This is a genomic window from Muricauda sp. MAR_2010_75, from assembly GCF_000745185.1.
In the GTDB taxonomy this organism is placed as follows: Bacteria; Bacteroidota; Bacteroidia; order Flavobacteriales; family Flavobacteriaceae; genus Flagellimonas.
Genome location: NZ_JQNJ01000001.1, coordinates 2,670,055 through 2,767,500, shown reverse-complemented (window position 1 = coordinate 2,767,500; position 97,446 = coordinate 2,670,055). Strand labels below are relative to the sequence as shown.

Below are 97,446 nucleotides of genomic sequence, written 5' to 3'. Positions count from 1 at the left end.
TCACTTTCGCTTGGCCACGGAGCACGAATGCCCCACAGCTAGTATCCATCGTTTACGGCGTGGACTACCGGGGTATCTAATCCCGTTCGCTACCCACGCTTTCGTCCATCAGCGTCAGTACATGGTTGGTCACCTGCCTTCGCGATCGGTGTTCTATGTGATATCTATGCATTTCACCGCTACACCACATGTTCCGGCAACCCCACCATGACTCAAGACCTGCAGTATCAAAGGCAATTCTATGGTTGAGCCACAGACTTTCACCCCTGACTTACAGGCCCGCCTACGGACCCTTTAAACCCAATGATTCCGGATAACGCTCGGACCCTCCGTATTACCGCGGCTGCTGGCACGGAGTTAGCCGGTCCTTATTCTTACGGTACCGTCAGCTCCCCTCACGAGGGGAGGTTTCTTCCCGTATAAAAGCAGTTTACAACCCATAGGGCAGTCATCCTGCACGCGGCATGGCTGGATCAGTGTTCCCACCATTGTCCAATATTCCTCACTGCTGCCTCCCGTAGGAGTCTGGTCCGTGTCTCAGTACCAGTGTGGGGGATCCCCCTCTCAGGGCCCCTAACCATCGCTGCCTTGGTAAGCCGTTACCTTACCAACTAACTAATGGTACGCATGGCCATCCCTGTCCGATAAATCTTTAACCGCAATATCATGCGATATCACGGTACCATGGGGCATTAATCCAAGTTTCCCTGGGCTATTCCCCTGACAGGGGCAGGTTCCATACGCGTTCCGCACCCGTGCGCCGGTCGCCGGCGGATTGCAAGCAATCCCCGCTGCCCCTCGACTTGCATGTGTTAGGCCTGCCGCTAGCGTTCATCCTGAGCCAGGATCAAACTCTTCATTGTACATCGTTAAATATCTCTAAAGCATATCCAATGCACAAATCCGCAATCCCGTGATCAAAATGGTTCTTCTCTCTAATTACGCTGTCTATTGCAATATGTATATGAACTTCTTCCTTAATCATCCCAGAAAAAAAATCGGCCCTTCATGACCGAATCCCCTTCCGAAACATCCCAGCCTTATCAGCTAAGCGGGTGCAAATATAGAGAGGTTTAAATGATACCACAAAACAATTTTCAAAAAAAATTGAAAAATTTTTTATTTAATTGATTGTCAACATTTTAAACATCAACAATCTCATTATACCCCTAAAATCAAGAACTTATTTTATCACCCTCATAGATAATCCTCTGATAAGAGCCTTCTTACCCCAAATGAACCATATATATATTGTAAGCATCAATTCAAGATAGTATCTTTGCGCACCATTCAAAATTAAGGAGTGTACATGATTGATATCACATTGCCTGACGGCGCGGTAAAGAAAGTTTCTGAGGGAACTACACCAATTGAGATTGCAAAAAGCATTAGTGAAGGATTGGCCCGAAATGTAATTTCGGCCAAATTCAACGATACTACTGTGGAAACTACAACACCCCTAACCGAAGATGGCACCCTTACCCTTTATACTTGGAACGATGCAGAAGGCAAAAAGGCCTTTTGGCACTCCACATCGCATGTGGTGGCACAAGCTTTGGAAGAATTATATCCCGGCATTAAGCTTACCATAGGGCCAGCCATTGAGAATGGCTTCTATTATGATGTGGATTTTGGTGAGCACACAGTATCTGAAAAAGATTTTCCAGCAATTGAGAAAAAGGCTTTGGAAATTGCTCGCGGCAAGCACGACTATAAAATGCGCAGCGTTTCCAAAGCAGATGCACTTCAATATTATAAGGACCAACATAATCCTTATAAGGTAGAGCTGATTGAAAACTTGGAGGACGGTTCCATCACCTTCTGCGATCACAGTACGTTTACCGATCTCTGCCGTGGGGGACATATTCCCAATACGGGCAGTATAAAAGCCATTAAGATATTGAGTGTGGCCGGGGCCTATTGGAGAGGTGATGAAAACAACAAACAGTTGACCCGTGTCTATGGTATATCATTCCCAAAACAGAAAGAACTCACGGAGTATCTTGAACTTTTGGAAGAGGCCAAGAAACGTGACCACAGGAAATTGGGAAAGGAATTGGAACTTTTCACTTTTTCACAAAAGGTAGGTCAAGGTCTTCCATTGTGGCTGCCCAACGGTGCTGCACTTCGCGAACGTCTTGAACAGTTTTTAAAGAAAGCCCAAAAGAAAGCGGGCTATGAAATGGTGGTGACACCACATATCGGCCAGAAAGAACTCTACGTTACTTCAGGGCATTATGCCAAATATGGGGAAGACAGTTTTCAACCTATACATACCCCAAAAGAAGATGAGGAGTTCCTACTGAAACCCATGAACTGCCCCCACCACTGTGAAATATATAATAGCACTCCTTTTAGTTACAAAGATTTACCCAAGCGCTATGCCGAATTTGGTACCGTATATAGGTATGAGCAAAGTGGCGAACTTCATGGCTTGACAAGGGTTCGTGGTTTCACTCAGGATGATGCCCACATTTTCTGTACCACGGAGCAGTTGAACGACGAGTTTAAAAATGTGATTGACCTTACCTTATATGTATTGAATTCTTTGGGCTTTGACAATTTTACGGCCCAAGTGTCTGTTCGCGACTTGGAAAATCCTGAAAAATACATAGGAAACACCGATGATTGGGAAAAAGCAGAACAGGCCATTATCAATGCTGCGGATGAAAAAGGCCTCAACTACGTTGTAGAAAGTGGTGAAGCTGCTTTTTATGGCCCCAAGCTTGACTTTATGGTGAAGGACGCCCTAGGCAGAAACTGGCAATTGGGCACCATTCAGGTTGATTACAACCTGCCGAAACGTTTTGACCTTACTTATAAGGGTAGTGACAATGAGCTTCATAGGCCTGTAATGATTCACCGGGCGCCTTTTGGAAGTATAGAACGTTTTGTGGCTTTGTTATTGGAACACACCGGTGGAAACTTCCCATTATGGTTGATTCCAACACAAGCTATTGTATTGCCCGTCAGTGAGAAACACGAAAAATATGCGGAAAAAGTTTTGAATTCACTGGAAAATCACGAAATTCGCGCGCTCATTGATAATAGGAATGAAACGGTTGGGAAGAAAATCCGTGAGGCTGAACTTAAAAAAATCCCTTTTATGCTCATCGTGGGAGAGCAGGAAGAGTCATCGGAAACCATTTCAGTAAGAAGGCATGGTGGTGAGGATTTAGGCAGTTTAAACACAGAAGCTTTTTCCGACTTGGTATCTACTGAAATAAATAGTACCTTAAAGTCGTTCTAAAAAATTAAGTTTAATTAAAAAGTATACGTCATAGCAATACGAAGAAGATTTAAGCCCCAACCAAGGAGGGAAAATAAAAACCCTCACAATATCAATGAAAATATTAAAGCCCCTGAGGTAAGGCTGGTGGGGGACAATGTGGAAATGGGAGTTTATCCCATTTCAAAAGCAAGGGAAAAAGCCAATGAACTGGAATTGGATTTGGTGGAGATTTCCCCAAATGCAAATCCACCGGTTTGCAAGATCATAGATTACAAAAAGTTTCTCTATGAACAAAAGAAACGGGAAAAGGCATTAAAGGCCAAAGCCAGCAAAGTGGTCGTAAAAGAAATACGGTTTGGACCACAGACCGATGACCACGATTATGAGTTTAAAAAACGCCATGCGGAAAAATTCTTGAAGGATGGTGCCAAACTCAAAGCCTATGTGTTCTTTAAGGGACGATCTATCGTCTACAAAGACCAAGGTGAAATTTTGTTGCTGCGACTGGCCCAAGAATTGGAAGAATTGGGAAAGGTTGAGCAAATGCCAAAATTGGAAGGGAAGCGAATGACCATGTTCATTGCTCCAAAGACAAGTAAAAAATAAAAGATACTGAACGTTGTTCAGCATAATAAGCGGAGTTAAATACTAGGAAAATGCCTAAGATGAAAACAAAATCCAGTGCCAAGAAGCGTTTTAAGCTTACAGGAACTGGTAAAATCAAGAGAAAGCACGCTTTTAAGAGTCATATTTTGACCAAGAAGTCTAAAAAGCGTAAGCTAAAGTTGACCCATTCCACACTGGTTCATCCTGCGGATGAGGACAACATCAAAGAACAATTGCGTTTAAAATAATTGTTCAGCCGGTACATTAATTATTAACCATGGAGTCGGGCTCAAAAAAGTTCCCAATAATTGGGACGCCTGCTACAAAAAAATGACATTATGCCAAGATCAGTAAATTCAGTTGCTTCACGAGCTAGAAGAAAAAAAGTGATGAAGCAAGCCAAAGGTTACTTCGGAAGACGTAAAAACGTTTGGACGGTAGCCAAAAATGCGGTAGAAAAAGCAATGCTTTATGCTTACCGCGACAGAAGAAACAAAAAACGTACTTTCCGTTCACTATGGATTACCCGTATTAACGCTGGTGCCAGAATGCACGGAATGTCTTACTCTCAATTTATGGGGAAAGTAAAATCCAATGGAATTGAACTTAACAGAAAAGTTCTTGCGGATTTGGCCATGAACCATCCAGATGCGTTTAAGGCCATCGTTGAGAAAGTAAAATAAGAATCAATATAAACTTACCCCGCTTATTTGGATCCCGCCTTGTGCGGGATCTTTTATTTTAATTTAGTCACTAACGCGTTGACACGAATTACTCCAATTGTCACGAATCAGTACTGCTGTTATTGGCCAAAGGCAGTAACTACCAGTCTTCTTCCCGAGGCATGGTTCCGGTGTTCACAGAGATAAATACCCTGCCAAATGCCCAAGTTCAATCTACCGTTGGTAATTGGGATTTGAACCGAAGCTCCCATCAGTGAAGCCTTAATGTGCGCTGGCATATCATCCGGGCCTTCATAATTGTGCACATAATACGGCGCATTTTCAGGCACCATTTTATTAATATGACTTTCAAAATCGGTACGTACGGTAGGGTCCGCATTTTCGTTTATGGTCAAACTTGCCGAAGTATGCTTGATGAACACCTGCAACATTCCTGTGTTTATTTTTCTGATTTCCGGTAAGGCGTCCAAAACCGAATCCGTTATTAAATGAAATCCCCTGGAATAGGACCGTAATTGCAATTCTTTTTGATAAAAATCCATATCGAAGTAAATCGTCGCACTAAATTAGTATAAACTTTACCAAAAGGGATTCTTCCATTCCCTTAATATAAAATACCTTTGCAGCTTAATTTCTTGAAAATGGATTTATCGCAGATCAAAATGGTGGTGACCGATATGGATGGTACGTTGTTGAACTCCAACCACGAGGTGAGCCCCCGCTTTTTTGAAATTTTTGAAGAACTCAAGAAAAAGGACATCATTTTTGTGGCCGCCAGTGGAAGGCAATACAACAGTATGGTGGATAAGTTGGAATCCATTAAAGATGATATCATTGTAATCGCTGAAAATGGTGCTCTGATAAAACATCAGGAGAACGTACTTTTGACCACTCCTATTGACAAACAAGAGGTGGGCCGCATTTTAGGTATTGTAAAACCGCTTAAAGATGTGCATCCCGTGCTTTGCGGTCAATATAATGCCTACGCCAATGATGCTTCAGATGCTTTTTTGACCATGCTTGCGGAATATTATTCGGAGTTTGATATTGTAAGGGACCAAACCGCTGTAGAAGCGGAAGTCCTGAAAATTGCCATTTACCATTTTGAAGATTCCGAAAAATACATCTACCCATCAGTAAAACATTTGGAAGACAACTTAAAAGTGAAGGTGTCCGGGGCCAATTGGGTCGATGTTTCACATAAAAATGCACATAAGGGCTATGCGCTTCAAAAAGTCATGGACCAGCACCAAATTGCTGCAAATGAAGTCATGGTTTTTGGTGATTACAACAACGATCTGGAAATGATGCAACTTTCCAACTACAGCTTTGCTATGGCAAATGCGCACCCCAACGTTAAAAAAGTGGCCAAATACGAAACCGTAAGCAACAATGATTTTGGTGTGGAGCGGGTTTTGGAGAAACTAATCTAGGTTTTCTGCTTTTTTTTCCGGGCAGCAGGAAAAAGTACATTGTTCAGAATTAAACGATATCCCGGTGAGGTTGGATGCAATTCCAATTCGGTTTTGGGATCTCCTACGCGATGTTGGTAATCCTCGGGGTCATGCCCCCCATAAAAGGTGAAAAAACCTTTTCCTTTAATACCGTGAATGTATCGAGCCTCTCCATTGATTTTGTTCTCGCCCAACACCATAACCGTAGGTTTTACCTCGTTTCTTGCAAAAGCCGTGGTCTGTCCCATAAAGCCTTTTACCAAAGCCGTGTGGTTCTGGGTCAGCATGGTAGGAACGGGATCCCATTTGGCTGAAAATTCCATCAAGGAAAAATAATCAGACTCCTTGGGTACTCCTCCCCTTTTATTGGTCATATCAATGGACGAAAACTCATACCGAAGTGGATTTCGCTCCAAAATGAAATTGGTAAAGGCAAACGTATTTCCATAATTTAGTTTGCCCTGATAGTTGGCATCGGATGGGTCACCATCGAACATAGGTTCGCAGATGTCCACATCTTCTGCTGCCAAGGCAATATCAAAACTATCCGTAGCGGAGCACATGGCGAACATGAAACCGCCACCCACCACATAATTCCTGATTTTTTGGGCAACAGCCAGCTTTTCATCCGAAACTTTGGCATAACCCAGCTTTTGGGCCAATGCCTCCGCTTGGGCTTTTGATTCAATATACCACGGTGCTGCTCGGTACGCTCCATAAAATCGACCAAACTGTCCCGTAAAATCTTCATGGTGCAAATGCAGCCAATCGTACAACGCCAATTTATCGCCCAACACCTCTTCATCATAAACGGTGGTATAGGGAATTTCAGCATAGGTGAGCACCATGGTCACCGCATCGTCCCATGGTGGATTGTCTTTAGGTGAATACACCGCTATTTTTGGTGCTTTTTCCAAAATAACGGCGTCTTGGTTTTGGGAGGGACTGCTGATTTCATCCAAAATCTGCTCCGCAGTACTATCGGATAGCACTTCAAAAGAAACCCCTCGAATCTGGCATTCCTTTCGGATGGCTTCACCATCGGGCAATAAAAATGAACCACCGCGATAGTTCAACAGCCATTGCACTTTTTGTTGTTTGGTGAGCACCCAATAGGTAATTCCGTAAGCTTTTAAATGGTTTTCCTGACTTTCCGCATCCATGGGGATAAGGATGACTGAGGCTGAAGATTTTAAAAACAGAAGAAAGAAAAATAGAAAAGTGAGATTTCTCGCTGGCGCTCGAAATGACATCAGTTTTGCTATTTTAAAAAGGTACGTCGCTATCATCTGGGTCATCGTCATCACTGTTCATTGCGCTCCCAAAAGCCTCATCCGCATTGGGAAGATTTGGGGTTGCAAAGGGATTCTCTTCGTCCGCATTCATCTTCGATTGGAATTCGAATGGGGAGTCAAAGTCATCCAAGTTATCAAATTTACCCAGAGCACCAACAAATTTTAACCTAATATTATCCAATCCACCGTTACGGTGTTTGGCCACAATGAACTCAGCTTGACCTTGAGTTGGGGTGCGCTCTTCATCATCCCACTCATCAATTTTGTAGTATTCGGGCCTGTAAATAAAGGATACAATATCTGCATCCTGCTCAATGGCCCCGGACTCCCTAAGGTCAGAAAGAATTGGTCTTTTGCTACCTCCACGAGTCTCCACAGCCCTCGACAACTGGGACAGTGCAATCACGGGAACATTCAATTCCTTGGCCAGTGCCTTTAAGTTTCGGGATATTGTTGAAATTTCCTGCTCACGGTTTCCGCCTTTTTGACTTCCACCAGCTGTCATTAACTGCAAATAGTCAATGACAATCAATTTAATCTTATGTTGTGATGCCAAACGTCTGGCCTTGGCCCTTAGGTCAAAAATGGAAAGTGAAGGCGTATCATCAATGAACAGTGGGGCTTTTTCCAATGCTTTTACTTTGACGTTCAACTGCTCCCATTCGTGTTTTTCCAATTTTCCTGTACGCAATTTTTCGGAGGACAACCCAGTTTCTGAAGAAATTAAACGGGTGATCAACTGTACGGAGGACATCTCCAGCGAAAAGAAAGCTACTGGAATATCTGAGTTCACCGCAATATTCCGTGCCATGGAAAGCGTGAGGGCCGTTTTACCCATACCGGGACGAGCCGCCACAATAACCAAATCACTGGGTTGCCAACCAGAGGTCAATCTGTCCAACTTGTCAAAACCTGATGGAATTCCGCTCAAGCCCTCCTTATTGGAAATTTCCTCAATTTTTTTCTTGGCCTGAATTACCAAATTTTGTGCGGTTTCCGCCGAACGCTTAAGGTTACCCTGTGTGACTTCATACAATTTTGCCTCAGCGTTGTCCAAAAGATCAAACACATCGGTTGAATCGCTATAAGCATCTTCAATAATCTCGTTTGATATTTTTATAAGGCTTCGCTGAATGTATTTTTGAAGAATGATGCGAGCGTGAAACTCAATATGGGCTGAGGAAGCCACTTTTTGGGTGAGTTTTATCAAATAAAAATCCCCTCCTACAGCTTCTAGCTTTCCATCCTTCTTAAGTTGTGAGGAAACGGTTAATAAATCGACAGGTTCGGAAGATTCAAATAATTTGAAGATGGCTTCATAAATATATCTATGGGCATCTTTGTAGAAGACATCTGGATGTAGGATATCGATTACTTCATCCACACCTTTTTTGTCAATCATCATAGCTCCTAGCACAACTTCCTCTAAATCAACTGCTTGAGGCGGTATTTTCCCTTTCTCGAGACTGATAAGGGTAGATTTTTCCACTCTGTGGCCAATAATTGGGCTAGGTTTGTCCATGGGTACGAAAGTAGCTAATTAACCTTTAGTTAACTTAAATCTTTAGAGATGCGATTTCCACAGGTATTCAACAATTGAATTGTTGACAACTTTGAATTCCTGTTAATAACATAAAAAAAAGTGAGGATAAAACCTAATAAAAAAAGTTAACCTCTGAAAAACAAGAATTATCCGTTGAAAACACCCATATCTGAGTATTTATCCATACGGGTTTTCACGAGTTCTTTTGGTGATAACTTTTTCAACTCCTCGTAATGTGACGAGATTTTGTTCCTGACCGTTTCAAAAGTTTTTTCCCTATTGGTATGTGCTCCGCCAAGGGGTTCCTTCACAATTTCATCGACCAACTTTTGTTTCTTCATGTCGCCGGCAGTCAACTTTAGGGCCTCAGCAGCTTGTTCCTTATATTCCCAGCTTCTCCATAAAATGGAGGAACAGGATTCAGGAGAAATTACAGAATACCATGTATTTTCCAACATCAGAACTTTGTCTCCCACACCAATGCCCAACGCACCACCGGAAGCTCCCTCACCGATAATCACAACAATGATAGGTACTTTTAAACGGGTCATTTCCATGATATTTCTGGCAATGGCCTCTCCTTGTCCCCTTTCTTCAGCTTCTATCCCAGGATAGGCTCCAGGAGTATCCACAAAACAGACGACAGGAATACCGAACTTCTCCGCAGATTTCATTAATCGCAGTGCTTTGCGGTAGCCTTCTGGATTGGCCATGCCAAAATTTCGGTATTGGCGGGTTTTGGTGTTGTACCCTTTCTGCTGACCGATGAACATATAACTTTGGTCCCCAATCTTCCCCAAGCCACCAACCATGGCCTTGTCATCTTTCACATTTCGATCCCCATGAAGCTCCAAAAAAGTATCTCCGCAAATGGCCTTGATATAGTCCATGGTATACGGCCTATTGGGGTGCCTGGATAGTTGCACCCTTTGCCATGCGGTGAGATTTTTATAGATGTCCTTGCGGGTTTCTTCGAGTTTCTTCTCAATCTGTGAGCAGGTCTCGGTGACGTCAACATCACTTTCTTCCCCAATTACCATACATTTTTGAAGTTGGTCTTCAAGTTCTTTAATGGGAAGTTCAAATTCTAAATATTCCATTGGAAAATAATTGTTTTCAAGAAATAGAATGGGGACAAATATAGGACTTTATGGATTATTCACAGAAAATGTCCAAGCCATTTAACTTCAATTGAATAGCTCTTTTAAAGCTTGATTATCGTTTGGCCTTCATTAGCATATAGACGGCAAATACCCCAAAAATAAGGTTGGGGATGATTACCGCCAATAATGGTGAAAATCCGGATTGCTCTGCCAATGTTCCAAAAACTTTGTCAAAAAAGATGTATACAAAGGCCACTCCAATGCCAAAAGCCAGATTGAGCCCCATCCCTCCTCTTCTTTTGACCGAGGAAACCGCCACTGCGATCACGGTAAGGATAAAAGCGGCTATGGGCAAGGCCCACCTTTTGTACTTCACCAAAATATAGGCATTGATGTTGGAGGCCCCTTTTCTTTTTTGATCTTCAATGAAATCATTTAGTTCAAAGAGGTTCTTGGTCTCGGCAACATAGGAAACCGGGGTAAGATCTTCCAATTTAAAGGTAAACAACGTATCCAGTCTTCTTTGGGTCTCAATAATCTCTACATTGTTCTGGAGCTTCCGTTTGGCATAATTGGTCAATCGGTATATGCTATCCTTGTCAATCCAGCGAATATTACTTGCCGAAATTTTATAATCCAGCTTCTTTATGGAGTCAAAATGCTCATAGGTAAAATTGTACCCAATCTTTCTATTGGGATCAAAACTGCTTACATATAAATAATCGTTTTCATTCAGCTGATTGAATATATTATCCGTGACCCGATCCTGCTTCCCCTTCTTAAAATACTTGTATTCAAACTCATTGAAACCGATACTGGCATGCGGCACTATGAACATTCCCATCATAAAAATGAGAATGGCCACCAGAGTTGCACCTATTAAATAAGGACGTAAAAATCGCCAATAGGAAACCCCGGAACTCAAGATGGCCACAATCTCTGTATTACTGGCCAGTTTAGAGGTGAAAAATATAATCGACAGAAATAAAAAAACCGGAAGCAACAGGTTGCCAATGACCAAGGTAAAATTGCCATAAAATACAATGACCTCCATCAAGGGAGCTTCGTTGTCTATGATCTTCCCGATTTTTTCGGCCAAATTGGCCATGATCCCAATGGGCACAAAGAGCAAGAGCATCCCCATAAAGGTGACCAAATAACGTTTTAAGATATACTTGTCAAGTATGCTGAGCATTACAATCTTTTATCCATTTGTTGCACCATTTGGGTCTTCCATTCCAAGAAATCCCCCGCTAAAATACGCTCTCTTGCCGTTCGTACCAACCAAAGATAAAAACCAAGGTTGTGGATGGTGGCAATTTGCTTGCCCAAATATTCGTTGGCCGCGAACAAATGTCTCAGGTACGCTTTGGAATATTCGGTATCCACAAAAGTGATTCCCATTTCATCTATGGGTGAGAAATCGTTCTCCCACTTCTTGTTTTTTATGTTGATGGTACCCTGTGCCGTGAACAACATGCCATTTCGGGCATTTCGGGTGGGCATCACGCAATCGAACATATCCACACCCAACGCAATGTTCTCCAATATATTAATAGGTGTACCCACGCCCATAAGATAACGGGGCTTGTCCTCGGGCAAAATATCGCAGACCAACTCGGCCATTTCATACATTTCCTCAGCAGGTTCTCCTACGGAGAGTCCACCAATGGCATTACCTTCAGCTCCAACGGAAGCAATATATTCCGCGGATTGTTTCCGCAAATCTTTATAGGTTGAACCTTGTACAATAGGAAAAAAGCTTTGGGAATAGCCATATTTGAACGGAAGTTTTTCCAAATGCGAAATACATCTATCCAACCACCTATGGGTTAAATGCATGGAGCGCTTGGCATAGTTATAATCACAGGGGTAGGGTGTACATTCATCAAAGGCCATAATGATATCGGCTCCAATGATCCGCTGTATCTCCATCACATTCTCCGGAGTGAACACATGGTGTGATCCATCAATATGGGACTTGAACTTGACCCCTTCTTCCTTTATTTTACGGTTATCGGACAATGAATACACCTGATACCCCCCGCTATCCGTCAAGATATTTCGGTCCCAGCCCATAAACTTATGAAGGCCACCTGCCTCCTCCAAAATCCCAGTCTTGGGGCGTAGGTATAAATGGTACGTATTTCCGAGAATAATGTCTGGATCAATTTCATCCTTCAATTCGCGTTGATGCACACCTTTTACGGAAGCCACCGTGCCCACGGGCATAAAGATCGGAGTCTGTATGGTACCATGGTCGGTGGTGATTTCCCCTGCCCTGGCCTTGCTCTGGATATCCTTTTGTAGTAAGCTAAACTTCAATGGTATTGTTTAAAACCGCAAATATAGCCAACTCATCTCCGCTTTCCCTTAACAAAAAAATAAAGTTTATATGGGGCGGTATTTTGTGAAAAATACATTTCTTACTTGTTTACCCGACCTAATGCCGTTATTTTTGAAACCTCAAAATAAACTACTGATGCCAAATACTAGAGAATTACAGGACCTGGTCGTTCAGGTGAGAAGGGACATTTTACGAATGGTCCACAACGTAAATTCAGGACACCCTGGGGGTTCCTTGGGATGTACCGAATTTTTTGTAGCCCTATACAATGAAATTATGGATCTTAAGGAAGGATTTGATATGGATGGAAAAGGAGAGGATATCTTCTTTTTGTCCAATGGTCATATCTCACCCGTATTTTACAGTGTTCTGGCACGAAAAGGGTATTTTCCTATTGAGGAACTCAACACCTTCAGGTTGATCAACTCCCGTTTGCAAGGCCACCCAACCACCCACGAAGGTTTACCCGGGGTTCGCGTAGCTTCTGGTTCATTGGGACAAGGAATGTCCGTTGCCATTGGTGCTGCTTTGGCCAAAAAATTGAACGGTGATGACCATTTGGTGTTCAGTCTTCATGGCGATGGCGAACTACAGGAAGGTCAAAATTGGGAGGCCATCATGTACGCCGCCGGAAATAAGGTAGACAATTTAATTGCCACCGTAGACCGAAACGGTCAACAAATCGATGGGGCCACAGAAGATGTACTTCCTTTAGGTGATGTAGCTGAAAAATTCAAGGCATTTGGCTGGGATGTTATGGAAATTGAAGATGGGAATGATTTGGAACAGGTCATTGCCGGACTTAAAGAAGCCAAAAGCAGAACTGGAAAAGGAAAGCCTGTCTGCATTGTGATGACCACTATGATGGGTAATGGTGTGGATTTTATGATGCACACCCATGCATGGCACGGTAAAGCTCCGAATGATGAGCAATTGGCCACGGCATTGGCACAGAACCCAGAGACCTTAGGTGATTATTAATTCTGAAGACAAGAAAAATGACAAAATATACAGATCAAGGAAAAAACGATACGCGAAGCGGTTATGGTGCCGGAATGACAGAATTGGGTAGAACCAATCCAAATGTTGTGGCTCTTTGTGCCGATTTGGTGGGCTCGCTGAAGATTGAAACTTTTATTGAAGAAAATCCTGAACGCTTTTTCCAAACTGGGATAGCTGAGGCCAACATGATGGGCATGGCTGCCGGTCTTACCATAGGAGGTAAAATACCTTTTGCCTCTACCTTTGCCAACTTTGCCACAGGAAGAGTTTACGACCAAATTCGTCAGTCCATTGCCTATTCGGATAAGAATGTAAAAATCTGTGCTTCGCATGCGGGACTTACCCTTGGAGAAGATGGAGCAACCCACCAGATTTTGGAAGATATTGGTTTAATGAAAATGCTTCCTGGCATGACGGTCATCAATCCATGTGACTATAACCAGACCAAAGCAGCTACCATTGCCATTGCAGAGCACCATGGTCCGGTTTATTTACGTTTTGGTCGTCCAAAAGTGGCCAACTTCACTCCTGTTGATCAAAAGTTTGAGATTGGAAAGGCCCTTATGCTCAATGAAGGGACCGACGTAACCATTTTGGCCACAGGACATTTGGTATGGCAAGCACTTTTGGCAGCGGAAAGTTTGGAAAACCAAGGAGTTTCTGCAGAAGTTATCAATATTCACACTATTAAACCTTTGGATGACAAAGCCATCTTGGATTCTGTGAAAAAGACGGGATGTGTCGTCACTGCAGAAGAACACAACTATTTGGGTGGCCTTGGCGAAAGCGTTGCGCGCGTATTGGCAACACACCATCCTGCGCCCCAAGAGTTTGTGGCAACCCAAGATACTTTTGGTGAAAGTGGTACCCCAGAACAGTTGATGGAGAAATACGGACTGAACAATAAAGCCATAGAAGCTGCCGTTTTAAGAGTGTTGAAACGAAAATAATTTTCGGTATCACTTTTGTGATATTCTTCATCAACCTTTTAAAATGAACACTTATGAAAAAAACACTTCTAGTTGCGGTGTTGACCCTAATGGGGTCCGCTGCCATGGCTCAAAGCGGTTCAGGCTTTGGGATTAAAGCAGGTTTAAATTATAACAAGAACGGAGACCTTATTGGCTCGGTTGGTGATTCGGGCCAAGACATTGTGGAAGGTGCCGAAGGAAAGACCGGATACCATGTGGGATTCTGGGGAAAATTGGATTTTCCCAAAATCTACCTGAGACCAGAATTGGTCTATACCAAGACCAAAAGTTCGTATGATGTGGATGGCGATTCCCAAGATTATGATGTTTCCAAGTTAGATCTTCCTGTCTTATTGGGCTTTAAAATAGTGGGGCCACTTCATCTTTTTGCTGGTCCAGCCTTTCAATATACCTTAAAGAATGATTTGGAAAATGTTGAAATAGAGGATGTAGAAAGTGATTTTACCGTTGGATTGAATGCTGGTGCAGGGGTCAATATTGGAAGACTCGGTTTCGATATTCGGTATGAACGTGGTTTTTCGGAGAACGAAGCAAATTTTATCGGAAACAACATTACAGATGTTTCCGGCCGGGTTGATTCCAGACCTTCACAGGTTATTTTCTCGTTGTCACTGAAACTATAATTCCAAATAGATGAAATTAAAAAAGGCCCGCTCAAATGAGCGGGCCTTTTTTATGCTTTTGTTTTATGTACTTATTATTTTAATTGTCTGGATCTAGATAGTCAGGGGTCCCATCATTATCTGAATCAGGATAAGGAAAAATAATTTCACCTTTATCATTGGTAATTTCGCTTCGGGTAGAAACGCCATCCCCATCATCATCACCATCCAAGAAATTGGCACGGCGAACAGTTCTGAGTCTATCTTCCTCGGCAGAATCTGTGTTGTCATCATACAAGTAACCATTGCCATTGGCATCTTCATTGATTGATGGAATACCATCATTATCATGATCGGTCTGGTTCATTGTAAAAAGGTCAATAGTGAACAATAATGGACTGTATATCGGAATCTGAGCTATTGAAGCGTTATTGTAATATCCCAATGCAGAAGGAAATATGATCATCCCCACACCATACTCCTCAACACTTACCGTTCCGTCCCCATTGTCTATGGGTGCTCCTCCCGTTTTTAAAAAAGGAATGCCTTCTGAGAAACCTCTGGCTCCTTGTGAAAAGTCTTGCAATCGGGCCAAATCAAACCAAATAGGGTTGAAAAAAGCCCCGTCAAAAGTAGTGCCATCCAACAATTTTCCTTCGTACCGCACATATACTGAATCTGCAACTGTAGGATAAGCGCCTACAGCAGGATTTTCACCCATTTCATCCAACTCTTCAAAAGTGGGTCTTGCAGAAAGGTAATAAAGTTTGTGGGGCACTTCGTCTTCATCTGTATCCAGGCTGAGTTGGTTGGAAGAGATTTTCACGGTAGTGCTTCTGACCATATCACTGAGCGGGGTTTTTCCAGCATTATCACCGGCTATGGTATCTATCTTGATCTTGTAGTCAAAATTGGCTGGTGGAGATTGAAACTCTTCATAATTATAGAAATGTGTCTGTAAAAACTCCTGTATGTCATTATCATTTTCGGTCACAACCTCAGACAATGCCCTTGGTGGAACTCTTTCCACTCCCCCATCATCATCATTGTTGCATGATAAAAAAATCAATGTTAAAAACAAAGAAACAAAAATCCCGTACCTCATCAAGTGTGTCTTTTAGCTGCGCAAGATACAATTTTCCGTTATTTTTGCTCGGTGCATTAACAAAGATTTGCAGAGCTTATGCGGATAGACAAGTACCTTTGGTGTATTAGATATTACAAAACCCGAAACGTTGCCTCAACCGCTGTTAAAAAAGGACAGGTTAAGGTTAATGGGAGTGTTGTAAAACCTTCTAGGGAGGTTTATCCTATGGATAAAGTGGTACTTCGGAAAAACCAAATCGATTATGAATTAACGGTCTTGGACATTCCAGAAAGCCGTGTCGGGGCCAAACTGGTAGATATTTATAGAAAGGATACCACCCCTAAAGAGGCTTTTGAGCATGATGAATTGTTGAAGTTTGCCAAAACCCACTACAGAAAGAAAGGACTGGGGCGACCTACAAAAAAAGACCGGCGGGACATTGATGATTATTTGGACGAATCTGAATGATCTGTTTTATATCTTTGATGCAATTATCCATGCCATGATGAACCGCATATTGACCCACAGCCAAATTCAACACATTGTTAGGCGAATTGCCTATCAGATCTATGAAAGCAATGTTGATGAGAAAGAAATCATTGTGGCAGGAATTAATGGTGGAGGCATGAACTTTGCCAAAAAGGTGGCAACGGTCCTCAAAAACATTACCGATGCCGAGATTGTGCTCTGCAAGGTGGAAATGGATAAGAAAAACCCCTTGGAAAGCGGGGTAAGCACCTCCATCCCCGAGGAGGACTACAAGGGCAAATCCGTTGTATTGGTAGATGATGTGCTCAACTCTGGCACCACATTGATTTATGGGGTACACCACTTTTTAAAAACACCCATAAAACAATTAAAAACGGCGGTATTGGTGAACAGAAACCACAAAAAATTCCCTGTCAAGGCCGATTTTAAAGGTATTTCATTGTCCACGTCGCTCAATGAGCATATAAAAGTAGAATTCCAGCCCAAAAACGATGCGGTCTTTTTAGAGTAACTTTTGTTTTATTTCGGAGACCACGGTTTCCAAATCCTTACCATCACATTCCAAAATATGTTTAGCTTGTGCATAGTATGGCCTTCGCTCAAAAAGATGTTTTCCTATAAACTCAGGGAGGTCTTTATCATCTAATTTTTTTACTAGGGGTCGATTTTCTTTTTCGTTTTTTATCCGTTCCACTAATGCCGGGATAGACAATTGTAAATAGATGGAATGATTGGATTTTTGTAAAATGGTCTCCATATTGTTTCCATAGCAAGGGGTTCCACCACCCGTGGAAAGCATCAAATTTTGGTGTTCATCCAAAACCTTGGACAACATTTCATGTTCCAATTTTCTGAAATAAATCTCACCTTTTTCAGAAAAAATGGTTTTGATGGATTTTTGTTGTCGTTCCTCAATGTATGCATCAAGATCTATGAAATCCAGCCCTAACTCACTGGCCAACAACTTCCCCACGGACGACTTTCCACTTGCCATATATCCCACCAAAACTACTCTCATATATTGAATTTATTAGCGATTTTTAAAAAACACAAATTTATCATTAATTCACCTTGTAAAATAGATTATTGATGTTATATTTGCACCCGCTTAGCGCAATGTGCCGGCACTGAAATACGACCTGATAGCTCAGTTGGTAGAGCATCTCCCTTTTAAGGAGAGGGTCCTGGGTTCGAGCCCCAGTCAGGTCACTAAAAAACCCTGAAACCATTTGGTTTTCAGGGTTTTCTTTTTGCGTTTATATTGTTTGCTTTGACTCCATTGATTTTTAAGGTAGTGATTACAAAAAAATAAGGACCCAATACATTGAGGCCCCAGTACAATCAATCATAAAAACCGGCAAATCAAAATTATTCTTCCATTGTGTTTAAAACCTTTGGGGTTACATAATATATCCTTTCAATACGCGGTGCGGAGAAAAGCACCTACTGATCATTGCCCACCTCCACATTTTGCCATTCCGCAGTGGGGAAATAGTATTGGATATAGCTGATAAGGGATTGGACCAGCCTTTTATTGGCATTTCAGATTTGACCGATGGGTTAAAAAGGCATTCAGCGGGCACTTTTTTTAAGTTCAGAAATTGAGTGTTATAAACTTACCATCCGAACCGGATTGCCTAAACTTATAAAATAGGCAATCCAGTCCGTTTTAAAAGGTGACTCCCTATTTAGGAAACCACTTCTTCATGCTTGTTTCTTTCGGAAACAATGCGTTCAATCAAATCGGGTACTTTTTCAAATGCTGCGGCCAAACCGTGGGTCTTTCCGGCTTCCAAGAAAGAAATCTCATCTCCTTTGGTCACCAAAAAGCCAATAGGTTGAATACCAATACCGGCTCCGGCTCCGGCACCTTCTCCTTTTTTACCTTTTCCTTCAACTCCTTCACCTCCTCCAGAGCCAAATCCCATACCCACTTTAATTACCGGCACACATTTAAACTCACCCAACTGAAAGGGTTCACCAATAATGGTGTCTGTCTTAGCCTCTGACTTGATAAAATCAGTCACTTTGTTCAATAATTCATCAAAATGTAAATCCATGACCTTATATTTAATTGTTAATAAATGATTTTAGTATTCTGTAAGGTCGGTTCCTTATATCAATCAATAGTTTGTTTCGGTTCTCAAAATTGATGTGAAAAGAAGCTACGTAGTGGTTGAGCAACATAAATACAGGATATAATTTGGCATTTGCAATGTAGTCTCCCGTATCCAGATCCAACTCAAATCGCCGTACTTCAAACGACTTTATCACACGTAGAATTTTTCCAAATTTTATCTTCCTATGGGGCTTGGCTTTCTTCTCTGGAAGTTTTGGTTTTGAAGATTTTTTAATGGGATAAAAACAACGTTCATAGAAGAGCACTTTCAACCGTACCCGTATGAGCTCTTTTTTGTCGGGTTCCAAACTGGCCTTTGCCAATCCCTTTATCCCAACATAGTACTTTACAGTATCCGTATCAATATAAATTTGGATTGGAGCAAATAGAAGTCCAAGGGCCAAGAGCACAACTAACAATATTGCCACTGTTAGTATCATCAAATTTTTGTGGTAAAGAAATTATAATCAAACAACATCCACAATGACCTATGTCATCAATAGGGTTAAAAATTAGGTATTGATGCGTTTCAGTATCAATTTATAACAAGACTATATACTGACCTAACTCATACTTTAAATAATAATTTTATTGGTAATTTGAGGACTTGCTCATGAAACATACCATGAAATATATTTTACTTGCTTTCATCTCCATACCCTTCCTCTTTTCATGTTCCGATAAAAAGGAAAAAATTTATCCGGAACGCATGCCCTTGACCGAATCTGTGTATGCTTCCGCAACGGTGCAACCCGATAGTCTTTACCAGGCCTACTCTGTAGTGGTGGGCATTCTGGACAAGATATGGGTAGAGGAAGGTGATTCGGTAGCCAAGGGAGACCGTATCCTTCAAATTATTAACACCTCTCCAGAATTAAATACGGAAAATGCCAAACTGGCCCTGCAGTTGGCCCGTGAAAATTATAGTGGCAATGCAGCGGTTTTAAGTGGAATCAAAGACGAAATTCAAGCTGCAGAACTCCAACTAAAGAACGATTCCATCAATTATTTTCGACAAAAAAACCTCTGGAACCAGAATATTGGGTCAAAATTGGAGTACGACAACCGAAAATTGGCTTACGAGCTATCCCAAAACAACCTAAGCCTCCTAAAACGTAGATACAACAGGACCAAGAAAGAACTGGAAACCCAAGTAAAGCAAGCGGAGAACAATTACAAGAGCGCTCTCACCAATACTAAAGATTTCACCATTACCAGCAAAATAAACGGTACAGTGTATGCCCTTTACAAAAACCAAGGTGAGATTGTAACAACAATGGAGCCCGTAGCTGCAGTGGGCAAAAGCGACAAATTTGTGGTGGAACTCTTGGTGGATGAGGTGGATATCGTTAAACTAAAAATAGGACAGCAGGTATTCATTACCCTGGATTCTTATAATTCTGAAGTTTTTGAAGCCACTCTGGATAAAATCTATCCAAGAAAGGATGAACGTTCGCAGACCTTTAAGGTCGAGGCCCTTTTTAAAGCTCCACCTGCCACCTTATATCCGGGACTTTCGGGTGAAGGCAATATCATTATCGCACAAAAAGAAGAGACTCTTACCATCCCCAAGGAATATTTAATGGGTGAATCAAAAGTACTAACCGATGACGGTGAAAAAGAAATCAGCATTGGTCTACAAAATTTGGACAGGATAGAGATTTTAGGGGGCATTGACGAAAACACAGTCATCTATAAACCTGAGCAATGATCAACTGGAATGTGATATTGGGCATTGCCAAAACACATCTTCTTACCAAGATGAAATCCACAGCGACGGCGACACTTGGCGTCACCTTTGGTATAGGTGCATACATTACACTGGTAAGTTTTATGACTGGATTGAATGGCATGTTGGACGATTTGGTGTTGAACCAGACCCCACACATTCATATCTATAACGAAATAAGACCCTCTCCCTCCCAACCTGTTGCCCTTTATGATGATTTTAAGGATGCTTTCAATGTTGTCCATTCCATAAAGCCCAAACAAAACCAGAAAAAAATACACAATGCCCTGCCCATTCTTAACTATCTAAAAAAACAGCCCAACGTAAAAGGGGCCACTCCACAGCTTCGGGCCCAGATTTTTTACCTATCGGGCTCCATAGAACTGGGTGGAAATCTTATTGGTGTCGACATTATGGAAGAGGTTCGCCTGTCCAATATCCAAGATAACATTGTGGAAGGGACCCCTGAAGCCTTGGACACAAATGACAACGGTATTCTTTTGGGGGCCGGATTGGCCGATAAAATGTCATTGGCTGTGGGAGACCGCGTTCAGGTGAGTACAGTGGCCGGCAACATCTTTCCGTTAAAAATCGTGGGCATTTACCAAAGTGGCATTGCTGAAATTGATAACATCCAGAGCTTTGCCAACCTCAAGACGGTTCAGCGTATTTTGGGGGAAGCGGAAAATTATGTGACCGACATCAACATTAAACTATTGAACATTGGGGAGGCCGAACCCATGGCACGTCGTTTGGAAAAACAGTTCAACACCAAAGCCATAGACATCAATGAAGCCAATGCCCAGTTTGAAACCGGTTCAAATATTCGGAACCTTATCACTTATGCCGTTTCCATCACCTTGCTTATTGTGGCCGGTTTTGGCATCTACAATATTTTGAACATGCTCATCTACGAAAAAATGAAAGACATCGCCATTTTAAAGGCCACAGGGTTTTCAGGTAGGGATGTACAACTCATTTTTATGAGTCAGGCCATGATCATTGGATTGGTTGGTGGTGTTTTGGGTCTATTGATTGGATTTGCGCTCTCCAAAGTAATTGACCAAACCCCTTTTGAAACTGAGGCTTTGCCTACAATTTCAACATTCCCAGTAAATTATAATGCGGCCTATTATGTGATTGGAATCACATTTGCCCTCATTTCAACCTTTGTTGCGGGCTATTTGCCATCGAACAGAGCAAAAAAAATAGATCCCGTGGAAATTATTCGTGGAACCTAGTACAGCCTATGAAATTTGTCTTAGAAGCCAATAATATCAATAAACATTTCTACAAACCCAAGGATTTTCATGTGTTGAAAGACATTTCTTTTGGGGTTCGTGAAGGTGAGTTTGCCTCTATCATGGGAAAATCGGGCTGTGGAAAATCCACATTATTGTATGTTCTTTCCACAATGGACACCGATTATACGGGTGAGCTGTATTTGGACAGTCAATTGATTACCGGAAAATCACATGAAGAGCTCTCGCGTATCCGTAACAAACATATTGGGTTCGTATTTCAGTTTCATTATCTGTTGTCAGAATTCAGTGTGTTGGAAAATGTAATGCTACCTGCCAAAAAATTGGGTGAGAAATCCCATGCTCAAATTGAAAGAGCTGCGCATGAAAAACTGGAAATGCTCCATATTGGCCATTTGGCTGAACAAAGAGCATCCCGGATTTCCGGTGGGGAAAAACAACGAGTGGCTATAGCCAGGGCCCTCATCAATGATCCAACCATTTTAATGGGTGACGAACCCACTGGAAATTTAGACAGCCATAATTCAGAAAACGTGTTTACTATTTTTAAGAATCTGAAGGAAAACCAAGGGTTGTCCTTATTGGTGGTAACCCATGATGAAGATTTTGCCAAACGAACAGATCGCATCATTGAAATGGAAGACGGCAGAATTTTCAAACAATAAAAGAAAGTGTTAGAATTTCAGAATATTGAATCAGGATATATTTGGACAAAACCCTATATTTGTCGCCCCAAAGATTTTTGGCCGATATAGACCAAAAAGCTGATAAGCCCACGTGGTGGAATTGGTAGACACGCTACCTTGAGGGGGTAGTGTTCGTAAGGACGTGCTGGTTCGACTCCAGTCGTGGGCACAAAACCGCAATCTTTGCGGTTTTTTTGTTTTATGCTTTTACGCTCAAATCTGTTTATCTTTTCAGTTAAAAACACTACTTTTTCAGTGGATATGTCTCAAATTTTATGATAAAAAAATAGGTTCGTATGGTTTAAATTGTAAATTTGTTTAATCTTTATTAATAAAAGATGAACAATGTAAAGAAATCTTTCAGTATTCGGGACATGGAAAATCTGTCCGGAATAAAGGCCCATACCATCCGGATTTGGGAAAAACGATACAACCTGTTCAGCCCAGAAAGGACCAGTACCAACATTAGAACATATTCTATTGGAAGCTTGCAAAAGCTGTTGAATATTACATTATTGTACAACAACGGTTACAAAATTTCTAAAATTGCCAAATTGGATGAGTCACAAATTCCAATGATGGTAAAGGAAATTGTGGCCCAAAACAGCAAAAAGAGCCATGCCCTTAATGCCTTTAAATTGGCCATGCTCAATTTTGACCAGTCCCTGTTTCAGAAGACCTACAATAGTCTCTTGGTGGAAAGATCATTCAGGGAAGTCTTTTATGAGGTTTTCATCCCATTGCTCAACGAACTGGGGTTGCTTTGGCAGACCGCTACCATCAGTCCTGCCCATGAGCATTTTATTTCCAACCTGATCAAACAGAAAATCTACATCCAAACGGAAAAGCTGCAATTTGAAGAGCCTACCAAAAAAGATAAGGTCTTCGTCCTTTTCTTGCCAGAGAATGAAATCCACGAATTGGGATTGTTGTATATCAACTATGAGATTACCCTAAGAGGTTACAAATCCATTTATTTAGGGCAAACCATGCCCATGGAAAACCTTTCAGATTTACTGAAATATTATACTAATATCTATTTTGTATCTTACTTCACTGTTGCGCCAACCCCAAATGAACTGCAGGCCTACTTGGAGCGCTTCTCCAGTATATTGGAGCTTTCGCCAGATTCCAGACTCTATGTCCTGGGACACCAAATACGGCATGCCACAGCGGACACGTTCCCTGATACCGTAAAAGCGTTCAATTCCATTGAACAATTATTGGAATCCCTTTAATGGCCCAACTACGAATGAAAAAAGTCATTGTCATTGGTTCCGGTTTTTCTTCCCTTTCCACTTCTTGTTATTTGGCCAAGGCTGGTTTTGAAGTTGAAATCTTTGAAAAAAACAATTCCGTTGGTGGAAGGGCACGGCAACTGGTTAAAAATGGCTTCACCTTTGATATTGGTCCAAGTTGGTATTGGATGCCCGATATTTTTGATAAATTTTTTGCAGATTTTGGCAAAAAAACTTCACACTACTATCAACTGGATAAGTTGGATCCGGCTTACAAAGTTTTCTTTGAGGATGATGTGATCACCATTGGAGATTGTATGGATAAAATATGCGAGGAATTTGAACGGCTGGAATCTGGGAGCGGGGATCATTTGAAACGATTTATTGGACAGGCCCAGGAAAATTATGACATTGCCATCAACAAGGTAGTGTTGCGCCCCGGCCTATCGCCTTTGGAATTGGTGACGAAGGAAACGGTCCTTCGGGTTGATCAATTCTTCAAAACCATCAGTCAAGAAGTACGCAAACGCTTTAAAAACCCAAAACTGATCTCCACTTTGGAGTTTCCAGTACTTTTTTTGGGTGCAAAGCCCAGCAATACTCCTTCATTCTACAACTTTATGAATTTTGCCGATTTCGGTTTAGGCACTTGGCATCCCAGAGGTGGCATGTATGAAATCATAAAGGCCATGAAAAGTCTGGCCGAAGAACTGGGTGTAAAGATTCATGTGAACAGTCCAGTGGATAAAATCATCGTGTCGGACAAAGAAGTGTTGGGCATTCGAAGTAGTGGTCAAAACCATTTGGCGGATTATGTGGTGAGCGGGGCAGATTATCATCATTCCGAAACACTGTTGGATGCAAAGTACAGACAGTATTCAGAAGACTATTGGGAGAAAAAAACCTATGCACCTTCTTCCCTACTATTTTACATTGGTTTTGACAAAAAGTTGCAAAATATAGAACACCACAACCTCTTTTTTGATACCGATTTTGAAAAACATGCCCAAGAAATTTATGATGAACCGCAATGGCCTTCGGAACCTTTATTTTATGCCAATTTTCCATCGGTGACCGATGCATCCATGGCACCAAATAGCTGTGAAACCGGATTTTTTCTGGTGCCCATTGCCCCAGGATTGGAGGATACACCACAATTGCGCGAACAATATTTTGACGTGATAATGGACCGATTTGAAAAAAGAACCCACCAACATGTCAAAGATTCCATTATATTTAAAGAAAGTTTCTGTATAAACGATTTTGTTGAACAGTACAATTCCTACAAAGGAAATGCCTACGGTTTGGCCAACACACTTCGGCAAACCGCTTTTTTAAGACCTAACCTCAAAAGTAGCAAGGTAAAGAACCTGTTCTTTACCGGTCAGCTTACCGTTCCGGGACCAGGGGTGCCACCGGCACTCATCTCGGGGAAATTGGTTTCTGATTTAATCATTAAAAACCTAAAAGGATGAAAACTATTTTTGACAATGTATCCTACAACTGCAGCAAGATTGTTACCCAATCCTACAGCACCTCTTTTGCCCTGGCCACCAAAATGTTGGCCCCTTCCATTAGAGCAGATATTTACAACATCTACGGATTTGTCCGTTTTGCCGATGAAATTGTGGATACCTTCCATGACTACAACAAAGAACAGCTTTTTAATGATTTTGAAAGCGATATGGAACAGGCCATTGCCAGCAAAATTAGTTTAAATCCTATTTTAAATTCGTTCCAGCATACCTATCACAAATATGACATTCCACACCATTTGGTGGAATCGTTTATGAAAAGTATGCGGATGGATTTGACCAAAAAGAGGTATGAGACCTTCGATGAGTATAGAGATTATATTTATGGTTCTGCAGACGTGGTAGGGTTGATGTGCCTCTGCGTCTTTGTCAATGGAAACAAAGAAAAATATGAGGAATTGAAGGAATCTGCCATGGCGCTGGGTTCCGCCTTTCAAAAAGTAAACTTCCTAAGGGATTTGAAAGCAGATCATGAAGACCTTAACCGTACCTATTTCCCCAATACCAATTTGATGGAATTGGATGAAGCCTCCAAAAAACGCATCGTAAACGAAATCAAAGCTGATTTTGCCATTGGGTATTCTGGCATTATAAAACTCCCTGAACAAGCCAAATTTGGGGTCTATACGGCCTATTGCTATTACAAAAAACTGTTGAATAAGTTACAGAACACTCCCCCCCTGGAAATAAAAAATGCCCGTATCCGTGTGCCCAATTACCAAAAATTTGGACTTTTGGCACAATCCTACCTAAATTATAAACTACAATTGGTACAATGAAAATAGCACTTTGGATAGGAATTTTTTTGGCTACATTCTGTTTTATGGAATTCATGGCGTGGTTTACCCATAAATATGTAATGCATGGATTTCTATGGAGCCTCCATAGGGACCATCATAAAAAAGACCACGACTCTTGGTTTGAGCGAAACGATGCCTTTTTCTTGTTCTACGCTGTGGTTAGCATGACCTTATTCTTCTTGGGCAACTACACTTGGTTCTGGTACGGATGGCCGCTGGGATTTGGCATTTTAGCCTACGGGATCGCTTATTTTCTGGTGCATGATATTTTCATCCACCAACGCTTTAAGATATTCAGAAATGCCAACAATTGGTATGCCCGTGGTGTACGTCGTGCCCATAAAATGCACCATAAACATTTGGGCAAGGAAGATGGAGAGTGCTTTGGGATGCTCTTTGTTCCCTTTAAATACTTTAAAAAATAAGCTATTCCAGAAGAAGGCTGTCCAAAAGTGTTCTTGTGTGCGTTGAATTCCAATTGACGGCCCCTTTTTCATCCACCACAATTTTACCCGATTTGCTGATAACATAGGTAGCGGGAATGCTTTTCGAAATTAATTCATCAGGAGTTCGGGATGTTTCAAAATAAACGGGGAGGTGATATCCTTTTTTTTCCAGAAAAGTCGATACTTTATCACGCTCATCGCTGGCCACAAAAGCAAAAGCCACCTTATCTCCATAATCTTCATGCAGATCAACCAAACTGGGTAGCTCGGCAATACAAGGTGGACACCAAGTAGCCCAAAAATTGACCAATACCACTTCTCCTTTTTTGGATTGAAAATCCATTCGTTTGCCTTCTGCGGTCACCAAGTTCCAATGGTAATTCTTGAGCGTATTTTGTTCATCAACCTCAACCACATCCGCACTGGTAGCGATAAGTTTGCTCACCAAAACCTTAAGATGGAACCCAACTGGGGTAAAAATGATCAAAACAATGGCTAAAATCCAAATGCCATTACTGATCTGTTCCTTGGAAAGTCTCATAACGTTTATTCAGCAATAAGTTCGTCCAACAGTTTGTAAATTTTGCGATTGCTCCAATCGGCAATCCCCTCTTTGTGAATGACAATATTCCCAGATTTATCAATGAGATATGAGGAAGGTACTTTTTCTGGACTGATGGGCATTTTCTCACCAATTATTAGATATGTAACTGGAAATGTAAATTCGTGTTCTTCCATGAATGCTTCCACTGGAGGTCTATCCTCATTGGTAATGATGTAGAAATCCATCTTACCCTTGTATTGGTCGTAAAGATCCTGAATACTTGCAAGTTCTGCTTCACTGGGCAATCGCCAAGAAGCCCACAGATTGATAAAGACTACATTTCCCTTTGATTTTTCAAAATTGAAAAAGTCCCAATCCTCGTCTTTCAGCCGCCAATCGTAGTCGTTGATTTTTTCCTGTTGGGATTCTTCGATCACTGGAGGTGAAAAAGCAAGCAATCGATTCAGGAATATTTTGCCATAATGGCCCAAAGGGGTTACAAAAAAAGAGAGTACAAAAAGGATTAACAGAATATTGAGTACGGTCTTTTTACTGATTTTCATTCTTTGGATTTGGGTTAAAATTAAAAACTCCTGATATCTTGCCAATATCAGGAGTTTTATTGAATAATCTTAAAAAAATTTAAGCATTCTCTTTTTTGATAAGGTTCAAGGCAGAGCCTTCATTGAACCATTTTATCTGTGCATTATTGTACGAATGATTCACTTTTATGGTATCCTTACTGCCATCTGCATGGACAATCTCTATGGTCAAAGGCTTGTCTGGAGCAAAGGCATCTATATCCAAGAAATTAAAGGTATCATCTTCCTGAATAAGGTCATAATCGTTTTCATTGACAAAGGTCAAAGCCAACATTCCCTGTTTTTTCAGGTTGGTCTCGTGAATCCTTGCAAACGATTTTACTAACACAGCCGCCACACCCAAATGTCTGGGTTGCATGGCTGCATGCTCTCTGGAAGACCCTTCGCCATAATTATGATCACCCACAACAATGGTTTTGATTCCAGCTTTCTTGTAAGCTCTTTGTGCATCAGGAACTCCTTCGTATTCGCCCGTCAACTGATTCTTCACAAAATTGGTTTTTTGGTTGAATGCATTGACTGCACCAATCAAAGTGTTGTTGGCGATATTATCCAAATGCCCTCTAAAACGCAACCACGGTCCTGCCATGGAAATGTGGTCTGTGGTACATTTTCCGAAAGCTTTGATCAACAGCTTCATCCCTTGAAGACTTGCTGGAGTGATGGGTTCAAAGGGTTCCAACAATTGCAATCTTTCAGAGCCTTCGGCAACGACCACATCTACCTTACTTCCATCTTCAACAGGGTCTACATAACCATTGTCTTTCACTTCAAAACCTTTTGGAGGCAATTCCCATCCTGTTGGCTCATCCAACATCACTTCTTCTCCATCCTCATTGATTAATTTGTCGGTCAATGGGTTAAAATCCAAACGACCCGCAATGGCAATGGCGGCTGTCATTTCTGGTGAAGCAACAAACGCGTGTGTGTTCGGGTTACCATCCGCGCGCTTTGCAAAGTTACGGTTGAAGGAATGCACGATACTGTTCTTTGGTGCGTTCTTTGGATCTTCATAACGGCCCCACTGACCAATACATGGTCCGCAAGCGTTGGTGAAAATCTTGGCATCCAATTTTTCAAATATTTGTAGAATACCGTCACGCTCGGTAGTATATCTCACCTGTTCCGAACCTGGGTTGATTCCAAATTCAGCTTTTGTCTTTAATTTTTTGTCCAATGCTTGTTGCGCAATGGAAGAAGCCCTAGACAAATCTTCATAGGAAGAGTTGGTACAGGAACCTATCAATCCCCATTCAACCGCCAATGGCCATCCATTTTTTTCGGCTTTTTCAGTCATGGTGCCCACTTCAGTGGCCAAATCTGGGGTAAAAGGACCATTGAGCAATGGCATCAATTCCGTTAAGTTGATTTCAATTACCTGGTCAAAATAATCCTCAGGGTTTGCATACACCTCAGGGTCCGCCGTTAAGTGTTCTTTTACTTTATTGGCCTCATCAGCAACATCTTCCCTATCGGTAGCTCTTAGGTAACGCTCCATGGATTCGTCATAGCCAAAGGTTGATGTAGTTGCGCCGATCTCGGCACCCATGTTGCAGATGGTTCCTTTACCGGTACATGACATTGAGGTTGCTCCTGGACCAAAATATTCCACAATGGCTCCTGTTCCACCTTTTACAGTAAGAATTTCGGCCACTTTTAGAATAACATCCTTGGGCGCGGTCCATCCAGATAGTTTCCCTGTCAATTTAACCCCTATCAACTTAGGGAACTTCAATTCCCAAGCCATTCCGGCCATAACATCCACTGCATCGGCTCCACCAACACCAATGGCCACCATTCCCAACCCACCGGCATTTACGGTGTGCGAGTCGGTTCCAATCATCATTCCGCCAGGGAATGCGTAGTTTTCCAAAACCACTTGGTGAATAATACCAGCTCCGGGTTTCCAGAATCCTATTCCATATTTATTGGATACGGACCCAAGGAAATCAAATACTTCCTTACTGGTCTCGTTGGCATGCTTTAAGTCTGATGCAGCACCATCCTTGGCCTGAATCAAGTGGTCGCAATGCACGGTTGTGGGCACGGCCACTTTATCTTTACCTGCCTGCATAAACTGCAACAGAGCCATCTGTGCTGTGGCATCTTGGCAAGCTATTCTATCTGGGGCAAAATCAACATAATCCTTTCCTCTAATAAATTCCTTGGTGGGCATTCCATCCCATAAATGTGAATACAATATTTTCTCCGCAAGGGTAAGCGGTTTCCCCACCAACTCCCGGGCCTTGTCCACACGCTCCCCCATGGAAGCGTAGACGCCCTTAATCATGTCAATATCAAATGCCATTCTATAATCGAGTTTTAAGATTTTAGTAATTTTGTAAATTTACTAAAATACCTACGATTTCGGAATTAGAATTGGCTTAAATAGTAGAGAAGATTTGATATTTACAACAATTCCGAGATAATCCGTTCCTCAGAAATTCCCTCGGCCTCCGCCTTGTAGTTTTTTAGGATTCTATGGCGAAGAATTCCCAATGACACTGCTTTTACATCCTCAATGTCCGGAGAAAATTTTCCGTGTATGGCAGCATGGGCTTTTGCGGCAAGCACAAGGTTTTGGGATGCTCGTGGTCCTGCGCCCCAATCCACATAATTGTTTACAAAATCTGATGCTCCTTCCAAAACGGGCCGTGTGCTATGCACCAATCGAACGGTGTAATCCACCACATTGTCCGGCACAGGGATTCTCCGTACCAAATGTTGCACTTCAATAATTTCATCGGCAGTGAAAAGGGTTTCGATTTCAACCTCATCATCCGTTGTGGTGGATTTTACCACTTGGATTTCCTCCGCAATGGATGGATACTGCAGTTCAATAGCGAACATAAAACGGTCCAACTGGGCCTCTGGCAGTGGATAGGTCCCCTCCTGCTCAATAGGATTCTGGGTAGCCAATACAAAATAAGGACGATTGAGCTTATATTGTTTTCCCGCAATGGTCACGGCCCGTTCTTGCATGGCCTCCAAAAGGGCAGCTTGGGTCTTGGGTGGTGTCCGGTTGATCTCATCCGCTAAGATGATGTTTCCAAAAACAGGGCCCATGATAAATTTAAAGTTCCGGTTTTGATCTAAAACTTCACTCCCTAAAATGTCGCTGGGCATCAAGTCCGGGGTAAACTGTATGCGTTTAAAATCGAGCCCCAAAGTCTGTGCAATGGTATTGACCATTAGCGTCTTTGCCAAACCCGGAACTCCAATCAGCAGCGAATGCCCCCCAGTATAAATGGAGAGCAAAATCTGTTCGATTACCTTTTCTTGGCCCACTATGACCTTGGCAATCTCTTTTTTTAAGGCTTTATGTTTTTTTACAAGATTTTCAACGGCTGTAACGTCTGACATGTATTTATTCCTTTACCCAGTTGTTTGCAAAATCGCAGTCCTTGTTTTCGGTGTTTACGTGGATATAGGTGTCCTCTATATGTTCATCCATCCATTCTTTGATTGCCTTGAACTGTTTCTCGCGAAGTGCCAATTCTTGAATCTTTAGGTAGTCTTTTGCAAAATCCGCCTTATGCTCATCAAAACGGTTGGAAATCTTCATGATCTTGAACTTTGGTGCCCCTCCCCTAGGATCATCCTCGCGGATGGGTTTTGATATTTCACCATCCTTTATGTTCCGTACTTGATTGTAGAGTGTGGGGTCCATTTTGGTCAATTCAAAACGGGAGTCAAAATTGATAGGGTTCCGTAACAGTCCACCATCAAACTTGGTCTCTTTCTCATCCGAAAAATTTAGCGCAGCCTCGGCAAAGGTATATTTGCCATCCAAAATCTGTTGGCGAATGGTATCCAACTCCTGCACAGCTTTTTCAATGGATTCTTTGGGAATTTCAGGTATCAACAAAATATGCCTAAGATCAACTTCTTGACCTCTAATTTTCTCAATATAGATGATGTGATATCCAAAATCGGTCTTGAAGGGTTCAGAAATCTCACCTTCCTGAAGACTGAACGCCACATCCTTAAATTCCTTAACGAAAGGCGTTTCACGAGTCATGCTGTAAAATCCTCCCTTGGATTTTGACCCAGGGTCTTGGGAATACAGAATGGCCTTAACATTGAAACTGGCATCATTTTCAAGCACATCCTGTCTGATTTCCTTTAGTTGATTGATGACCTTCTGTTTTTCCTCCTCTGGTGCCTCTGGTTGCTTTACAATCTGGGCAATCTCCAATTCAGCACCAAAAACTGGTCTTTCATCCTCTGGAATCTTATTGAAAAACTGGCGTACTTCTTCCGGGGTCACTTCAATTTCCTCAACAATCTTGCTCTGCATTTTTTCGGAGAGCATGCGTAGTTTGTTGATTTCAAAGAGTTCTTGCCTAAAGCTTTCCATGTCTGGTTTGTTGTAGTACTTCAGCATTTTTTCCACACTACCAATCTGTTGGGTGAGTTGCTGAATCTGCCCATCGCTTGTGGCATTTACCTGATCATCGGAAACCAATAAACTATCCTGTACTGCTTGGTGCGCGTACAATCGGTCTTCCATCAATTTCCCCAAAAGACTGCAACGGGTAATGTCTTGGGTTGATGCACCCTGACTTTTTAAATCGATCAAGGTTTTGTCAATGTCCGATTCCAAAATCACATAATCCCCAATAACCGCAGCAATACCATCCAATTTCACTTTGTTGGAGTTACTGGTGGTGTCATTAACTGCCATGGATTCGTCCAAATCTTGTGCTCGCAGCATACCTATGGCGGCAAAAACGGCCATGGCCGTTACAATTCTATTTTTCTTTGTCATAAACCTCAAATTCATTCTTCTTAATAGCTTCATCTATAATCTCGGTTTCAAGTTTTTTTACATAATCCAACCTTCGTCGGTTCAAAATAAGTTGCCGTATATCCGGAGCAATGTACTCAAAGGGAGCCGTGTCATTGACTTCCAACACATTGGTCACCATTCCCAAATATACCTCTAACGAATCTTGTAACTCAAAAAATTGTGATTTTTTTAAGTAGGTCGCCTCATTTACAGGAGTTAAGGGTGGTATTTCTTCAATGACCCTGGAGGCACTTACCCAAATGGAATCATTGAAATGCATTTTTTTGAACTGTACGGCAATGGAATCCAAATAGGTCTTATCACTTTGTTTCCAATCCCTGATCCGTGCCTTTACTTGATCCTTGTCCAAAAATTGTTCGGACATACCCACAAACCGCAGTTGTACCAACTTTTCGTTGAGTTTAAAGTTTTCCTTTTCCCGCTCATAGTATTGTTGAAGCTGGGAGTTGGTCACTGCCGTATCCTGGGCTTGGAGCACCAATGCCTCAATATAGGCCCTTGTATACAAATCCGAGCGGTAGTTGGACACCAAACGATCAAATTCCGCCAATTTCTCTTCGGACAGATTAATTTTTGATTTGGACAACAACAATTGTTTGGAAGCCCAGTTGTTGATATAATCCGTAACAAACAAGGTGCTGTCTTCGGCGGACATATCATCACGGATAAGGGAAGCAATGTCTTCCTTGTATAAGTAGGTATCACCAACCCTGGCCAGTGGTTCCCGCTCTTCCTCCTTATTAAAAAGGCCTTCGCAGGATGAAACCAAAAGAGCACCCATGACGCAAAGTAGGAAAAGACTATTTTTTTGGAGCGTAAGCATTCCGCAAAAATAACAATTACAAAATCCCTTACAAGTAGGTTCCTTTCTCATTAACAGATTTTTAGTAGGCCATTCCTTCAAAGAAATTATTACATTAGTGCAAAACCAATCAAAAAATGAAGTATACCACGGAAATTATTGTTGAGCTCCCCCGTGATGAGTTTATCAAAAAACTTGATGACCCCGAGAACATGAAGCACTGGCAACGAGGACTTGTGGGTTATGAACAACTTTCAAAAAATCCGGGGCAGGAAGGTGCACAGATGGCCCTGAGTTACACAATGGGCAATCGAAAAATGGACATGGTGGAGACCATTATAAAAAGAAATCTTCCCGAAGAAATGCATACCACCTACGATACCAAAGGTGTACATAACATTCAAAAAAACTATTTTAAAGAGGAAGATGGTAAAACCCGGTGGGTTTCGGAAAGTGAATTCCACTTTTCAGGCTTTGGCATGAAACTAATGGGTTTTTTAATGCCAGGGGCATTTAAAAAACAGTCCAAAAAATATATGGAAGATTTTAAGGCCTTCGCCGAAAACGGAACCTCTGTTAAAGACCTTTAGCATCATGGAAAAAGCTTTAGACCGAAAAATTAAACTGATTTGGGATTTCAGGGGACCCAGTGCAGCGAGCATTGCGCAGCACTATCAAAAGCACCTTGAAGAGTTTATCGTGATTGAAGAGTTGAAATTTGATATTACCGGAGTGGAACACTTTAGCCCAGCACATAGTACAACATTTCTTGTGGTAGCCGAATTTGAACTGAAAGAAGTACGAGATATTCTAAAGCCGCATAGAGGCGAAATTTATGTAGACAAACACTGAACAAATCCAACATCCATCATGTGGGGCAGGTTTATATTTTTTGGGTTGATGCTCTTTGCAGCCTCCTGCAGCAGTGTCAATTACACAGACCCTTTGGAGAAAGCACTCAGCTCAGAAAGTCCATTGATCACTCGGGTGATGGACAACCTAAAGGCGCATGAACTCCAAATACGGTACACCCAGATAGACCGAAGGAACGACAGTATCTTTTTTACCGATTTTGATTTTCAAGTAAATCCTGACAACTATTTTTATCCAGCCAGTACCGCCAAATTTCCTTCAGCCGTGGCCACTCTTGAAAAATTAAACGAAATTGATTCCCTTTCCATGCACACCCGGTTCTATGTGGAAGGTGATGCTGTGGAAACCACCTTTGCCAAGGCCATTTCAGAAATCTTTGCGGTTTCGGACAATGCCGCCAACAACCGACTGATTGAATTTTTAGGGCAGGACGACCTCAACAAACGTATGCGGAACAGAGGCGTACAGCCTATCCGAATTGCCCATAGACTGTCTGCACCAAATGGGGATGATGTAACCACCAAACCCTTGATCGTTTATTTGAACGATTCCACAACGGTTTTGAGCAAGCCTATCATCAACACCCCTGCAAAACCACTAAAACTGCGAAGAATAAAAAAGGGGAAAGCGTATTATGAAGATGATTTGCTTCAGAAGGAACCCTTTAATTTCTCCCTAAAAAACTATTTCCCCATCCAATCCCAGAACGCATTGCTGAAACGCATCATTTTTCCGGAAGCCTTTCCCAAAGAACAGCGATTTAACCTGAGCGTAGAACAACGTAATTTTTTGTTGGAGGCCATGCATACCCTTCCCGCCAAATTGGGGTACGACCCGGAGGAATATTACGACAGCTATGTAAAATTTTTCATGTTTGGAGATAGCTATGACCCTATGCCCGAGCACATCAAAATATATAACAAAGTGGGATATGCCTACGGCACCCTAACCGACTGCGCCTATATTCAGGATACCAAAAACAACATCGATTTTATCATCAATGCCACCATTTTGGTGAACAGCAATGAAATTTTTAACGATGACGATTACAATTACGATGAAGTAGGCAGTCCATTTTTGGCGCAGTTGGGTCGCGAATTATATGAGTACGAATTTAAACGAAAGCGATGAGCAAGTTGACATTTGACCAGTTTACCAAAAAGATTTTCATTAAGGCACCCAAAGAAAAACTCTATTGGTGTTGGGGCACTTCCGAAGGTATAACGTCCTGGTTTTTGAGTGAGGCCATTTATACTTCGGAAGGGAAGGAACGAAAGCCCGATGAAAATGTTCAAGCAGGGGACGAATACATTTGGAGATGGCACAATTGGGACGGGCAAGAAACCGGAAGGGTACTAGAGGCCAACGGAACCGATTTTTTGGAGATTACCTTTGCGAACAGTAAGGTTTCGGTGACACTCGAAGACCATGACAATGCCGTACTTCTTATTTTAAGGCAGCATGAAATTCCAACGGATGAGGACAGCAAATTGAACATTCACCATGGTTGTAGCAATGGCTGGACATTTTGGCTGGCCAACCTCAAGGCCTATTTGGAACATGGGATACTCCTCAACGAAACAGAGTTCGATTTGAGAAATATCCCATTATCCGGATTTGAATTTGTAAACATGTAGTACCTACCCCACCAGCTTAGAATCTGGGTGCCAATTGCCATTGCCCAAAAGCACTTGGTCAAAATCGATGCCTTCAATGGGTTTCAATGTCTCGGTCTCGGCATCCCATTCAATCTTACGGCCCAATTTCCATGAAAGTCCGGCCATGTGGGCAGAAATAGCTTCATCAAACCCTTCATTAATGCCACAACTCACTTTTCCGCCATTTTTAATGACGCTCAACCACTCCCGCATGTGCAAAAAGGTAGAATCTACCCGGACCCCATCAATATAGGTCCACATGAGTCCTTTATCGGCAAAATATTGAGAGGTAGCGGAAGAAATGGCATCTGGCGCGTTGGTAGCTGGGTCATATTGGTATATTGGAACATTGGGGCTCATCTTTTCAGTTTCAATCATATCTGCGTAACGCGTTGATGCACCATCGGGCCAAACCGTTAGTTTGTTGCCCAACTCCATGGTAGCATCATGGCCCATGAGAATGGTAGGTCTGTTGAAACCATTGCCCAAAGTGGCACTGTAGCAGAAAGTCATTCCTTTTTCCTTGCCTTTTACCTGACTGCTTCCAGTGCTGAAATTGGGGAACTCCATATTTACTTGGATGACATCGGGCACATTTCTGCCGTCATTATGGGTATAAATACCTCCAGAAGCACTTACGGATGTGGGTATGCCCATATTCAACACGCAATTGAGTCGGTCATAATCGTGGGTCAACAAGTCACCTGAAAGTCCAGAGCCGTAGGCCCACCACTTTCGCCATCTGAAAAAATGGTTTTTGTTGAAAGGAATGGCTGGGGCCGAACCCAAAAACTGTTCCCAGTCAATGGTCTCTGGACTAGCTTTTTCATGGATATCGTAATTCCAAGCCCCATTGTCATCATTTCTATTGGTATTGGTCTGTATGAGGGACACATGGCCCAAGGTTCCTTTTTCCACAATGTCACGTGCGGTGCTGAAGCTCAAGGTTTGTCTATGCTGATGTCCCACAGCAAAAACGGCCTTGGAGTTTTGTGCAGCGGTACGTAAGCGGTACGTTTCCTCCACGGTGTGAGTCATAGGTTTTTCCACGTACACATGCACGTTATGGTTGAGGGCTTCAATGGACATTGGAGCGTGCCAGTGGTCTGGTGTGGCAATGACCACAGCATCCACATCCCCGCTCTGAATCATTTCCTTATAGGTATTGTATCTCTTGATGGGGTTATCGGGTGTTGCAAAAGCTTCAATGAAATTCGCCGCCCTAACATCGAATACATCGCAGATGCCCACCAATTTTACATTGAGTTTATCCTGTTTCAAAAAATCCTCCAAGGCATGATTGCTGGCATCTTCCTCAGCTGCCAAACGCATTTCTTCCATCCAAGCTGTGGTGGCATGGCCCAAAGACCTGCAGAGCTGTTCGCCCCGTATCCCAAAACCGATGATGCCCACACGAACGGGTTCACCTCCAATTTCTGGAACCGTTGGAGGTAATGAAGGCCTAATGTTCAATTGTTCCAAGATTTCCAAACGTTCTTTTTTGTTTGAAGTGGCGCTGATGGCGCCGGCCCACCAAACCGCACCTAAAATGGGGAGTCCCCCCAAGCCTTTCAATAAGTCCCTTCTAGTCCATTTCATGATTGTTCAATTTTGAGGTGTTCTTTTGTTTTTAAGTGGCCCAATCCAAAGAAATGACCCGTTGGATAGTAGTAAATCAAAATACAGCCGATAAGCTCAATAAGATTCTTGTTCACAAACCAATAATTGCCCTCCACATTGAGTTGTGCCAACCAAGGGAATGGAGGATGGGCCAAGTAGTAGAGTGCCAATAACCCTATTCCCACAACGGCGCCGAAGCGTTCCCAAAATCCCAAAAGGAAGGTTGCGCCTACCACTAGGAGTGCAATAATGTTCAATGCATCTACCCAACCTATAACTGATTCCCCTATCAGCAAAGCAAAAAAAGGTTTTAACGGGCCTTGGGCCGTAGCCAAATACCCAAAGGAAGTCCACTCGGGGTTATACAGTTTAATGACACCTTCATACAAAAAATGCCAGCCTATAAAAATTCGAAGAAATGTAACAACCAGGTTTACTTTTTCTTTGTTCAAAGCGTTGACCATAGCAGTGTGATTTAATGTTTACAATAACATCAAATCTACAAGCTAAAGCTAAAACGGACTATGACAAATATCAGTTGAATACGTCTAATCCACTGTCAATTAAACACTAACAGGTATACCATACAGGTCAAAATCTGAGGCCTCCGTAATCTCAATCTGGGTAAAATCACCAATTTTAACATAGTGTTTGGCCGCATCAATGAGCACTTCGTTGTCCACATCGGGAGAATCGTGTTCGGTACGACCCACAAAGTAGTTTCCTTCCTTCCGGTCAATGATACAACGAAATGTTTTTCCGATTTTTTCTTGATTGAGTTCCCACGAAATTTGGGATTGTATTTCCATGATCTCGTTGGCGCGTTCTTGTTTCACTTCCTCGGGAACATCGTCTTCCAAAGAATAGGCATGGGTATTTTCCTCATGACTGTAGGTGAAACAGCCCAAGCGTTCAAATCGCATTTCTTTTACCCAGTTTTTCAAGGTTTGGAAATCCTCCTCCGTCTCTCCGGGATACCCCACAATCAAAGTGGTTCTGATGGTCATTTCGGGAACAGCTTCCCTAAAATCTTGCAACAATTTGGTGGTTTTCGCATGGGTGGTTCCCCTGCGCATGCTCTTTAAAATTGGGTCGGCTATATGTTGTAAAGGAATATCGATGTAATTGCAGACTTTGGGCTCGTTTCGCATTACCTCCAAAACATCCATAGGAAATCCGGTAGGAAACGCATAATGTAATCGAATCCATTCTATACCCTCCACTTTGGCCAATTCTTGGAGCAATTCGGCCAAGTTTCGTTTTTTATAAAGGTCTAGTCCATAATACGTAAGGTCCTGGGCAATCAAAATCAGTTCTTTGACGCCTTTTGCGGCCAATTTCTCAGATTCTGCCACCAATTCTTCAATGGGCTTGCTCTTGTGCTTGCCCCGCATCAGGGGGATGGCACAAAACGAGCAAGGACGGTCACAACCTTCGGCAATTTTTAGGTAAGCGTAGTTTTTGGGCGTGGTCGTTAAACGTTCGCCCAACAATTCGTGTTTGTAATCGGCGCCCAAAGCTTTCAACAAATTTGGCAAGTCGCTGGTACCGAAATATTCGTCCACATTGGGAATTTCTTGTTGCAAATCTGGTTTGTAGCGTTCACTAAGGCATCCAGTCACAAAAACCTTGTCCACTTCCCCGGCTTCCTTCTTTTGAACGTACTCCAAAATGGTATTGACGCTCTCCTCTTTGGCATTGGCAATAAAACCACAGGTATTGATTACCACCACATTGCCTTCCTCTTCATGGACCACTTCTTTGTTGCTGGCACGCAATTGGCCCATCAACACTTCTGAATCGTAGACATTTTTGCTACAACCCAAGGTCACCACATTGATTTTATTCTTCTTCAGGGATTTTGTCCGCATAGTTGTTCTAAATGGTCTGCAAAAATACAATAAGACAGGGCATTCGGCGGAGTTATGGGAATATATTTATCTCTTGCAGTCCTAAAAATAAAACAACACCTCAATACGCAGGCCAATAGCTAAGGTTTGTGTGTGATTCATATTTGGTGTATTTTTACATCAAATAACACAGTTATGGCAAGACAAAGTATATCGTTTACAAAGCCAAATGACGAATGGCTAAAAAGCCAAGTGGACAATAATGAGTATTCGAGCAAAAGTGAGTTGGTCAACGACTTGATTAGACAAGCTCGAAAACAACAAATCCAAATTGACTGGATTCGTGCTAAAATAGAAAAAGCTGAAAATAGCGGGTTTACGAATGATAGCATAGAGGATATTCTAGCGCAATCGAAGTCTTCACTTGATGGCTAACTATCGATTAAGCAACGAGGCCAAAAATGACCTGATTCGGATTCACCACTACGGAGTCAAAAAATTTGGTATGACTCAAGCAGATAACTATTTCAACTCATTTTTTGAATATTTTAATCTAATTACGGAAAGACCCTTTTCATTTGAGTCAGTTGATCATATAAAAAAAGGGTATAGACGTTGCGTTTGCGGAACTGACAGTATTTATTTTAAAATAAATGAAAATAGTGTTGACATTATGGCTATTGTTGGAAGACAAGACTTGAATGAAAAATTATAAAAAATAACTGTAGCCAATAATTCATAACCGCAGTTACTGCAAATTCGACTATCCGCCAAAGGCGGACAAGCTGTCCGAATCCGCTCAGAATCGGCTTCACCGAATCTTCGATTTACTGGCCAGTTCTAAACCGAAAAATAGCAACTTAAAACCCGTAACTGATGGTTATACTAGACCGTGCCATTTAGACAAAGTAACAATCTAAGGCTTTATTCTTCATATAGTAAAAGAAACTTAGATGAAAAACCTATTATTCTTAAGTATCATCCTGTTTGGATTTAACGCATTTGGACAGACATGGGACGAACTTATTTACCAAGGAAAAAAGGAAAGAGCTAAGGGAAATTTTAAAAATGCTGGAGAATTAATTGCTAAAGGAGCCCAGCTAAAAGGAACTGATAACTTTGAACATTACTATTATGCGGCCATAATGTACGCAAATGCCAGTGAACTTGACTCTTCATTTAAATTGCTGGAAAAATGTATTGATGCTGGAATGTACGATTTAGCACGATGGGAAAGAAATAATCGACTGAAAGTACTTCATAAGGATGAAAGATGGAATGCGTTAAAAACTAAAATGAAAAAATCTGAACAAAAATATTCAGAAACTTTATCACATCCTGGATTAAGAAACGAGCTGAAACGGATGTGGAAAAAAGACCAAGATTTGGTTGGACAATGGGATAAACAAAAAATAATAGTTGACCAAAATACAGTTCGTTTAAATAAAATAATTAAACAATATGGATGGCCAAACCGTAGTATGATAGGAAAAGATGGTACTTGGATGGCCTGGGCCATAGCTCAACACTCTTATGACTTAAACTTTCAGAAAAAATGTTTAAAGTTATTAGAGAATACGCTTGATACTGCTGAACCAGAACCTGTTTTATTTGCTGAATTGAATGATCGTATCTGTAGGAACACTAATCAAAAACAAAAATTTGGTCAGGCAATTATTGAAGAAAACGGCATTAAAAAATTCTATCCCATAGAGAAAGAATCTGAAGTTGATGAAAGAAGAAAGTCTATAGGTTTGGAAAATCTAAAAGTATATGCAAATGAGAATTATGTTGAGTATTAAAAATAAGAACTGCCCATAACAATGGCCAAAGTAATGGTGCCGTTATTGCTAAATTAACCACTAAACCACGCAACTACTCTTGGCCCAAGCCGTTGGTTCAATTAAGATTAAAAAAAGAATCCACAAACTCGTATTTATTAAAGACCTGAAGGTCATCAATGCCCTCACCCACGCCAATATATTTTACGGGAATCTGAAATTGGTCCGAGATGCCAATGACCACACCACCTTTGGCAGTTCCGTCCAACTTGGTCACGGCCAAACTGGTCACTTCGGTTGCTTTGGTAAACTGTTTGGCTTGTTCAAAGGCGTTTTGTCCTGTGGAGCCGTCCAACACCAAGAGTACATCATGAGGTGCATCGGGCACTACTTTTTGCATGACCCGTTTTACTTTGGAAAGTTCGTTCATCAGGTTGACTTTGTTGTGCAATCGTCCAGCGGTATCCACCAAAACCACATCGGCTTTTTCCGCCACGGCCGAATTTAGGGTATCAAACGCCACAGAAGCAGGGTCACTTCCCATTTTCTGCTTAATAATAGGAACATCTACCCTATCTGCCCATACCTGTAATTGGTCAATGGCAGCCGCCCGAAAGGTGTCCGCTGCTCCCAGCACCACTTTTAATCCTTTTTTCTTAAACTGGCTCGCCAATTTTCCAATGGTAGTGGTTTTTCCAACGCCATTAACACCAACCACCATGATCACGTAGGGCTTTTTATCCTTTGGGACGGTAAATTCGGTTTCTTCGCCCACGTGGGTCTCCGAAAGTAGTCCGGCAATCTCCTCACGCAAAATAGCATTGAGTTCATCGGTTCCCATGTACTTATCGCGGGATACCCGCTCCTCAATTCTATCGATAATCTTTAGGGTGGTATTTACGCCCACATCGGAAGTGACCAAAACCTCTTCAAGGTTGTCCAATACCTCATCGTCCACCTTGGACTTTCCGGCCACGGCCTTTCCCAATTTGCCAAAAAAGCTGGTTTTGGATTTTTCCAAGCCTTTGTCCAAAGTCTCTTTTTTGTCTTTTGAAAATATATTTTTGAATAAACTCATTTTATTTTCTTAACCAATGGTCAAAGATAGGAAAGTACGGGGAGTTTTTTTAACATAAAATCGCTGGCGCACAGGCAGCTCCCAAAAACTAAACCTGTGGATGAAAACTAAAAAAGCCACTTAAAAAGTGGCTTTCAATATTTTGTGTAAATCAATCCTTATTGTTTGTTCAACCAGTCGTTGACCATTTCTGGTGCCATAACGGATTCCACAAAAGTGTACGCTCCAGTTTTTGGAGATTTTACCATTTTAATGGCCTTGGTCAATCTTTTGGAAGATGATTGAAGTGTTGCTACTGTTTTCTTTGCCATGGCTTACATTTTTTCGGGTTTCTGAAAAACCTATTACTTAATTTCTTTATGAACGGTCATACGCTTAAGGATAGGATTGTATTTTTTGATTTCCATCCTATCTGGCGTGTTCTTTTTATTCTTGGTGGTAACGTATCTGGAAGTACCTGGTTGACCAGATTCCTTGTGCTCTGTGCACTCCAAAATTACCTGAATCCTATTTCCTTTCTTTGCCATTGTATTGTACTTAAACGCTTAGACTACTTACTTTTTGGAATTGATTTCCTTCAATACAGCAGAGATTCCTTTTTTATTGATGATCTTCAATCCACGGGTTGAAACGTTCAAGGTCACCCAACGATCCTCTTCAGGAACGTAAAATCTCTTTTTGGAAATGTTCGCATCGAACCTTCTCTTGGTTTTATTGATGGAAAAGGAAACGTTGTTTCCAAACATCACCTTTTTTCCTGTAACTTCACAAACTTTAGACATCTCCCTAACTATTTGAGTGATTTTATTGAGGGTGCAAATTTATACCATTTTGGTGGGACGTACAAAATTCTTTTTCAGAATTTTAAAATTTCTTTCCAAAGCAGCTCAAACGCCTTGTTCACAGACTTCTCCACCACTCGTTCCCGTAGGTTTCCCATGGCAAATTGTTGTGCAAAAGTACGCTCTGGGGTGCTAATGGCAATATAGACCGTTCCCACATCAGCATCTGAATCCCCTTTTGTTGGACCCGCATTACCTGTAGTGGCTATAGCAAAGTCAGTATCCATGATGCTTTTTACATTCTTCGCCATGGAAATGGCCACTTCTTCACTGACCACCGAGTGCTTTTGAATCAATTCTTTGGGCACACTCAACAGTTTCACTTTCATTTCCGTGGCATAACTGACCACACTTCCTTTAAAATACTTTGAAGCACCAGCTACCGAAGTAATATGCTCCGCTATTTTACCTCCGGTAAAGCTCTCTGCCGTGGCCAAGGTCAGTTGTTTTTGTGTGAGCAATTGGCCAATTTGGTATTCTATGGATTGATCCTCCTCTTCCCCAACAATAATGTCGCCAATGATCGGATAGAGTTTTTTCACTTCGTCTGTTATGGCGGCCATCAAAAAATCCCTATCCGTTCCTTTGGCAGAAAGTCGAAGCCGTACCCGCCCCAAATTGGGTAAATAGGCAAACTTTATGAAATCCGGAAGGTTGTTCTCCCAATCCTCAATCTTATTGGCAATGGAACTTTCACCAAGTCCGTAGGTCATGATGGTTTTGTGAAGGATATAGGGGCGCTCATATTCTTCCACAATCTTGGGCAAAACGGAACGGGTCATGAGGTTTTTCATCTCATACGGCACCCCAGGAAGCGAAACAAAAGCGGTATTGCCTTTTTTCATCCAAAGCCCTGGTGCGGTACCAAAAGCATTATGAAGCACCGTAGCCTTGGTAGGTACCAAAGCTTGTTGCCGGTTTAAATCTGAAATGGGAGTGCTAATATACTTATTAAAGATTTCTTCAATGTGATTGAGCACTTTTTCATCCTGCACCAATTCATCATCAAAGAATTCGCAGAGCGTATGTTTGGTAACATCGTCCTTGGTTGGTCCCAATCCACCAGTGATAATCACTACGGAAGAGCGCCTACCCGCTTCCTCCAGTGACTGCAAAATATGGCTTCTGTCATCTTGCACCGAAGTGATTTGGTACACAGAAACGCCAATTTTATTGAGTTCCTTAGCAATAAAAGCGGAGTTGGAATCCACTATCTGCCCAATGAGAATTTCATCCCCAATGGTGATGATCTCGGCTTGCATCTATAAATCGAAGTCTTTTTTCAATTCGGCCACAACTTGGAGTACATCTTTTTTGAGCATTGGGAATTTCTCCTCAATCTCCTCAATGCTGGCCGTGCTTTTACCCATAGTCTCAATTTCAAGAGCTCTGGCACGAGTCTGTTCCATGCCCAAAATATCCACATTGGGTTTTATTTTGTGTGCCAATTTGTACACATTTTCATAATCTCTTTCTGCAATGGCCTTTTCCAGGCCATCCAAGTCCACAGGAACTTCTTCCAGAAAGACCGAAACTACAGAGGTTACGAAATCCTCGTCCCCTTCTGCCATTTCATTTATCTTATCGAGGCTGTAAATCATTATCTTACATTAATTTCAAATAGTTGCTCTCCTTCAAGAACACCTGAAAGGTAGTCATTTGGGCTTACTTTACCAACACCAGCGGGTGTACCCGTGAAGAGTATGTCACCTTTTTTCAACATAAAATAAGTAGAAACATGGGCAATTAGTTCATCTATCTTCCACAACATTAAAGATGTGTTCCCATCCTGCACCTTTTCACCATTTTTATACAATGAAAAATTTATATCATCAACGTTTTTAAACTTGTCCTTGGAAACCCATTTGCCAATCACTGCGGCACCATCAAAACCTTTTGCTTTCTCCCATGGGAGTCCTTTTTCTTTTAATTTGGATTGAAGGTCCCGAGCGGTAAAATCAATTCCCAGACCGATATCATCATAATATTTGTGCGCAAATTGTTTGGAGATGTGCTTTCCCACCTTTTTGATCTTCACCAAAACCTCAACTTCATATTGCACATCATTGGAAAATTCCGGAATGTAAAAGTCTTGTTCCTTGGGTAAAATAGCCGAATCGGGTTTTATGAAAACAACGGGTTCCTCCGGTCTTTCATTTTTTAGCTCATCAATATGGGCGGCATAGTTTCTGCCAATGCATATCAACTTCATGGGGTTCTGAATTGTTTAGGACAACTTGTTGTTAAGCTTGCTCAACTTGATTTGGGTAAGGACTTTTTTGGTGTACAGTGGAAAATCAGCATTCAATAGCCAACCAAAATAACCGGGCTCCGTTTCCATGATTTCATCCACCGTTTTGCCCTTGTGTTTTCCGAAGGCAAAAATAGGCTGATCATTTTCATTTATCCCAATAAATCCTGCAAAATCCAACGATTGTTTTCGGGTAGTGAACTCGGAGAGCTTTTTAACATTGTTCTCCAATTCTGGATAGCGCTCCAATTGAGCCAACAGCACTTCATAAGTGGCCAAAGTATCGGCTTCTGCGCTGTGGGCATCTTCCAAACTCTTCTCGCAATAGAATTGATAGGCTGCCTCAAGGGTTCGCTTTTCCATTTTATGGAAGATGGTCTGCACATCCACAGACACCATATTTTTCATATCAAAATCCACATCGGCCCGCAGCATTTCCTCTACCAAAAGGGGAATATCGAACCTATCGGAATTGAAGCCGGCCAAATCGCTGTCCTTGATTATTTTATAGATTTCTTTTGACAACTGTTTGAATGTGGGCTCATTGGCCACTTTCTCATCGGATATCCCATGGATGGCTTCCGATTCAGGTGGAATGGGCATTTCAGGGTTTACCAACCAGGTGCGACTTTCCTTGTTGCCGTTAGGATATACCTTTAGTATGGAAATCTCAACAATTCTATCTTTTACCACATTGGTTCCTGTGGTTTCCAAATCAAAAAAACAGATTGGTTTTGTTAATTGTAATTGCATGTGGGGATTTTAAACGATGAATCTAGGCTTCATCGGTCTAAATTAAGAATAGAAAAATAAATATGGCTGTTTTCTGCTAGATTTCCCGGTTTATGTCCCAAGCTTCCAAGTAATCGGCCACTGCTTTTACAAACATTCCGCCCAATGCACCGTTGACCACCCTGTGGTCATAGCTATGCGACAGGAACATTTTACTTCGGATACCGATGTACTCCCCTTGGTCCGTTTCTATGACCGAAGGCATTTTACGAATGGCGCCCAACGCCAAGATACCCACTTGCGGTTGATTGATGATGGGCGTGCCAAAGACACTGCCAAAAGACCCTACGTTGGTCACCGTGTAGGTTCCATCCTTAACTTCTTCCGGCTTTAATTGATTGTTTCTGGCCCTACTGGCCAAATCGTTCACGGTTTTCGTCATGCCCACCAAATTCAATTGGTCCGCATTCTTGATGACCGGTACGATAAGGTTGCCATCGGGAAGGGCGGCTGCCATTCCCAAATTGATGTGTTTCTTTTTGATCACCTTGTCCCCATCCAATGAAATGTTCATCATAGGGTATTTTTTCAAGGCCATGGCCACTGCTTCCATGAAAATTGGGGTAAAGGTGAGCTTTTCTCCTTCTCGGTCCTCAAAAGCTTTCTTTACTTTATTTCTCCAATTGACCACATTGGTTACATCCACTTCAACAAAACTTTGTACATGCGCTGATGTGGACACACTTTCTATCATGTGGTGGGCAATGAGTTTACCCATTCGGGTCAACGGAATAACCTCATCTTCTTTTCCAACATGAACGGGTGCAGTTTTGGGTTTCTCTGTAGCTTCTTTTTGTATTTTAGGTTCTGGTGCGGCCATTTTTTCTTCCACAGTAGAAGTTGTGGTGGTTTCCGCTGGTTTGCTTCCATTGGTGGAACGTTGTTCCAAAAAGGCCATGATATCATTCTTGGTCACCCTACCTTCCAAACCTGTTCCGACAATGGCTTCCAATTCATCCATGGAAACACCTTCTTCTTTGGCAATGTTCTTCACCAAAGGGGAATAAAAGCGTTCTGAACTTGAGAAATCATGTGCTGGTGCAGAAACGGATTCCTTTACTTGTGCCATTTGACTTTCCAAAGCCATGGCGGGTTCTTCTACCGCATCTTCCACCTCATCAACAGTATCGGTTCCATTTGAAGTACCTTCAGCATCCCCTTCAATTTGGATGACCGCCACCACATCACCCACCTTAATGACATCATCCACGTTAAATCGTTTTTCCAGCAATACACCATCCACCTCACTTGGCACTTCAGAATCTACTTTGTCCGTGGCAATCTCAAAAACGGCCTCATCCATCTCAATGGTATCGCCCACCTCCTTCAACCAGCTGGTCAAGGTGGCTTCAGCGACACTTTCTCCCATTTGCGGTAATTTCAATTCGAATTTTGACATATTCTTAGTTAACGATATAATATTGACTTCTATTTTGCAAAAATACTAAAGAAATCGACTTAAAATTGTTTTATGTTCATTATTTAATAGTTGCTCAATTGGCTTTCATGGAACTTTCAAACGGAACCCGGTTCAAAATACTTCTACCCAAAGTCACTTCATCGGCATATTCCAGTTCATCCCCCACCGAAATCCCGCGGGCAATGGTTGAGGTAGTAATTTCCATTCCTTCCAATTGCCTGTAGATATAAAAATTGGTGGTATCTCCCTCCATCGTGGAACTCAAGGCAAAAATGAGCTCCTTAACAGTTCCTTCCTTTACACGCTCCACCAATGAAGCGATGTTCAAATCTTGCGGCCCCACCCCCTCCATGGGCGATATTTTTCCACCTAGAACATGGTAGAGTCCATTGTACTGTGAGGTATTCTCAATGGCCATAACATCCCGGATGTCCTCAACCACACACACCAAACTTTCATCACGTTTGGGATTGGCGCATATTTCACACATTTCGGTATCTGAAATATTATGGCAGCTTTTACAAAAATTAATCTCACTTTTAAGTGTCATCAATGCATTGGACAGCAGTTGGGTTCTTTCCTCGGGCTGCTTCAACAGATGCAATACCAATCGCAATGCCGTTCGTTTGCCAATACCTGGCAATTGCGACATTTCGTAAACGGCATTTTCCAAAAGCTTTGATGAAAACTCCATATTCTTTATTCTCCCACAAAATTACGATTTTACACTTACCAATTTACTTTCGTACTTTGCAAATCAAATTATATATATGTCGGCGACGCAAATTCTCCTGCTCATTGGCGCCTATTTTTTGGTGCTGATTCTTATCTCTTATTTTACGGGAAAAAACGATTCCAACATAGATTTTTTTAAGGCCGGAAAGCAATCACCCTGGTATGTAGTGGCTTTTGGAATGGTAGGGGCTTCACTTTCAGGGGTCACGTTCATTTCTGTCCCGGGTTGGGTGGAGGACATTCAATTCAATTACATGCAGGTGGTAATCGGGTACCTTTTTGGCTACATGGCAGTCGCTTTTGTATTGTTGCCATTGTATTATAGGTTAAATGTCACCTCTATATATGAGTATCTACTGGAACGATTTGGCAGCACCAGTCACAGGACAGGTGCGTTTTTCTTTTTCCTTTCCCGGGTTTTGGGAGCGGCTTTTAGGTTGTATCTGGTGGCCATTGTACTGCAACAATTTGTTTTTGATGACTTAGGGGTACGGTTTGAGTTTACCGTTGTCATTTCCATCTTGTTGATATGGATCTACACCAACCGTGGGGGCATCAAGACCATTGTTTGGACGGATACCCTTCAAACTCTCTTTATGATAGTAGCGGTAATCTTATCCATTGTGCTCATAAACCGAGAATTGGGCTGGAGCTTTGGGGAGTTTTTGTCCTCCGCCGAATTCCAAGACTACAATGCCTTTTTAAACACCGACAGTTTTTTGGACCGTAATTATTTTATAAAATCTTTTGTTGGGGGCATGTTCGTTACGATTTGTATGACGGGACTCGATCAAGACATGATGCAAAAAAACCTCACCTGCAAATCTTTGAAAGATGCTCAAAAAAACATGGTCTCCTTTAGTTTTGTGCTGGTGGGGGTTACTTTTATGTTCATGCTATTGGGCGTATTGTTGTTCATTTATGCCAAACGAAACGGGATAGGCATTCCCTTAATGGATGGCACCCCAAAAACCGATTTGCTGTTCCCCGAAATTGCATTGAACGGAGGCCTAGGACTTACTTTGGCCATTACATTTATGTTGGGGCTCATTGCCGCTGCATACAGCAGTGCGGATAGTGCCCTGACCTCATTGACCACCTCCTTTTGTGTGGATTTCTTGAATGTTGAAAAGAAAAGCGAGGCAGAACAAAAGAAAATCCGAAAGCAAACCCACGTGGCCATGAGCCTAATGCTAATAATAGTGATCATTGCCTTTAAATATATTCTGAGCAGCAATGTCATTGATAGCCTCTTAACGGTGGCCGGCTACACCTATGGGCCATTGTTGGGCCTATTTGCTTTTGGTATTTTTACCAAACACCAAATCAGGGATCGCTATGTTTGGGCAGTATCGCTACTTTCCGTGACCATTATTGTTCTGGTGGCCAATATCCCGGCCTCCTATCTGGGCGGGTATGTAATGGGATACGAACTTTTGCCCTTGAACGGGCTATTGACTTTTTTTGGTCTTTGGCTGATTAGAAAGGGAAGAATTTCCAAGGAAAAACCTAATACTGCCCTGTAGCCAACAGCACCAAAGTACAGGCCACTTCCACTTCTATCCCTGCATTTTCAAGGAGTTTATAGAACTCTGGGTTTTCCGTTCCAGGATTAAAAATGACCCTTTTGGGCTTAAGGTCGATGATTTTTTGGTAGTATTCTTTTTGATTTTTTGGATTTAGGTATAAGGTTATGGTGTTAATATTTTGAAATTCAGCCAAGTTGTCCTTAATTTGCACTCCAGATACAGTTCCCCCACTTACTCCGAACGCGATTGTCTTTATATCGTTTTCAACCAATCTACGAATTGCTAAATTACTGTATCTCGCCGGGTTTGAGGAAGCCCCAAAAACAAGTGTTTTTTTCATTTGTTAATTTATGTGTTAAACTGGTTCAAAGATTGTAACTATTTTAAAAAAAAGACGTCTATTGTCTATATAATATTATTCATTGGTAAGACTGTATTTTTTATAGTTAATGGTTAGTGTTTAGTATAGCTTATCAATGTAAAACCCTGGCATCCAAGATGCCGGGGTTTCTTTTTTCCTATCAATGCTCTCTTTGTCCGTTTCCATCCCATAAGCTTACGCCAGCCCTATTAATGTTAAAATCCATTTGATCTGTAACATTTCTTCTTCATGCACGTCTTGTAGGTATCATCATCAATCAAATCAAAAAACGAACAACTCATGAAGAAACTATTCCTAGTTGTTGCACTGGCTTTGTGTAGCATTCAATCAAATTATTCAAACAACAATGACCCAGAAACCGCTTTGGGCTCCATCTCCGGAACGGTGGTGGACAACACTTTGCAACAGCCCGTTGCCTATGCGGCCATTGTGATTAAGTCTGAAAATGGCACCGAGACCATTACTGGGGGCATTACCGAGGACGATGGAAGTTTTGAAATTAAAAAACTGCCCGATGGCTCTTTTATTCTTGAAGTACAATTTATTGGCTACAAGACCTATTCGCAGGAATTGGTAATTTCCAAAAACAACAGAAACCAAGATTTAGGAACCATTATTTTGGAAGAAGAAACCAGAGAGCTGGACGAAGTGGAAGTGGTGGCCGAGCGCACCACTATTGAGCAACGTGTGGACCGAAAAGTGATAAACGTGGGCAAGGACCTCACAACTGCTGGGGCAACGGCTTCCGATATCATGAACAACATTCCCTCCGTAAATGTGGACTCCCAAACTGGAGATATTACCCTTCGCGGAAATTCCAATGTGAGGGTCATGGTCGATGGAAAATTGTCCAACGTTCCGGTGGCTCAATTGCTACGCCAGATTCCATCAACCTCCATTAAATCCATTGAATTGATTACCAATCCCTCCGCCAAATACAACCCTGAAGGGATGAGCGGCATCATCAATATTGTGTTGCACAAAAATGCCAACATTGGTTTTAATGGTAATGTGAACCTTGGGCTTACCAAAGGAGTTGAGGCCAAATTCAACAGTTCCGTTGACTTGAACTACCGCAATGGAAAATTCAACTTTTATGGAAACTATGGCAATAACATAGGCAAGTATGTGAATGATGGAACCATATTCCGAACCGATGAAAACTCATTACAGGAGTTTGATTTTTTCAACAACAACAAGTCGCACCTCTACAAATTGGGTGTGGACTTCTACCTAAACGACAAGAACACCATATCTTTTTTCACCAACCAAAATATTTTTGATGGGAGTGGTACCGGTGAAACCAAAGTAACCTATAATACGGATGCTTCCCGAAATGTGACCCAATTTTTTGGTGACATCTCTGACAACCGCAGTGAACAATACAATTTTGACTATAAATTGGATTTCAACAAAGAAGGGCACAACATAGAATTGGAAGTGGACCACAACCGTTTTGAAAGTGGCCAAGATGCCAATTTTAGGTCGGTTGGTGCAAGTCTTTATCCTGATTATATGGATTTTGTGGATACGGAACGTACCCAGACCATTGCCAACTTGGATTATGTGAACCCATTGGACAGTATCTCAAAACTGGAGATTGGAATTGAATCCCGGAATTTTGAAACTGATGTGGATTATGCATCAACCGGGTTTTCCTTTAATTCCAATGGGAACTTGGTACCCACGCCCAATACCAACTTTGTATATGGCATGGATATCTATTCAGCTTACGCCACCTTTAGTCAATCCTATAAAAAATGGTCCTATCAAATGGGAGTTCGCGTAGAAGATGTTGAAGTTACTGCGGATACCAACAATATTCGGTCCTTTACGGATAAGTATACCGAAGTATATCCATCAGCATTTGTAACCTACAATGCCAACGAGAAAAACCAATTTCAAGTAAGCTATAGTAGACGTGTGGACAGACCGGGCCTTGAACAGGTAAATCCCATTCGGGAATTTGCCACACCTCTGATTTCTTCCTTCGGAAATCCAAATTTGGTGCCTCAGTTCACCAATTCGTATGAAGTCAATTACACGCGCCGTATTAAAAACGGAAGCATCACAGCTGGTGTTTTTTACCGAAGCATCAAAGATGAAATCAACCGGGCCGTTTACATAGACCGATTGGATTTCAATAAGATCATATTGACATACGACAACTTTGCCAAGACCTCGGCCTATGGGTTTGAGCTATCCAGTAATTACCGCCCAACTAAATGGTGGAATATCAACGGTAGTTTTGACCTATTCTCCCAGACCAACCGGGGTATCACCGAAAGTGTGCCTGGGAACGTGCCCAGCCCAACCGAAGATGACATTGTTGAGGAAAACGTAGAAGTGGACAACACGGCATGGAACCTCCGCATGAACAACAGTTTTACGGTGACCAAGCAGTTGACACTACAAGCATTTGGGTTTTACCGCGGTAAAAACCGAACCATACAGTTTAATGCAGAGCCCATGTATTTTGTAAATATGGGAGCACGCTACAGCTTTGCTGAGGGCAAGGGCACCATCAGTTTCAATTACAACGATATTTTCAACACCATGCGCTTTGCTTTCAAGGCAGACCAACCGTATGAGCAAGCGGGAGGCTTTAATTGGGAGAGCAATAATGTCTATGTAGGGCTTTCCTATCGCTTTGGAAGTGGAAAAAATCGTGCTAAACAACGTAAGCGAAGGGATGACCGAACCAAAGATACCGGTGGTGGAATTTTATAAGGTTATATTGATATTTCTGGCCGAAGTGTTGGTTGGTAAGTAGGTAGGGGGTATCAATAAAAAGCCCCGACCTTTTAAAAGGTCGGGGCTTTAATTTTTGTTTGAAAGACTAATTACCATCTAATAATCACACTGCCCCAAGTAAAACCACTACCAAAAGCAGCGAGTACCACCAAATCGCCTTCTTTGATTTTTCCTTGTTCCCAAGCTTCGGTCAGGGCAATAGGTATGGAGGCTGCAGTGGTATTTCCGTAGCTCATGATATTGTTGAACACTTGATCATCGGACAATCCAAATTTCTTCTGAATGAATTGGGAGATGCGCAAATTGGCTTGGTGGGGAATCAACATGTCAATGTCCTGTGGGCCCAAGTTGTTGGCCTGTAATCCTTCCATAATCACCTCGCTGAAACGAACCACTGCATTTTTGAACACAAACTGTCCATTCATATAAGGAAAATAGGAAGTATCATCAGGGTCCGCATCGGCAATAATGTCGTTCACCCAACGTTTTCCCATACCTGGCGCAATCAGGGAAAGCTCTTCCGCATGCTCGCCTTCGGAATGCAGATGAGTGGACAAGATTCCTTTTGATGTATCTTCCTCACGGGTTAAAACAGCGGCCCCCGCCCCATCACCAAAAATAACCGATACACCTCTACCCCGTGTAGTCATATCCAATCCATGGGAATGCAGTTCAGAACCAATGACGAGTACATTTTTATACATGCCACTTTTAATGTACTGGTCTGCAACAGAGATGCCATAGACAAAACCGGAACACTGGTTGCGAATGTCCAATGCCCCAACGGTTTTAAGGCCCAAATCGCGTTGCACCAAAACACCGGGACCTGGAAAATAGTAGTCAGGGCTTAGTGTGGCAAAGACGATAAAGTCAATATCATTTTTGTCAATACCAGCGCGCTCAATGGCCTTTTGTGCTGCCTTCACCCCCATGCTTGTAGTGGTATCGGTACCCTTCACTACGTGGCGTCGCTCTTTGATCCCGGTACGCTCCTGGATCCATTCGTCATTGGTGTCCATTACTTTGGACAAGTCATCATTGGTGACCACATTCTCGGGAACGTAAAATCCCAAACCTGATACTCTTGAGTTATACATTATTTCTTTATTAAATACTAATTATTGAAAAAACAATCTGTTTTTCGTGGGAAAAGTAAAAAATATATCCAAAGAACTGCCTATTTATTAACAAAATAAAGGGTTCTGCCCCAACTCCATACAAAATGTGCTTTTAAAAGAAAATGCACTTTCAGGCGAAAGTGCATTTTCAACAACCTAACCAATAAATAAACAAACTTGTTATAGTGTTGTACTATTTCATAGCAATTTCTCCTATAACACTATAAATATACAAATTTTGTTTATCATTTTAAAAAAAAGAATAAACAAAACTATGTTAAAGTTTGTGTGACAACGTTAAAATCAACCAGCTGTGTCAGTTTGTCAGCTTTGCGATTGTGGTATTTTTTTTGTCGTGGTGGGAATAAAAAAAGACATACACCATGGCAACAGGTAAAATCAATGTTTCAGTAGAGAACATTTTTCCCTTGATCAAGAAGTTTTTGTACAGTGATCATGAAATATTTTTGAGGGAACTGATATCAAACGCTACAGATGCAACCTTAAAACTTAAGCACCTTACTTCCATTGGCGAGGCCAAAGTGGAATATGGAAACCCTATTATTGAGGTGAAGGTGGACAAGGACAAAAAGCGTATCCATATTATAGACCAAGGTATTGGGATGACCGAGGAGGAGGTAAAAAAGTACATCAATGAAGTGGCCTTTTCGGGTGCGGAAGAGTTCTTGGACAAATACAAAGACGCGGGGAAGGATGCCGGAATCATCGGGCATTTTGGTCTTGGTTTTTACTCCGCTTTTATGGTAGCTGGGAAAGTGGAGATCATAACAAAAAGTTTGAAGGATGAGCCAGCCGTGCACTGGATTTGTGACGGGTCGCCCGAGTTCACCCTAAAAGAGGCCAAGAAAAAAGATAGGGGTACGGAAATTATCCTTCACGTAGCGGATGATTCCACCGAATTCTTGGAAGATTCCAAAATTCGTGAACTGTTGAAAAAATACAACAAGTTCATGCCCATTCCCATCAAGTTTGGAACGCGTACCGAAACGCTGCCCAAACCCGAAGGTGCAAAGGAAGATGAGCCGGCTCCAACAAAAGTGGTTGACGATATCATCAACAACCCCAACCCGGCTTGGACCAAGCAGCCCAGCGATTTGGAAGACGACGATTACAAACAATTTTATAGGGAACTCTATCCCATGCAGTTTGAGGAGCCCTTGTTCCACATTCACTTAAATGTGGATTACCCCTTCAACTTAACGGGCATATTGTATTTTCCAAAATTGACCAACGATCTCAATATTCAAAAAGATAGAATCCAGCTGTACCAGAACCAAGTATTTGTTACGGATAATGTAGAAGGCATTGTTCCTGAATTCTTGACGATGCTTCGTGGAGTCATCGATTCACCAGACATTCCACTCAACGTATCACGATCCTATCTTCAGGCAGATGGTGCCGTAAAGAAAATTTCATCCTACATCACCAGAAAGGTTGCCGATAAGTTGAGTTCCCTTTTCAAAAATAACAGGGAAGACTTTGAGCAAAAGTGGAACGACATCAAGGTGGTAATTGAATACGGTATGCTTTCCGAAGAAAAATTCTTTGAAAAGGCTGAAAAATTCGCCCTATACCCCACTGTGGATGGCAACTACTACACTTTTGAGGAGTTAGAGGCCAAAATCAAGGATAACCAGACCGATAAAGATGACAAATTGGTAGTCCTGTATGCTTCGGACACAGAAGCACAGCACAGCTATATAGAAGCAGCGAAGGCCAAAGGCTACGAAGTTTTGCTAATGGATTCGCCCATTGTACCACACCTGCTTCAAAAATTGGAGACTTCCAAAGAAAATTTATCCTTTGTGCGTGTGGATGCCGACCACATTGACAACCTCATTAAAAAAGAGGATACCACCATTTCCAAACTTTCCGATGAGGAAAAAGAAAAACTCAAAGGGGAGATCGAGGAGGTTGTGAAAGAAAAAGGATACACCATTCAAATGGAGGCCATGGAGAGCAGTGCATCACCTTTTATTATTACTGAGCCGGAGTTTATGCGTAGGATGAAGGAAATGCAACGCACCGGAGGCGGAGGTATGTTTGGCATGGGAAATATGCCAGATATGTACAATCTTATCGTAAACACCAATCACGAGTTGGTCAGTGAGATTTTGAATACCAAAACGGCCAAAAAGCGGGAACGTTTGATCAACCAATCCTTGGACCTGGCGCGTTTGTCAAAAGGTTTGCTGAAAGGTGAGGAACTTACCAAGTTCATTTCCCGAAGCTATGAGATGATCAAATAAGGGTTTCAATTTTCAACAACTGTCACATCGAGCGCAGTCGAGATGCCGATATTTATTACGGCTTTAAAGAGTTCTCGACTGCGCTCGAACTAACATTTTCCTTTTATAGACATCCTTTTTCTTATTTTTAGTCCATGGAAAACCCATGGCATTTGTATCTAATGGCCAGTATGTATGTAATTGCAGGTATGGCCCATTTTATTTTTCCGAAGGTGTATTTGCGGATAATGCCCCGTTACCTTCCCAATCCCAAGCTTTTGGTACTTTTAAGTGGGTTGGCTGAAATTGTTCTGGGAATTGGGTTAGGTTTTGAAGAAATAAGGGACTATTGCATCTATGGAATTATCCTAATGCTGACAGTTTTTTTGCTGGTACATGCTTACATGCTTTCTGGTCAAAAAGCTTCGGCTGGAATTCCTAAATGGATTCTTATCCTAAGAATTCCATTGCAATTTGGATTGATGTACTGGGCATATACTTATTTAACATATTAAAAAACATGAAAGTCATCTCAACCAACATAGGCCACCCTACTCCAATAGTATGGAACGGCAAACAAACTACAACAGGCATCTACAAACAACCCGTTGAAGAACCATTATTTCTGGAAACGGAGAGTGTAGCCAAGGACACCATTGCAGATAGAAAAGTACACGGAGGTGTTTTTAAGGCTTGCTATCTTTTTTCGGCTGACCAGTATCCTTATTGGAAAGAAAAATATCCTCACTTGGAATGGGATTGGGGCATGTTTGGCGAAAATCTCACCGTTGAGGGCTTGGATGAGTCAAAAATAAAAATCGGTAGTGTCTACAGACTGGGAACGGCCTTGGTACAAATTACCCAACCCAGGGAACCCTGTTTTAAGCTTGGAATCCGATTTGGGTCACAGGATATCTTAAAAGAATTCATTGACCATGGTTTTCCAGGTACCTATGTCCGCATTTTGGAGGTTGGTAAAGTTGGTACAAGTGATATGATGGAATTGGTAGAGGAATCCCAAGATACATTGACCACCCAAGAATTTTATCGTTTGCTTTTTTCCAGGGAAAAGAACCAGGAACATCTAAAACTTGCTATTGAAAATGATGCCCTCCCTCCGGAAAAAAGAGAACGTCTTGAAAAATTGCTATAAAAAAAGGGCCCTCGAAAGGGCCCCATGCACATAAAAATTAACTAAACAAACTATTTTACTGCCATAGTTTCTTTGTAAGTACCAAACTTATCAACTACAACTATGGTATATTCGTCTTCAAAAGCTCTTTCAAAGTTGAAAGCCTTTTCTACAACAAGTTTCCCATCGATTGACTCATTGTAAACCAATCTGTCTTGGCTGTCATATACCTTAAGAATCACCATTCCTTGAGAGATGTTCAAAAGGTTCATCATCAACTTGTCGCCTTTCTTTACAAAAACTGGGTCAAGTTCAACTTTAACCAATTTCTTTTCAACTTCGCTTTTTGCTGGTCCGTTGGCAAACCCTATTGTTGATACTAATAGGAATGCTCCTGCTACTAGATAATTTACTACTGACTTCATAACATTTCGTTTTTTTAAGATTACAGTACAAATGTATGGCGGAGTAGCCGTCTGTAATACCACCATCTTTTCCAGTTTCTATGCAATTTTAACATGGTAAATATGTTAACTTTGTGCTAAGGTTAAAATAGTATAGATTTTAGTTAATTTTGTAGAGACGCCCTACACAACATGGCAGTAACTTTACACTACCAAATTTAAAATGGCAAAAATGATTCAAAAACCTGCTTTTGAGGCAATTGCGCCTAGTTTTGGTCACTCGTTTACCTATCAAAAGTTCAATGAGAACAACGAGAACAAGAACAATGGCTGGCATTATCACCCGGAATTGGAGCTCGTCTATATTAACGGAGGGTCCGGAAAACGGCAAATAGGCAGCCATGTCTCTTATTTTAGGAACGGAGACCTTATCCTAATAGGTTCCAATCTGCCCCATTGTGGCTTTACCGATAAATTAACAGGAAACAAAAGTGAGACCCTAGTTCAGATGAAAGCTGATTTTTTGGGGAGTGATTTCTTCAACATCCCAGAAATGAAGAATATTCAAAAACTGTTTGAGGTTGCCAAGGGAGGGATTGCCTTTTCAGGTAAGACCAAGATGAAGGTTGGTGAAAAAATGGAAATCTTGGAATACCAGACCGACTTTCAACGACTCTTGTCCATCCTTAATATACTCAACATATTGGCTACTTCCGATGAGATCAAGGTATTGAACGGGGAAGGCTTTTCCATGGAGACCGAGGTGAAGGACAACGACCGTATCAATATTGTCTTCAACCATGTGAAGACCAATTTTAAGGAAGATATCAGCTTGGATGAAATTGCGGACATGGTAAGCATGACAGTACCTTCTTTTTGTAGGTACTTCAAAAAAATCACCAACAAGACCTTTACGCAGTTTGTAAATGAGTACCGTTTAGTGCATGCCTCCAAACTTTTGGCAGAGCAACCTATGAGCATTACCCAGGTTTGTTACGAAAGTGGATTCAACAACTTTTCACATTTCAACAAGTCGTTTAAAGCGTTCACAGGTCAAAACCCATCAGAATACAGGAATCAATTAAAGACCGTATTGCAATAAGTTTTGGCCGCTTAGGCAAACAAGTCGTTTAGTACTTTGGCCAAGCGCAATCCTCCTCGTTGTAATTGCTGAAATAGCACATCATTGTATTGATAGGTATATTGGTAGCCCAATTTTTCGCCTTTCTCTGCGGAGTCATATAATTCTGCACAAATTTGGTGCGATTCATCCACCCAATCGTAAATGGTGCCTTCTTGGATTTTCTTACGCTCTTTTCGGGAAACTTCATCCAATTCGTTGGCCAGTTCCGTGTAGGTCATCCCATAGGAAACAATTAAGTTTTTATCCCACACCCGATGCAAATTACTGCCTTCGCCAAACCACTGTACCTGGATATCGTTCCCCCCCTTGTCTTCAGCCCTACTGGCATGCATAGGTTGATGCAGATCGCCAATAAGATGTACCAACATTTTTAGGTAAAATACCCGGTCTTCCCTACTCCTATTTTTGTCCTTTATTATTTGTTTGCACTCCTCAATGGCCGTGATAATGTCCCCATATTCACTCTTTTCCGAATCCTCATAGCGCATACCCAATGGGTAGTTGACATAGTGCCAAGCCGAATATTTGGAATACTTTCGGTCTGCTTTTATTTCATCGGCATAGGTTGATACAAAAGCAAGGCTATGCCCTTCCAACAAATCGTTCAAAGCCCGCTTGGCCTTTCCAGATAAATGATTTTGGGCAATATGCCCTGTGACACGATGTCCCGTTTTTCCCCAAAAGTTACCAAAGGCAAGCACAGGGGCCAGTACAAAAAGGAGGATGATTTTTTTCATGATTGATGATTGCTTCAAAAGAAGACAACAAGATATGAAATCAATTAACAAAATTTATGAATGCCAATTTTCACCATCTTTTTTGAAAGACAATGCCCCAACGCAAACTTTGGGATTTTTTTAACGAAGCTAAATCTTAAATTTGTACACCAACTAAGCTCAACTAATGTTTTATTTTCGTTCTGTAATCAGTACACTACTTTTTCCATTCCTATTTTTTGCCCAAACCAGTCCGAAACAATTCACCGTAAAATATACAGAAGACCCCTTGATGATCGATGGGATTCTTGATGATCCTGCTTGGCAAATTGCAGAAAGTGTCCATGGTTTTCAGCAATACTTCCCATCAGATTCTATACCTGCCTTGCAACAAACGGACATTAAAATGCTCTATAATGCCTCCACACTTTTCATTGGCATTAAAGTGAACACTGAAGGTGATAATTACGTAATACCTTCTTTGGAAAGAGATTACAGGGCCGGTGGCAATGACAATATAAGTTTACTTTTCGACACCTTCAATGACGGTACCAATGCATTTCTTTTTGGAATGAACCCCTACGGGGTTCGAAGGGAAGCCTTAATTTCCAATGGAGGTTCCGGTCCCAGCGGTTTTACCACGTCGTGGGATGTAAAATGGCAGGGCGAAACCAAGCTCTATGACGGGTATTATATCTGTGAAATTGCCATCCCGCTCACTTCTTTTAAGTTTAAACAAGGAGAAACAAAGTGGCGGTTCAACAGCTATCGGTTCGATATGCAGACCAATGAGCAAAGCACATGGATAGAAATTCCACAAAATCAGCTTATCTACAGCTTGGCGTTCATGGGCGACATGATCTTTGAAAAACCTTTGGGAAAATCCAGAACACCCATGGCCATCATCCCTTATGCCAATGCCATTGTTGGGAAGGATTATGAAAACAATGAGGACATGGGCAAATTGAATTTTGGCGGTGATGCCAAAATATCCATAGGCAATGGCATGAACTTGGATGTTACCCTCAATCCTGATTTCTCCAATGTAGAAGTGGATAACTTTGTTACCAATCTTAGCCGTTTTGAAGTATCGCTTCCCGAAAGAAGACAATTTTTTATAGATAACAGCGATCTCTTTGGTTCATTTGGAAATGACCGTGATGCCAACCCATTTTTTTCAAGAAGGATTGGGATTGCAGAAAATTTGGAGGACGAAACCATAGAAAATGGAATTGTGGCCGGAATACGACTCAGTGGAAAAATCAATGAAAACTGGCGATTGGGTCTGTTGAACATCCAGACTGAAGAGGATAAGGAAAACCATATTCCCAGTAACAACAACACCGTATTTGCGCTCCAAAAGAAGCTATTTTCCCGTTCCAACCTCAGCTTTCTATTTGTAAACCGTCAAACCTTTGAGGATTACGATTTTTTGGAAGAGGCAGACCGGTACAATCGGGTTATAGGTTTAGACTACAATCTTGCATCGGCAGACAATACTTGGACCGGAAAATTTTACTACCACAAGTCCTTTGCCCATGAAATTGGCGATAGGGATGGTTCCGGAGGGGTTGACCTTCGATACAATTCCAGGTATTTGAATTTTGGGCTACGCGGCAATTTTGTCGGAGAAGATTTTAGATCGGACCTGGGCTACATCCGAAGAGATGACATTGTGGCCGCCAGACCTTTTGTTGAGGTGAACTTCTGGCCTAAAAAGGGCAAATTGAATTCCCATGGTTTTCGGTTTGAGCCCAATGCCATCTGGAAACCCACCATGGACTACCAAAACACTGATTATTTTTTCTTCACGGGATGGCAGGCACAGTTTAAGACCCAAGAAGAACTTTCTGCGCGTCTTTTTAATAGATTCACCTATCTTACCGACCCTTTTGACCCCACTGGCACCGATGGTGGCGTTGAATTGCCTGCAGACCAAGGCTACTATTACACAAGTTATGAGGTAGAATTTCAAAGTGATCGACGAAGGGTGTTTTCCTATTCTTTGGAGCCAGGCTATGGCGATTTCTATAATGGGACGCGGTTTTCCTTTGAGGGTGACATGAGTTTACGGTTACAGCCCACTGTATTTCTTTCATTGGGAATGAACTACAACAGCATTCAACTTCCAGAACCTTATGAAAGTGCCGACCTTTGGTTGTTGAGTCCACGGATAAACATCACCTTCAACAAGTCAGTTTTTTGGTCCACATTGGTGCAATATAGCAATCAGCTCGATAATTTAGGGTTCAATTCCCGTTTGCAATGGCGTTTTGCCCCCCTATCCGATTTGTTCTTGGTGTACAACGACAATTACTTTGTCAATACCATTATGCCGAGGAGCAGGTCCATCAACCTGAAGCTTACCTATTGGTTGAACATTTAGGCCTAGCGTCTACACTTTTTGATTTTCCTATATTTGAGGATATCAGGATTTAAACGCTATGGACCAACTACCTTTTACGGATGACACGGTCATCTTCGGATTGCTTTGCCTCTGTTTGGGCTTTGTTTTTTATACTTCATCAATCAAGACCGGTTTTTGGAATAAATTTTATGGTGTAGTGCCCACCGTGCTCATGTGTTACCTCTTGCCCGCAATTTTGGCGAGCTTGGGCATTGTGGACGAATCGGCATCGCAAACCTATTTTGTGGCCAGTAGATATCTTTTACCTGCCGCATTAATTTTAATGACCTTGAGTATAGACCTTAAGGCCATCATAAATTTGGGTTCCAAAGCACTCATCATGTTTTTAACAGGCACTGCCGGTATTATTATCGGGGGTCCTTTGGCCATTTTAATTGTCTCCATTTTTTCTCCTGAAACCGTGGGTGGTAGCGGTGTTGATGCCGTTTGGCGAGGCTTGGCCACCATTGCCGGAAGTTGGATTGGTGGTGGAGCCAATCAGGCCGCCATGCTGGAGGTCTTTAAATACAACCAAGAAAATTATGGAGGTATGGTCCTCATCGATATAGTGGTGGCCAATCTTTGGATGGCCATCCTTTTATTGGGTATTGGAAAGACAAAAAAGATTGATGCTTGGCTTAAAGCGGACACCGCTTCCATTGAGGACCTAAAACAAAAAGTATCGACCTATACGGAAAAGATTGCACGCGTAACCTCATTGCCCGATTTGATGATGATGCTGTTTTATGCCTTTGCCGGAGTAGGCATTGCCCACTTTTTGGGCCATCATTTTGCTGGATTTTTGGAAGCCAATTTTGAGGTAATCCGCAACAAACAAAAAATACTTTCCTCGTTGGGCTCCCAGTTTCTGTGGATGGTGGTCTTTGCTACTGCCATTGGAATAGGTTTGTCTTTTACCAAAGCTAAAAATTATGAAGGGGCCGGAGCGAGCAAAATTGGGGGCATGTTCATTTACATATTGGTGGCCACCATTGGCATGAAAATGGATTTGGGCAAGGTTTTGGAAAATCCCGGACTCATTGCCATAGGGTTGGTTTGGATTTCCATCCATGCCGGGTTATTGATCTTAGTGGCCAAATTGATCAAAGCTCCCTACTTTTTTCTTGCCGTGGGGAGTCAGGCCAATGTAGGAGGTGCTGCTTCAGCACCGGTTGTGGCAGCCGAATTTCATCCTTCCTTGACATCCGTGGGTATTCTTTTGGCCGTTTTTGGCTATGTTGTGGGCACTGCGGGAGCCTATATCTGTGCTTTATTGATGGAAGTGGCCTCCAAAGTTTAAAAAGTTCAGAAGTTTATGCATATTTGCCGAGCAAAATTTTAATGATGAAGAGAATCCTTACTGCAGTACTTTTGGCATTGGCCGTTGCTTCCTGTGAAAAGAACACGGAAAACACCATGATTGTTTCCGGAAACATAAAAGGCCTGAAAAAAGGTACCCTTTTTCTGCAACAATTCAACGATTCAACCTTGGTGGTATTGGATTCCCTCAAAATTGAGGGTGATGGCAATTTCAGTTTTTCAGAAGAAGTGGTAGATCCCGATGTGTTTTACCTCTATTTGGAAAAAGAGGATAAGAATGATGTAAATGATAGGATTATGTTTTTTGGGGAACCTGGAGAAATCGTCATCAATACATCTTGGAACACTTTTGATATGAATCCCAAAATATCGGGTTCCGCATCCCATGAAAAACTTTCTGAATTCAACAAAATGTTATCCAATTTCAACCTAAAGGATTTGAGCTTGATGCAAGAAGCCGCCCAACCAAAATATCAAGAAAACACCGAGGCATTGGATTCCCTACAAAGATTGGCGGACCAAAACCTGTTGAACAGGTACAGATATGTACTTAATTTTGGGTTGAACAATGGCGATTCCTATGCCACTCCATATATTATGTTAACGGAGGCCAGTGAAGCAAACCCCAAATATTTGGACTCTGTGTACAATGGACTTTCCCCTGAAGTGGCATCATCCAAATACGGAAAAGCCCTTTCAGCCTTTTTAAAGGAGCAGGAATAACTAACTGGCGAGATTGTTCAGTTCTTCCACAAGTTCTGTGGCTTTTTCTTCCAATTGGGCCCTAATTTCCTTGAAATGGGCTTTGGTATCCTCTACCTCTTTCTGATGGATTTTGCCCATTAACTCATCGAACACGGCAATCGCCTTGTCAATGATTACGGTACCCTCTTCAGATTCTTTGTTTCCCGAACCGGCTTCCCAAATATAAACCGCTTCAATGATGTCTCCCAGCACAAAGTTGACATCCTTTTTTAAATCACGAACACTTGGCATGGTAAGTATTTTTTCAAATGTACTACTAAATGGTAACTTCTAAAAGTCTGGCTCCATGGGTGTTTATCTCCACAGCACTACTACAGGCAGCAACCAAAACAGTCTCACCCCTTTTTATGGAGGTACTGCCCCAATCATTGGAAATCGTTGCCTCTCCCCCAACACACATAAAAATGGTAAAGGAATCCCTGAGGGATACATCTTGGTGCATTGTTTTATCCAAATCCAAAAAATTGGTCTTGAAATACGGGCAATCCACCATGGTATTCACGGCATCTTTATCATTGGGATAATCCACCTTAAAATCATCTTTTTGTTCATAGTCGATGGCATCAACAGCCAAACTGGTATGCAATTCCCTAAGATTTCCATTTTTGTCCTTGCGGTCAAAATCGTAGACGCGGTAGGTAACATCCGAAGTCTGTTGAATCTCGGCCAACATGACCCCAGCACCAATGGCATGGATTTTTCCGGTATTTATAAAAAAGGTGTCCCCTTCTGAAACTTCTTCGTAGTTCATTAAATCCAACAAGGTTCCTTCTTCCAAACTTTGAATGTATTCACCTTTTTCAACGTCTTTGTTGAAGCCCACAATGAGTTTTGCTCCAGGGTCGGCATCCATGATGTACCACATCTCTGTTTTTCCAAAGGAATTGTGCCTTTCCCTTGCCAAATCATCATTGGGATGCAACTGTATGGAAAGGTCTTGCTTGGCATCTATAAACTTAACGAGGATGGGAAATTCAGTGCCAAAACGATCCACTACACTTTTTCCCAACAAAGCCTCCCCCTGCTCTGCCACCAATTCTTTGAGGGATGTACCGGCCAAAGCACCATTGGAGACTTCTGAAATATCGCCCTCTACACTAGAGAGCTCCCAACTTTCCCCAGTGATTTCACTTTCAATGGGTTTGTTGAGTACGTCTTTAAGTTTTGTTCCGCCCCAAAGACGTTCCTTTAGGATTGGTTTGAATTTTAAAGGGTATAGGTCCATTTTATCCTGAGTAAGTTACAAAATTTCGGGGGGTTTCATATAGCACAACTTCCAGGTCCTTGGCCTTGTCTATATGAGGTCTAAGCTTATTCCAGATAACGACGGCTATATTTTCTGCGGTAGGATTCAATTTCTTGAACTCGGGAACATCTGCATTGAGGTTTTTATGATCTAGAGCTTCTTCAACATGTTCCTTGATCAAGTCCTTGAGCACTTTAAGATCCATCACAAAACCGGTTTCCTGATCTATCTCACCGGTTACGCTTACAATAAGGTCATAATTATGACCGTGGTACCGTGGATTGTTGCATTTTCCAAAAACAGCTTTGTTCTTCTCATCATCCCAATCGGGCCTATGTAACCTATGTGCCGCATTAAAGGTGGCCTTTCTACTCACTTTTACCTTCATTGTGTTGGTATGTTTTTCATGAGATGATCGTAGAAACGCTCAAAAATAATCTTGAACCAAGCGGTATACTCATCTGGGTTTTCGCAAATGTCGGTTTTAATGTCCTCGGGGTGCATCCATTTCCAATCTGCCACCTCATCAGGGTTGATTTCAGGTGTTTCATTGAAGGTCCCGATCATGACATGATCGTACTCGTGTTCGGTGAGGCCATTATCAAAAGGAGCCTTATAGATAAATGAAAACAACTCCGTGAGTTCTGTGCTAAAGCCCATTTCTTCCATTAGCCGACGTTTGCCAGCTTCAATATTGGATTCTCCCTCTCTTTGATGGCTACAACAGGTATTGGTCCACAACAAAGGGGAATGGTATTTGTCCTTGGCACGCTGTTGAAGCATGGTCTCCCCCTTATCGTTCATCACAAAAACAGAAAAAGCCCGATGCAGCAATGCTTTTTCGTGGGCTTCCATTTTGGGCATTAGGCCAACAGGCTCATCAGCCTCATTTACCAATATCACATTTTCCTCTTCCATGAGGTAAAAATATGACCTTTGGCGGAATTTATCGGAAGTAAGACTTTTAAATTGTCCTTAAAAGAAGCGTGGCGATTTAAGATTGCCCACGTTTCTGATGAAATCATAGCGTAGAATGACCTCGAAAGAACCATCATTGAAGGTGGCTGCTCCCAATTCGGTGATTTCACGATCATACGCTAGGCCGATCATAAACTGGTCAGAGACCATAAAGCCAAACAGGCCACTGAAAGCAGCATCCCATCGGTAGGCAACGCCTCCAATAAACCGTTCATTCAACATGAAGTTTGCTGAGAGGTCAACCTGCAACGGAGCACCTTGCACCACCTTGGTCAATAGGGTGGGCTTGAACTTTAGGAAGGGATTCAAATCCCAAACATAACCTGTAATGGCGTATAAATTTATCTGCTCCTTGGCAGTGGACACGGATGATTCATCAAAATGTGTGGTTTCCAATATTCTTGGAGCGGAGAGTCCTGCATAAAATCTGTCGGTATGATAGTACACCCCAGCACCAATATTTGGCGAGAATTTGTTTTGAATATCTTGTTGTGATTGTAATTGTGGGTCTATCTCAAATTCGTCCAGTTCAGAATATCTGATATCGAGCATGTGGGCACTGGCCTTTAATCCAAAACTCAAACGACCTTCAAATGAAGTGTAAATGGTATAGGAAAAGTCCACATCAAAATACGTCTCCGAAGTTGGGCCTATCTTATCGTTCACCACGGAAATCCCCAATCCGACGCCTCGGTATCCCATTGGGGTGTGAATATTAAGGGTTTGTGTCTCGGGAGCGCCATCCAATCCCAACCATTGGTTGCGATATAGGGCGGCAATACTCAAATGTCCCCGAGAACCAGCATAGGCAGGGTTTACACTTACCGTGTTGTACATATATTGCGTGTACTGTGCATCTTGTTGCGCATGAACTGCTCCCATTACCCCCAGCAGTAACACGGTAAGTAGCCCCTTAATTCTATTTTTTAAATCCATTTTCTTCACAGCGGCCATTTCTTTATCGGTTTATATATAGATACCCTGAAAGTTGTTTCATATTTCCGGTGTCATCTTGGTAGTCTATGATGTAGAAATAGGTACCTACAGGAAGTTTGTTGTCCTGATCTACGGTCACCCTACCTTGGGATGTACCATCAAAGACATTTCCAACGGTATCATAGGCTCTGGTCTGATAGACCATAACACCCCAACGGTTATAAATTTTGACCGTGTTGTTCGGATAATTTTCAAGCCCGTTGATGGCCAACACATCATGAACACCATCTCCATTGGGTGTGATTACATTGATGACATCAACCGTTTCCACTGTGGTTTCACCCAAGTCTGGATCTAGATAGTTGGGGACTCCATTTTCATTGGAATCATCATTGGCATAGTTTCCATCTTGGTCTAAATCCTCATCAATGGTCTCGATACCATCATCGTCATCATCGGAATCCCTAAAATCGGGAATACCATCGGAATCAGTATCGGGCAAGTCTATGCTAGGATCATCAATTTTATCATTTACATCAATATCAATTACGGTATCTGCTTCATACCCATCATCCAATCCGTCATTATCCTTATCGGAACCTATGAGAGTCACATCGGCAATGCCATCGTGGTCAAGGTCATGGCCTTCAATAGCATCAGGCACATTGTCATCGTCACTATCGATGTCCACATAATCTGGAATGCCATCATTGTCAAAATCCAAGGGAATCAAACCAACATTGCCATCATTTTCATAGGCATCATCCAAACCGTTTCCGTTGGCATCCGCTAAACTTGGAGCGATATAGCCTAGAGCAGGTTGTGCTTCAATATTATCTGGAATGCCATCATTATCGCTATCTATGTCCAAATAGTCAGGAAAACCATCCCCGTCCGTATCTGTTGGATTTGTGGATGGGTCATTATCATTGTCAACATTGAGATCCTCAAAGCTGTCCACAATACCATCATTATCAGAATCCAAATCAATGCCAAGCGAATTGACAATTACTGTTATTGTGGCCGTATCGCAATTTCCGTTGGTATTACACACGGTATAGTCAAACGTATCCGTTCCAAGGAAGTCTGCATCGGGTATGTAGGTAATGTCATCATCTGATGGGTCATTGGGCGTGCTATTGTCATTCAACACAACGGTTCCGTTGGATGGAGTTGTAGCAGAAATAGTTCCTGTGGTAGGAATGTCATTATCATTACCTCTCCAAAGCACAATAATGTTTGCGTTAATATCTGTTGAAACTGAGTCGTCGTTGGTATCCACAATAGGAAGAACATCCACGATCACTGTTGCCGTGCTACAATCCCCTAAGGTATTACAGATGGTATAATCAAAGGAATCGCTTCCATTGTAATCGGGGTTTGGCGTGTAAGTAACTGTATCATCCGATGGGTCATTCGCTGTTCCATTGTTGTCGATGTCAACCGAACCGTTGGATGGGTCTGTGGTTGTCAAGGTGCCTGTAGTTGGCAAATCTGAATCATTATCGAAAATTGGAACCTCAATGGATTCATCTTCATTCACAGCGATTAAATCATCCACCAAATTAGCGGACTGACTCATACAAACCACGGTGAATCTTGGAAGCTCTTTGGTATTTCCGGCTTTGGTAATTGTGGCCGTGTATCGCATTACCGTTTGAGAGCTCACAACCATCGGTCTGGTTTGATCACCACCTAAAGCTGGGCTCCAACTCACTATTGCGCCAGAAGGCACACTTGCCGAAATATCAAGTGTAACCTCGTTATCCGGAGCATAACAGTTGGTTAAAATAAAATAGCCAGTGGCATTGGATCCGCAGAGCGTGCCATCATAGGTTGCAAAATAAACCCCAGGTTGAGTGGCTTCATAAAAGGAATTTGTGCCCAGAACGGTTCCTAGATCGGAAGCTTCAAACCATTGATAGTTACTTTCATCACCCGTATTGGGGGCTTGAAGCAAAAATTGTGCATTTGCAAAGTTCATCCCAAAAAACAGGACAAACAATCCAATGAATAAAGACTTATGTAGGTTTTTTGACTTCAAATTGATTAGTCTTTATATCATTCTTATTTTACTACAAACACAACATTGATCAATGCATTGTAATCTCCAGGCTGTCCAATAATATCATAGGTCAGTTCGCCATTGGCATCAATGCTCATATTCGCAAAAACTGTGGGGTCTGCATAGGTTATGTAATAATAAAGATCAGTTGCAGCATACGTTGGAATAGCTGCTGGTGCACCAGCACTTGCAACCGAAGGAGTACCATACTGAGCCACATATTGAGCATATAAATCCACTGTTCGTCCTATACCATTGGTAGAAGCATCAATGGCTATGGAAGGTGGGTAAAATATTCTTGCTGCTTTGGAAGTAATCGGTGCTATATCCTGAATCACATCTTCCACTGTAGCTTCTGTATTACCATCACCGTCAACATCCACAGGGCTGTCTGAATTTACTTCGGATGCAGTTTGATCATCTGTATCTATTGAACTCAAGGGCACATCAAGATCACCTCCCCCATCTGTTATTCGTAGATTACCTCCGGTAACCGTAAAATTGGTGTTGTACTCGTTCCCTACAATGGCATCCGCATCGTCAACGTTGTCCACATTGTCGGCAAATCCCGCTGGGACGTTGGCCAGTGAGGACCATTCCCCATCAAAATCATCGGTGGAGTCGGTGTCAAGGTTGGCCGGTAAATTGGTCAGGTCGTTGAAATCGCCCGAAAAGTCGTCCGTAACGTCGGTGTCCAAATTCGGGAACTCATTGTTCACCGCCGTGGCCACTTGGGCATCGGTCAGCTGGGTATCGTTGTCGATGTTATCCGCAAAACCGGCAGGGACGTTGGCCAGTGAGGACCACTCCCCATCGAAATCGTCCGTTGAATCGGTATCAAGGTTGGCGGGCACATTGGAAAGGTCACCAAAATCACCGCTGAAACCGGACAGGTCAAAATCGTTGCCGTTGGGGGTCACCGTGACCGTACCATCGGTGGAGGTGATCGCCTGGAGCTCGTTCGCAGGGTCGCTGTCCGCATCGTCGACATTGTCCACATTGTCGGCAAATCCCGCTGGGACGTTGGCCAGTGAGGACCACTCCCCATCGAAATCGTCCGTTGAATCCGTATCAAGGTTGGCTGGCAGATTGGCGAGATCATTGAAATCACCCGAGAAATCATCGGTGGCGTCCGTGTCCAGGTTCGGGAACTCGTTGTTCACGGCAGTGGCCACCTGGGCATCGGTGAGTTGGGTATCGTTGTCAATGTTGTCCGCAAAACCGGCAGGGACGTTGTTCAGTGAGGACCATTCCCCATCGAAATCATCGGTTGAATCGGTATCAAGATTGGCGGGCACATTGGAAAGGTCACCAAAATCACCCGAGAAATCATCGGTAGCGTCCGTGTCCAGGTTCGGGAACTCGTTGTTCACGGCAGTGGCCACCTGGGCATCGGTGAGTTGGGTATCGTTGTCGATGTTGTCCGCAAAACCGGCAGGGACGTTGGCCAGTGAGGACCACTCCCCATCGAAATCGTCCGTTGAATCGGTATCAAGGTTGGCGGGTACATTTGTTAGGTCACCAAAATCACCACTGAAACCGGACAGGTCAAAATCGTTGCCGTTGGGGGTCACCGTGACCGTACCATCGGTGGAGGTGATCGCCTGGAGCTCGTTCGCAGGGTCGCTGTCCGCATCGTCAACATTGTCGATGTCATCAGCAAATCCCGCAGGAACGTTGGCCAGTGAGGACCATTCCCCATCGAAATCATCTGTGCTGTCCGTATCAAGGTTGGCGGGCAAATTGGAAAGGTCGTTGAAGTCGCCCGAAAAGTCGTCCGTAACGTCGGTGTCCAAATTCGGGAACTCGTTGTTCACGGCAGTGGCCACCTGGGCATCGGTGAGTTGGGTATCGTTGTCAATGTTGTCCGCAAAACCGGCAGGGACGTTGGCCAGTGAGGACCACTCGCCATCAAAATCATCGGTGGAGTCGGTATCAAGGTTGGCGGGCACATTTGTTAGGTCAGCAAAATCGCCACTGAAACCGGACAGGTCAAAATCGTTGCCGTTTGGGGTCACCGTGACCGTACCATCCGTGGAGGTGATCGCCTGGAGCTCGTTCGCAGGGTCGCTGTCCGCATCGTCAACATTGTCGATGTCATCAGCAAATCCCGCAGGAACGTTGGCCAGTGAGGACCATTCCCCATCGAAATCATCTGTGCTGTCCGTATCAAGGTTGGCGGGCAAATTGGAAAGGTCGTTGAAGTCGCCCGAAAAGTCGTCCGTAACGTCGGTGTCCAAATTCGGGAACTCGTTGTTCACCGCCGTGGCCACTTGGGCATCGGTCAGCTGGGTATCGTTGTCGATGTTATCCGCAAAACCGGCAGGGACGTTGGCCAGTGAGGACCACTCCCCATCGAAATCGTCCGTTGAATCGGTATCAAGGTTGGCGGGCACATTGGAAAGGTCTCCAAAATCCCCACTGAAACCCGACAGGTCAAAATCGTTGCCGTTGGGGGTCACCGTGACCGTACCATCGGTGGAGGTGATCGCCTGAAGCTCGTTCGCAGGGTCGCTGTCCGCATCATCGACATTGTCAACGTTATCGGCAAAGCCGGCAGGGACGTTGGCCAGTGAGGACCACTCCCCATCAAAATCATCGGTGCTGTCGGTGTCAAGGTTGGCCGGCAAATTGGTCAGGTCACCAAAATCACCACTGAAACCGGACAGGTCAAAATCGTTGCCGTTGGGGGTCACCGTGACCGTACCATCCGTGGAGGTGATCGCCTGAAGCTCGTTCGCAGGGTCGTTGTCCGCATCGTCGACATTGTCAACGTTGTCCGAAAAACCGGCAGGGACATTGGCCAGTGAGGACCATTCGCCATCGAAATCGTCCGTTGAGTCGGTGTCAAGGTTGGCCGGTAAATTGGTCAGGTCGTTGAAATCGCCCGAAAAGTCGTCCGTAACGTCGGTGTCCAAATTCGGGAACTCGTTGTTCACCGCCGTGGCCACTTGGGCATCGGTCAGCTGGGTATCGTTGTCGATGTTATCCGCAAAACCGGCAGGGACGTTGGCCAGTGAGGACCACTCCCCATCGAAATCGTCCGTTGAATCGGTATCAAGGTTGGCGGGCACATTGGAAAGGTCTCCAAAATCCCCACTGAAACCCGACAGGTCAAAATCGTTGCCGTTGGGGGTCACCGTGACCGTACCATCGGTGGAGGTGATCGCCTGAAGCTCGTTCGCAGGGTCGCTGTCCGCATCATCGACATTGTCAACGTTATCGGCAAAGCCGGCAGGGACGTTGGCCAGTGAGGACCACTCCCCATCAAAATCATCGGTGCTGTCGGTGTCAAGGTTGGCCGGCAAATTGGTCAGGTCACCAAAATCACCACTGAAACCGGACAGGTCAAAATCGTTGCCGTTGGGGGTCACCGTGACCGTACCATCCGTGGAGGTGATCGCCTGAAGCTCGTTCGCAGGGTCGTTGTCCGCATCGTCGACATTGTCAACGTTGTCCGAAAAACCGGCAGGGACATTGGCCAGTGAGGACCATTCGCCATCGAAATCGTCCGTTGAGTCGGTGTCAAGGTTGGCCGGTAAATTGGTCAGGTCGTTGAAATCGCCCGAAAAGTCGTCCGTAACGTCGGTGTCCAAATTCGGGAACTCATTGTTCACGGCAGTGGCCACCTGGGCATCGGTGAGTTGGGTATCGTTGTCAATGTTATCCGCAAAACCGGCAGGGACGTTGGCCAGTGAGGACCACTCCCCATCGAAATCATCGGTGCTGTCGGTGTCAAGGTTGGCCGGCAAATTGGTCAAGTCGTTGAAGTCGCCCGAGAAATCATCCGTTGCGTCAGTGTCCAAGTTCGGGAACTCGTTGTTCACCGCTGTGGCCACCTGGGCATCGGTCAACTGTGTATCGTTGTCGATGTTGTCGGCAAAGCCGGCGGGGACGTTGGCCAATGAGGACCATTCACCATCAAAATCATCGGTGCTGTTAGTGTCCAGGTTCGGGAACTCGTTGTTCACAGCAGTGGCCACCTGGGCATCGGTGAGTTGGGTATCGTTGTCCGTACCGATAAAAGTAACCGGCGAGCCGTTCCCATTGTCAAAGGTATAGGTGCCATCCAGATTGTCCGTAATAGAAGATTTGTTGACGGTCTGTGGTGCACCATTCTCATTGGTATAGGTAACAGTGCCATCATTGTTATCCACTAAATTTGTGATTGTCTCGGCTATGGTGACCGAGGCCACATTCAAATAGAGTGCCCCATCAGTTCCAAAACTGATATCGTTATTGGCATCCGAGCTTATCAAATCTATTTGTTCCGTACCGCCACCATCGGTTATTCCGATAACACCATCGGTAATGGAGCTGCCCGTGTTGTACTCGTTCCCTACAATGGCATCCGCATCGTCAACGTTGTCAACGTTGTCGGCAAAGCCGGCAGGGACGTTGGCCAGTGAGGACCACTCGCCATCGAAATCGTCCGTTGAATCGGTGTCAAGGTTGGCGGGCACATTTGTTAGGTCAGCAAAATCCCCACTGAAACCGGACAGGTCAAAATCGTTGCCGTTGGGGGTCACCGTGACCGTACCATCGGTGGAGGTGATCGCCTGGAGCTCGTTCGCAGGGTCGCTGTCCGCATCGTCGACATTGTCCACATTGTCGGCAAATCCCGCTGGGACGTTGGCCAGTGAGGACCACTCGCCATCGAAATCATCGGTGCTGTCGGTGTCAAGGTTGGCCGGCAAATTGGTCAAGTCGTTGAAGTCGCCCGAGAAATCATCCGTTGCGTCAGTGTCCAAGTTCGGGAACTCGTTGTTCACCGCTGTGGCCACCTGAGCGTCGGTGAGTTGGGTATCGTTGTCGATGTTGTCCGCAAAACCGGCAGGGACGTTGGCCAGTGAGGACCATTCACCATCGAAATCGTCCGTTGAATCGGTATCAAGGTTGGCGGGCAGATTGGTGAGATCATTGAAATCACCCGAAAAGTCGTCCGTAGCGTCAGTGTCCAAATTCGGGAACTCGTTGTTCACAGCAGTGGCCACCTGAGCGTCGGTGAGTTGGGTATCGTTGTCGATATTGTCCGCAAAACCGGCCGGGACGTTGGCCAATGAGGACCACTCGCCATCGAAATCATCGGTGGAGTCGGTATCAAGGTTGGCGGGTACATTTGTTAGGTCACCAAAATCACCGCTGAAACCGGACAGGTCAAAATCGTTGCCGTTGGGGGTCACCGTGACCGTACCATCGGTGGAGGTGATCGCCTGAAGCTCGTTCGCAGGGTCGCTGTCCGCATCGTCAACATTGTCGATGTCATCAGCAAATCCCGCTGGGACGTTGGCCAGTGAGGACCACTCCCCATCGAAATCGTCCGTTGAATCCGTATCAAGGTTGGCTGGCAGATTGGTGAGATCATTGAAATCACCCGAGAAATCATCGGTAGCGTCAGTGTCCAGGTTCGGGAACTCGTTGTTCACAGCAGTGGCCACTTGGGCATCGGTGAGTTGTGTATCGTTGTCAACGTTGTCGGCAAAGCCGGCAGGGACGTTGGCCAGTGAGGACCACTCGCCATCAAAATCGTCCGTTGAATCGGTGTCAAGGTTGGCGGGCAGATTGGTGAGATCATTGAAATCACCCGAAAAGTCGTCCGTTGCGTCCGTGTCCAGGTTCGGGAACTCGTTGTTCACAGCAGTGGCCACCTGGGCATCGGTGAGCTGGGTATCGTTGTCCGTACCGATAAAAGTAACCGGCGAGCCGTTCCCATTGTCAAAGGTATAGGTGCCATCCAGATTGTCCGTAATAGAAGATTTGTTGACGGTCTGTGGTGCACCATTCTCATTGGTATAGGTAACAGTGCCATCATTGTTATCCACTAAATTTGTGATTGTCTCGGCTATGGTGACCGAGGCCACATTCAAATAGAGTGCCCCATCAGTTCCAAAACTGATATCGTTATTGGCATCCGAGCTTATCAAATCTATTTGTTCCGTACCGCCACCATCGGTTATTCCGATAACACCATCGGTAATGGAGCTGCCCGTGTTGTACTCGTTCCCTACAATGGCATCCGCATCGTCAACGTTGTCAACGTTGTCGGCAAAGCCGGCAGGGACGTTGGCCAGTGAGGACCACTCGCCATCGAAATCGTCCGTTGAATCGGTGTCAAGGTTGGCGGGCACATTTGTTAGGTCAGCAAAATCCCCACTGAAACCGGACAGGTCAAAATCGTTGCCGTTGGGGGTCACCGTGACCGTACCATCGGTGGAGGTGATCGCCTGGAGCTCGTTCGCAGGGTCGCTGTCCGCATCGTCAACATTGTCGATGTCATCAGCAAATCCCGCTGGGACGTTGGCCAGTGAGGACCATTCACCATCGAAATCGTCCGTTGAATCCGTATCAAGGTTGGCTGGCAGATTGGTGAGATCATTGAAATCACCCGAGAAATCATCGGTGGCGTCCGTGTCCAGGTTCGGGAACTCGTTGTTCACGGCAGTGGCCACCTGGGCATCGGTGAGTTGGGTATCGTTGTCAATGTTGTCCGCAAAACCGGCCGGGACGTTGGCCAATGAGGACCACTCCCCATCGAAATCGTCCGTTGAATCGGTGTCAAGGTTGGCGGGCAAATTGGAAAGGTCACCAAAATCACCGCTGAAACCGGACAGGTCAAAATCGTTGCCGTTGGGGGTGATCGTGACCGTACCATCGATGGAGGTGATCGCCTGGAGCTCGTTCGCAGGGTCGCTGTCCGCATCGTCAACATTGTCGATGTCATCAGCAAATCCCGCTGGGACGTTGGCCAGTGAGGACCATTCACCATCGAAATCGTCCGTTGAATCGGTGTCAAGGTTGGCGGGCACATTTGTTAGGTCACCAAAATCACCGCTGAAACCGGACAGGTCAAAATCGTTGCCGTTGGGGGTCACCGTGACCGTACCATCGGTGGAGGTGATCGCCTGGAGCTCGTTCGCAGGGTCGCTGTCCGCATCGTCGACATTGTCAACGTTGTCGGCAAAACCAGCAGGGACGTTGGCCAATGAGGACCATTCGCCATCAAAATCGTCGGTGCTGTCGGTGTCCAGGTTCGGGAACTCGTTGTTCACCGCCGTGGCCACTTGGGCATCGGTGAGTTGTGTATCGTTGTCAATGTTGTCCGCAAAACCGGCAGGGACGTTGGCCAGTGAGGACCATTCACCATCGAAATCGTCCGTTGAATCGGTATCAAGGTTGGCCGGTAGATTGGCCAAATCGTTGAAATCACCCGAAAAGTCGTCCGTAGCGTCAGTGTCCAAATTCGGGAACTCGTTGTTCACGGCAGTGGCCACCTGAGCGTCGGTGAGTTGGGTATCGTTGTCGATATTGTCCGCAAAACCGGCCGGGACGTTGTTCAGTGAGGACCATTCACCATCAAAATCATCGGTGCTGTCAGTGTCAAGGTTGGCCGGCAAATTGGTCAGGTCGTTGAAATCACCCGAGAAATCATCGGTAGCGTCAGTGTCCAAATTCGGGAACTCGTTGTTCACAGCAGTGGCCACTTGGGCATCGGTTAAAGTAGTATCCGTATCAATCAACGCGGCAAGATCAGCTAAAGCCACTGCATAGGTATTGGTATCCGAATCTGTAATTACAAGATTGGTATTTGTTGCATCTATTCCAAAAGATGTGATTGTGGTATTGGTATCCGTAAGGGCATCACTCAGGCTACTAAGATCAACATTTACACTCCCCCCATTTTCCAATGTCAATGCCAACGTATTTGTTGCTCCGTCAAAAGTGAATCCTGTCAATTGTTGGTCATCTGCAGAAGTTAACTCCCAAGAATCTCCATCCCAAAAGTATATGGTACCCGTATTGGTATTGACATAGATATCTCCCATATCCACACCATTTGGGGTATTGGCACCTGGGCTGGAAACAGCGGTGCCTTTTAAGACTTCACAATTGCATTGGTCTTGTAAAGTAACTGTGGTCTGTGAAAAGGCTATTCCTGAAGAGAGAAGTAGGATTAGGGCTATTACGCTCTTTTTCATGGGGTTAATTATTTGTTGAGGATCGTACTTGATGTGTTTTTTGTAATCTTTATTGCTTAGTTTTTCCGTGTGATTTTTGTTTATTGCACACTTCGAATTTTATAGCACCATACAAAATTACCTTTACTTATAGGGGCAAGAAATATTTGTTGTGTATACCCTAAATCCTACTGTATAGCCCCATTATTTTGAGGTCTTGCCCATAAATTTTTACCATTTTTTTAAGACCATTGGTCGATAAGACCAGTAACGGCAATGGCTGTAAGAAATTCATTTTATACGAAAAAGACTACAGTTTTCCTAAAAACAGAGAACCCTGAATATGGTCAATTAAATATCATAAGCATTGACCCTGATTTTAACCTGAAGATTGTAAAAGGATATAACTAAGTGGTAGACAGAATATTTGCTCTGAAATCTCTTTTGAAAAAATAAAAAGTGTGGAAACAAATAGCCGAAGCCATTATATCTGAGGGCTACTTGGCTCTAAAAGTCTCATTTTTAGATTTATGTTGGGCTAGAGTACTTTTTTTATTCAAATATGATAAACTCAGATCTGCGGTTCAACTGATGTTCTTCCTCTGAGCAGCGTACACCATTGAGACATTCGTTGACCAATCTAGTTTCACCAAATCCTTCTCCTTGAAGTCTATCTGGAGAAATTCCTTTGGAAATCATATAATTGACAGTAGATTCTGCCCGCATTTGAGACAACCAAAGGTTGTAAGCATCAACACCACGGCTATCTGTATGGGAGTTTACCTTTATTTTTAGGCTGGGGTATTTTTCCATCGCCACAATCACTTTCTGAATTTCTATTTCTGCATCTGGGCGTATGTTGTACTTGTTCAAATCGAAATAGATGGTACTCAATTGGAGCAATTTAGCCAAATCGTCCCCAAATCCACCGGTAACCACATCCCTTTCAAGATAAAAGTCGATGATTCTTGGTTTGCCATCCGATATATTTAGGTATTCCTCTGCTGGGACGTAACCGTCACGGGAGGCCCTAACGAAATTGCCTTTGGAACAATCCAACTGCAGAGTATAATTCCCCTTGGAATCTGTAATGGTAGAGGAAACCTCCTTGTTTTCCTCATCAATGACCATAACCGTAGCTCCGGGTAAAACCTCGTTGGATATACGATCCCTTACCGTACCAGTCACGTCTTGAATGCAATCCAAGACCAGGGGTTCGTTCTCCACAAATTCATAAATATCGTCCTCACCCATGCCACCTTCCCTGTTGGAAGAGAAATAGCCCTTCTTGGTTTCAGGATTAAAAATATAGGCAAAGTCGTCCAATGGGCTATTAATGGGTCGACCCACATTTACCACGGGTTGGTCAAAATCATCAAAGGCTATTTTGGTGGCGAAGACATCCAATCCTCCCAAACCTTGGTGCCCATCGGAAGAAAAATACAGCACTCCATCTTTTGTAATGGATGGGAAGGTCTCCCGTGCCATCGTATTGATGTTTTCACCCAAGTTAACAATTGGGCCATAGGTACCATCTCCTATAATTTCGGTCATGAAGATATCGGATTCCCCATAACTTCCCGGCATATCGGAAACAAAATACAGTCTTTTTCCATCTGGACTCAGCACAGGGTGCGCCACTGAATAGGAATCATTATTAAATGGAAGCTCGGTTACATTGGTCCATTCACCATCAATAAATTCTGCACTATAAATCTTTAGGCGGATGATTCCGCTTTCATCCTTGTATTTTTTTCCATCCAAAAAATTGTTTCTGGTAAAATACAGGGTTGACCCATCCTTGGTGACAGCTGTTGTAGATTCATGGAGACGCGTATTTACATCACCTTCCAATTTTACCACGCGATCATTGGATATACTGTCCACATTGACCTTGTAGAGGTCTAAAAAGTCTTTTGAGTTCCATGTATGCCGATAACGAGCTAGGTTACCCGTATCTCGATCTGAAGCAAAAATGAGTCCTTTTTCATAAAAAGAAGCTGCAAAATCCGAGTACCTACTGTTGTATGCAAAGGGCTTTACAGAATATCGGCCTGAATTGGCCTCGATTTTGGCCATGTAATCTTCATCAAAATCCCCTTTGGTGGAGGTGATTTCCCTGAATTTTTCCATCATTCGGGTGGCTTCGTCGTAATTTCCCAGTGATTTTAAACTTTGGGCATATCGAAAAATATAGTCAGGACTTATTTTATCCGGAAAATTCTCCTCAAGTCTTTTATAAATGTTGGCCGCCTCTTCATATTGGGCATTGAAATAATAGGAGTTACCAAGCCGTTTCAACAAATCGGAGGACACATAGCCCTTGTCCAAGACTTTTTTATAGATATCGATGGCCGGTCTAAAAGAATATTCCTCATATCGCTCATCTGCCTTTGCTTTTACCTTGGCCTGTCGCCGATCTGGAATACTGTCCTGTGCAAGCATGTTTGCCGCACAAACTGAAAACACAATAAGAAATATGAGTATTCTTCTTAACATCCTTAACTATATTAAAAGAATCTGGGTGATACCGTTCTTTGAAATGATTTTAACAACTCCAATCTCAGGAATATTTCAAACGAACCATCATTGAATTGAGTCCCTCCCAATTCGGTGGTCTCCCTGTCATAGGCCAAACCGATCATAAGCTGGTCGGTTATTTGAAAGCCTGCTAGGGCACTTACCGCAGCATCCCATCTGTACGCTGCACCAAAGCTAAACTTATCTGCAAACAGGAAATTGGCCGAAATGTCAACTTGCAGTGGCGCCCCCCCAACTGCTTTGGTCAGCAATGCGGGCTTAAACTTCAGGTCAGCTCCTATATCAAAGACATATCCTGTTATTAAATACAGGTTGATTTGCTGTGCCGACAGGAAATTTACCGAATTTGCATCACCGCCACTATTGTCAAAATATTCCGTTTCCAAAATGTTCGGCGCCGAGACCCCAACATAAAACTTGTCTGTATGATAGTATAGCCCCAAACCAAAGTTGGGCGTAAACCGGTTATCAATATTGTCTTGCTGCACCACCTCATTACCAAAATTTCGGAGTCCATTAAAGTCCAAGCTTATCATGTTCCCTCCCATTTTCAATCCAAAGGAAAGTTTTGCTTCCCTTGCAAATTCCAACGTATACGAGACTACAGCATCCAAATAGGTCTGTTGTACCACGCCATCACCAATATTGTCATTTACCACAGATACCCCATAGCCCAATCTGCTGTTTCGAATGGGGGAATGAAGGTTGAGGGTAAACGTTTCGGGAGCGCCATCAAGACCAACCCATTGTGATCGATATAGTCCTGCAAAACTCAATTGTCCTCTAGAGCCAGCATAGGCAGGATTGACCGTCAATGTATTAAACATGTACTGGGTGTACTGTGCATCCTGTTGGGCCACAAGCCCCTGAAATACAAATCCTATGAATAAAATTGGAATTAAAATGTGCTTCTTGATCATGCTACATCAATTGTTACCTGCTTATATATATGTATTCGGAATCTGTGAAACTGCCCCTTTCCGTAACGTATTCAAAAATATAAAAATATACCCCTGCCGGAAGGTAATTGTCATTTCCTACCGCTGATTTAGCTCTTGAACGGCCATCAAATACATTATTGATATTGTTATAGTCCTTGCCTTCATACACCGCTGTACCCCATCGGTTAAAAATCTTGAGGGTACTTGATTTTATTTTCTCTACCCCCCTAATGAAAAGGAAGTCGTTCTTTAAGTCTCCATTTGGTGTCACCAATTGGTTAACGGCAATGTCCTCTATTACAACGGTCACGGTAGCCGTATCACAATTATCTGGATTGGCTGCTTCACAAATGGTGTATTCAATGGTATATTCCCCATCTTCCAATCCGGGTGCGACTGTGATGCTTCCATCCGGATTTATAGTCAGATTGCCGGTAGGGGCCGAGGCCGAGGTCAATATCACATCAATAAGCGAAATTGGTTCTCCATTAAGGGTATCATTATCCAATACATCACTGCCTGAAATTGGCCCTCCAAGACTGTCCGAAGTGTATCCATCATCCATGGCGTCAATAATATTAATAGTACCGGGACCTACTTCCACAGTTACCGTAGCGGTATCGCAGTTGTCCACATTGGCGATTTCACAAATTGTATAGTCTATGGTATAAGTTCCCTCTGGTGTTCCAGGCGTTACGCTGACACTTCCATCTTCATTGATTGTCAACTCATTTGTAGCTGTAGAGGTAAGCAGTACATTTTCCAAGGTGACCGATTCACCATTCAACGTATCGTTGGAAAGTACATTGCTATCCGTAATTGCACCGCCGTTTCCATCCGCACTGTACGAATCGTCCACTGCATCAATCACATTGGCCATACCCGGCGTTACTTCCACAGTTACCGTAGCGGTATCACAATTATCCACATTGGCTATCTCGCAGATGGTATAGTCAATGGTATAAGTACCCTCAGGAGTATCTGGAGCAACACTTATAGTTCCATCTACATTGATTGTCAACTCGTTTGTAGCTGTAGAGGTAAGCAGTACATTTTCCAAGGTCACGGATTCTCCATTCAACGTATCATTGGAAAGTACATTGCTATCCGTAATTGCACCGCCGTTTCCATCAGCACTGTACGAATCGTCCACTGCATCAATCACATTGGCCATACCCGGCGTTACTTCCACAGTTACCGTAGCGGTATCACAATTATCCACATTGGCTATCTCGCAAATGGTATAATCAATTGTATAGATTCCCTCAGGAGTATCTGGGGCAACACTTATACTTCCATCTACATTGATTGTCAACCCATTTGTAGCTGTAGAGGTAAGCTGTACTTCTTCCAAAGTAACCAATTCTCCATTCAACGTATCATTGGACAACACATTGCCATCCAAAATCACCCCTCCATCTGAAGCTTCAATCAAATAGGAATCGTCAATTGCGTCTATTGCATTGGGCCCAACCTGTATGGTCACCGTTGCCGAAGCACAAACTGCTGGGTCAGGAATAACATTGCACACTTGATACACCACCGTAACCGTGGAATTGGATTCTGATTCGGTTGGCGTATAGGTCATAACACCGGTTTCTGCATCAAAGGAAACATTTCCTGTAGCGCTACCACCAATTCTTATCAACTCTGTTACACCAACATTGTTCCCATCATTGTTCGGTAAATAGTCATCATTCTCCAGAATATTTATGGCCACTTCTGTAAGTGCAGGCGTTGATCCGGAATCATCGACTGCTGTTGCTACAAGTGGATTGGGGTCGGTCCCATTTGGATTTCCATCATCATCGCAGTCCAGAGCTTCCCATTCAGCGGTAGGCGTTAAGGTAACACTCTCTGGTTTGTAATCACAAGGATCCAAAGGGTCGGTTTCATCGTCCACTTCATCCTCATTGGTGACACCGTCACCATCACAATCCGTATTCTTCCATTCCTCTGAAGGATCCACAGTTTGACTGCTCAAAATAAAATCACATGGATCTTGTGGGTCTGTTCCGTCATCCTCTTCGTCATCATCAGTAACTCCGTCACCGTCGGAATCTTTATCCTTTGGATCTAAATAATCCGGAGTGCCATCATCGTCGGTATCATCGTTGGTAGGGTCGCCGTTATCATCAGCATCCTCATCCGGAGTATCAATTCCATCACCATCATCATCAATATCGCGATAGTTAACATCTTCCGTTCCATCCCTATCCGGTAAATCTGTAGCTGGATTATCAATTTCATCATTCACATCAAAACCATCATTCACATCGCTACCTTCATAACCATCATCAAGACCATCACCATCTGTATCCATTCCCGTAAATTGCTGATCTGGAATACCGTCAAAATTAAAGTCGTTCCCTTCATTGTTATCAGGCACCCAATCATTATCGGTATCATCATCTAAGTAATCCGGAGTACCATCATTATCGGTATCTTCAAGATCAAGACCTGCATCACCATCTCCTTCGTAGGCATCATCGAGACCATCATTGTCAGAATCATTCCCTGTTGGTGGAACATAATCAAAAGTTGGCTGTGCCTCTACATTGTCTGGAATACCATCATTGTCGCTATCAATATCCAATCTGTCGGGATAACCATCGCCATCGCTGTCAATATCAACACTAAAATTGATGGTCTGTGGATCGATAAAGTTATCCAAACATCCAAACTCAATACCGGCTTGTCTGGCCACGGTTGTTGTAAAACTGTCGGTCACATCCGCCTGAATTCCAAAACGGAAAACAAACGAATCAATATTTATAAACTCAACGGCTACATTTACCGAAGGGTTTTGATTGGAAATGCCATCATATTCTTGGCTACCCCCATGAGTCAACAACCCACCGGAAGTATTTTGAACTGTTATTTCATTGTTCTGATCAATGGTATAATTGGCTGGAGTGTTGAAGCGGTTGTATTCTTGGTATCGTTCATTTCCATCTACATCGATGAAATTTGCTATTAATTCCTCTTGAATCACGGGATCATTAGTACCTGAATTGACCAATGTGATTCTAAAATCCACATAAGGCCTATTTTCTTCTGATGTTGTTGTAAAGAAAATTTCAGGCTTGAAAAATTGGGGATCAGTGGCATTCTGATCTAAAATCTCAATTTGCCCATTTACCACTTTTTCAATGACCACGAGCGCATCGAGTTCAGCAGTAACATTCTGATAGCGGTACATTGCACCCTCAGAGAGTTCATCCCCTGATTCCAAAATAGGTGTTGTGCCAAAATTAAGGTTGGGCACGGTGCTACAGTCATAATCCGTACTCAGGACACTGGATTCATTTTGATCAAGTATGCCATCATTGTCCGAGTCAATATCCAAATAATCCTGTATTTGATCTTTGTCAGTATCGATTGGAATTATGCCCTCACCTGCACCGGGAGAAGACTCATAACTATCATCAAGTCCATTACCATCCACATCTACACCTGATGGCAAATTGAACGAAAATGGGCCTTGAGCCTCATAATTATCGAACAAACCATCGTTATCCGAATCAATATCCAAGTGGTTGAGGATTCCATCTCCGTCAGCATCATCCAGACCTTCAACAGTGTCTAGTATACCGTCATTGTCATCATCAATATCCACGACATCGGGCACACCATCTCCATCCGTATCAACATCCGTATACACCAGAAATGTGTGCTTGGCGAAAATTGCTTTACCAGAAGTTTCAAGTGGTAAAGCAGGAGCGGAATATATGGGCAATCCCAAAATTGAAAGAAACCATACCAATAGGCTCTTTCTAAAATTCAAGAAAGTAATTTTTTCCATAAATGATAAGTTTTGGTCAACTAATCACCATGGCCAGCAGTTCTCGTAAGTGTAAGAAAATTGGGGATTTTCTTGTTAAAATAGTGCCACACTATGTATTATGACACCTTAGAATAATAATGGTCACATAATTAATGCTTTTGTAGCTAATCGCCTATTTTAATCGACAAAAAGCGTATTACGCATTATTAGTTACCACATTACTTCCAATACCGGGTTCTCATAAGAAATTTGCTTTTTGCAATCTTCTAAGAAACGGCAGCAAAGGCGAAAAGTACTTTACTTTTTTGTTTTACACCCTCATACTTCTCTCATTTTTTTCCAACGATATCAACAATCATCTATCTTGTAACAAATGGGTGACATAAGTTATATTTCCCCTATTTTTGCCGAAATTTTTGTCGATGGATTTTGAAAGGGAAATAGCAAGACGCAGGACTTTTGGGATTATCTCACACCCGGATGCAGGTAAAACCACCTTGACCGAAAAACTCCTCTTGTTTGGAGGAGCCATACAAGAGGCAGGGGCCGTAAAAAGCAACAAAATAAAAAAGTCCGCTACCAGTGATTTTATGGAAATTGAACGCCAAAGGGGAATTTCCGTGGCCACATCTGTCTTGGCTTTTATGTATAAAGACAAGAAAATCAACATTTTGGACACTCCTGGCCACAAGGACTTTGCCGAAGATACCTTTAGGACATTGACTGCTGTGGACAGTGTTATTGTGGTGATTGACGTGGCGAAAGGTGTGGAGGAACAAACCGAAAAATTGGTGGAAGTCTGCCGTATGCGAAACATCCCCATGATTGTGTTCATCAACAAATTGGACCGAGAGGGAAAGGATGCTTTTGACCTTTTGGATGAGGTAGAACAGAAATTGGGCCTGACCGTAACCCCTTTAAGCTTTCCCATCGGCATGGGTTATGATTTTAAGGGCATCTACAATATTTATGAGAAAAACATCAATCTTTTTAGCGGAAACAGTAAAAAGAACATCGAAGAAACCATTGCCTTTGATGATATTGATAGTCCAGAACTAGAAAAAATTATTGGAACAGAGGCCGCCGAAAATCTTAGGGACAATCTGGAACTGGTGAACTGTGTTTACCCTGATTTTGATAAAGAAGCCTATTTGAAAGGGGAACTACAGCCCGTTTTCTTTGGTTCGGCTTTGAACAACTTTGGGGTACGTGAACTTTTGGATTGTTTTGTGGAGATTGCCCCAGCACCAAGACCCAAAAAGGCAGAAGAACGTTTGGTCAAAGCCAATGAAAAAGAGTTTTCTGGCTTTGTTTTTAAAATCCATGCCAATATGGATCCCAAGCATCGTGATCGTTTGGCCTTTGTGAAAGTGGTCTCAGGCACTTTTGAACGAAACACTCCTTATTTGCATGTAAGACAGGGCAAAAAACTTAAGTTCTCCAGTCCCAATGCATTTTTTGCCGAAAAGAAAGAGATTGTGGACGTTTCCTATCCCGGCGACATTGTTGGGCTTCACGATACCGGAAACTTTAAGATCGGGGATACATTGACCGGAGGAGAAGAATTGCATTATAAAGGTATTCCAAGTTTCTCACCAGAACATTTTAGGTACATCAACAATGCAGACCCCATGAAAGCCAAGCAACTATATAAAGGTATAGACCAGCTCATGGACGAGGGTGTGGCCCAGTTGTTTACGCTGGAAATGAACGGTAGAAAGATAATCGGAACTGTAGGAGCTCTTCAATATGAAGTCATCCAATACCGATTGGAGCACGAATACGGGGCCAAATGCACTTATGAAAATTTCCCGGTGCACAAAGCTTGCTGGGTGGAACCTGAAGATCCAAAAAATGAAGAGTTCCAAGAATTTAAACGCGTAAAACAAAAGTTTTTGGCAACGGACAAGAAAGGTCAGTTGGTATTCTTGGCCGATTCACCATTCTCATTGCAAATGACCCAGCAAAAATATCCTTCAGTGAAGCTACACTATACTTCGGAGTTTGAATAAAGGTTGATTCCAAGCTTTTCCAGCAACTTCCCAGCTCACTTTGTAAAAGTTATTTGAACCCATATTCTTCTGAAAATGAATTCTTTGGAAGAGATGTATGTCATTTTTTTGTACTTTGTAGAGGATAACCAATAAATAAAAGAATTATGAATACATCTGCAAAACCGCCTGTTTGGTTCTGGGTGGTTAGCGTTATCGCGCTTCTATGGAATTTAATGGGTGTTTTTAACTATCTCAATCAAGCTTTTAACCAAGTAGCTATTTTAGAAAGTATGGACCAAGCCCAACGTGAAGCTTTTGAAGGTATTCCAGCTTGGGCCACTGCAGCCTTTGCCCTTGCAGTTTTCACAGGATTAATTGGCTCAATTGGGCTTTTGCTATGCAAGAAATGGGCTAAGCCTCTTTTTATTGTTTCATTGATAACCGCCGTGGCGCAGTTCATCCATTGGCTTTTTATTTCTGGCGCGGTTGAAGCATTTGGGCCATCTACCTATACCATGCCCATTATTGTAGTGATTATAGGAATCTATCTGATTTTCTTTTCAAAACAGGGCATTCAAAAAGGTTGGTTGAAATGATACCTCATAAAATAAAAAGGCCCTGATTTAAAAATCAGGGCCTTTTTTTATGCTTCTCCTGTTGGTCCAAAATTCAACGGAATAGAAGGTTGTTCGTAATCTTGAATGGGACCATGTGCCTGTTCAAAACGGGCCACATTGTCGCTCAATGCCTTTAAGAACTTTTTGGCATGTTGTGGCGTCAACACAATTCTGCTTTTCACCTTTGCCTTGGGAGCACCGGGCATCATGCTAATAAAATCAACCACAAACTCTGATGCAGAGTGGTTGATAATTGCCAAATTGGAATAAATCCCTTCTGCGGTCTTCTCATCCAACTCTATATTGATTTGCTTTTGTTTTTGATCTTGCTTGTTGTCAGCCATGATACTTACGTTTCAAAATAATAAAAGAAAACCCTGACGGTGAGGCCAGGGTTTTGCTTATTTTATAATTAGAACTTAAATTCCTCTTTTCGGGCCATGATTTCATCGTACTCCTCTTTGGATCCTACGATGATGCTATCATAATCCCTCATACCGGTACCGGCAGGAATCTTGTGTCCAACAATTACATTCTCCTTCAATCCTTCCAGTGTATCTACTTTACCGCTTACGGCAGCTTCGTTCAACACTTTGGTGGTTTCCTGGAACGATGCAGCAGAGATAAATGATTTGGTCTGCAACGACGCTCTTGTAATACCTTGCAGGATTGGAGTAGCCGTAGCGGCAACCGCATCCCTTGCCGTTACCAAGGTCTTGTCCTCTCTTCGTAGAATAGAGTTCTCATCCCTCAATTCACGGGCGGTAATAATCTGTCCTGGCTTCAATCTTTCTGAATCTCCGGCTTCTTCAACAACTTTTTTACCGTAGATTTCATCGTTCTCATTGATAAAGTCGTCTTTGTGCACCAATTGATTTTCCAAGAAAGTGGTATCTCCAGAATCCTCGATTTTTACCTTACGCATCATTTGACGTACCACAACTTCAAAGTGTTTATCATTGATTTTCACACCTTGCAAACGGTACACCTCTTGAACCTCGTTCACCAAATACTGCTGAACAGCAGATGGTCCTTTGATTGCCAAGATATCCTCTGGCGTAATAGAACCATCTGACAATGGCATACCAGCGCGAACGTAGTCGTTCTCCTGCACCAAAATCTGGTTGGAAAGTTTCACCAAGTACTTCTTCACCTCACCGGTTTTGGATTCGATGATGATTTCTCGGTTACCTCTCTTGATCTTACCGAAGGAAACCACACCATCAATTTCAGAAACAACAGCTGGGTTGGATGGGTTACGAGCCTCGAACAACTCGGTTACCCTTGGAAGACCACCTGTAATATCTCCTGCTTTGGCTGATTTACGTGGTATTTTCACCAAAATCTTACCTTCCTTAATTTTCTCCCCGTCGTCCACCATCAAGTGGGAGCCAACTGGCAAGTTATAAGAACGTAGAGTTTCTCCTTTACCGTCCTTGATCAACAGGGTTGGAATCAATTTCTTGTTTCTTGATTCAGAAATTACTTTTTCTTGGAAACCGGTTTGCTCATCGATTTCAACCTGATAGGTAACCCCTTGCTCAATATTTTCATAGGCTATTTGCCCTGTGAACTCAGAAACAATGACACCGTTGTACGGATCCCATTGACAAATCAAGGTTCCTTTACTGATCTTAGCGCCATTCTTAATGAACAATTGGGAACCATAAGGAATGTTATTGGTGCTCAATGTTATTCCTGTTTTGGCATCCACAATCTTGATTTCAGAGGTTCGGGAAATAACGATGTTGGTTTTTCCACCTTCACTGTTTTCTCCTTCAACCAATCGTAGATCCTCGATTTCGGCTATACCATCAAATTTGGATTCCAATTTATTGTCTTCGGAAATGTTTCCTGCAATACCACCCACGTGGAAGGTACGCAAGGTCAACTGTGTACCGGGCTCACCAATGGATTGTGCAGCAACAACACCAACAGCTTCTCCTCGCTGCACCATTTTATTGGTGGCCAAGTTCCTACCGTAGCATTTTGCACAGATTCCCTGAGGCGCCTCACACGTTAAGGCGGATCGTACTTCAACTTTCTCAATTGGAGCGGCTTCAACACGTTTTACATCAGCTTCAGAGATTTCTTGACCAGCTTTAAGAACCAATTCCTCTGTCAACGGATTATAGACATCATGCAATGAAACCCTACCTAAGATTCGCTCTCCAAGGGATTCAACAATTTCTTCGTTCTTCTTCAATGGTTCAACTTCAATTCCTCGAAGTGTACCACAGTCCTCAATATTGATAATTACATCTTGGGAAACATCCACCAAACGACGGGTCAAGTATCCAGCATCCGCAGTTTTCAAAGCGGTATCCGCAAGACCTTTACGCGCACCGTGGGTAGAGATAAAGTATTCCAAAATGGACAACCCTTCCTTAAAGTTCGAAAGAATCGGGTTTTCAATAATTTCACCACCACCTGCAGTGGATTTCTTAGGCTTAGCCATCAATCCACGCATACCGGTCAACTGACGAATCTGCTCTTTGGAACCCCTCGCGCCAGAATCCAACATCATATACACCGAGTTGAATCCTTGTTTATCCTCGCGAATTCGCTTCATGGCCAATTCGGTCAACATAGCGTTGGTTGAAGTCCAAACATCAATAACCTGGTTATATCGCTCGTTATTGGTGATAAGACCCATGTTATAGTTCATCATAATACCATCAACCTGCTCATTTGCATCATTGATCATATCTTGTTTTTCCGCTGGAATGATGATATCTCCCAAACTGAAGGACAACCCTCCTTTAAAGGCGAAATCATATCCCATGGACTTGATTTTATCCAAGAATTCAGCCGTGGTGGGAACATCGGTAACAGCAAGAATGTCCCCGATAATGTTTCGAAGGGCTTTCTTGTTCAATACTTGATTGATGAACCCTGCTTGTTCTGGCACAACCGTGTTGAACAATACACGACCTACTGTGGTCTCAATAATTTGATTGACCAATTCACCGGCTTCGTTAAAGTCCTTCGCCCTAACTTTGATACCTGCGTTCAACGCAACCTTCCGCTCGTTAAAGGCAATCTCCACTTCTTCCGAAGAATAGAAAGTAAGTCCTTCACCCAATACAGGCTCTTCTTTGGTGGACTTCTTCTCCTTGGTCATATAATACAATCCCAAAACCATGTCCTGGGAAGGTACGGTAATCGGAGAACCGTTGGCTGGGTTAAGGATGTTCTGAGAAGCCAACATCAACAGTTGCGCTTCCAAAATGGCCTCTGGTCCCAATGGCAAGTGAACTGCCATCTGGTCCCCATCAAAATCCGCGTTAAATGCGGTACAGGCCAATGGGTGCAAACGAATCGCCTTACCTTCAATAAGTTTAGGCTGGAACGCTTGGATACCCAATCGGTGCAATGTGGGGGCCCGGTTCAACAATACAGGGTGTCCTTTAAGGACATTTTCAAGGATATCCCAAACTACAGGCTCCTTTTTGTCAATAATCTTCTTGGCAGATTTAACGGTCTTTACAATACCTCTTTCAATCAACTTACGGATGATGAAAGGCTTGTAAAGTTCGGCTGCCATATCTTTTGGAAGACCACATTCATACAATTTCATTTCCGGTCCAACAACGATTACGGAACGCGCAGAGTAATCCACACGTTTACCCAAAAGGTTTTGACGGAAACGACCTTGTTTCCCTTTCAAGGAATCTGAAAGGGATTTTAAGGGTCTGTTCGATTCAGTTTTAACCGCAGAGGCTTTTCTTGTGTTATCAAAAAGAGAATCCACAGCTTCCTGAAGCATACGTTTTTCGTTCCTCAAAATCACCTCTGGCGCCTTGATTTCCATCAAACGCTTCAAACGGTTATTACGAATGATTACCCTACGGTACAAGTCGTTCAAATCCGAAGTGGCGAAACGACCACCATCCAATGGCACCAATGGGCGCAATTCTGGTGGAATCACCGGAATCACCTTCATGATCATCCACTCAGGGTTGTTTTCCCTGTTTCCTTGGGATTCCCGCAAGGCCTCAACAACTTGAAGACGTTTCAAGGCCTCGGTTTTACGCTGCTTTGATGTCTCTGTATTGGCTTTGTGACGAAGTTCGTATGACAATTGTTCCAAATCGATTCGGGACAATAGGTCAATCAAACATTCGGCGCCCATTTTAGCAATGAACTTATTGGGGTCATTATCCTCCAAATATTGATTTTCCGAAGGAAGGGACTCCAAGATGTTCAAATATTCCTCTTCGGTCAAGAAATCCATTTTTTGGATCTCTTCACCTTCTGGACCTTTGGCATTACCAGGCTGGATGACCACATACCTTTCGTAGTAAATGATCATATCCAACTTTTTGGAAGGCAATCCCAAAAGGTATCCTATTTTGTTTGGCAGTGAACGGAAGTACCAGATATGCGCCACGGGAACCACCAAGTTGATGTGCCCCACACGGTCTCTACGTACTTTTTTCTCCGTTACTTCAACACCACAACGGTCACAAACGATACCACGATAACGGATACGCTTATACTTTCCACAGGCACATTCGTAATCCTTAACAGGACCGAAGATACGCTCGCAGAACAATCCATCACGCTCTGGTTTGTGCGTTCTATAGTTAATAGTTTCAGGCTTCAATACCTCGCCACGGGACTCGGCCAAGATTGACTCTGGCGAGGCCAATCCTATGGAAATTTTATTGAACCTTTTTGGTGCGTTATTATCTTTTATTCTAGCCATAACAATATGGTGATGATATAATTAATGTAAATAGTGTTCTACTCTTCCAATCTGATATCCAAGCCCAAACCTTTAAGTTCGTGCATCAATACGTTGAAAGATTCTGGTAATCCAGGTTCTGGCATGGTCTCGCCTTTTACAATGGATTCATAGGTCTTGGCTCTTCCGATAACGTCATCCGACTTCACGGTCAAGATTTCACGTAGGGTTGATGAAGCACCGTAGGCTTCCAATGCCCAAACCTCCATCTCACCAAAACGCTGACCACCAAACTGGGCTTTACCACCCAATGGTTGTTGTGTGATCAATGAGTATGGTCCAATGGAACGTGCGTGCATTTTATCGTCTACCATGTGACCCAATTTCAACATATAGATCACCCCAACGGTAGCAGCTTGGTCAAAACGTTGACCTGTTCCACCGTCGTAAAGGTGGGTATGTCCAAATCTAGGTACACCCGCTTTATCGGTAAGCTCGTTGATCTCGTCCAACGTGGCACCATCAAAAATTGGAGTTCCATATTTCTGGCCCAATTTCTGTCCGGCCCAACCCAAAACGGTTTCGTAAATCTGACCAATGTTCATCCTTGAAGGTACACCTAGTGGGTTCAATACGATATCCACAGGGGTTCCATCTTCCAAGAACGGCATGTCTTCTTGACGAACAATTCGTGCCACGATACCTTTGTTACCGTGACGACCCGCCATTTTATCACCTACTTTCAGCTTACGTTTTTTGGCGATATAGACCTTAGCCAACTTCATGATACCGGCGGGAAGTTCATCTCCAACAGAGATGGTGAACTTATCCCTTCTTAGGTTTCCTTGAATGTCGTTCAACTTGATTTTGTAGTTGTGCAACAAATCGGCCACCAAAGCATTGGTATCGTCATCCGTTGTCCAGCTACCACCTACCAAGTGGGCAAAATCATCAACAGCGTTCAACATTTTAATGGTGTATTTCTTTCCTTTTGGAAGTACTTCTTCACCCAAATCGTTGATAACACCTTGTGATGTTTTACCGTTGATCAATCCAAACAATTTCTCAATCAATACATCTTTCAATTGTTGGAATTTCACTTCGTAGTCCATCTCCAATCTTGAGATAGCCTCTTTATCTTCGGAACGTTTTCTCTTGTCTTTGATGGAACGTGAGAACAATTTCTTATCGATAACAACTCCACTCAATGATGGAGAAGCTTTCAAGGAAGCATCTTTTACGTCACCGGCCTTGTCACCAAAGATGGCACGCAACAGTTTTTCTTCCGGAGTAGGATCAGATTCACCTTTAGGGGTGATCTTACCGATCAAAATATCACCAGGCTTCACTTCGGCACCGATACGAATCATACCGTACTCGTCCAAATCTTTGGTAGCTTCTTCGGAAACGTTTGGAATATCATTGGTCAACTCTTCAGCACCCAACTTGGTATCCCTAACTTCAAGCGCGTACTCATCAATGTGGATGGAGGTAAAAATATCCTCACGAACCACTTTTTCAGAGATTACGATGGCATCCTCAAAGTTGTATCCTTTCCACGGCATGAAGGCCACCTTCATGTTTCTACCCAAGGCCAATTCACCTTTTTCAGTAGCGTACCCTTCACAAAGTACCTGACCTTTTTTCACCTTATCGCCTTTTTTAACGATAGGCTTCAAGTTGATGCTGGTACCTTGGTTGGTTTTTCTAAACTTCACCAAATCGTAGGTCTTGGAATCTTCTTCGAAGCTTACCAAGCGCTCTTCCTCGGTTCTATCATATTTAATGGTGATTTTCTGCGCATCCACATATTCCACGACACCATCGCCTTCGGCATTGATCAATACTCGAGAATCTGTAGCCACCTGTCTTTCCAAACCAGTACCCACGATTGGCGAATCTGGACGCAACAAGGGTACAGCCTGACGCATCATGTTGGAGCCCATCAAAGCACGGTTTGCATCATCATGCTCCAAAAATGGGATCAAGGAAGCGGAGATGGATGCAATCTGGTTGGGAGCAACATCGGTATATTGAATTTCAGCAGGATCCACCACAGGAAAATCACCTTCTTCACGGGCAATTACTTTTTCCCTTTCAATGGTTCCATCCTTGGCCAATGGAATGTTGGCTTGGGCAATCTTCATTCCCTCTTCTTCCTCTGCACTCAAGTAGATATGGTTTTTCGTATCTACTTTTCCATTCTCAACTTTACGATAAGGGGTTTCCAAGAAGCCCATATTGTTCACCTTCGCAAATACGGAAAGGGAAGAGATCAAACCAATGTTTGGTCCTTCAGGGGTCTCAATAGGACACAATCTTCCGTAGTGGGTATAGTGAACGTCACGCACCTCGAATCCGGCTCTTTCACGGGAAAGACCACCTGGTCCAAGGGCGGATAATCTTCTTTTGTGTGTAATCTCAGCCAATGGGTTGGTCTGGTCCATGAACTGGGACAACTGATTGGTTCCGAAGAAGGAGTTGATCACAGAAGACAAGGTCTTTGCGTTGATCAGGTCAATCGGGGTAAATACCTCGTTGTCACGAACGTTCATACGCTCACGAATGGTACGTGCCATACGTGCCAAACCTACACCAAACTGAGAGGACAATTGCTCGCCCACAGTACGTACACGTCGGTTGGACAAGTGATCGATATCATCAATCTCCGCTTTGGAGTTGATCAACTCAATCAAATACTTGATGATGGTGATGATATCTTCTTTGGTAAGAACCTCTTTGTCCATACCAATGTCCAAGCCCAATTTCTTGTTCATTCTGTAACGACCTACCTCACCCAAAGAGTAACGTTGATCGGAGAAGAACAATTTCTCGATAATGCCACGAGCGGTCTCTTCATCTGGCGGCTCAGCATTACGCAATTGTCTATAGATATGCTCTACCGCTTCTTTTTCTGAGTTGGTAGGGTCTTTTTGCAATGTGTTGTGGATAATGGCATAGTCTGACTGCGCATTGTTTTCCTTGTGAAGTAGAATGGTCTTCACGTCGGCATCAATGATTTCATCCACGTGCTCTTTTTCCAAAACGGTATCACGATCAAGGATGATCTCGTTACGTTCGATGGAAACCACTTCTCCGGTATCCTCGTCCACGAAATCTTCATGCCATGTGTTCAACACCCTGGCGGCCAATTTGCGGCCCAATACTTTTTTAAGTCCGGCTTTGGAAACTTTTACTTCTTCGGATAGATCGAAGATTTCCAAAATATCCTTATCCCTTTCAAATCCAATGGCACGGAAAAGGGTGGTTACCGGCAACTTTTTCTTCCGATCAATGTAAGCGTACATTACACCATTGATATCGGTAGCAAATTCAATCCAAGATCCCTTGAAAGGAATTACCCGGGCTGAATACAATTTTGTACCGTTCGCGTGGAACGACTGTCCAAAGAAAACCCCTGGAGATCGGTGCAATTGGGAAACCACTACTCTTTCGGCACCATTGATCACAAAGGTTCCACTAGGCGTCATGTATGGAATTGTTCCCAAGTACACATCCTGCACGATGGTTTCAAAATCTTCGTGCTCTGGATCGGTACAGTATAATTTTAAACGTGCCTTTAAGGGAACGCTATAGGTAAGTCCACGCTCAATACATTCTTGGATGGAATATCTGGGTGGATCTATGAAGTAATCCAAAAACTCAAGTACAAATTGGTTTCTGGTGTCAGTAATTGGAAAATTCTCCATGAAGGTATTGTAGAGACCTTCGTTTCCTCTTTCATCAGATTTTGTTTCAAGCTGAAAAAAGTCTTGGAACGATTTTATCTGAATGTCCAAGAAATCCGGGTAATCCGGTATGTTCTTAGCAGATGCGAAATTTACTCTTTCAGTAGTGTTTGTGAACATCAATGGACAAATTTTGATCGTGAATATTATGTGGGTTAGTGTACGGCTTTATACACTCCTTATATAAATAGGCTAAGGTCTAACCAAAAAATGGAAAGACCTTAACCAAACTTTCTATGGTAAAAGCGAATTATTTAAGCTCAACTTCTGCTCCTGCTTCTTCCAATGATTTTTTGATGCCTTCTGCTTCGTCTTTAGCAATACCTTCTTTAACAGCTTTAGGTGCACTATCAACGATATCTTTAGCGTCTTTTAGTCCAAGACCGGTCAATTCCTTAACCAGTTTAACTACTGCCAATTTAGAGGCACCAGCAGCTTTAAGGATTACATCAAATTCTGATTTTTCCTCAGCAGCTTCACCTTCTCCACCACCAGCGGAAGCACCACCAGCAACGGCTACTGCAGCAGCAGCAGGCTCAATACCGTATTCTTCTTTTAGGATGTCGGCCAACTCATTTACCTCTTTTACTGTTAGGTTAACCAACTGTTCTGCAAAATCTTTTAAATCTGCCATTTTTCTATCGTTTAATAAAAATGTTTAAAAATATACTTAGTTTATTGTGCGCGAATTATTCTTTCTCAGATAATGTCTTAAGGATACCGGCCAGTTTACCGCCACCAGATTTAAGTCCAGAAATAACATTCTTGGCTGGTGATTGCAACAATCCGATGATATCACCGATAACTTCCTCTTTGGACTTGATACTTACAAGTTTGTCCAAATTCTCGTCACCGATATAAACTGCCTCTTCAATAAAGGCTCCTTTCAACAAAGGTCTATCTGATTTCTTTCTAAAGTCCTTGATAAGTTTCGCAGGTGCGTTTCCGGTTTCGGAAAACATCATAGATGTATTTCCTTTCAATACGCCGGGAAGTTCACCAAATTCCTTATCAGAAGCTTCCATTGCTTTTGCAAGCAAGGTGTTCTTAACAACTGCAAGTTTAATATTGGCCTTAAAACATGCCCTTCTTAAATTGGAAGTGGCAACGGCATCCAATCCTGAAATATCTGCCAAGTAAATATTGGCGTTTTCAGCTAACTGTGCAGTCAAATCTTCTATTACTGTTGCTTTTTCTTCTCTTGTCATAGTTAAAATATTGAGCTACCAGTTACTTAAACTGCTTTTGGATCTAATTGAACACTGGGACTCATAGTGCTGGACATGTAGATACTCTTCATGTACACTCCTTTTGCAGCAGCTGGTTTTAGCTTGTTCAAGGTATCGATCAATTCCTTGGCATTGCCTGCAATTTTATCTGCAGAAAATGAAGCTTTACCGATAGCGGCATGCACAATTCCCGTTTTGTCCACTTTAAAGTCAATCTTACCGGCCTTTACATCAGATACAGCCTTCGCCACATCCATGGTTACAGTTCCGGTCTTTGGATTGGGCATTAGTCCTCGAGGTCCCAAAACGCGACCCAATGGACCTAATTTACCCATAACGCTTGGCATAGTGATGATTACATCAACGTCTGTCCAACCGCCTTTGATTTTATCCAAATATTCGTCCAACCCAACATAATCAGCACCCGCTTCTTTAGCTTCTGCTTCTTTATCTGGGGTCACCAATGCCAAAACCTTCACGTCTTTACCAGTTCCGTGAGGAAGGGTAACAACGCCACGTACCATTTGGTTTGCCTTTCTTGGGTCTACACCCAAACGAACTGCAAGGTCAATGGAAGCATCAAATTTTACATTGGTAATTTCTTTTATCAAAGAAGATGCCTCATCCAAAGAATAGAGTTTGTTCTTCTCTATTTTGGCCTGGGCCTCTTTTTGCTTTTTTGTCAATCTTGCCATTATAATTGCTTTAAGATTTTAAAAAGGTCTTTGTCCAGATACTTTAAGACCCATAGATCTTGCCGTACCGGCTACCATACTCATTGCAGATTCCACGGTAAAAGCGTTCAAATCCACCATTTTATCTTCGGCGATTTGTTTTACTTGATCCCATGTCACTGACCCTGGTTTTACCCTGTTAGGTTCGCCCGA

Annotated in this window: 85 protein-coding genes, 2 tRNA genes and 1 rRNA gene (2 of these 88 cut by a window edge); 37 read left to right on the top strand and 51 right to left on the bottom strand. The window is 42.9% G+C overall.

Going from position 1 to position 97,446, the window contains the following annotated elements; all coding sequences use genetic code 11:
- Positions 1–863: ribosomal RNA gene (locus FG28_RS12440) — 16S ribosomal RNA — on the bottom strand; it reaches 661 nt to the left of the window's first position.
- Positions 864–1,309: 446 nt separating this feature from the next.
- On the opposite strand from FG28_RS12440, the gene thrS reads away from it, so the two are divergent.
- From thrS to rplT, 4 genes are all read left to right on the top strand, one after another.
- Complete coding sequence (gene thrS, locus FG28_RS12435; protein ID WP_036383289.1) at positions 1,310–3,250, top strand: threonine--tRNA ligase; 1,941 nt, start codon at positions 1,310–1,312, stop codon at positions 3,248–3,250.
- Positions 3,251–3,286: 36 nt separating this feature from the next.
- Complete coding sequence (infC, locus tag FG28_RS12430; protein WP_262491883.1) at positions 3,287–3,838, top strand: translation initiation factor IF-3; 552 nt, start codon at positions 3,287–3,289, stop codon at positions 3,836–3,838.
- Positions 3,839–3,888: 50 nt separating this feature from the next.
- On the top strand, positions 3,889–4,086 hold the full coding sequence (gene rpmI, locus FG28_RS12425; protein ID WP_015754448.1) for a 50S ribosomal protein L35: 198 nt from the start codon (positions 3,889–3,891) through the stop codon (positions 4,084–4,086).
- A gap of 90 nt (positions 4,087–4,176) precedes the next feature.
- Positions 4,177–4,521 (top strand): 50S ribosomal protein L20, encoded by a 345-nt coding sequence (gene rplT / locus FG28_RS12420; protein WP_036383285.1) that lies wholly within the window; start codon positions 4,177–4,179, stop codon positions 4,519–4,521.
- A 119-nt stretch (positions 4,522–4,640) separates the two neighbouring features.
- On the opposite strand, the gene FG28_RS12415 is transcribed toward rplT, so the two are convergent.
- Positions 4,641–5,063: a secondary thiamine-phosphate synthase enzyme YjbQ gene (locus FG28_RS12415; RefSeq protein ID WP_036383283.1), complete on the bottom strand. Its 423-nt coding sequence runs from the start codon at positions 5,061–5,063 to the stop codon at positions 4,641–4,643.
- 99 nt (positions 5,064–5,162) lie between these two features.
- On the opposite strand from FG28_RS12415, the gene FG28_RS12410 reads away from it, so the two are divergent.
- A complete protein-coding gene (locus tag FG28_RS12410; RefSeq protein ID WP_036383282.1) occupies positions 5,163–5,954 on the top strand; it encodes an HAD family hydrolase in 792 nt (263 codons plus the stop codon).
- Here the strand turns inward: FG28_RS12410 and FG28_RS12405 are convergent.
- From FG28_RS12405 to tgt, 5 genes are all read right to left on the bottom strand, one after another.
- Positions 5,951–7,228, bottom strand: a complete 1,278-nt coding sequence (locus FG28_RS12405; protein ID WP_081894359.1) for an asparagine synthetase B — start codon at positions 7,226–7,228, stop codon at positions 5,951–5,953. The two genes, FG28_RS12410 and FG28_RS12405, sit on opposite strands and share 4 nt — an antisense overlap.
- Before the next feature lie 13 nt (positions 7,229–7,241).
- On the bottom strand, positions 7,242–8,792 hold the full coding sequence (gene dnaB / locus FG28_RS12400) for a replicative DNA helicase (protein WP_036383278.1): 1,551 nt from the start codon (positions 8,790–8,792) through the stop codon (positions 7,242–7,244).
- A gap of 167 nt (positions 8,793–8,959) precedes the next feature.
- The gene (locus FG28_RS12395; protein ID WP_036383275.1) at positions 8,960–9,913 is read right to left on the bottom strand and encodes an acetyl-CoA carboxylase carboxyltransferase subunit alpha; all 954 of its coding nucleotides are present in this window, start codon (positions 9,911–9,913) and stop codon (positions 8,960–8,962) included.
- Positions 9,914–10,028: 115 nt separating this feature from the next.
- Positions 10,029–11,111, bottom strand: coding sequence for an LptF/LptG family permease (locus FG28_RS12390; protein WP_036383273.1), 1,083 nt, complete (start codon positions 11,109–11,111; stop codon positions 10,029–10,031).
- Positions 11,111–12,241: a tRNA guanosine(34) transglycosylase Tgt gene (gene tgt, locus FG28_RS12385; protein WP_036383272.1), complete on the bottom strand. Its 1,131-nt coding sequence runs from the start codon at positions 12,239–12,241 to the stop codon at positions 11,111–11,113. The genes FG28_RS12390 and tgt overlap by 1 nt, the downstream gene beginning before the upstream one ends.
- Positions 12,242–12,398: 157 nt before the next feature.
- On the opposite strand from tgt, the gene FG28_RS12380 reads away from it, so the two are divergent.
- The 3 genes from FG28_RS12380 to FG28_RS12370 are packed head-to-tail and all read left to right on the top strand — an operon-like array spanning position 12,399 to position 14,880.
- Positions 12,399–13,244, top strand: a complete 846-nt coding sequence (locus tag FG28_RS12380) for a transketolase (protein ID WP_036383269.1) — start codon at positions 12,399–12,401, stop codon at positions 13,242–13,244.
- Positions 13,245–13,261: 17 nt separating this feature from the next.
- The gene (locus FG28_RS12375; RefSeq protein WP_036383267.1) at positions 13,262–14,215 is read left to right on the top strand and encodes a transketolase family protein; all 954 of its coding nucleotides are present in this window, start codon (positions 13,262–13,264) and stop codon (positions 14,213–14,215) included.
- A 53-nt stretch (positions 14,216–14,268) separates the two neighbouring features.
- Entirely contained in the window at positions 14,269–14,880 is a 612-nt protein-coding gene (locus FG28_RS12370) for an outer membrane beta-barrel protein (protein ID WP_036383265.1), read from the top strand.
- 79 nt (positions 14,881–14,959) lie between these two features.
- Here the strand turns inward: FG28_RS12370 and FG28_RS12365 are convergent, their stop codons facing one another.
- The gene (locus tag FG28_RS12365; RefSeq protein WP_036383264.1) at positions 14,960–15,964 is read right to left on the bottom strand and encodes an FKBP-type peptidyl-prolyl cis-trans isomerase; all 1,005 of its coding nucleotides are present in this window, start codon (positions 15,962–15,964) and stop codon (positions 14,960–14,962) included.
- 78 nt (positions 15,965–16,042) lie between these two features.
- Here FG28_RS12365 and FG28_RS12360 point away from each other — a divergent pair, with 78 nt between their 5' ends.
- Both FG28_RS12360 and FG28_RS12355 read left to right on the top strand, forming a co-directional pair.
- A complete protein-coding gene (locus FG28_RS12360; protein WP_036383262.1) occupies positions 16,043–16,414 on the top strand; it encodes an RNA-binding S4 domain-containing protein in 372 nt (123 codons plus the stop codon).
- 34 nt (positions 16,415–16,448) lie between these two features.
- Positions 16,449–16,946 carry a phosphoribosyltransferase family protein gene (locus FG28_RS12355; RefSeq protein WP_036386540.1) on the top strand — a complete coding sequence of 166 codons (498 nt, stop codon included), beginning with the start codon at positions 16,449–16,451 and terminating at the stop codon, positions 16,944–16,946.
- Here the strand turns inward: FG28_RS12355 and FG28_RS12350 are convergent.
- Positions 16,938–17,453 (bottom strand): shikimate kinase, encoded by a 516-nt coding sequence (locus FG28_RS12350; protein WP_036383261.1) that lies wholly within the window; start codon positions 17,451–17,453, stop codon positions 16,938–16,940. The genes FG28_RS12355 and FG28_RS12350 overlap by 9 nt on opposite strands.
- Positions 17,454–17,571: 118 nt before the next feature.
- On the opposite strand from FG28_RS12350, the gene FG28_RS12345 reads away from it, so the two are divergent.
- Positions 17,572–17,644: transfer RNA gene (locus tag FG28_RS12345), tRNA-Lys, on the top strand.
- A 479-nt stretch (positions 17,645–18,123) separates the two neighbouring features.
- On the opposite strand, the gene FG28_RS12340 is transcribed toward FG28_RS12345, so the two are convergent.
- Positions 18,124–18,495, bottom strand: coding sequence for a GerW family sporulation protein (locus tag FG28_RS12340; RefSeq protein ID WP_036383260.1), 372 nt, complete (start codon positions 18,493–18,495; stop codon positions 18,124–18,126).
- Between the two features lie 10 nt (positions 18,496–18,505).
- Positions 18,506–18,994, bottom strand: a complete 489-nt coding sequence (locus FG28_RS12335) for a hypothetical protein (protein ID WP_036383258.1) — start codon at positions 18,992–18,994, stop codon at positions 18,506–18,508.
- 185 nt (positions 18,995–19,179) lie between these two features.
- On the opposite strand from FG28_RS12335, the gene FG28_RS12330 reads away from it, so the two are divergent.
- The 8 genes from FG28_RS12330 (at position 19,180) to FG28_RS12295 (ending at position 26,229) form a co-directional block, all read left to right on the top strand.
- On the top strand, positions 19,180–20,265 hold the full coding sequence (locus FG28_RS12330) for an efflux RND transporter periplasmic adaptor subunit (RefSeq protein WP_036386538.1): 1,086 nt from the start codon (positions 19,180–19,182) through the stop codon (positions 20,263–20,265).
- A complete protein-coding gene (locus FG28_RS12325) occupies positions 20,262–21,524 on the top strand; it encodes an FtsX-like permease family protein (protein ID WP_036383256.1) in 1,263 nt (420 codons plus the stop codon). Before FG28_RS12330 ends, FG28_RS12325 begins: the two co-directional genes overlap by 4 nt.
- Before the next feature lie 8 nt (positions 21,525–21,532).
- Positions 21,533–22,210: an ABC transporter ATP-binding protein gene (locus tag FG28_RS12320; protein WP_036383254.1), complete on the top strand. Its 678-nt coding sequence runs from the start codon at positions 21,533–21,535 to the stop codon at positions 22,208–22,210.
- A gap of 106 nt (positions 22,211–22,316) precedes the next feature.
- Positions 22,317–22,400: transfer RNA gene (locus FG28_RS12315), tRNA-Leu, on the top strand.
- A gap of 169 nt (positions 22,401–22,569) precedes the next feature.
- The gene (locus tag FG28_RS12310; protein WP_036383253.1) at positions 22,570–23,469 is read left to right on the top strand and encodes a MerR family transcriptional regulator; all 900 of its coding nucleotides are present in this window, start codon (positions 22,570–22,572) and stop codon (positions 23,467–23,469) included.
- A gap of 14 nt (positions 23,470–23,483) precedes the next feature.
- The gene (locus tag FG28_RS12305; protein WP_036386536.1) at positions 23,484–24,944 is read left to right on the top strand and encodes an NAD(P)/FAD-dependent oxidoreductase; all 1,461 of its coding nucleotides are present in this window, start codon (positions 23,484–23,486) and stop codon (positions 24,942–24,944) included.
- On the top strand, positions 24,941–25,783 hold the full coding sequence (locus FG28_RS12300; RefSeq protein WP_036383251.1) for a phytoene/squalene synthase family protein: 843 nt from the start codon (positions 24,941–24,943) through the stop codon (positions 25,781–25,783). The genes FG28_RS12305 and FG28_RS12300 overlap by 4 nt, the downstream gene beginning before the upstream one ends.
- On the top strand, positions 25,780–26,229 hold the full coding sequence (locus FG28_RS12295; RefSeq protein ID WP_036383248.1) for a sterol desaturase family protein: 450 nt from the start codon (positions 25,780–25,782) through the stop codon (positions 26,227–26,229). Before FG28_RS12300 ends, FG28_RS12295 begins: the two co-directional genes overlap by 4 nt.
- A 1-nt stretch (position 26,230) precedes the next feature.
- Here FG28_RS12295 and FG28_RS12290 read toward each other — a convergent pair whose 3' ends face one another.
- The 6 genes from FG28_RS12290 to FG28_RS12265 all read right to left on the bottom strand — a co-directional run bounded on the left by FG28_RS12290 (position 26,231) and on the right by FG28_RS12265 (position 32,990).
- Positions 26,231–26,791, bottom strand: a complete 561-nt coding sequence (locus tag FG28_RS12290) for a TlpA disulfide reductase family protein (protein WP_036383246.1) — start codon at positions 26,789–26,791, stop codon at positions 26,231–26,233.
- A 5-nt stretch (positions 26,792–26,796) separates the two neighbouring features.
- The gene (locus FG28_RS12285; RefSeq protein ID WP_081894357.1) at positions 26,797–27,357 is read right to left on the bottom strand and encodes a TlpA disulfide reductase family protein; all 561 of its coding nucleotides are present in this window, start codon (positions 27,355–27,357) and stop codon (positions 26,797–26,799) included.
- 79 nt (positions 27,358–27,436) lie between these two features.
- Positions 27,437–29,704 (bottom strand): aconitate hydratase, encoded by a 2,268-nt coding sequence (locus FG28_RS12280; RefSeq protein WP_036383243.1) that lies wholly within the window; start codon positions 29,702–29,704, stop codon positions 27,437–27,439.
- Positions 29,705–29,805: 101 nt separating this feature from the next.
- On the bottom strand, positions 29,806–30,759 hold the full coding sequence (locus tag FG28_RS12275) for a MoxR family ATPase (protein WP_036383240.1): 954 nt from the start codon (positions 30,757–30,759) through the stop codon (positions 29,806–29,808).
- A 4-nt stretch (positions 30,760–30,763) separates the two neighbouring features.
- Positions 30,764–32,167 (bottom strand): peptidylprolyl isomerase, encoded by a 1,404-nt coding sequence (locus FG28_RS12270; protein WP_231562624.1) that lies wholly within the window; start codon positions 32,165–32,167, stop codon positions 30,764–30,766.
- A complete protein-coding gene (locus FG28_RS12265; protein WP_231562623.1) occupies positions 32,151–32,990 on the bottom strand; it encodes a peptidyl-prolyl cis-trans isomerase in 840 nt (279 codons plus the stop codon). Before FG28_RS12265 ends, FG28_RS12270 begins: the two co-directional genes overlap by 17 nt.
- 158 nt (positions 32,991–33,148) lie before the next feature.
- Between FG28_RS12265 and FG28_RS12260 the strand changes: the two genes are divergently transcribed.
- The 4 genes from FG28_RS12260 to FG28_RS12245 are packed head-to-tail and all read left to right on the top strand — an operon-like array spanning position 33,149 to position 35,521.
- Positions 33,149–33,601 (top strand): SRPBCC family protein, encoded by a 453-nt coding sequence (locus FG28_RS12260; RefSeq protein WP_036383234.1) that lies wholly within the window; start codon positions 33,149–33,151, stop codon positions 33,599–33,601.
- A gap of 4 nt (positions 33,602–33,605) precedes the next feature.
- Positions 33,606–33,863: a hypothetical protein gene (locus FG28_RS12255; RefSeq protein ID WP_036383232.1), complete on the top strand. Its 258-nt coding sequence runs from the start codon at positions 33,606–33,608 to the stop codon at positions 33,861–33,863.
- A gap of 18 nt (positions 33,864–33,881) precedes the next feature.
- Entirely contained in the window at positions 33,882–35,015 is a 1,134-nt protein-coding gene (locus FG28_RS12250) for a serine hydrolase (RefSeq protein WP_036383230.1), read from the top strand.
- Positions 35,012–35,521 (top strand): SRPBCC domain-containing protein, encoded by a 510-nt coding sequence (locus FG28_RS12245; protein ID WP_036383228.1) that lies wholly within the window; start codon positions 35,012–35,014, stop codon positions 35,519–35,521. The genes FG28_RS12250 and FG28_RS12245 overlap by 4 nt, the downstream gene beginning before the upstream one ends.
- A gap of 3 nt (positions 35,522–35,524) precedes the next feature.
- Here the strand turns inward: FG28_RS12245 and FG28_RS12240 are convergent, their stop codons facing one another.
- The 3 genes from FG28_RS12240 to rimO all read right to left on the bottom strand — a co-directional run bounded on the left by FG28_RS12240 (position 35,525) and on the right by rimO (position 39,033).
- Positions 35,525–37,141, bottom strand: a complete 1,617-nt coding sequence (locus FG28_RS12240) for a Gfo/Idh/MocA family protein (protein WP_036383225.1) — start codon at positions 37,139–37,141, stop codon at positions 35,525–35,527.
- Positions 37,138–37,626 (bottom strand): DoxX family membrane protein, encoded by a 489-nt coding sequence (locus tag FG28_RS12235; protein ID WP_197062593.1) that lies wholly within the window; start codon positions 37,624–37,626, stop codon positions 37,138–37,140. Before FG28_RS12235 ends, FG28_RS12240 begins: the two co-directional genes overlap by 4 nt.
- A 99-nt stretch (positions 37,627–37,725) precedes the next feature.
- A complete protein-coding gene (gene rimO / locus FG28_RS12230; protein ID WP_036383222.1) occupies positions 37,726–39,033 on the bottom strand; it encodes a 30S ribosomal protein S12 methylthiotransferase RimO in 1,308 nt (435 codons plus the stop codon).
- 174 nt (positions 39,034–39,207) lie between these two features.
- Here rimO and FG28_RS12225 point away from each other — a divergent pair, with 174 nt between their 5' ends.
- From FG28_RS12225 to FG28_RS12215, 3 genes are all read left to right on the top strand, one after another.
- Positions 39,208–39,447: a type II toxin-antitoxin system ParD family antitoxin gene (locus FG28_RS12225; protein WP_036383220.1), complete on the top strand. Its 240-nt coding sequence runs from the start codon at positions 39,208–39,210 to the stop codon at positions 39,445–39,447.
- Positions 39,440–39,727, top strand: a complete 288-nt coding sequence (locus FG28_RS12220; RefSeq protein WP_036383218.1) for a type II toxin-antitoxin system RelE/ParE family toxin — start codon at positions 39,440–39,442, stop codon at positions 39,725–39,727. The genes FG28_RS12225 and FG28_RS12220 overlap by 8 nt, the downstream gene beginning before the upstream one ends.
- 238 nt (positions 39,728–39,965) lie before the next feature.
- Positions 39,966–40,814: a DUF6624 domain-containing protein gene (locus tag FG28_RS12215; RefSeq protein ID WP_036383216.1), complete on the top strand. Its 849-nt coding sequence runs from the start codon at positions 39,966–39,968 to the stop codon at positions 40,812–40,814.
- Between the two features lie 97 nt (positions 40,815–40,911).
- On the opposite strand, the gene ftsY is transcribed toward FG28_RS12215, so the two are convergent.
- The 10 genes from ftsY to recR all read right to left on the bottom strand — a co-directional run bounded on the left by ftsY (position 40,912) and on the right by recR (position 47,870).
- Entirely contained in the window at positions 40,912–41,871 is a 960-nt protein-coding gene (gene ftsY / locus FG28_RS12210) for a signal recognition particle-docking protein FtsY (protein ID WP_036383214.1), read from the bottom strand.
- Between the two features lie 158 nt (positions 41,872–42,029).
- Positions 42,030–42,182 (bottom strand): DUF4295 domain-containing protein, encoded by a 153-nt coding sequence (locus tag FG28_RS20475; RefSeq protein WP_072879696.1) that lies wholly within the window; start codon positions 42,180–42,182, stop codon positions 42,030–42,032.
- 33 nt (positions 42,183–42,215) lie between these two features.
- Complete coding sequence (rpmG, locus tag FG28_RS12205; RefSeq protein ID WP_036383212.1) at positions 42,216–42,398, bottom strand: 50S ribosomal protein L33; 183 nt, start codon at positions 42,396–42,398, stop codon at positions 42,216–42,218.
- Positions 42,399–42,425: 27 nt separating this feature from the next.
- A complete protein-coding gene (gene rpmB / locus FG28_RS12200) occupies positions 42,426–42,653 on the bottom strand; it encodes a 50S ribosomal protein L28 (RefSeq protein ID WP_036383210.1) in 228 nt (75 codons plus the stop codon).
- A gap of 74 nt (positions 42,654–42,727) precedes the next feature.
- Positions 42,728–43,975 (bottom strand): competence/damage-inducible protein A, encoded by a 1,248-nt coding sequence (locus FG28_RS12195; protein WP_036383208.1) that lies wholly within the window; start codon positions 43,973–43,975, stop codon positions 42,728–42,730.
- Positions 43,976–44,314, bottom strand: coding sequence for an Hpt domain-containing protein (locus tag FG28_RS12190; protein ID WP_036383206.1), 339 nt, complete (start codon positions 44,312–44,314; stop codon positions 43,976–43,978).
- Positions 44,314–44,925 carry a fumarylacetoacetate hydrolase family protein gene (locus FG28_RS12185; protein WP_036383204.1) on the bottom strand — a complete coding sequence of 204 codons (612 nt, stop codon included), beginning with the start codon at positions 44,923–44,925 and terminating at the stop codon, positions 44,314–44,316. The genes FG28_RS12190 and FG28_RS12185 overlap by 1 nt, the downstream gene beginning before the upstream one ends.
- 15 nt (positions 44,926–44,940) lie before the next feature.
- A complete protein-coding gene (locus tag FG28_RS12180; RefSeq protein WP_036383203.1) occupies positions 44,941–45,717 on the bottom strand; it encodes a 3'-5' exonuclease in 777 nt (258 codons plus the stop codon).
- Between the two features lie 76 nt (positions 45,718–45,793).
- A complete protein-coding gene (locus FG28_RS12175; RefSeq protein ID WP_036383202.1) occupies positions 45,794–47,155 on the bottom strand; it encodes a dihydrolipoamide acetyltransferase family protein in 1,362 nt (453 codons plus the stop codon).
- 94 nt (positions 47,156–47,249) lie between these two features.
- Entirely contained in the window at positions 47,250–47,870 is a 621-nt protein-coding gene (gene recR, locus FG28_RS12170; RefSeq protein WP_036383200.1) for a recombination mediator RecR, read from the bottom strand.
- A 76-nt stretch (positions 47,871–47,946) separates the two neighbouring features.
- Here recR and FG28_RS12165 point away from each other — a divergent pair, with 76 nt between their 5' ends.
- Complete coding sequence (locus tag FG28_RS12165) at positions 47,947–49,437, top strand: sodium:solute symporter (protein WP_036383198.1); 1,491 nt, start codon at positions 47,947–47,949, stop codon at positions 49,435–49,437.
- Here the strand turns inward: FG28_RS12165 and FG28_RS12160 are convergent.
- A complete protein-coding gene (locus FG28_RS12160; protein ID WP_036383196.1) occupies positions 49,421–49,780 on the bottom strand; it encodes a CoA-binding protein in 360 nt (119 codons plus the stop codon). The two genes, FG28_RS12165 and FG28_RS12160, sit on opposite strands and share 17 nt — an antisense overlap.
- A gap of 321 nt (positions 49,781–50,101) precedes the next feature.
- Here FG28_RS12160 and FG28_RS12155 point away from each other — a divergent pair, with 321 nt between their 5' ends.
- Entirely contained in the window at positions 50,102–52,552 is a 2,451-nt protein-coding gene (locus tag FG28_RS12155) for an outer membrane beta-barrel family protein (protein WP_036383194.1), read from the top strand.
- A gap of 113 nt (positions 52,553–52,665) precedes the next feature.
- Here FG28_RS12155 and FG28_RS12150 read toward each other — a convergent pair whose 3' ends face one another.
- Positions 52,666–53,673: a 3-oxoacyl-ACP synthase III family protein gene (locus FG28_RS12150; RefSeq protein ID WP_036383192.1), complete on the bottom strand. Its 1,008-nt coding sequence runs from the start codon at positions 53,671–53,673 to the stop codon at positions 52,666–52,668.
- Positions 53,674–54,077: 404 nt separating this feature from the next.
- Here FG28_RS12150 and htpG point away from each other — a divergent pair, with 404 nt between their 5' ends.
- The 3 genes from htpG (at position 54,078) to FG28_RS12135 (ending at position 57,096) form a co-directional block, all read left to right on the top strand.
- Entirely contained in the window at positions 54,078–55,964 is a 1,887-nt protein-coding gene (htpG, locus tag FG28_RS12145) for a molecular chaperone HtpG (RefSeq protein ID WP_036383190.1), read from the top strand.
- Between the two features lie 134 nt (positions 55,965–56,098).
- On the top strand, positions 56,099–56,458 hold the full coding sequence (locus FG28_RS12140) for a membrane protein (RefSeq protein ID WP_036383188.1): 360 nt from the start codon (positions 56,099–56,101) through the stop codon (positions 56,456–56,458).
- 5 nt (positions 56,459–56,463) lie between these two features.
- A complete protein-coding gene (locus tag FG28_RS12135; protein ID WP_036383187.1) occupies positions 56,464–57,096 on the top strand; it encodes an MOSC domain-containing protein in 633 nt (210 codons plus the stop codon).
- A 50-nt stretch (positions 57,097–57,146) separates the two neighbouring features.
- Here the strand turns inward: FG28_RS12135 and FG28_RS12130 are convergent, their stop codons facing one another.
- On the bottom strand, positions 57,147–57,500 hold the full coding sequence (locus FG28_RS12130) for a hypothetical protein (protein ID WP_036386531.1): 354 nt from the start codon (positions 57,498–57,500) through the stop codon (positions 57,147–57,149).
- A 211-nt stretch (positions 57,501–57,711) separates the two neighbouring features.
- Between FG28_RS12130 and FG28_RS12125 the strand changes: the two genes are divergently transcribed.
- On the top strand, positions 57,712–58,581 hold the full coding sequence (locus tag FG28_RS12125; RefSeq protein WP_081894506.1) for an AraC family transcriptional regulator: 870 nt from the start codon (positions 57,712–57,714) through the stop codon (positions 58,579–58,581).
- Positions 58,582–58,592: 11 nt separating this feature from the next.
- Here the strand turns inward: FG28_RS12125 and FG28_RS12120 are convergent, their stop codons facing one another.
- Positions 58,593–59,360 (bottom strand): S1/P1 nuclease, encoded by a 768-nt coding sequence (locus FG28_RS12120; RefSeq protein WP_036383182.1) that lies wholly within the window; start codon positions 59,358–59,360, stop codon positions 58,593–58,595.
- 166 nt (positions 59,361–59,526) lie between these two features.
- On the opposite strand from FG28_RS12120, the gene FG28_RS12115 reads away from it, so the two are divergent.
- From FG28_RS12115 to FG28_RS12105, 3 genes are read left to right on the top strand one after another with little or no spacing between them, the layout of a single operon-like run.
- The gene (locus FG28_RS12115; RefSeq protein ID WP_036383181.1) at positions 59,527–61,725 is read left to right on the top strand and encodes a DUF5916 domain-containing protein; all 2,199 of its coding nucleotides are present in this window, start codon (positions 59,527–59,529) and stop codon (positions 61,723–61,725) included.
- Between the two features lie 58 nt (positions 61,726–61,783).
- Positions 61,784–63,046 carry a DUF819 domain-containing protein gene (locus tag FG28_RS12110; RefSeq protein ID WP_036383178.1) on the top strand — a complete coding sequence of 421 codons (1,263 nt, stop codon included), beginning with the start codon at positions 61,784–61,786 and terminating at the stop codon, positions 63,044–63,046.
- 44 nt (positions 63,047–63,090) lie between these two features.
- The gene (locus FG28_RS12105; protein ID WP_036383176.1) at positions 63,091–63,789 is read left to right on the top strand and encodes a DUF4369 domain-containing protein; all 699 of its coding nucleotides are present in this window, start codon (positions 63,091–63,093) and stop codon (positions 63,787–63,789) included.
- Here the strand turns inward: FG28_RS12105 and FG28_RS12100 are convergent, their stop codons facing one another.
- The 10 genes from FG28_RS12100 to FG28_RS12055 all read right to left on the bottom strand — a co-directional run bounded on the left by FG28_RS12100 (position 63,790) and on the right by FG28_RS12055 (position 84,298).
- Complete coding sequence (locus FG28_RS12100; RefSeq protein ID WP_036383173.1) at positions 63,790–64,062, bottom strand: hypothetical protein; 273 nt, start codon at positions 64,060–64,062, stop codon at positions 63,790–63,792.
- Between the two features lie 25 nt (positions 64,063–64,087).
- Positions 64,088–65,056 (bottom strand): type I phosphomannose isomerase catalytic subunit, encoded by a 969-nt coding sequence (locus FG28_RS12095; protein WP_036383171.1) that lies wholly within the window; start codon positions 65,054–65,056, stop codon positions 64,088–64,090.
- A 1-nt stretch (position 65,057) separates the two neighbouring features.
- Positions 65,058–65,465, bottom strand: coding sequence for a 6-carboxytetrahydropterin synthase (locus tag FG28_RS12090; protein ID WP_036383168.1), 408 nt, complete (start codon positions 65,463–65,465; stop codon positions 65,058–65,060).
- Positions 65,462–65,995: an isopentenyl-diphosphate Delta-isomerase gene (gene idi, locus FG28_RS12085; RefSeq protein ID WP_036383165.1), complete on the bottom strand. Its 534-nt coding sequence runs from the start codon at positions 65,993–65,995 to the stop codon at positions 65,462–65,464. The genes FG28_RS12090 and idi overlap by 4 nt, the downstream gene beginning before the upstream one ends.
- Positions 65,996–66,052: 57 nt before the next feature.
- Positions 66,053–67,009, bottom strand: coding sequence for a type IX secretion system membrane protein PorP/SprF (locus tag FG28_RS12080; RefSeq protein ID WP_036383163.1), 957 nt, complete (start codon positions 67,007–67,009; stop codon positions 66,053–66,055).
- Positions 67,010–67,013: 4 nt separating this feature from the next.
- Entirely contained in the window at positions 67,014–68,975 is a 1,962-nt protein-coding gene (locus FG28_RS12075) for a gliding motility-associated C-terminal domain-containing protein (protein WP_197062655.1), read from the bottom strand.
- An 83-nt stretch (positions 68,976–69,058) separates the two neighbouring features.
- On the bottom strand, positions 69,059–77,032 hold the full coding sequence (locus FG28_RS12070) for a hypothetical protein (protein ID WP_036383160.1): 7,974 nt from the start codon (positions 77,030–77,032) through the stop codon (positions 69,059–69,061).
- Positions 77,033–77,563: 531 nt separating this feature from the next.
- Complete coding sequence (locus FG28_RS12065; RefSeq protein WP_036383159.1) at positions 77,564–79,510, bottom strand: OmpA family protein; 1,947 nt, start codon at positions 79,508–79,510, stop codon at positions 77,564–77,566.
- 11 nt (positions 79,511–79,521) lie between these two features.
- Positions 79,522–80,472 (bottom strand): type IX secretion system membrane protein PorP/SprF, encoded by a 951-nt coding sequence (locus FG28_RS12060; RefSeq protein ID WP_036383157.1) that lies wholly within the window; start codon positions 80,470–80,472, stop codon positions 79,522–79,524.
- Between the two features lie 13 nt (positions 80,473–80,485).
- Entirely contained in the window at positions 80,486–84,298 is a 3,813-nt protein-coding gene (locus FG28_RS12055) for a gliding motility-associated C-terminal domain-containing protein (protein WP_051947295.1), read from the bottom strand.
- A gap of 404 nt (positions 84,299–84,702) precedes the next feature.
- Between FG28_RS12055 and FG28_RS12050 the strand changes: the two genes are divergently transcribed.
- The gene (locus FG28_RS12050; protein ID WP_036383155.1) at positions 84,703–86,292 is read left to right on the top strand and encodes a peptide chain release factor 3; all 1,590 of its coding nucleotides are present in this window, start codon (positions 84,703–84,705) and stop codon (positions 86,290–86,292) included.
- A 146-nt stretch (positions 86,293–86,438) separates the two neighbouring features.
- Positions 86,439–86,870 carry a hypothetical protein gene (locus FG28_RS12045; RefSeq protein WP_036383153.1) on the top strand — a complete coding sequence of 144 codons (432 nt, stop codon included), beginning with the start codon at positions 86,439–86,441 and terminating at the stop codon, positions 86,868–86,870.
- Positions 86,871–86,917: 47 nt separating this feature from the next.
- Here the strand turns inward: FG28_RS12045 and FG28_RS12040 are convergent, their stop codons facing one another.
- From FG28_RS12040 to rplK, 7 genes are all read right to left on the bottom strand, one after another.
- Positions 86,918–87,235, bottom strand: coding sequence for a DUF3467 domain-containing protein (locus FG28_RS12040; RefSeq protein ID WP_036383151.1), 318 nt, complete (start codon positions 87,233–87,235; stop codon positions 86,918–86,920).
- A gap of 68 nt (positions 87,236–87,303) precedes the next feature.
- A complete protein-coding gene (gene rpoC / locus FG28_RS12035; RefSeq protein ID WP_036383149.1) occupies positions 87,304–91,602 on the bottom strand; it encodes a DNA-directed RNA polymerase subunit beta' in 4,299 nt (1,432 codons plus the stop codon).
- 38 nt (positions 91,603–91,640) lie between these two features.
- Complete coding sequence (gene rpoB / locus FG28_RS12030; protein ID WP_036383146.1) at positions 91,641–95,450, bottom strand: DNA-directed RNA polymerase subunit beta; 3,810 nt, start codon at positions 95,448–95,450, stop codon at positions 91,641–91,643.
- 130 nt (positions 95,451–95,580) lie between these two features.
- On the bottom strand, positions 95,581–95,964 hold the full coding sequence (rplL, locus tag FG28_RS12025; protein ID WP_036383143.1) for a 50S ribosomal protein L7/L12: 384 nt from the start codon (positions 95,962–95,964) through the stop codon (positions 95,581–95,583).
- 55 nt (positions 95,965–96,019) lie between these two features.
- Positions 96,020–96,538, bottom strand: a complete 519-nt coding sequence (gene rplJ, locus FG28_RS12020; RefSeq protein WP_036383140.1) for a 50S ribosomal protein L10 — start codon at positions 96,536–96,538, stop codon at positions 96,020–96,022.
- Between the two features lie 26 nt (positions 96,539–96,564).
- Positions 96,565–97,254: a 50S ribosomal protein L1 gene (rplA, locus tag FG28_RS12015; protein WP_036383138.1), complete on the bottom strand. Its 690-nt coding sequence runs from the start codon at positions 97,252–97,254 to the stop codon at positions 96,565–96,567.
- 18 nt (positions 97,255–97,272) lie between these two features.
- On the bottom strand, positions 97,273–97,446 hold the 3' portion of the coding sequence (rplK, locus tag FG28_RS12010; RefSeq protein ID WP_036383136.1) for a 50S ribosomal protein L11. Its footprint extends 264 nt past the window's final position; only the last 174 of its 438 coding nucleotides appear in the window; the start codon falls outside the window, past its right edge; it ends in the stop codon at positions 97,273–97,275.

Bases quoted from the DNA above. Each gene is read 5' to 3' on its own strand.
- thrS (WP_036383289.1), top strand. From the start codon at position 1,310: ATGATTGATATCACATTGCCTGACGGCGCGGTAAAGAAAGTTTCTGAG.
- rpmI (WP_015754448.1), top strand. From the start codon at position 3,889: ATGCCTAAGATGAAAACAAAATCCAGTGCCAAGAAGCGTTTTAAGCTT.
- rplT (WP_036383285.1), top strand. From the start codon at position 4,177: ATGCCAAGATCAGTAAATTCAGTTGCTTCACGAGCTAGAAGAAAAAAA.
- FG28_RS12415 (WP_036383283.1), bottom strand. From the start codon at position 5,063: ATGGATTTTTATCAAAAAGAATTGCAATTACGGTCCTATTCCAGGGGA.
- FG28_RS12410 (WP_036383282.1), top strand. From the start codon at position 5,163: ATGGATTTATCGCAGATCAAAATGGTGGTGACCGATATGGATGGTACG.
- FG28_RS12405 (WP_081894359.1), bottom strand. From the start codon at position 7,228: ATGTCATTTCGAGCGCCAGCGAGAAATCTCACTTTTCTATTTTTCTTT.
- dnaB (WP_036383278.1), bottom strand. From the start codon at position 8,792: ATGGACAAACCTAGCCCAATTATTGGCCACAGAGTGGAAAAATCTACC.
- FG28_RS12395 (WP_036383275.1), bottom strand. From the start codon at position 9,913: ATGGAATATTTAGAATTTGAACTTCCCATTAAAGAACTTGAAGACCAA.
- FG28_RS12390 (WP_036383273.1), bottom strand. From the start codon at position 11,111: ATGCTCAGCATACTTGACAAGTATATCTTAAAACGTTATTTGGTCACC.
- FG28_RS12380 (WP_036383269.1), top strand. From the start codon at position 12,399: ATGCCAAATACTAGAGAATTACAGGACCTGGTCGTTCAGGTGAGAAGG.
- FG28_RS12375 (WP_036383267.1), top strand. From the start codon at position 13,262: ATGACAAAATATACAGATCAAGGAAAAAACGATACGCGAAGCGGTTAT.
- FG28_RS12370 (WP_036383265.1), top strand. From the start codon at position 14,269: ATGAAAAAAACACTTCTAGTTGCGGTGTTGACCCTAATGGGGTCCGCT.
- FG28_RS12365 (WP_036383264.1), bottom strand. From the start codon at position 15,964: ATGAGGTACGGGATTTTTGTTTCTTTGTTTTTAACATTGATTTTTTTA.
- FG28_RS12360 (WP_036383262.1), top strand. From the start codon at position 16,043: ATGCGGATAGACAAGTACCTTTGGTGTATTAGATATTACAAAACCCGA.
- FG28_RS12355 (WP_036386540.1), top strand. From the start codon at position 16,449: ATGATGAACCGCATATTGACCCACAGCCAAATTCAACACATTGTTAGG.
- FG28_RS12350 (WP_036383261.1), bottom strand. From the start codon at position 17,453: ATGAGAGTAGTTTTGGTGGGATATATGGCAAGTGGAAAGTCGTCCGTG.
- FG28_RS12340 (WP_036383260.1), bottom strand. From the start codon at position 18,495: ATGGATTTACATTTTGATGAATTATTGAACAAAGTGACTGATTTTATC.
- FG28_RS12335 (WP_036383258.1), bottom strand. From the start codon at position 18,994: ATGATACTAACAGTGGCAATATTGTTAGTTGTGCTCTTGGCCCTTGGA.
- FG28_RS12330 (WP_036386538.1), top strand. From the start codon at position 19,180: ATGAAATATATTTTACTTGCTTTCATCTCCATACCCTTCCTCTTTTCA.
- FG28_RS12325 (WP_036383256.1), top strand. From the start codon at position 20,262: ATGATCAACTGGAATGTGATATTGGGCATTGCCAAAACACATCTTCTT.
- FG28_RS12320 (WP_036383254.1), top strand. From the start codon at position 21,533: ATGAAATTTGTCTTAGAAGCCAATAATATCAATAAACATTTCTACAAA.
- FG28_RS12310 (WP_036383253.1), top strand. From the start codon at position 22,570: ATGAACAATGTAAAGAAATCTTTCAGTATTCGGGACATGGAAAATCTG.
- FG28_RS12305 (WP_036386536.1), top strand. From the start codon at position 23,484: ATGAAAAAAGTCATTGTCATTGGTTCCGGTTTTTCTTCCCTTTCCACT.
- FG28_RS12300 (WP_036383251.1), top strand. From the start codon at position 24,941: ATGAAAACTATTTTTGACAATGTATCCTACAACTGCAGCAAGATTGTT.
- FG28_RS12295 (WP_036383248.1), top strand. From the start codon at position 25,780: ATGAAAATAGCACTTTGGATAGGAATTTTTTTGGCTACATTCTGTTTT.
- FG28_RS12290 (WP_036383246.1), bottom strand. From the start codon at position 26,791: ATGAGACTTTCCAAGGAACAGATCAGTAATGGCATTTGGATTTTAGCC.
- FG28_RS12285 (WP_081894357.1), bottom strand. From the start codon at position 27,357: ATGAAAATCAGTAAAAAGACCGTACTCAATATTCTGTTAATCCTTTTT.
- FG28_RS12280 (WP_036383243.1), bottom strand. From the start codon at position 29,704: ATGGCATTTGATATTGACATGATTAAGGGCGTCTACGCTTCCATGGGG.
- FG28_RS12275 (WP_036383240.1), bottom strand. From the start codon at position 30,759: ATGTCAGACGTTACAGCCGTTGAAAATCTTGTAAAAAAACATAAAGCC.
- FG28_RS12270 (WP_231562624.1), bottom strand. From the start codon at position 32,167: ATGACAAAGAAAAATAGAATTGTAACGGCCATGGCCGTTTTTGCCGCC.
- FG28_RS12265 (WP_231562623.1), bottom strand. From the start codon at position 32,990: ATGGGTGCTCTTTTGGTTTCATCCTGCGAAGGCCTTTTTAATAAGGAG.
- FG28_RS12260 (WP_036383234.1), top strand. From the start codon at position 33,149: ATGAAGTATACCACGGAAATTATTGTTGAGCTCCCCCGTGATGAGTTT.
- FG28_RS12255 (WP_036383232.1), top strand. From the start codon at position 33,606: ATGGAAAAAGCTTTAGACCGAAAAATTAAACTGATTTGGGATTTCAGG.
- FG28_RS12250 (WP_036383230.1), top strand. From the start codon at position 33,882: ATGTGGGGCAGGTTTATATTTTTTGGGTTGATGCTCTTTGCAGCCTCC.
- FG28_RS12245 (WP_036383228.1), top strand. From the start codon at position 35,012: ATGAGCAAGTTGACATTTGACCAGTTTACCAAAAAGATTTTCATTAAG.
- FG28_RS12240 (WP_036383225.1), bottom strand. From the start codon at position 37,141: ATGAAATGGACTAGAAGGGACTTATTGAAAGGCTTGGGGGGACTCCCC.
- FG28_RS12235 (WP_197062593.1), bottom strand. From the start codon at position 37,626: ATGGTCAACGCTTTGAACAAAGAAAAAGTAAACCTGGTTGTTACATTT.
- rimO (WP_036383222.1), bottom strand. From the start codon at position 39,033: ATGCGGACAAAATCCCTGAAGAAGAATAAAATCAATGTGGTGACCTTG.
- FG28_RS12225 (WP_036383220.1), top strand. From the start codon at position 39,208: ATGGCAAGACAAAGTATATCGTTTACAAAGCCAAATGACGAATGGCTA.
- FG28_RS12220 (WP_036383218.1), top strand. From the start codon at position 39,440: ATGGCTAACTATCGATTAAGCAACGAGGCCAAAAATGACCTGATTCGG.
- FG28_RS12215 (WP_036383216.1), top strand. From the start codon at position 39,966: ATGAAAAACCTATTATTCTTAAGTATCATCCTGTTTGGATTTAACGCA.
- ftsY (WP_036383214.1), bottom strand. From the start codon at position 41,871: ATGAGTTTATTCAAAAATATATTTTCAAAAGACAAAAAAGAGACTTTG.
- FG28_RS20475 (WP_072879696.1), bottom strand. From the start codon at position 42,182: ATGGCAAAGAAAACAGTAGCAACACTTCAATCATCTTCCAAAAGATTG.
- rpmG (WP_036383212.1), bottom strand. From the start codon at position 42,398: ATGGCAAAGAAAGGAAATAGGATTCAGGTAATTTTGGAGTGCACAGAG.
- rpmB (WP_036383210.1), bottom strand. From the start codon at position 42,653: ATGTCTAAAGTTTGTGAAGTTACAGGAAAAAAGGTGATGTTTGGAAAC.
- FG28_RS12195 (WP_036383208.1), bottom strand. From the start codon at position 43,975: ATGCAAGCCGAGATCATCACCATTGGGGATGAAATTCTCATTGGGCAG.
- FG28_RS12190 (WP_036383206.1), bottom strand. From the start codon at position 44,314: ATGATTTACAGCCTCGATAAGATAAATGAAATGGCAGAAGGGGACGAG.
- FG28_RS12185 (WP_036383204.1), bottom strand. From the start codon at position 44,925: ATGAAGTTGATATGCATTGGCAGAAACTATGCCGCCCATATTGATGAG.
- FG28_RS12180 (WP_036383203.1), bottom strand. From the start codon at position 45,717: ATGCAATTACAATTAACAAAACCAATCTGTTTTTTTGATTTGGAAACC.
- FG28_RS12175 (WP_036383202.1), bottom strand. From the start codon at position 47,155: ATGTCAAAATTCGAATTGAAATTACCGCAAATGGGAGAAAGTGTCGCT.
- recR (WP_036383200.1), bottom strand. From the start codon at position 47,870: ATGGAGTTTTCATCAAAGCTTTTGGAAAATGCCGTTTACGAAATGTCG.
- FG28_RS12165 (WP_036383198.1), top strand. From the start codon at position 47,947: ATGTCGGCGACGCAAATTCTCCTGCTCATTGGCGCCTATTTTTTGGTG.
- FG28_RS12160 (WP_036383196.1), bottom strand. From the start codon at position 49,780: ATGAAAAAAACACTTGTTTTTGGGGCTTCCTCAAACCCGGCGAGATAC.
- FG28_RS12155 (WP_036383194.1), top strand. From the start codon at position 50,102: ATGAAGAAACTATTCCTAGTTGTTGCACTGGCTTTGTGTAGCATTCAA.
- FG28_RS12150 (WP_036383192.1), bottom strand. From the start codon at position 53,673: ATGTATAACTCAAGAGTATCAGGTTTGGGATTTTACGTTCCCGAGAAT.
- htpG (WP_036383190.1), top strand. From the start codon at position 54,078: ATGGCAACAGGTAAAATCAATGTTTCAGTAGAGAACATTTTTCCCTTG.
- FG28_RS12140 (WP_036383188.1), top strand. From the start codon at position 56,099: ATGGAAAACCCATGGCATTTGTATCTAATGGCCAGTATGTATGTAATT.
- FG28_RS12135 (WP_036383187.1), top strand. From the start codon at position 56,464: ATGAAAGTCATCTCAACCAACATAGGCCACCCTACTCCAATAGTATGG.
- FG28_RS12130 (WP_036386531.1), bottom strand. From the start codon at position 57,500: ATGAAGTCAGTAGTAAATTATCTAGTAGCAGGAGCATTCCTATTAGTA.
- FG28_RS12125 (WP_081894506.1), top strand. From the start codon at position 57,712: ATGATTCAAAAACCTGCTTTTGAGGCAATTGCGCCTAGTTTTGGTCAC.
- FG28_RS12120 (WP_036383182.1), bottom strand. From the start codon at position 59,360: ATGAAAAAAATCATCCTCCTTTTTGTACTGGCCCCTGTGCTTGCCTTT.
- FG28_RS12115 (WP_036383181.1), top strand. From the start codon at position 59,527: ATGTTTTATTTTCGTTCTGTAATCAGTACACTACTTTTTCCATTCCTA.
- FG28_RS12110 (WP_036383178.1), top strand. From the start codon at position 61,784: ATGGACCAACTACCTTTTACGGATGACACGGTCATCTTCGGATTGCTT.
- FG28_RS12105 (WP_036383176.1), top strand. From the start codon at position 63,091: ATGAAGAGAATCCTTACTGCAGTACTTTTGGCATTGGCCGTTGCTTCC.
- FG28_RS12100 (WP_036383173.1), bottom strand. From the start codon at position 64,062: ATGCCAAGTGTTCGTGATTTAAAAAAGGATGTCAACTTTGTGCTGGGA.
- FG28_RS12095 (WP_036383171.1), bottom strand. From the start codon at position 65,056: ATGGACCTATACCCTTTAAAATTCAAACCAATCCTAAAGGAACGTCTT.
- FG28_RS12090 (WP_036383168.1), bottom strand. From the start codon at position 65,465: ATGAAGGTAAAAGTGAGTAGAAAGGCCACCTTTAATGCGGCACATAGG.
- idi (WP_036383165.1), bottom strand. From the start codon at position 65,995: ATGGAAGAGGAAAATGTGATATTGGTAAATGAGGCTGATGAGCCTGTT.
- FG28_RS12080 (WP_036383163.1), bottom strand. From the start codon at position 67,009: ATGGCCGCTGTGAAGAAAATGGATTTAAAAAATAGAATTAAGGGGCTA.
- FG28_RS12075 (WP_197062655.1), bottom strand. From the start codon at position 68,975: ATGAACTTTGCAAATGCACAATTTTTGCTTCAAGCCCCCAATACGGGT.
- FG28_RS12070 (WP_036383160.1), bottom strand. From the start codon at position 77,032: ATGAAAAAGAGCGTAATAGCCCTAATCCTACTTCTCTCTTCAGGAATA.
- FG28_RS12065 (WP_036383159.1), bottom strand. From the start codon at position 79,510: ATGTTAAGAAGAATACTCATATTTCTTATTGTGTTTTCAGTTTGTGCG.
- FG28_RS12060 (WP_036383157.1), bottom strand. From the start codon at position 80,472: ATGATCAAGAAGCACATTTTAATTCCAATTTTATTCATAGGATTTGTA.
- FG28_RS12055 (WP_051947295.1), bottom strand. From the start codon at position 84,298: ATGGAAAAAATTACTTTCTTGAATTTTAGAAAGAGCCTATTGGTATGG.
- FG28_RS12050 (WP_036383155.1), top strand. From the start codon at position 84,703: ATGGATTTTGAAAGGGAAATAGCAAGACGCAGGACTTTTGGGATTATC.
- FG28_RS12045 (WP_036383153.1), top strand. From the start codon at position 86,439: ATGAATACATCTGCAAAACCGCCTGTTTGGTTCTGGGTGGTTAGCGTT.
- FG28_RS12040 (WP_036383151.1), bottom strand. From the start codon at position 87,235: ATGGCTGACAACAAGCAAGATCAAAAACAAAAGCAAATCAATATAGAG.
- rpoC (WP_036383149.1), bottom strand. From the start codon at position 91,602: ATGGCTAGAATAAAAGATAATAACGCACCAAAAAGGTTCAATAAAATT.
- rpoB (WP_036383146.1), bottom strand. From the start codon at position 95,450: ATGTTCACAAACACTACTGAAAGAGTAAATTTCGCATCTGCTAAGAAC.
- rplL (WP_036383143.1), bottom strand. From the start codon at position 95,964: ATGGCAGATTTAAAAGATTTTGCAGAACAGTTGGTTAACCTAACAGTA.
- rplJ (WP_036383140.1), bottom strand. From the start codon at position 96,538: ATGACAAGAGAAGAAAAAGCAACAGTAATAGAAGATTTGACTGCACAG.
- rplA (WP_036383138.1), bottom strand. From the start codon at position 97,254: ATGGCAAGATTGACAAAAAAGCAAAAAGAGGCCCAGGCCAAAATAGAG.